The organism is Spirosoma fluminis (genome assembly GCF_054778895.1).
Genome location: NZ_BAAGZD010000003.1, coordinates 692,057 through 807,399, shown reverse-complemented (window position 1 = coordinate 807,399; position 115,343 = coordinate 692,057). Strand labels below are relative to the sequence as shown.

The following is a 115,343-nucleotide window of genomic DNA, read 5'->3' as shown; positions in this document are numbered from 1 at the left end:
AGGTCATTCGTTATTGTTTTTATATCAGTCAGTGGTTTCCACTACAATGGCTATTTATGGCAAATGATCATTGATGACAAGGCTAGAACGGATAGCCGACGCCGATATTAAAGACCAGGTTTTGTTTACGCCAGTCTCGGTTGCTGAAATTAATTTGATTAATGACCCACTCGCTGCCTTCCGTTTTATAAGGTTTGCGAAGTGGCGTTGCTAAGTCCAGGCGTATGAGGAAATACGATAAATCAATCCGGATACCGACACCCGTGCCGATTGCGATTTGTTTGTAGAAATCAGGCGTAAACCGGGCCGCGCCAGCATCTGCCGAGAACTGAGCCGCGTCGTAGTACGTCCATACGTTGCCCGCATCCACAAAAAAGGCTCCCTCGAGGTACTTGTTGAACTTCAGCCGTAGTTCGGTGTTCGCTTCAAGCCGGATGTCGCCCCCGCCTTCCTGGAACGGAGCAATGTTACGCAGCGTATCCCGCGTGAAAAGCCCGGGGCCGATCGCGCGGGGCCGGAAGGCACGGATGCTATTACTACCTCCAACAAAATACTGTTTGGTAAATGGTATCTGGAAATCTTTGGAATTACCGTAAGGGAGACCTATCCCGCCAAACAGGCGGTTGGCCCAGGTTAAATTTGGGGTTAAACGACGGTACAAACGGCCATCTACATCAAAACGGAGGTACTGCGCATAAGGCACACCAAATATGCCATTTCGTCCATAGGCTGGAACCTCTTTCTTGAAAAAAAGGCTTGCTACATTGCCAGCGGCTTCGGCGTTGAACGCTAAGCGATAGTTAGTAGGCAAATTTGCCCGGGGGGGCGAGTTATAGACGAAGGTGTATAACGTGCTAAGGATTAATTGGTCTGATGCTAAAATGCTCTGGTATTGCTGTTTGATTACGGGTGGTACGTCCGGGTCTATCAGAATATCTCGAAAACGATCACCAACACGCTCAAGAGGTACGTATACATAGTTTGCGTTGAAGGGCTGGAACGTATGCTCGATCTGCTGATTCTGCCGCCAGGAATAGCCAAACGTAGTATAAAACGAGTTGATGCGGTACAGACCTCCCCGTATGATTGTCTGGTAGCCTGCTGTCAGGTTGGTTTTCGGTAAAGCCTGGCGCCGGTCATATTTAAAACTAACCGGACTCACCAGCCGGGGAAAACTTAAGGTTGCATCCAATCCAAATCGGTAGTTGGTGGCCCGCTCTTCACGCCCTCCGCCAACCTGAAATTCAATACCGGCGTTGGCGTTCAGTGTGAGTAGCTCAGCGCGCCGTAAAGCATTTCGGTTGCGCCAGCTAAGAATGACCTGCGTACCGCTAAAGTTGTTGGACCGGGAGGTACCATCAAGCTCTAGGCGCATTGATTTTTCCGGATAGGGCGTCAGGTAATAGTGAACGTCCAGAACCGCCGAATCGCCTTCTACGTCGGGGTCAAACCGGTTGCGGACAAATTTGAAAGCCCCTACGTTGGTCAGGCGCGACAGCGTCAGATCCTGCTGACGGCTGCTGTACCGGGAACCGGGTCGTATTGTGACTACGTCCCGAAACAGTTTGGGGTCGAATTGCCGGGTCGAATCCACAATTCGGAACTGTTCGGTGGATTCATACGCCCGACGGCGGTTGGTATCGGCCTGCGCCGTCGACAAATTATAGTTCGGGTAAATAAATACGTTCCGGATGGAATACGGCACCCCGGCCGCATTCGGCATTTCGGGTTTAATGGCAAAATAGAGCCTCGTGCGATGCGCGGCCGAATCATTATCGGCTAACGCAATCAGATAATCGGGAATGAAGTAATAGAATCCCCGCTGTTTTATGAATTGGCCAATTCGTTCGCGCTCCAGCTTGATGTTATCAAGGCTATACGGTTGATCTTTTTTGATTACGGTTCGCCGGGCCGATGCCGAGAGCACTTTCAGGAGCGCACTAAGCTCAGGTATGGTGTCTTTCTGAAAAGCGACCGAGTCGATGTAAAAGCGTGGCCTCAGGTCTACTTCATACACGCCCCGCGCTTTGTAGCCTTCTTCTTTTATCGATCCGGTCACCTGCGAACCGAAGTATCCCTGGTTTTGTAAAGTAGCTTCCCAGATCGGTATGTTAGACGAAATGGCTTTGGCACTCGCCAGCACGGGCTCCTGACCAAATTTCCGCCGGAACCACGCCCGGAAGCCTTTCGGCTTTTTGGGTTCTCCGAACAGATAATAAAGGCCTACTTTTATGGGATAGCCGAATAGCTGCGAATTGGGTTTGGGCCGGGCTAGTTCCAGCAGTTGCGTCTGTACCGCTGACTGGTCACTTGAGGAAATCGTTGAATCGGCCTGAACAATAACATCGGTACCCATGTAGAGCCGTTCATTGGCGGGCAGGTGCTTGGCAATATTACAGGCGTTTAACGACAGTAACGCACCGAAGCAAAGCCAGCGGAAGCTAGATTTTACCAATCGACTGACCGGGTACAGCGCAATAACTTTATATAGTTGAACAAGCATACAATTAATTAGATGTGGGACCGGGCGATCTACGGAATATGTCGGCCAGGGTATCGTAGTCGACGGTGATCACGAACCCAATACCCGTTTCAATGATATAACCGTCCAGAATAGCCTGGTAGTCGTTACGTCGGTACGCCCGCAATACGTATCGGCCATCCCGGGTGATGTTGTAATTGGCGGATAAATTATCGAACACCTGGTTGTTCGCCGTAGCGGCCCCGGCTGCATTTTCCAGCACAAAGTTTTTGCCGACCGAAACCGTAACCCGCCCCGCCAGGAAGCTGCGCGACAGCCCAACGTTCAGGTCGGTTCTGGCCCCGTTGGTAACCCCGCCCGTGTTGGCGCTTCCCGCCTGAGAAAGCAGGTTGAAATCAACGTCGAAGCCTTTCAGCACGCCCGAAGCGAGTCGCCCCAACTGATCGGAAATCAACTTGCTGACGCTATTCCGGGCAATGTTCTCCGCCTGTGTGTTCAAGCCTCCACTGTTGTTATTTCCCGAGAAGAAATCAGAGGTATTTTCGGGCAGGAATCGGTTCAGAATCAACAGGGCGAATACCTGTTTATTGATCTGTGATTCGTCCTGCCGCAGATTTTTTAGTTTATTCTCGATGGTCGTGGCAAAAGCATTTGAGGAGCTGATACCGCTTTCTTCGGACTCTGGAAGCCGGATATCAAACCCTAATTTTGGCGCGGCTAAGTTGTTGCTGATGGATAAGGCGACCTCAAACGGTAATTTACGTTGTGCCTGTGCCGCGTCGATCGTGGTCGACTCGCTGCCAATCAGGTCGGCCGGAGGAACCGATACTTTATAAACGGCCGTAATGTCGATGTTTGCTTTAAGCGGGTCACCCGTGAACTGGATATAGCCACCTTTTTGTATCTCAAACTGACGTTTTAAAACCTGATAGGTCAGCGAATATTCCCCTTCCGTTACGTCGTAGCGGCCCAGAATGTTTACCTGTCCGGCGGCATTGACTCCTACAGTCAACTGCGCATTCCCACGGGCGCGTAGGTAATCGCCGTTAAGTTCGTCGACCACAATGGTAAGCTCCGACTGCTCATCGGCTTCAAGATCAAGCGAGATTGTGGAGTTGGTAAGTTGCTCGAAGGCCAGCCGCGGGGCCAGACTGTCGCGTTTCGGGCGGTATAAATATTTCGCCAGCGCCAGCGAGTCACCGTGCTTAACGAATCTAACGATCCCATCGCCCGTGTCAGCCGCCAGCGACTCATCAGGCAACACAATGGAGATCTTGCTGTCGTCTTCCAGTTTCACTTTCCCGTTGATCGACGCGTTGGAGCCCGTGCCTTTGATCCGAAGATCGGCACTGACCGCGGCCTGGCCGTAGGCGTAGTCGTTGTCTTTACGGGCCGCGTTCAGCACCTGGAAATTATCGGCCCGGACGCGGAGATTATAGGTTGCATCCGGCAAGTTTTTCAGCACTACTGTACCATCCGTGGTGAGTGTGCGGCCAAGCGTATCGCGAACATTGAAGTCGTTTAACGTAATGGTCTGGCCATTAAAGGCAAGTTTCTCATTGTCGATTCGGTACGTAGCGTTCAGCTGTTTAATATTGAACGCTACAGAGTCGAACGCGACGCTGCCATCAAGTTGAGGGTTGTCGAGCGCCCCGGCTACGCTGAATTCACCCGTAAGTTTGCCTTTGGCCTGTCGCAATTCACCAAAACTAAAAGCCTCAATAGTTCGGGCGTCTAAGCGTTTAAGGTTGATCGCCAGGTCGAGGGCCTGTTTAACGTTCTCGGGGTTGTAATAACCCGTAACGGTTGCGTCGTTATACGCCCCAGCCAGGGCGGTGTTAACTTCAATACGACCGTCGGAGTTGTTCCGGAACCGGGCCGTAAGGTTACCAATGGGTTTTTGCATGACCTGCAGGCTGTCGACGTAAATGGAACCAGTAAAGGCCAGTTGACTGTCTTCGGTGATGTAGTCGCGCACAATGACGGTTCCGTTGAGCTCACCACTGGCCAAGGTCGTGTCCTGGTTAGCGAGCCGGGCCAGGTTCGCCAGTTCAATCGCGCGCGTTGTCACCCGAATGGGCGCATTGCCATACGGTTCCGTACTGCTCACTTCCAGCGTCTGGTCGCCCTGCTCAATACGAATGTTACTCACCAGAACGCCGTCTTTGCCGTATTGCGCAAATCCGCTCGTGTCGGTATCCCAGCGCTGGTAATTGGTCAGTAAGCCGTTTCGGGCAAACTTGAATCGGTAGTTATCCTGGTCGACGATAAGCGTACCGGCAAGCCCGTGAAGGTCCCGGTCGATGGAGTCTTTATTAATAAGGGAAAACCGGAACTGGTTGTTGGCGGCTGTGCCGGTCAGGTCGGTCTGTCGGATGGTAATACCATCGTACAGGACGCCGTCGATACGTCCGTTCACAAGCAGTTCGTTGCCGATGCCGCGCAGGGTCATGCGGATTCCTTGTATAGTCGTCGTATCGTAAACGATAACCCCAGTACGTAACGTAGCCGAAAGGGTTGTGTCGCGAGTCGGTCCGGTGTTCCGGCTGTCCAGATAAGCGTTCAGCCGGACGGTATCCAGACGGGTCAGCTCGGGGACAAAGGCTTGGAACAGCGGGTTCTGATACGCCTTCATGCTGATGGAGAAGGCATACGGGGGCGGAATCTTTTTATACGTTAAAGCGGGTAAGGCGATGTACTTGCTGATTTCTCCGGCCAGAATGTCGTACAACTGCGTGTATTCAAACTGGCCGTCCAGATTAACCCGGGCACCGGGCAACTGGGCAACCACGGTTTTGCTGGCTCCGTTGGCGCCAAGTCGGGCGTAGAGGGAATCAACCGGGTAGCTTTTGCCCTGCAACGTAACGACTGCATCACCCGCGGAGATGATACCGACCGGTTTAGTCGGGTCTGTAGAGGTCATGTTGAGCACGATACGTCCTTTGAGCGACAGCGGGTCGTTATACAGCTTCAGGGGTTGTAAGTTCAGTTCGTTAATGACAGTTTCGCCTTCCACGCTTGGAAACTCACCTTTCAACCCCGCTCGTATGTCCAGCGCCAGATTCGCGTTCGGATCGCGTAAGGCTCCCTTCAGGTTTAAATTGCCATTTGAAAGTGTGCCCTCGGCATCGAGATTTTGGTACCGATAGCCACTCAGTTCGGCCGACTGTACAGCCAGATCGAAGCGGGTGGTTAACGTATTGACGTCAATCCCACGACCGTTTACCGTTGCTCTACCCGTAATCTTACCAACCGTACCGGTTTGTTTGAGCCATTTACCCGCGTCAAAATTGTTCAGGTTTAGCGTACCCTGATAGGTTTGATTTTTCCCACTCACGAACCCGGCCAGGCGACCGTCGAACCCGGCCGTACCCCAGTCGGTATTGAGGTTGGCATCGAGCGTTAGGTTATCCAGAGCACCCCGTAGCTGGCCCGAGAGCCGGAGCGAAGGAGGTAAGGCAATCGACGATGGAATAGAGCCTTTGGGCGCTAACTGGTTGATATCGGCCAGCCGGGTGGTGGCTTCCTGGATGTCGATATTCACACCCAGCCGGTTGGGATCGGTAACGTTGGTCAGTCGGCCCTTTGCCCGAATGCGCGTTCCCGACAGCATGTCTAACTCCAGCCGGGGCAGGTTCAACGCAGCCAACGTACCGGTTGCCTGCGCGTTAGCCCGGAAAACGACACCTCTGTTACCGGCAAACGGTGGGGTGTCGGTCAGGAACGGCGCTAATTGCAATACGTCTTCGGCCGATAAATGGCTCTGGCGCAGATTCACCTGAACACTTACCCGATTTGCAAAGCGCGGATTGCTTAACTGGCCCAGTGAATCGTAACGTAACACAAGCTGGTCGCGAATCAGCGAGGTCGGGGTCTGAATGTACAGCCGTTTCAGACTGGTTGTTTTGTCGGTGTACACTAAATCACCGTTCAGACTTTGCAGCACGAACCCACTGGTGGCCCGGAATCGACCGTTGCGTAGCTGACCACTAATCTGCTGCCCACGTTTGCCCAAGTCGGCATAGCTTAGGAATCGGCCGTTAATGCCTAAATTCTGCAAATCCAGATGACTGTAGTCAAGACCTTTCTTTTGCCGGGGCGCTGTCTCGTCGTCGAAGCGGATGCGGTTGTTGGCGAACCGAACGTTGGTGAGTTTAGCCTGCCAGCCCGGTGCGCTGGCATCGGATGTAGACGAAGTAGCTGTAGATTGACCCGTCGCTTTTTTGGCTGGCTTAGTCAGAATGGCCGCAATGTCGGCATTGGCCAGATTCAGGGAGCGTAAGCCGATCTTAGCCCCGTCGAGGTAAAAATAATCGGACTCCATTGTCAGCTTCCCGATGGAGCCCTGCGTCTTGAAGTCGGCCGTCTCGACCTGTACGTTCCATTTGGCCCGATTAACTTGCCACTTACCTAACCCAATATCGAGCGAGTCGCCGGGCTTGCCGGGTGGACTAGGTGGTGTGGGTAAGCCTTCGTACAGCCGCGTGTTTACGTTCAGGCCATCAATACTCACATCCGACAAATGATAAATGGATTTATAAACGTCGGTCTGATCAAAGTTGGTCCGCAGGCTATCGACATAGGCATTTACGTCGGCTCCCACTACGTCATCGCGGTACTTGATGCGAACATCTTTCAGCGTAATGCCCGTCAGGTTAATGGCCATGGGCGTGGATACTGTATCGGCTGGTTCAGGAGCCGTACCGGTATCGAACGCATTCAGAATATACTGAAAATTAAAGGCGGTGTCGGGAAGCGTGCGGCTCACGTTCACCCGAACCCGCTCTAATTCGATCTGATTGATGGCGACTTTATTATTGAGCAGCCCCCACATATCCAGGTCAACGCGCATCCGGCCCCCCTCAAGCAGCGTATCGCCTTTGGGGGTTTTAAAGAAAACATCATCCAGCTCAATCCAGTCGGGAATCGAATACCGGATGCGGCCAATTCGAAACGGCGACTGAAGTTTCTGGGCCAGATAGCTATTCACCTGCTTCGTCACAAACTGCTGTCCCCAGGGCGTCGTGACAACAAGTACCACGAACCCCACCAGCAGAAGCACGAGGGCAAGCAAACCAAGTAAAACACGAACAATAGACTTCGACACAGTAGTTGAATGGGTTTGCCAGCCTGACCGGGGCTGGTTTGCTGTTGCTGGTCAGCAGCGATACCTCTCTCCATAACGAGTACCGGGGGAAATATGTTACTAGCGGGCGCTAAAGCTCTTTACTGCACTGACCGTAACCGATCCGTTCCGGAAGGCTGTCGGTATACTCATATGGACATATTGTGCTGCCAGAAGCCGGTCGCCTTCGTAAAAACGCTTGCCATCTGTTTCCTGCATTAACAAAGCTGCGACTAATCCGTCGAAATCAATTAGGTACCGGAGCCACTCAATCTGCCACTACGTACCTCTTGACTAGCAAAACACCAACTGGAATGACGTTTACCAGACCGTATCGACCCGCTGTTTCGGCAACCTGTGCCATTGGCTCATATCTATTGACCGAACGCTCAAAGCATTCGCGAACGAAGCCGTTTTCTCCGTTCATTTAGCTCATTACTTTTTAAAACGTAAAAAGCTAAATATGAACGATTTAGGATTTATGCTGAATTGTTTCTCTTTGTCTTAGTCATATAAGTTGTTATGCGTACTACACTCTATACGTTCATTAGCATTATTCTGTTGCTTACCGCCTGTTCCAAATGGAACGTAACGGAGAAAGAGATTAAGCCGGGCGATTCTAACCCGGTCGATCCCAAGCCCGTTACCAGCGTTGGCGCAGTCACCTTGCTTAACCTGAAGCCAACGGCGCTGGGGCATCTGACCGCTACCATCAGTTTTAAAGTGGAAACGCCACCGGCTGTCAGCGAATACGGGGTTATCCTAACGCCCGATCCAGGCCAGATCGGCGCCATTCAGGCCGGAACGGCCGCTCCCCTCCGGCGGGCTGTAACGGCTGCGCTAACGGGCGATGGTACGGTTAATTTTGAAGCAAAAGACCTCATCGAAAACTCGCCCTACTACGCCGTTGCCTACGCAAAAGACGCAGCGGGGAAAACCGCGTTCAGTAAGGATTTTGTCAGCTTCCGCACAAAATTTGGACCGAAAAACAACAACTGGCGGCAGCTCGCCAACCTGCCAACTCAGCGAGCCTACGCCTTTAATCCCTTATTCACCATCAACGGTAAGGTGTACGTCGGCGGGGCGGCCCAACCCGCCAGCGCTGAAGGGTACTATTACTTTAAGCAGTTGTATGAATATGATCCGGAAACCAACCTCTGGGCGCAGAAGAAAGATTTTCCCGGTACGGGACGCTCGGAGCCAACCGTTGCGGTGCTGAACGGCAAAGCGTATATCATGTTCGGTGCGGCCGTTGGGCGGGGCAGCTATACGGCGGATGCCTGGGAATACGATCCGGCGAATGACGCCTGGCGGCAACTGGCCAACCCACCGGTAACCCGCGCGGGAGGGCAGGGTGAATACAACAAACAGGCCGGTGCTTTGTCGTTCGTGTACGACAACCGGGTGTTTACGATGTTTGGCCGCGGAACGTATAATAACGACGTTAACCAGACCAACATCTACAACGCGGTCTACGCGCTCAACCCGGCCAGCAATACCTGGGATGTTTCCTTTCCGCTCAACGACAAAGGTTACGACAACAGCGTTATTTACGGAGCTGCGCGATCGGGCCCTTTTTCGGTTCAGTACGACAAATGGGTGTACTTCGGGGGTGGCTTAGCCGCCAAATATTACAATGCCGTGGGGTCGAACTTGCCCTATAGCCGCTATTTCAACAGCCGTCAGATCTGGGGATACAACGTAGAGACGCGCGAACTGAAACAGATTGCATTACTGCCCGCCAGTTTCGGCGATTGCTCCGGCGATAACGACACCGGTGGCCGCATGCAGGGCTTCGCGTTTGTGGTCGGCTCCAAAGCGTATATCACCGATTGCAGCAGTCAGGTATGGGTCATGGACCTCGCCAGTGGCAACTTCACCCCGCAACTTTCATCAGCGCTGCGTCACCCATCACCGACAACCGGCATTGGGATCGGCGTTGGCAGCAAAGCTTTCTTCGGACTCCGAAACGCCGACTGGTGGGAGTTCACCCCAAACTGATTTTTTCAACGCTTACCCTTACGTAGTCATGTCTCTCAAACGCTGTCTCTTAGCCTTATTATTTCTTGCGGGTTCACTGCTTAGCCAGTTGAGCTGGGCACAAACGTCGGCCAGCAATGTCCGGCTGCGTACCGACCCAACGGTTCGGAAAGTGATTATTGAATACGAGCTGCCTCAGGTACTGCCCGACGACTCACTCTATATCGAACTCGAAACCGCATCGGGACGTATCATCCGGCCCGTGAGCGTAAACGGCGACGTGGGTGCGGGCATCAAAGCCGGTAAGAATAAACTGGTCGCCTGGGACGTAGTACGCGATAACGTCCGCTTGAATGAAGACGTAAAAGTGCTGCTGCGGGTAGCCCGGATGGTGTCGGTCGCCGATCCTGCCAAGGCCGCCAAAAAGCCACTGACGGAGCCCGTTACCCGGCCCGTGGCTGATCGGGTAGCTGAACCTGGTACCGTTGTTCGTCAAAAATCGATAGTGCCCATCATTGGCTGGGTAGCAACCGGTGGACTGGCTGGCTATGCGACGGTAATCGCATTAGGGCTAAACAAAGACGCTGACGAGTACAACAGCAAACCGTTCGCCGATAATGCCGCCGATAAGGCGCGCTTCGACGAGCTGAAAGCTAAGATCGATAAGAACAAGACTACGTTCACCATTGTCGCCGGAGCGGCCGCCGTGGTTGCCATTGCCAACGTCGTGTACATGGTCGTTGGCAAGCCAAAGCCAGCCCGAACCTCGCTGTTGATTCAGTCGGGTAGTCAGGTTACCAGCATCGGTCTCAGCCATAAATTTTAACAGCATCAGTTCCCGTTTTACTTATGAAAACGCTACTACTTTTCACCGGTTTTTGTCTGCTAACGGGCGTAGCACTGGCGCAACCGAAACCGATCGCCACGTTTCAGAGCCCATCCACGCGCCTGAACACTATGCCCTTGTTTACGACGCCTACGTCAGCAGGCTCCCCCGTCGCGTCGCGAATCGACTGGACGAGTAACCTGGGTGCCGACCAGACCGTATCGGCGGCTACGTTTATGGCGAAAGCCTGCGTTACGTCGGCCAAGCCCGTAGCTCGCTATACCTTATTTCTGAACGATAAACTCCAACCCAGCGCCCGCGACCTGAAGGTCGAGCGCGATACCGATTGTCAGCAGCCGTTCAGCCAGTCGGTTCAACTGACCGAAGGCGAGAATAAAATTAAACTGGTTGCGTATCTGACGGGTGGGGGCGAGCTGACATCTTCGCTGGAAGTTACCTACCGGAAGCCCGCCGTGGCCGAGACCGAAAAACGGCTTGCGCTCATCATTGGAAACTCCTCCTATCCCGCCACTAGCCGGTTGACCAACCCCGTCAACGACGCCCAGGATATGGCAGCCACCCTGCGTGAACTCGGTTTTGAGGTAATGCTCTATACGGACCTCGACAAAAAGAAACTGCGTAAGGCCGTTGATGACTTTGGCTATAAACTGAAAGATTATCAGGTTGGGCTCTTCTTTTACGCCGGACATGGGGTGGCGGTGGGCGATCATAACTACCTCGTTCCGATTGATGCGAAGCCCGAAACGGCCGGCGACATTGAATTTGACTGTGAACCCGCCGACCGGGTACTGGCCAAGATGGACGACGCCCGCACGCGTACCAATATTATTGTGCTGGATGCCTGCCGCAACAATCCGTTCGAACGCAGCCTGGTGCGGGGTGGAAACGACGGGGGACTAACCAGTATGAACGCGCCCAATGGCTCTTACATTGCCTACGCGACCTCGCCCAGCAAAACCGCAGCCGACGGAAATGGACGTAATGGCCTGTACACATCCGCCTTGCTGAAGCATTTGAAAGTTCCCAACATTCCCATTGAGGACGTATTCAAACGGGTAGGCCGGGAAGTAACGGAGCAAACCGGTGGTCGTCAGCGCCCCTGGGTTTCCTCGTCGCTGACGAATGACTTTTACTTCCGGAAAAAGTAAACAGGTCGTACGATCAATACGTGTCTTAACCCTACTCGACTTGAGATGAAAGCTATTGTATGTATTCTGCTGCTGCTAAGTAGCGTACTGACCGGGTGTTCGAAATGGAATGTCGAACCTAAAGGCGTTAATACCCCTGGTCCCGACGTGTTTTCGTCGGGGCAGATTACCATCGCCGAAAATGGATTCTGGGATTTTGATGCGGGAAAGACCATCGCGTCGGCGGGGGATGTGAAGTGGAACGTAACGGAATCCAACAACCTGCTGTTTATCCCCAGCTCGGGCACCAAATACGCTTTAACCACTGTGCTCGATCCATCCGCCATTTCGTTTCAGGAGCTAACCGTACTCACCTATTCAACCCGGCAATTCGAGATTGGATTGCCAGCGCGCAACCCGAACGCCAATGGCAGCATTGCCTACGTAACGAATGAAGGTCGAAACGGCGTTTTTCACGTCGACAGCTACAGCTTCACCGGCCGTTCGATCACGCTGACCTGGATTACCTACAGCAAATAAAGCGCACAAGCGCTCAGGTTGATATATGTAAATTAATTCATTGTTATTCAAAGGTTTGGTCCGTTTGCTCAGCGAATTTGCCATTCGCTCAAAGAGACTTTGCCTACGGTGAATAAACTGCTACGTTCGATTTCCGATCGGTGCGAATAAACCCCTTCACACCATGATAACCCTTACTTATACCGAAGAACTCCGCCGGGCGGTCAGCATTGCTCAGGCTATTGCCCGCGAGCATCAGCACCTGACGTTCTCCCCCGGTCATCTGCTCACGGGACTGTTACACAACGACGTAGGACTAGCCTCGCAGTTAGCCGTCTGGGACATTGACGTGCCTTACCTACGCGACTGGGCGGACATCCGGGTGGAAACGTACCCAAAATCGGCCCGACCCGTAGAGGAGCCGACTGGCGATAAACAGGTACGGGCATTAATGGAGGTGTCGGACGTAGTACGCATGAAGCTGGGGGAGAATGAATTAACGCCGATTGCGGTGTTGACTGCGATGTGCAAACCCGATGTCGCCTTCACGCGGGATCAGCTTAAATCGTTTCCACTGACCGAGAATCAACTCCTGGAGAAAGCCCTGCTCGATGTTGGCTTCCAGCAGGCCATCAGCGGTCAAACGGGAGGTAGCAGCGCCAATACCGGGCAACCGGCCGCCGGAACAAATGGGGCAGCAGCGCCCGCTGGCAAAACGCTCTTTAAATTCTGCACGGACCGAACGGCGTCGGCTCGGGATGGAAAGCTTGATCCAATCGTTGGACGGGACCGGGAAACGCGGCAGATGATCGAAATTCTGGGCCGTCGCCTGAAACCCAATGTCATCATTACTGGCGAGCCGGGAGTCGGAAAAACCGCTTTGGTAGAAGGGCTGGCCCAGCAGATTGTTGCCGGAAACGTACCACCTCATCTGAAAAACGCGCAGTTGTTTCAGCTCGATATGGGATCGCTGATTGCCGGCGCATCGTATAAAGGTGAAATTGAAGACCGGCTGAAAGGGATTCTGGCCGATCTGAAACAGTTTGACAAAGCGTTACTCTTTATCGACGAGATTCACGTCCTGATGGATCCGAACGGGGGTGCAGTCGGAACGGTGAACCTGCTCAAGCCCGAACTGGCCCGTGGTGAACTGACCCTCATTGGGGCCACAACCAACGACGAATACCGCAAATACCTCGAAAAAGACGAAGCCTTTGCCCGACGTTTCGAGGTACTCGCCGTCGAAGAACCCGATGAGCTAACGGCCACCCGAATGGTGGAGACGATTCTACCCCTGTTCGAAAAACACCACCAGATCGGCGTAGCGGATACAACGGTTTCCGAAACCGTTCGGCTGGCAAAACGCTATCTGAAAGACCGTCGGCTGCCCGATGCCGCTATTGATCTGATCGATCGCACGATGGCAGCCATGAAAATGGCTGCCGAAACCACCAAGCCCGAAATAGATCGACTACGTACCGAACTCTCGGCTGTACGCGAAAAAAATCAGGGTGCTGATCCACTAACCTATATGGGTAATGTTCGCTGGTTTGAACGGCAGCTCAAAAACAGACTGAGCCCCGTACTACTGGGCCAGCTGGAGGAGGATCTCCAGACGGATTCATTCGAGTTGCCCGATGCCCTTGCCGATCATCTGGCTGTTGTGCTCAACAAACTGCAGGCGCTGGGCGAACAGGTTCGCGATAAGGTTGAGCCCGCCGAAGTGGCCGCTGTCGTGGCGAACCGTACGGGGATTCCGCTTGGAAAGATACAATCAAAGGAACGGGATAAACTGCTGGCGCTGGATGAGCACCTCAAGCAGCGCGTGGTGGGGCAGGACCATGCCGTGAAGATTATTGCGGATGCCATTCTGGAGAATCGTTCGGGACTGAGCCGTCCGGGGCAGCCCATTGGCTCGTTCTTTTTTTCGGGTCCTACGGGTACCGGCAAAACCGAGCTGGCCAAAGCGATGGCCGACTTTCTGTTCAATGACGAACGGGCGCTCATCCGCTTCGATATGTCGGAGTTTAAGGAAGAACATTCCGCTGCCCTGCTCTACGGTGCCCCTCCGGGTTACGTCGGTTATGAAGAAGGCGGGCTGCTGGTGACCAAAATCCGGCAGCAGCCCTTTGCTGTCGTGCTGTTCGATGAAATTGAAAAAGCGCACCCGTCGGTGTTCGATATTTTCCTGCAAATTCTGGATGAAGGGCACCTGCACGACCGGCTGGGCCGCGAAGGCGATTTCTCGAACGCCATTATCCTGTTTACGTCAAATATTGGCAGTGACTACGTAGTGGAGAAAGCGGCTAAAGGTGAAATAGCTGCCTCGAACGAGCTGCTGGAAATCATGGGTCGTTTCTTCCGACCCGAGTTTCTGGGGCGGCTCACCGAAATCGTTCCGTTCCAGCCGATTTCGGAAGAAGCGATCGTGAGCATCTTCGATATTCAACTCAAGTCGTTGCTGAAGGCGCTCGATAAGCAGGGCATTACGGTTGACATCGACGCAGCCGCCCGGCGGCAACTGGCTCTGGAGGGCTACACGCCCAAGTATGGAGCGCGGCCGTTACGGGGGGTTATCCGCAACCGCCTGCGCCGACCGCTGTCGCGCATGATTGTCGCGGGTGAACTGGGCAAAGGAAGCCACCTGGCCGTTAGGACGGGCGAATCCGGGGAACTGACGTTCAATCCTGTCTGACACGGTTCCCGCCTAGGTCCGTACCAGACGTAACGCCTGAACGGAGATTAAAATATCGAAGAGCTGGTCAATAGTGTTTCCATAGTGCCGTAAAAGCCGACTAATCAGTCAACTAACCAAACGCTTTACAACAATGGGATGGCTTACACGAACAACGGATTGGCAGGTATGCTGCGTAGGGCAGGCTGCCGCGGGCGCAGGGGTCGCTAGCGGCTCGTTCTTATTCATCTTTTATAGTCGCAGCGCTGGGGTGAGTGGCATTTACGGCTTCGGGGGCCTTGGCATCGGTCTTGGCGGTAATGCCTCGGGTGTTGTGAATCCGGCTAACCTCGGTGCCGTATCGTCGCCCTGGACCCAGCTCTACCGGACAACGCCTTACATCTGTGGCCTGCGGGAGTTCAACTCGTATGATCTCAACGGAGCTGCTGGACGGATTACGTATACAGGGGCTGGTGCCTTTGGCGTGACTTACGGTGGCATGTATATCAGTGCCTCGCCCTGGGGAATTACCACGAATGCGTATTTCTATTCGCAGCCGATTTACGGGGCGGGATTTGGCGCGCCGGGCGTAGGGGCTGGTAGTTTATCAGGGAACTGGAGCTTCGTGGCCGAAACGCGCATTCATCCGTGACCGGACAAACATTCTTTCAAAATGTAACGACCGTTTGTTTCCCTGCGAAGGGAAGATTTCGACAAAGTAATTAACCAAGCAATACATTCTAAACAGGTAAACTCTATGATGGACTACGGTATTGGTGGCCAGGAGAAAAAAGGCAACGACGCCAACGAAGCAATCTCCGACATTCAGAAGAACCGCACCATGCTGGTGCAGAAACTGACGGCCGACGCGCCGTTTAAGCCAAAAGTAGAAGAGAAGCTGGAAACGGTTGACGCTGTCTTCGCCCGCTTCAAACCCCAGGTAGACATTGAGTTTGAAGACGCTGACGGAGCGGGTGTCGATGAAAGCTTACGGTTCAATAACCTGGGCGATTTCGGCAAGAAAGGCATCACTGCACAAAGCCCGTTTCTGCAGGGGCTGAACGCCCAGCAGGACGACTACCAGAAGTTCATCAAGCAGTTAAAATCGAATAAGGTATTGCAGAAAATTCTGGCCGACCCCGCTGCGAAAGAAACGTATCTGACGGCACTGCGGGCCATGATTCAGGAACTCGAAGACGCTAACGCTTAACCCCACTCGCTACGTACCATGGAATCACCAGATCAATTAGAAAACGGTAAGGCCGTTAAGGAACGCGTTAAAGTGGCGAATCCCGCCCAGACTCTGGCCGATAGTAGTCAGCAGCTCGCGCGATTCGGGGGATTTGAGTTTGTGGAAACGACCGTTGAGGGAGCGCAGAACATGAACCCCGGCAAAAAAGCCCGGAAAAACATCTTCCTGACCGAAAAAGGAAGCGAGAAAGACCGGAAAGCGCTGGCTAAACGGCTCAAAACCTGGACCGAACTGCTGGATGGGCATCAGAACGTAGCCGACATGATCGGTGAGTCCGAGCAGAAAGCCGAAGTAGCCGCCGAAACGTTACGTCGGAATCTGAAAAAAGCCATTGATGAGACCAAAGACCTCGAAACGGCCTACCGGTCCGTAGCCTTGTTTTATAAAAATGCGGATACCGAAAAGGTGAAAAACCTGTCCATCGTTAACGCCGACGCCGAACAGATTCAGGATCTGGACAATACGTTGTTCTTCGATGAGATCGCGAACGAGCTGCGCCAGAATTACGACAAGCTCGACCTGCGGAACAATTACTCGATGCTGGTCATGCCGGGTTATCTGGGGACCAAGAAAGTAGTGGACAAGTGGGCCCGGCTGGCGCATGAGAATAAGGTGATGATGATTACCGATTACCGGCACCTCGATTCGCCCGACGATGTAATGGAACTCTTCGCCGATGAGGATATGACGAGCGCCGATGCGTACAAAGCAAACGTAATGATGACCTGTAACTACCTGGTCGGCCGCGAAGCTTACGAGGACTTAGGCGAAGAAGAACCGCTCTACGTACCGCCCTCCAGCGCACTGGCTGGCAAGATTTACAAAACCCAGTTGCAGCAACCGGTAGCGGGCAGCAAAAACGGCACCCTCAATGAGGTGGATGGCGTCCGCTTCGAACTCAAGAAGAGTGAGATCGCTAACCTCGAAAAGATGGGGCTGGTGCCGATGGTGAACGAGTACAACAAAGTGATGGCCTACTCGGCCAAAACACTTTTCAACGGCGATAACCAGGGTTTACAGACGTATTCGGTCGTGCGGGTATTCGATTGGATCATGAAAGTCCTGATCGATTTCCTGAACCGGCGGGCGTTTGAAAACTGGACCTACGACAACGAGAAAGACCTGCGGGCGCAGATTGTAAAGTTTCTGAACGGCATTACGGGGGCCGACAAGATCATTGAGGATTTCAAGATTCTCAGGTTCGAGCGCGACAAAGAGGTGAAAGATCGTATTCACCTGGACATTCATATCAAGCCGTATTTCCCCGCTAAGAACTTCCTGGTTCGGCTGGATGGTACCAAAGGCGATGACGCCAACGACTGGAAGGGTGGCGTCGAGCAGCAGTAAACCAATCCGTAATCGACTGCTAACGCACCTCTTTAATACGCTTACTTAATACATAAACTAAAACCAATAACCAATTACAACCATGGCTTTCAAAGCGACTATTGACCTCGACGGCACCGAGTACCGTTTGTTACACTGCAGTTTTTCACTAGGTCAGAACACGGATTACACCACCGGCAAACCCACCTCCGACGTAATGGGCGGCCAGGTAAACGCCGAATTCGAGTCGACCAAAGACACGAACGCCTTTAAACTGATGATTAATCCGAACGCTAAGTTCAGCGGCACCATCAAGTTCTTTAAGCAGGACGAAGATTCGCCCATGAAAGAGCTTAAGTTTGAAGATGCCTTCCTGACGGGTTATTCGGAGAGCATGGATGCACGTAACAATACGCCTATGTCGACCAGTGTGGTGATCTCCGCCCGTAAGCTGTCGATTGACGGAGCCTCGCACGAAAACAAGTGGGCAGCCTACTAAGCCACAGGCCATTGAAGCGCATTCAATGGCCTGTTATTCATCATTACCTGCTGGAAAGAACCGGAGGTACGTGCCTACTGGTAAATTCTATCAACACCCTTATCCCATAAAACCATGCGTACTTCCGTTCGAACTGTGCTGTTTATGTCTGCCGTCTGCGCGCTGGGACTCAATAGCTGTAAAAAAGATGACGACCCCGCAAAAGGCTTTTCCGAAAAGGTCCGGGCGATTATTTCGCAGGACGAAATCGACGGCCTGCGGGCCCGGGGGATGATTGTAAACGAAGGCACGCAGCCCCCGAATATCGAAGGCATCTTTGTTTCGTCGCCCCATGAGCTGGTTAGCCCCTACGGCCCCGACGACGATTCGCAGATTGGGGAATCGTTTAATGACCTGATCATCCGCTTCTCCAATCAGAACAGCAGCGATCAGAGCGCTAAGGTCGATACCAAAAATGGCAGTACGGTTGGAGCGGGAGTAGGTGGGTTTCTGGCTGGCAACGGGAATAAGTTTACCTTCTTCGCCGAGATTAACTCGCAGTCGGGAAACACAACCTCGAAACAAGTCCGGCTTTTCTCCGGTGAGATTACCGACACGGGCATCAAAGATTTTTACACAACCCTGTTGATGAAAAGCAAAACCGATCCCGATGATGAACTCATTCCGGTGGGCAGCTCCCGCATCATAAAAGATGGTGACGGCATGGCCAGCCGACGGAGTACATTCCGGATCGGGGCCGACAAGGTTCGTCCGACCAAAGAAGAATCCGCCAACTAATCTTCAGCCGACATTCCTGCAATTGGCTTTAACGCTTTCATTATGAATCAGCTCTCGGACGTTCGCATCGAAATTGGCGGTCAACAGCTTTCCCTGTTCTCCCGGTTGAAAATCAATCAGTGGATCGACCGCCACCATACATTCGAACTGACAGTGCCGGCTGAGCAGGTCGAAGGGCAGGACGGCATGAAGATCAATAAGTCGAAAGAGTTTATTGGGAAAGAGATTCTGATTTCGATTAAGTACCGGCCCGATACGGGTAAGTCGTTTACATTCAAAGGATTCATTACGCAGCTATATCTATCCAAACAGGCAGCGCGGGGCAGTTCGGTCGTTATTCGGGGGTACAGCGCTTCGGTATTGCTGGAGCAGGGCTCCCGCTACGGTGCGTTTTACAAGAAGAAACACGGGGCCATCGTCAGGAAGGTGCTGGAAGAATACGACCAGAGCCTGCTCCGGCCCGACGTAAGTCCACGTAACGAGAAAGAAGAAGAATACATCGTTAAGTTCGATGAGAGCAGCTATAATTTTCTGCACCGCTTTGCCGCGGCTACGGGCAACTGGTTCTTTTTCGACGGGGCCAAAGTGGTGTTCGGCGATGTGCCCGGCGAAGCTCCTATTGAACTCCGCTATGGGGATGACATCAGCGCGTTCGACATGAAAATGGACCTGCCGGGGGGCGAGTTCTTTATGGACGACTGGAACTCCCGGAAGAGCGAGCAGGAGCGCAGCCACTCCGCCGACGTACGGGTATCGGGCCTGGGCGAGTATGGGCAGTTTCTGATCGATACGGCCGAGCGGCTCTATCCGGAACGCTTGTTTACGTATCCGCCCGTGCCGGTGTATTCGGACTCGGACGTTAGAAAGCAGGTCGAGTACGAAAAGAAAGCGTCGGTGGCGAATGCGGTAATTTTTACCGGTTCGTGCAACGTAATTGGCTTAAAGGTCGGCGCGGTCATCGACATTAAGGAACGGAGCAGCCTGCCGGGGCAACGTACCGAAAGCTTCGGCCAATACCGCATCATCAGCATCAGCCACGAAGCCGATCTGGGCGGGGGGTACTCCAATAAGTTTGAGGCCATTCCGGCGGGCGTTGAATTCCGGGCCAATCCCAGCTTTACGAAACCGCGGGCTACCCCGCAGATAGCCCGGGTAAGCCATGTCGATGATCCGGAACACATGGGCCGGGTTCGGTTACAGTTCTTCTGGCAATCGGCGCAGGACGATTCGGAAAGCTCTGCCTGGGCACCGGTCCTGAGCGCCTATATGGCCGGTGAAGACAAAAGTCACTATTTCGTGCCTGAGGTGAATACGCTGGTTATGATCATGTTTGAGAATGACGATCCAGCGCGTCCGGTCGTGGCTGGGGTTACATACCATAGTCAGATGAAACAAAACGCGTGGTATACCGACCAGAACTACAGGAAAGCCATTGTTACGAGGGGGGGCAATCACATCGTCATGAACGACGAGCCGGGCAAAGAAGCCATCTCCATTTATAACAAGGACAAAAAGAACATGATTGTGCTCACGCTCGACGGTACGCACATCAGTATCAAGAGCCAGGGCTCGATTAGTCTGAGTGCGGGCAGCATCAGTATGGATGCCGACACCATCAGCATGAAGGCCCGGAAAGAATGGAAAGTCGACGCTAAGAAAGGCGAGATCAAGACCGAAATGGACATGAGTGTCGACGCTACGACGGACCTGAAACTGGCCGGAAAAGCAAGCGTAAAAGCGACCTCCGACGCCAATATCGATCTGAACGGCACCATCATTAAAGTAGACGCCAAGGGGCAGGCAACCGTAAAAGGAATGCAGCTTAGCCTGGAAGGCAGTGTACTGGCTGCACTTAAAGCGGCCATTGTTCAAATAAATTAACGGATTCGAACCCAATGGGACTACCCGCTGCCCGCATCAACGACCCGCACGTTTGCCCGATGTCCGACGGCCCCAAGCCCCATGTGGGCGGGACGGTTCTGCCGCCGGGCGTACCAACCGTGCTGATTGGAAGTATGCCTGCTGCTACGTTAGCGACCCCGTGCCTGTGCGCGTCGCCCGCGCCGAATCTGATTGCTAAAGGCTCGGCCGGTGTGTTTATCGGCAAAAAGCCAGCGGCTCGTCAGCTTGATACAACCGCCCACGGTGGAACGATCATAATGGGGCTGCCAACCGTGCTCATAGGCGACTCGTCGATGGGGCCAACCCGAGCCGTTACGTTGCTGCCGAACGGAAACATAATGTTTGGGCCAGCTATCGAGATTACGCCTGATCCGAACAATCCGGATTTCCAGATGCAGGCCTTGCAGGGGCTGATCCGGTTAAATACAACGCCAACTATGCAGCGGGCTTTTTCGGCTGTTGAGGCAAGTGGTAACAAGGTGGTGCTCCAGAACTACAATGACCCAAACGATCCAAATAATGCGACAACGGAGTATGACAGTCCTACACCTGGTTCGTCAACCATCGCCTGGAGTCCAGCCATGCACGGAGTTCCCTCGTCACCGGGGCATCCAGCGCCTGCTGCTTTTCAACCCGGTTCAGACATTGTTCTAGGACACGAATTTATCCACGCTACGCACAATGCCACTGGTGCAGTACCCAATGAAACTCCGGATTCAGATGGCTCTGCTGTTTCTGAAGAAAGAAATACAACTGGATTACCGGCTCAGACGTACAATGAACCTGGTAATCCACGAAATGGCGAAGCATTACCCGATACGACGGGGCAGCCTTACACTGAAAATAAACTGAGAAAAGATTATGCTAACAATGGATGGCCTTCGCCGGCTACCGGGCAACCGCCTGTACAACGGCCTTCCTACAGCACATCCGGTAAGCCTTTTTGACAAAAATGCGTATGGATTGGTTGGCAATGAATAGTCTGGTGCTGATCGTTATAAACTGGTATGTATATCAACCTATAGAAATAATGTGGACTGAAAAGAGGGTGAGTACAACCATTCGAGTTACCGTTGATGGGCAGCGAATGATACTCGATTTGTCAGTCGACAATCTACAGGCGGCTGATATTTACGTAACGGATGTTGGCTTCCGGTATGTCAATAATAACCCCGAAATAGACCGGGACTATTTGCCACTGTTACTCAACGCCAACAATGAAATTGAGGCAAATCTGTTTATTAAACCACTTGATCCAAAAAAGCGATGGGCATTTCCTCCTTCGTTTTATACGCACATCATCAAAGGGCGTTCCCGCTATCAGCGCCAATGGACTTTGCCTTATCCCGTCCGGATTCGCAGACAAAATAATCATGGAATGGGGAATGTCGTTTCGGTTAGTAAAGACCTGGTTAGTACTGTCGGCATAATTATTCCACCCGCTGGTTACCCAGTTGATGCGGTTGACATCAACGGAGAGGAGTTGTACCAGTTTAAATACAATGCATTGCCTTATCAGGTCAAGCAGACTGCTATTGCCAGAGACAAAGGGTTGCAGCTACAGGTTGTTGATTAATAGTCATCGATGTCCCATAAGTGATGTGCTCCTGAAACAATAGAATTGCTTAGCCAAAACAAAGTATGGCTTATACCATGAAGCTTGGTTTTGCGGACCTGCCCACCATCTACAACATTACCAATGCGGTAGGTAGAGGGCAGGTCAGTTGGCGTGATGATGTGATGCTTGTAAACCCACAAAGTTTTAAACGTAGAGGACTATGCCTTCTTACTCGCTTCAAACTCCGGTTTCAGCCCTGATGCGCCGACAGCCCATACCAAAGGTGCTGACGCTTGACGCGATTCGTCAGCACATCAATCTGCTGCTGACGACCAAGCTGAGAGAGTGTCGCTATGACCCTGAAATGGGCTGCATGGTATGGGACCAGGACTTTGCGAACATCACCAATCCAACGCTGTGGAAAAGTGAAGCTGAAACCGCGTTTGTGCGGCTGATCAGTCAGTACGAAAAGCGGATTCGCTATACGCGCGTTTCGCTCGAAGTCGACGAACCCGTGGAGCAGGACCGCGACGGCCAGGTGCTACGTCTGCGGAAACGACTGACGATTCGGGTCAGTGGAACGCTGATTGAAACCGGTGAGACCATGCCGGACATGGAATTTGTGATCTACTTCAGCCCCGTATCCAGTGATTAGTTAACCGCGTAAAATACGGCTGAAACCTGTTTTAAAGACCTAAACCCTTTCCGACACCAATGCCAGGACTAGCGCAAAGTATTCTCAATTTCGCTCGGGGCCGCCGGGGCAACCAGGTTGGCAATGGCGAGTGCTGGACGTTCGCAGAAACTGCGTTACGAAACGCGGGAGCCCAGACGTCCAGAAACATTATGGGCGACGATAACGTCGTTGACGATGCCGACTACGTATGGGGAGATGAGGTGCAGGCTACCGACGTACGTCCGGGCGATATTATTCAGTTTCGGAATTACCGCTACGACCTGAGCAGCGATACGAGTTCATCCTGGCAGGAACGGCCTCACCATACCGCCATTGTCGAATCGGTTGGCACGGGGGGCGTTGTTACGGTGCTGGAGTCGAACGTAAACGGCAGCCGACGCGTGCAACGGAATCAGTTGTATTTGCGGGATGGCAACGTCGGTGGCCAGACGGTGACCGTAACCGGACGGTTCTGGGTGTATAGACCCCGATCCCGTAGTTAACGTAACGCACCCTAACAAACCGCTTACACCCACCACGCTACTGCGTACCTGAATTAACCCTGAACTGAACGTCATGCTTGATACCCGCGATCAGATTAAGAACCGGATGCTCCGCGAGGCCGCCCGCCAGTGGGGCTATACAGACGCGCAGATGGAAACTACGGCCTTCGATCCCCTCGTCGATTTGCTGATGGGCGCATTGGCCACCGAGTCGGAGCGGGTGTATCAGGCCGTTCATGAATCCCGCAGCCGCATTCTGGAACGACTGGTTCAGCTTTTGCTGCCGGAAGTTGTTACAGGTCCCCGGCCCGCTCATGCCGTTATGACCGCAGCCTCGCTCGAACCTGTGGGCGAGGTTCGTCGCGATGACGTAATGACGGCCCGGCATCCACAAACAGGCGAAGAAATCGGGCTATCGGCCGCGGGCCGTTTTCCCTTGGTGAACGGGCGGGTTGCCTGTCTGGCGGCCGGTTCGCAGCTGTGGCGCATCGACGAGTTTCAGAACCGATTGCCCATTGGTCAGGCTCCACCGCACCGGCGGCTTCCGGATTATCTACTTTGGATTGGCCTTGAGGTGCTGAGCCCGTTACCGGAGTCGGCCAGCCTGCGGTTTTATTTCGACTGGAAGAACATTCTCAATCCGCAGCAATACGCGCAGGCACTCGCGCAAAGCCGCTGGTTTCTGGGCGATACGTCGATTCCGGTCATAAATGGATACGGTTCCCTGCCCGACGATGCGCCTACCGAACCAATCCGAACCGCCGAAGCGCACGCCCAGCGGTATTACCGTCCGCAGTTCATTACGTTAGGGGGGCAGTCATTGCGTGGATATACCCCTGGCACCCCGGCACCGGCCTCCTTGATTGAGGCTTTCGAGCCCATTCTGCCCAGTTTACCCCCGGTTGTTTGGTTACGCGTCGAGTTGTCGCCTTTGTTTACAGCAGACGTACTCAGCCGGACGGATTGTGTGCTGAACGCTTTCCCGGTTTTGAATCGTCAACTGACTCGCTCTACGTTCCGGTTAACGGATTTTTTCAATGTCTTTCCGCTCAACATTGACCGGCCCCTGCTCGAAATTGCCGACATCACCGACAGCGACGGAAATACGTATACTCCCTTTACCGAAGCGGGTGCCAGTTCGCGCGAGGCTGTTGCCGCCGACCGTCGGACGTATGCACTCCGGCAGCAGGGGGTAGGCCGGTTTGATGCTCGTGATGCCTATGCGCTGGTCAGTCAGGTGCTCGATCAACTGCGCGACGAAAGTGCCGCTTTTGTAGCGATGGGCTACGACTCAATGCGGAGCCATATCGAAGATATTTACAAGAATCTGCAACGTATCCGGCAGGGGATGCCTACTGCCCCCAATGGTGACCGGATTACACCGGACCCCACTCCGTTTCTGATCGTCAACAATGCTCCGGCCAACGGGGTGTTGTTCGTCAACTACTGGGCTACGTCGGCCGAAAAAGCGAATCGATTGCCGGGCGGTACGCGCATTGATACCATGGCGATTCAGTTTCGGCGGGAGGGAATGATGTTGCTGAGCCCTCTGCTGGGCGGAACGCCCCGGCTTGAGCCAGCGGCTAGTTTACCCGTATTTCGGCAGGCCTTGCTGACGCGTGGCCGGGCGTTAACGGCCGAAGACATCCGGGCTATCTGTCTGGGTACTGCTCCGGAGGCTGTAGAGGGGGTAACGGTCCAGAAAGGCTTCGCGGTCAATGCTGATCCGCGCCAGGGCCTGACGCGTACGCTGGATGTTCGACTCACGTTCAAATCCGGTGCCCGTTTACTGCCCGAAGATCAGGCGCAGGTTTGCCGCGAAATTACGGTGTTATTAGAAGAACAGTGGTCGGGCGTGCTGCCGATCCGTGTCATGCCGATTGAATTATGAAACGACCGCTGCACTACGATATTCGGGCCGAAGTCTGGGCCGCCCGACAAAAAAAACGAGGCCTTGATCTGATCGTGCGTCCACAGGGGACGTTCAGCCGCCCCTACAAGTTCGACATTCTGAATGTTACCGCCCTTGACGCGGACCCCGAAACGGGCGTTACGCATGGGCCGTTAGTTGCTTATGTAGACATTAGCCGGGAAGGGGTATACGATATGCTTCCCGAAGCGCTGTCGCACCCGCCACGAGCAGTAAAAGATGGCGAAGGAAGCCAGGCACTGGTTAACGAGTCCCGTCGGTTACGCCAGGAGGAGCGTGACAACCGAACGTTCTGGTTGCCGTTCGAGCAGGAGACGTATCGGCAACGGATTCAGATCGAAGAGCAGGAAAACCAAACATTGACCCAAACAACCGGCCCCGTCTGGGCGGAGCTCTACGCGTATCTGCTGGGTGAGGCCGGGGAGGGGCTTACGGATTCACAGCGGGCGTGCTTACTGTCGGTCTGGACCAATGCCCATCAGACGGTGGGCAACTGGGAACGGACGGCGTATTATTTCAGCCGCTTCCTGGACGTACCGGTACGTATCAAACATGGTCTGCCGGCACCGATCGAAGGACGTAGAGATTCCGCTACCGACTGGCAACCGGCCCGACTGGGCGAAAGTCGGCTGGGGTTAGACTACGTACTGCCCCAAACAACAACGATAACCGACGACGGAGGCTTGATTCGCCTGGCGTTTGGGCCGCTGACGGCCGAACAACTGCGGGAGTTTCTGCCGGGGGGAGCTGCCTTGCGGCATGTCAGTATGTTAGCCGGGTACCTGTTACCCGCCGATGCCGACTGGCAAATAGAGGTTTTGCCCGACGAGATGAACGGTGGATTTGTGTTGTCGGACCTGGGTTCATCCGGGCGGCTGGGGCTCACGACCACGTTAAACTAACCGCTTGCTCATAACCCGTTAGCGTCTAAAGAATTTATGACGACTATAGTGTAACCAATTGGCGAATGACACTCTAGACTACTCTATGAAAACCGATGTTATTCTAACCGTTTCGCTTTACGTTATCATGGCTGTCTTCTGCCTGGTTGGCCTAATCGTGCGGCACTCAGCGAAAGACGTATTGACCAAGAAGATGCTTATGTATGGCGTCGGCGCTATAGCGCTGGCGGCTGGGTTAGGGGCCGCTTTTGCCAAAGCGGAGTTGCTGGTAACGGTATTTTACTGGATCGAGGGCCTGGCGCTGGTACTGGGCATTTTGCACGTGATGGCGTCGCGCCGGATGTTTTTATACGCAGCAGAAGGTGGTTTCTGGTCAGAATTATTGCTGACCGTAGCCATGCTTATGCTGCTCGCCGGAGCGTTCACGGGCCTGTTCCAGACGATGCAGCGGTCCGACCGGTTCTTACCCGCGCTAGCTTCGGGACTAATCCCGTTTGTGCTGCCCTTATTGTTTTTGTATGCCTATGGAGCCTGGTTATCGATTCCGCCGAAAATATACCGCAAATGGTTTTATCCCGTCGACCGGGCGGTGCCACTGATTGAATTAAACGATACGGTGCGGTTGAATTTTCGGGTCGCCAAAGAGCCGGATGCTACCGACCTGGCCACGTATACGGTAAAAGCGCCCATCGACCGGACCCTGCACGATCTGTTTCATTACATGATCTATTCGCATAACGCTGAAGAAAATCCAGAGCAGCCAATCCTGTACCATGAACACAACCACGAAGGCAGCCTGTTGGGGTGGATATTTTACAAGCAATCTATGGGTGGTTTGTCGAAGCAATTCCTGGACCCTTCCTTAACACTCATGCGCAATGGCATCAAAGCGAACGATACCATTATTGCCCGAAGCTTTGTGAGCAGTGACTGAAACGTAAATGAAGTGATCGTAAGAAAACTGATGTTATATGCATATAATCAGTTGCTTATCTTGATGTAGATCTTTCGTTGACAACTTTACCCACTCCCTTTAAACAACCGGACCCCATGTTACCTGAGTTCACGTACTGGCCAATAAACTGGGCCGATGGTATGAAAATTACCCGGTCTCATCTGCTGGGCAACGATAATGCCTTTCGCGACGCTGTGCGCGATACCAGCGGGATGTTGCTTACCCCTTTAACGTATGGTTTACTGCCGCCCGCGCCGGGTAAAGACAGCCCACTGGCGTTGACCTGCGACGGTCATGAACTGATTCTGACGGCCTGCCGGGCTGTTACGCCCGGTGGTGCCCGAATCGAAATCGATGCGTCGCAGCCCCCCTTACGGCTGGCCTTAAGTGCCGCTCGTGACGAGTGGATGAGATTGAGCCAGTCGACCGGCTATGCCGTTATTGACATAAACCCGTTTGAACCCCAGCCCTGGGGGCAGCCCGATCCCGACGAGGTGCCGCTGCGTTACCCGTTCACGACCCCCGGCTACCGCTTAGGGGCCGTACCGCAGTCGGCGCTGGCGAGTCCATTGTCGGCCGCGTTTCACTTGCCCGTTGGGCGGCTGACGCTCGCCAATGGGGTTTTCAACTTGTCGGCCGATTATTTGCCGCCCTGCCGGATGGTTGGGGTTTTTCCGGCCATGCAGCAGCATTACCTGACCATTGGCAGTAAGATGGGCGAAATTGCCGGTTATGCCACGGCCATTATTGTTCGGGTGCGGACCAATGCCCGTTCGGGACAGCCCAATCTCCTGGCAACGACAATCGGGTATCTTGCCGATGCCACCGTACGTACCATTGCCGATAATCTGGACGCATTTCAACTGCGGGGCACGTATGAGTCGCCGGTTTTTATTGCTGAATTCGGGATGCGGTTCGCCCGAGCGATAACCCTGATGATCCGCAGTACGCCCGACCGGGAGAAAGAAGCCATGTTCAACTACTTCAAAAACTGGTGTGGCGTTAGTCCCGTGCAGTTTGAGTCAGCCATGCAGGAGGTGCTCGATGCCGAGTATACCCACGCCGACTGCCAGCCTACACTTGCGGCCATTACGCGCATGTGCGACGTAGTGATTGCGCTCTACAGCAAGCTGAGCCAGCTGAATTACGTCGAGAAAGACAAAGACGAGTTTTTCGTGGACCGGCAGGATGCACCCGCGGCCAAGAACGGGACCAAAAGCAGTTTCTGGGGGCGGTAAGCGCCGGTTACGTACACGAATTAATCAGCAGAAAACGCTATGAATGAATCGTTAATCAAATTCCTGCTTGTTACGTTGCTGCTTGGCGGAGGAATCGGCGCCCTGATGTACGCGCTTGGCGAACGGGGCGAATCAGCAAAAACGGGCACTTCAGTCGAACAGGAAGAGCAATTTTTGAATGATGTTCGCCAGGCTGATAGCCTGCACATAAAACTGAAGAAAACCGATCCTGCTGAACAGGCCAGTGAGTTCTCGGCGCTACGTTTCAAGCAGGAGGAAGCCATCGCCCGGATGGAGTCGGGCTACAAAGCTGATACGGTATTTCGATCACTTTCGCAGGTGACCGGTCGGAACTATAACAAAATGCTGGGAACGGTGGCCCTGCAAGCCAGCGACCGGCAAACCAAAGCCGACACGAAGCTCCAGCTCACCGATCAGATCGCCAATTTGAAAGTTGATGTCCAAAGTCTGGAGACCCAACTGATGCTTAAACAGTCGAGCCTGGAAAGCATGCGGGCGCTAAAAGCGGCCCAACCGTAACGATGATTTTTCGACTCTATGAAACCACTTAACCAAGTTGAACGAACGCAGCGATGGGGCCAGTTTCTGGGCTTCTACGTTACGTTGTTGCTGGTAGTAGCCCTTTGCTGGTGGCTATCCCTGGCGCTGATTCCCCAACTTACCAATGTACAGCAAAGCCAGACCGTGCAGGAACTTGTGGCGTATCGGAAGCAGCTGGCCGGTACCGACAAAATGCTGGTGAACCTGGAACAGGGGGCACCCTTAACCGACAACTGGCTGCGAAATTTCTATGCCAACACCAGCGCGCTGGACCAGCAGTTTCCGAAGCCGTTGTTTATGGCTACGACCAATAGCTATCGGCAACTGGCGGCTGAATACGAAAATGCACGCAAAGAAGGCGACGAAGGGCTGCAGCTCCTGAACTCGCAGAAAATTCAGCTGGAATCCAAGAAAGCGGCCTTATTAGCCGCGCTGGCATCGGCAGGTGCCGAGTTGAAGAATATTGCCGCAGCGCCTAAACCCGACGGAGGGGGCGGGGCAAAGCCTAAGCCGCCTACGCCACCCGCCGAAGCCGGGCCCGTAATTAATGCGGGGATGTACGGCCCCTTTAAGCCCTTGCTCATAAAAGGAAGTGGCGAGTTCGGCAAGAACAGCCCCGAGATTAACATATCGGCGCAGTTCATGATCGTCCGCGACCATCAGGTTGTGCTGGGCGTGTACTTTGAAACGGAAGATCCCGGTGGTACGCTGGCGAAAGTAACGGATCGTAAAGAAGTATACACCGCCCCGCCGGGCTACCGGATTGTTGGGCTGTCGGTACCCGAACGAACCCCCTGGCGTCATACGTACGTCGATAAAAATCTGGACGTAGATAAGATACCGGTAGCACCGGGGCTGATGACGTTTCTGGTGCAGGGAAATACGCCGGGGCTCGATATTGGCGCATCGGGTGGCAGCGCCCTGACTATTCAGTTACTGAAGTCGGTTAAGGTGGAGTTAGAGAAGGAGTGATCTGGCCGGGCGGGGTTGGCGTAGCGGCCAGCAAATGACTTGCTCAAGGCCGGTCAGGCGAAATTTTTGGCAAATGCTACCATTCCGTAGCTGTTACGCGACTAACGAGTATTGATCATTTCAACGTATTATGCCCATGAAACCAAAGGAATCTTTCCGTCATATACGCCTAATTGTTCTGCTGCTGATAAGCTTCGTCAGCCTCTCGGGTCAAGGGCAGAACAAACCCGCTTCGGTACGTAAATACGCCGGTGGTTTAAAATTCAGTCGTACCCGCTCGCTGACGGTCATGAATAAAGCGCCCCTGGCCAATCAAAGCTTTATCAACCTGCCCACGCAGGTATCGTATGAGCAATATTGCCCCAGCGTTGGCGATCAGGGCCGTCAGGAAACATCGGTTGCGTTTGCTACTGCCTACTACCTGCGAACCATTATGGAGAGTAAGGACAGGAACCTGGTTCAGAAGCCAAAGATTGACGAATCGCGCTTTTCGCCCACCTTTGTTTATGACAAGATTCGGGACCCCAAAGATATTAACTGTCAGGGGGGCGGTACCATTGAAGAAGCTCTGGATGTGCTGAAGAAAGACGGTGTGCCGCGCTTGAAAAATCTAGGATACCCCCTTTGTAACCAGGCTATTCCGGCCGTGGCCGTAAAGGAAGCGTCGCAGTTTCGCATTGGCGATTACCAGCAGTTATTCACTCCCGAAACGGCTCCCGATCAGAAAGTGCAGGCGGTTAAGAAAGCCCTTGCTGAAGGGAATCCCGTGGTCGTGGGCATTGGTGCCCCGCTGTCGTTCGAAGAGGCCAGGGCCGTTTGGGAACCCGCTCCTAACGAGAAGGCTGATGATATTTTGTATAACCAGGCGCTTTGCGTAGTGGGCTATAACGATAAACAGTACGGTGGCGCGTTTCGGATTGTGAACAGTTGGAATACCGGCTGGGGTGAGAAAGGGTTCTGCTGGATTCCGTATGCCTATTTTGGGCAGTTCTGCATCAACGGGTTTCAGGTGTATGGAGCCGAAGTTGAATCGGGCAACCGGCCCGGAGTGGTCGTTGTGAATGGGCCCAGCGGTGGCGGTAAACCTGCTGCCGAAGAACGTCGGCGGGGATCGGCTGAACTTAAACTCAACAATGGTGCCCCTATGGAAGTAACCCGGGAAGTAACCCGCGACCTGAAAGTAGTATCAGATGAGGCAGCGCCCAGCGACATCCGGCCGTATCGAACAACGCAGCCGTATGATTCAGGTACGCGGTTCAAATTTTATTTAAGCAACTCAGAAAACGCTTACGTCTACGCTCTGACTACCAACAAGCAGGGTGACTTTGATAAGTTGTTTCCATTTGACGAACTGACCAGCCCCTTGCTTGGTCCGAACACGACAATCGCTTATCCGAGTGAGAACAGCTCGGTTGTGATGGAAAAGCATAAGGGCAAAGATTACCTGCTGATCTTATTTGCCAAGCGACCTCTTAATCTGGATGGTCTGGTTAAAAGCCTCGACCGCAAAAAAGGGTCAATTGATAAACGCATCAGCGAAGTTCTGGGCGATCAGCTCATCAAGCAGGACCAGATTCGCTACCGCGATGATCAGATTGCCTTCGACGTAAAGCCGGGTGCTGCGGGTAACGTAGTGCCCCTGCTCGTTGAATTTAATTACAAATAGGGTGTAGGCATTAGGAGTAAGTCTAATATCACTAATCTTATTCCTGGACCCGAATTCCTTACCTAACCCTCTATTTTCCGTTCAGGCCATGGGCTAACCTTTCGTCCGCCAGGACGTTCTTTCTTGAACTAGATGTTGCAGACCCGACCGGGAGCCGGTAGTTTTGTGCAACTTTTGTCCAAATCATGAGCGACCTGTTTACTGCTGAATCCATTATCAGTTTACTGACCCTAACGTTTTTAGAGATCGTCTTAGGGATTGATAATATCATATTTATATCCATTGCCGCCAACAAGCTGGCCCGGCAGGATCAGGCGAAGGCCCGAAATATTGGACTGGTCCTGGCCATGGCGTTTCGGTTGATCCTGTTGTTGGGTATTTCCTTTGTTATTTCCCTTAGCAAGCCGTTTACGCACCTGGATGCGGGCTGGTTTAGGGCGGCCTTCACGGGGCAGAGCCTGATTTTGTTCGCTGGTGGCCTGTTCCTGCTCTACAAAGCCACGTCCGAAATTCACCATAAGCTCGAAGGGGGCGGAGAAGAGCACGAGGAGGGAAGTACAAAAGGTAAAACAACCATCACGAGTGTTGTCACCCAGATCGCCATTACCAATATTGTCTTTTCGATCGACTCGATCCTGACGGCCATTGGCTTAACGCAGAATGTCGCTATCATGATGATCGCCGTTGTGCTGTCTATCCTGATCATGATGTTCTTCGCCGGGCCGGTAGGCCGGTTTGTTAATGAACACCCCACGATTCAGATGCTGGGCCTGGCTTTCCTGATCATGATTGGCTTTATGCTGGTCGCGGAAGGGGCGCACTTATCGGAAGTGGTTATCTTCGATCAGGAAGTGGGTTCCGTACCAAAAGGGTATCTTTATTTTGCCATTGCCTTTTCGCTGCTGGTTGAGTTTCTTAATATTCGGTTGCGTAAAAAACAGCCGCCGATTCAACTACGGGGCTACGAAGGTCAACCTGACCGCGACGGCATGCTGTAAGGGGCGGTGGGCTAATCAGCTGGCCGGTTGGCCGCACTGACCCTATCGCCACTATAGCCCACGACCTGATTAACAACCCACCACTACATTGTCACTCACCGACCAATTAAACGATATTATCAGCAGCCTGGGCGGCTTCGGTCCTGAAGCCTGGCTGGCCGTGGCTTTTTGCGGACTGCTGGTGGCCGAACTGCTGCTACTTCAAACCAATTGGGCGCCGGCACGCCGGGTTTTGGCGATTTTAAGCGGGGTATCGGTTGTCGTGGCGGGTGTCTGGGCTGTTTTATTGCCAACGCGCGGTTTTTTGTTCCTGCACCTTCTGTTTGTTGATAATCAGGCTGTTTATTTTCAGGTCCTCATCGCGTTGGCCGCCTTACTGGTGTTGTTGTACGAGTTTTTGGCGGCTTCAACCCACAGAACACCAACGCTTCCCCTTGAATGGTATGCTCTGCTGATTGCGATGACATTAGGACTATTCCTGATGACAGTATCGGTCAATCTGCTTAGCATCTACCTAAGTATTGAACTAGTTTCGATCTGCTCGTACCTGCTGACGGCTTTGGCCACGAATCGGAAAGCTTCGGAGGGCGGGATTAAATACCTTCTGTTCGGTGCCGTTAGCTCGGCCGTTATGCTGTATGGTATGTCCTTACTTTACGGCATAACCGGTACACTCGACATAACCGCTACCGTATTCGGCGCTGAACTTGCCCGACAGGACGAGGCTGTGGCGGCCGTAGCGCTGTTGCTAACGCTGGCTGGCTTGTTATTCAAGTTGGCGGCCGTGCCTTTTCACATCTGGACTCCCGACGCGTACGAAGCTGCGCCAGTGCCCGTAGCGGCTTTCTTTTCGGTAGCGCCCAAGGCGGCTGCCGTTCTTGTGCTGATGCGCCTTGTTACCGCCCTGCCCGTGGAGTCGTTGGGTGAGGCAGGAGCCACGGCTATGGCATTACAAACGCCGTTGGCAGTGCTGGCGCTGGCGGGTATTTTGATTGGTAACTTATCGGCGTTACGTCAGACGGATGCTAAACGACTGCTAGCGTACTCGACCATTGCGCAGGCGGGTTTTCTGCTGGTTGGCGTGGTCGCGCTAAGTCAGGCCGGGTTCGAAGCCGTTTTATTCTATGCCGGCACGTATCTGTTTATGTCACTGGCCGCTTTTTTTCTGGTCGATCTGTTAGCCAAAGCCAGTGGTCACGAGGGCGATCTGACTATGAGCCACTTGGCGGGTATGGGGGCGAAACAGCCCTTGTTAGCCATTGCCCTGACCGTTGTCATGCTGGCCTTAACTGGCCTACCACCAACGGTCGGCTTTACGGCGAAGCTATTATCATTTTCGGCTCTGTACGAGAGCTACCAGCGTACGGGCAATGCCTGGTTGCTCGCCTTGTTTGTCATCGGCTTACTGAACGCCCTGATCTCACTGGTGTACTACCTGAAAATACCGTTCCTGCTGTTCTTCCGTCCGGTTTCAGGCGAAGAACGTACCACGGGCACTTACGTACCGCGTTCCGCTACGTGGTTAGCCGTTGCGCTGGTTGTGCCCCTCCTGGTTTTGTTCATCAAACCCGAATGGCTGGTAGGGATCATCACCGGCTGGTAGCCGCAGTCCGCTCCGTCGAACCAGGCACCTGCCTTCGGAAATAGCTTCCTGTTTTCGTTTCTTTGCACGAAATATCAACGAGTGAACAAGCGAAAGAGTGATGCCTACTATGGCCTTGCTGCGCTTCGGCGAGTCAACTTCACTTTTCGCTTTTCGCTCATTACCATATATGAGCCCGGTCCTTGACATTACCCTCGACGAGTTGTTTGAGCAATTCGATAAGTTGCGTGTTCTGATTATTGGCGACGTAATGCTCGATTCCTACGTATGGGGGCGGGTGGAACGCATTTCTCCGGAGGCTCCGGTTCCGGTGGTGACCGTCGACCGGCGTGAACTGCGGCTGGGGGGCGCTGGCAACGTACTGCTCAATGTACAGGCATTAGGGGCCGAAGCCATCATTTGTTCGGTGATCGGCACCGACAGCGCGGGTGACCAACTAGAGCAGCAACTTTGCGATCGTGGCCTGAACTGCGACGGGCTGATCCGCAGCGCTACGCGAATTACGACCATTAAAGAGCGAATTATTGCCAGTTCCCAACAGGTAGTACGCGTCGATACGGAAACCGACCGGTTCATTACCGATAACGAACGCACGCAGCTCATTACGAAAGCCAAAGAGCTTATACCGACCTGCCATGTCGTAATCTTCGAAGATTACGATAAAGGCGTCTTGAGCAAGGAAGCGATCACCGAAATAACGGATTTCGCCAATGAACAAGGAGTGCCGACGGTAGTGGACCCGAAGAAACGTAATTTTCTCTGCTACCAGAATACAACCTTGTTTAAGCCAAATCTGAAAGAGCTGCGTGAGGGCCTGAAGCTTGATTTTGACGTTGATGACGCCGATGAATTTCAGGCCGCCGTCGATCAGTTGATCCAGACGTTAAATCTGAAAGGAGCGTTGATTACCCTGTCAGAGCGGGGGGTGTTTATTGATCTCAACGGGGAAAAACAGCGGCTTCCAGCCCATTATCGCAAGATTGCGGACGTATCGGGCGCGGGCGACACGGTTATCAGCATTGCCGCCTGCTGCGTTGCTCTAAAACAATCGCCCGGTATTATCGCTGGTTTATCGAACCTGGGCGGGGGCCTGGTCTGCGAATCAGTGGGCGTTATTCCGATTGATAAAATACAGCTAAAAGAAGAAGCGAAAGAGAAGCTATAAATTAATATGGTTTTGGTAAACGGATGGCGCAGACTCCTGCCCCATCCGTTTTATATAATCAGGTTAGAGGAAGTTGTTGTGAAGCCGATTGTCTGGCAGTCATACTTTAACCTATTAGCCATTTCTCCACCGAACAGACTAGGCGGTGCCTGACTCCCTCAGAACGACTCAGCCAGTATTAACCACGGCTGACATACCTAATCAAGCGGCTCATTCCCAAATAATTGTTGCTGGGTTATCTCTAATCCAACTTTACAGCAAGTAGAAAGCACGTTGGTACGTTGCGCGAAAGGAATGGCAATTCCAGCGCTATCCTTTTGCAACGTAACGACCACCGTTCTGCTCATCATGAAGCAACACTATGCAACGTAATTCAGTAGCTATCAGTCTCATTAGCCTACTTCTGCTATCGGGGGCGGGGTATGGACAGGGAAAAAAGAATTTTGTCAATTATCTCGGCATTAAGGGGCCGATTACCGTTCAGAAAACAGCCTATCAACTGGCCTGGTCAGCGCACCCGGATGCGTCGCTCTACAAACAGGAATACCTGGCCGCTGGCGATGGATTTCCGACCTATAAGTCGATGGTAACCGTCGATTTTGTGGTGACTGAAGCAACGGTCGATCAGGTGGTAAGCGCCAAGATTCGTGAATTGGAAAACTTAAAACGAACGTACCCAATTGTTCAAGCGGAGGTATTCAACAATGCCGCTACCGGCGAAAAGATGATTGATTGCCTGATTGGAAACACTGGCTCAAATCAGCAGACTAACTTAATTGAGCGGGATGTCTATCGCTATAAACTGGTCGAAGCGAAGTCAGGCCAGCGTGGAATTCTGCTGCTGGCGGTTAGCATCCGCAAATACGGAAACGATGTTACTCCGTTTTTAACCCGACTAAAATCAGATAAACCTATTCTGGTCAACGAAGTGGCTAAGCTCTCAATACCTGAAATCAGCGTAGTGAAGTGAGTTACGCATGAATAGCTGACTGGAGGATCTTAGACAACGACACAATGATATCGATAGCACAGCGAGCTGAGCAAGAGTTCTACGATGAATTGGATGACATCCTGAAAAAGCAGTCAGCGGAGTGGCAGGCTATAGACGCCGATCAAAAAGTACTGCTTGTATCTCCTTCTGACTTTGCCTATTACGTGAAGATAAGGCAGCAAGCTATTGACCAATCGGGAAGTGATCCGCTAGAAAAGGATGCCGACGGTTTACCGATTGTGTTTTACCGCGACATTCGCCTGAAACCCACTGATGGGTGAATAAGGGGTTAAGGATAATAACGTGCATTCAGGTTTTGACTTGAAAGAAAGGCTAGCTCACTAAAGGGAGCAATTGTTAAAAGAAGTTAACCCATCCGAACCGATCTAGCCGCAAACGTATCTTTACAGCGAAAGATAAACATTCGTTGTTATGAAAAAGTGTGTGCTGATTTTAGCGTTTTTTTTACCGCTATCAGGTTGGGCTTAATCATCTTTCGATGATAAACAACAAGATCTGTTAGGCCAGGGACGGCTTAACATTGGAGTGGGCGTAAGTGGAGGTTACGGCGGGTTCGTGGGTAACTCCGGACACGTAGTACCCCGGCTGCAATATTTCCTTACAGATGGCTGGTCGGTGTCTCTGGAAGGTCGGTACGATATAAACAGCGGCTCTCAAACCAAATTTATGGGCGGTGGTTTGTCCACTAGGTACTACGTCCTCAGAACCCGTCGGTTTGCTGTATTCGGCCAGCTTGGCGCCACGTACGGGCAAAGTCGGTACTATGCCGATGCCAACGGTCCCAATAAATACGGCAGTGGGACTCCTCAATATACCGGCACGTTTCAGACAAATGCCGGGTTGGGCGTACACTATCGGCTGGGTAATCGGTGGTCACTGGAGGCCGGTTCGGAGCGCGTCCTAACGAATAGTACGCAATCAACCATCGATGCCAGCCCCTGGCGAGCGAACATCGGCCTTAATTTCCGAATCAGATAGACGCTTATAAAAAGGAATTGGCGTCAGCCACTTTAACCTAAAACAGCGTCGGGCCTTATGCGAAATTATATAATTTCGCATAAGGCCCGACGAAGAAAAGCTGCGTTACAGAAGGTTGGTGTTCCCCTGGCTAAGGCCTAACTCTTTCACCGCATCAATAAAACAGCGGGCCTTATCGGGGTCCGTATCCGGATAAATGCCGTGACCCAGGTTGGCGATGTAGTGTTGATGGCCGAACGCATCCAGCATTTGTTTTACCTCCGACCGGATCTGCGCAAAGTCCGCGTAGAGAACACAAGGGTCCAGGTTACCCTGCAACACCTTATTCGGAATCAGATCCCGCGATTCGGCCGGGTCCATGTTCCAGTCCAGCCCAACAACTGAGCAGCTCAGCTCACCAATTTCCTGCCGGGCAAAGAAGGCTCCTTTTGCAAAAACCGTTACCGGAACCGGTGCGTGGTTAACAATGCCGTCGTGGACTTCGCTGCCGAGTGCGTCGCAGATCTGCTTGATGTATGGCAGCGAAAACGTTCGATACTGTTCAGGTGATAATATACCCGCCCACGAATCGAAGAGTTGAACCAGATCGGCTCCGGCACGTACTTGTGCTTTCAGGTACGCAATCGTGCTGTCGGTAATTTGCCGCAGCAGCGTATGCGCAAAGTGTGGGTCGGTGTATAGCAGTTTTTTAGCAACCGAAAACGTCTTCGAGCCTTTGCCCTCGGTCATATAACAAAAGATGGTGAACGGAGCACCGGCGAACCCGATCAGGGGCACACGGCCATTCAGTTCTTTTTTGGTGAGCTTGATCGCATCCAGGACGTACCCCAGGTCGGTTTCGGGATCAGCCACGCGCAGGCTGGTGAGGTCGGCCGAGGACCGAACCGTTTTGGGAAATACAGGTCCCCGGCTTTCAATCATCTCGTAAGGCAGGCCCATCGCTTCCGGCACCACCAGAATGTCGGAGAAAATAATGGCGGCATCGACATCAAAGGCATCGACCGGCTGAATGGTCACTTCGGCGGCTAGCTCAGGTGTCTTCGCCAACGTAATGAAACTACCAGCCCGCTCGCGTACGGCCCGGTATTGCGCCAGCACGCGTCCGGCCTGGCGCATCATCCAAACCGGCACACGTTCGGTCAGTTCGCCCCGTGCGGTGCGGAGCAGCAAGTCATTTTGTAAAGTCATAGTGCAAAAGTACGTCCGAAGCGGGATTTATTGGCTAAACCGGATTTGGCAGAAGCACTTGGGTAAGCGGATAGATACGTCGTTTGTTCTATTATTTTCTAATTTTGAAATAATTAGAAAATTCAATGCCTTCTCTCTTTATCGACGCCGAACGCCTGCGGGATCTAAACAGTGGTCTGGGGCAGGTGTGTCTGCATCTCGGCTACGAACTTGTCAGCCAGTGCCCGCCAGACTGGAACCTAACATTTCTGGTGCCCAAAGGACAGGTCGGCATCTTCGGTGAGTCGGTTACGTATCGCGAAGCATCCTGGCAACAGAAATTCTGGATTCCAGGTCAATTCGACGTCTGGCATTGCCTGCACCAGGATTCTTCGTATCTGCCGCGGAGTTCGGCGAAGCTGGTTATGACGATTCATGACCTGAACTTCTTGGCGCGTACCGATTACTCAGCCGCAAAAAAGAGCCGCAAACTGGCGAGTCTCCAAAGCCGAACGGCACGGGCATCCGCCCTGGTGGCTATTTCGGACTATACTGCTTCGGAGGTTAGAAATCATCTTCGCCTTCGGCCGGGCCAGTCGTTGCAGGTTATCTCGAACGGAGTAGCCATTGATACGAAACGGGTATTAGACTCCAATAAACCACCTGCTTTTCTAGGTAGTAATGACAAGCCTTATTTCCTGTTTCTGGGTGTTATCCATCCGAAGAAGAACGTTCATACGCTGATCCCGCTGCTCGAAGCGTTTCCTGATTACCAACTTGTGCTGGCCGGACCCGATAGCCATCCCTACGCGCAGCACATTCGTGAGCAAGCTCAAAAATTAGGTAGTGCAGATCGGCTGATCATGCCCGGTGCGGTAGACGAACAGACGAAAAGCTGGCTTTACGCCCATTGTGAGGCCTTCTTGTTCCCATCGTTGTCTGAGGGGTTTGGCTTGCCTGTAGCAGAAGCGATGAGCTTTGGCAAACCAGTTTTTATCTCTGACCTAACCAGTTTGCCCGAGGTGGGCGGTAAAGAAGCGTATTACTTCGAGAGCTTTGAGCCCGAGAGCATGGCGCAAACCGTACACGACGGCCTGAATGATTTCGGACAAAACTCATTACGTGAGCAGCGATTGCGAAAGCGAGCCGCCGGCTTCAGCTGGCCAAACGTAGCGAGCGAATACTGGAAACTGTATCAAAAGTTGACGGCACCTGGTCTGCTTTAAAGAATTAGTGAGTTTGTTATCAAACTAGCCTGAACAGCGGCTTACGTTTTGTCTACAACTCACATTTGGTTAATTCACAATTGTATAGGTCTTTTCCAGCCTGATCAGGCTAAGCGACATGAGTATGGAGACCGTGCACAAAAATGCAGCTACATAAGGCGATGTCTTTAAGAAATTGGGCGTATTGATCTAGTCTCTTAAATCCCATTTCAAGGCGGTATCTTTGCAGGACAAATGAAAACATACCTTCGCTTACTCTCTTATGCCAAGCCACTGGGCCGTTTCCTGACGCCGTTTGTCCTGACGTCGTTACTGGCTAGTTTGTTTGGCGTGCTAAATTTCACGCTGCTAATTCCGCTACTTAGTATCCTGTTCGATAAAGTGGACCCCGAACAGATGCGGGCGTTTCTGAGTCAGCCTGCTCCTTCGTTCACGACTTCGCCAACGCAGGCGTTCAGATACTATTTCGCGCAGGTCTTTCAGGAATATGGGAAGGTGGGTGCACTTCAATTCGTTTGTGTCGTCATTGTCATCTCCGTCTTATTCAATAATTTATTCAAATACCTGTCGATCCGGCAGTTGGAGTCCTTCAAAGCCCGGATGGTCGCCCGGTTGCGCGAAGCCGTGTTTAGTCGTACACTGAATCTGCACCTGGGCTTTTTCTCGAACGAACGTAAAGGGAATCTAATGTCGCGCATCACAACAGATGTGCAGGAAGTAGAGAACTCAATTGCGAATACGCTTTCGGCAGCGTCGAAAGAAGTCTTTTTGTTAATCGGGTATATTATTGCCTTGCTGAGCATTTCCGTTCAATTGACGCTGTTCGCCATTATTGTTATTCCGATATCAGGCGGATTCATTGCTACACTGGTCCGGCGCATGAAACGTGATGCACAGGAAGGTCAGCAGCGGCTTAGCAGCCTGGTAAGTTTGTTAGACGAAACATTTGGCGGTATGCGGGTCATTAAGGGCTTCGTCGCCGAAGGGTTTATTCTGGATAAGTTCCAGACCGAAAACGAGGGCTATCGGCAGGCAGTACGTTCGCTGGCTAACCGTCGCGAACTAGCCTCACCATTCTCGGAGGTTATGGGCGTAGCGGTGGTAGCGGGTATTTTGCTCTACGGTGGTTCGCTGGTTTTAAGTGGGCAGTCGGATTTGTCGGCGGCTGAATTTATCTCGTACATCGCCATTTTTTCGCAGGTAACCCGCCCCGCCAAGGATATATCCAATGCTTTTAGCGGATCGCAGCGCGGGCTGGCTTCCGGCGAGCGGGTGCTCGAATTGATGGATACGCAGCCTGCCATTGGCGACAAACCCCAGGCCGTGCCCTTAACGAAATTCCGCGACCGTATCTCGGTGCAGCATGTTTCGTTTGCCTACAACACCGACGTACCGGTGTTACGTAGCATCAACTTTGAGTTGCTGAAAGGCAAAACCATCGCCCTGGTGGGGTCGTCGGGTGGCGGAAAATCGACGATTGCGGACCTAATCCCCCGTTTTTATGATCCGACAGCGGGTCAGATTTTAATCGATGGGGTCGACCTGCGCGACTGCACAGTGGCTTCGTTACGTAGCCTCATGGGCATTGTTACTCAGGAAAGCATTTTGTTTAATGACACGATCTTTAACAACATTGCGTTTGGCAGTGCCGCCACAGAAGCTCAGGTAATGGAAGCGGCCCGAATCGCGAATGCGCACGAATTTATCATGGCCCAGTCGGCGGGTTATCAGACCGTTATTGGCGACCGGGGCGGCAAGTTGTCGGGTGGGCAGCGGCAGCGGATTAGTATTGCCCGCGCTATACTGAAAAATCCGCCGATCCTGATCCTGGACGAAGCGACGTCGGCGCTGGATACAGAGTCTGAAAAACTGGTGCAGGAAGCCCTGACCCGCCTGATGGCCAACCGAACAACCCTGGTAATTGCGCATAGGCTTAGCACCATTCAGCATGCCGACGAAATTCTGGTGGTCAATCAGGGACGTATCGTTGAGCGCGGTCGGCACGATGAACTGCTGTCACTGGACGAAGGGTTCTATCGGAAATTAAGTACCATGCAGAATGTGTAGAACCGGAAAGGGGAAGACCCTGAATGAGGTTTAAAAGTGGTTCTGGAGCCTTATACGGCCTATTATTCAGCCTTTTGTTTACCGTAAAACCAGACGGTAAAAGTTCTATTTTTTTAATCTATTGATTAAATGGTCTTTGCATGGGCCATTCCCTAACTATGTCTTTAATCGGGTAGTTTTTTCCTACACAAGCTAAAACGTTTTTGAGAACAAATAGTACTTACTCTGCTAACCGAATGATCGGCGCAATACTCAACCAAACGTTTTTAATATTATGCAAAAACTACCTCAAGGCCAAGCTCCGACAAAGCAGTCTCTGTCGGTGTTACCTATTTCTCCGGTGTTTGCGGGACGTCGGATGTTCATGCGTTATGTGGGCGTGGCCACGACAACAGGGTTAATTATGAGTGCCTGTACCGATAAGATGCCTGAGCCACTGGCAGGACCTGGGGGCGGCTCGTCGGCGGGTGCGCGTGAAGGAGATATTATCGATTTAGGTGCAGGCGACATCGGCGTACTGAACTACGCGTATGCGCTGGAGCAGGCTGAACTTCGTTTCCTGGAATTGGTAACCGACCGGTTCTACGATGGGGCTACCGAAAAAGAAAAGCAGGTATTTATTGACCTGCGCAATCAGGAAATTACACACCGCGAATTCTTTAAAACGGTGCTGGGCAGTTACGCTATTCCTACGCTGACGCTCGATTACAGCAGTGTTAATTTCAATAGCCGCGACAGCGTTCTGATGACGGCTAAAAACTTTGCTGATCTGGCTACGGCCGCCTATAACGGAGCAGGCCAGCTGTTAACAAACGCAACGAATTTAGGTATTTCGGGAATTATCGTATCCGTTGAAGCTCGTCACGCTGCTGTTATTCGGGAGCTGATTAGTCCGGGCAGTGCAGATTTTGCGGGTGATGATGTGATTGATCCAAACACCGGTTTAGAACGGGCGCTTCTACCCAATCAGGTATTGCCACAAGCAAAAAAATTCATTAAAGAAGACCTCCGGATTAATAACCTACCAACCGTTTAAACGATCTCAACGCGATGAACTTACAGAATATAATTTCCGAATTAGAAAAAGTAGATGGCGAGGTATATGACCGCCTGAAGCACGTATCGCGCCGTCACATGTTCAATATGATTGGCCGGAAGGCCGCTGCGGTGGCTGCGCCTACCGTATTGGCATCGGCGCTGAACAAAGCCTATGGGCAGGCACTTGATCCTGTTGTTGTCGATGTACTCAATTTCGCGTTAACGCTGGAGTATCTGGAAGCTGAGTTTTACAATGTGGGTATGGATACCCCGAATTTGCTAACCGGTACAGCCCGCGTTGTGTACGGCCAAATCCAAAAGCACGAAAATGCGCACGTTAAGTTGCTTAAGTCAGTGCTCGGTGGTCAGGCAGTGCAGAAACCAATGTTTGACTTCACGGCAAAAGGCATGTTCCCGCTGCCATTCAGTAACTATCAGGTTTTCTTAACGCTGTCGCAGGCCTTTGAAGATACAGGCGTACGGGCTTATAAAGGTCAGGCACCTAAACTTATCAACAATGATCCGATCCTGACTGCGGCTTTACAGATTCACTCGGTGGAAGCACGCCATGCCGCTCGTGTACGTGAACTGCGTGGTCAAAAAGGCTGGATTACCGGCAACATGAGCCCTGGTGTTCCATCAGCCGTGTACGCCGGTGATGAAGCGGTACGGCACCTTGAAGTTTCGGCCCTGATCCCTGGTGTGCCTTACGAAAACGCGACCGAAGCCTGGGATGAGCCGCTCTCGAAAGAAGACGTCCTGAAAATCGTTGCTCCGTTCCTGATGTAATTCAGCCCTCAGGCACATAAAAAAGGGTCAATACGTTGTTTACGTATTGACCCTTTTTTATGTGCAGCGCATTATTGTTTCGCTTTTATGCTGTCCATTTCCTGCTTGGCTTTAGCAACCATTTCCTGCGCGTAGTTGCGTAGGCTGGTGTTTTTACCGTACTGTAGATACGTATTGGCCAGGTCGATGGCATCCTGACGCTGGTCGATCAGCAGGGCCGTGAAGTTTTTATCAATGTCGGCAGTCAGTTTATCGCTGGTACCCGTTTGCTGAAGCTTCAGGTTCATCGCTTCAATATTGCGGCTTTGCTGCTGCGCAAACGCCTGGTTCGGCCGCGATGGCTTCACCTGCTTCAGGGTTTCTTCAAGCATTCCCTGGTTTTTCTGAGCATCCGCCAGCAGGGTTTGAGCCATTTGTTTCAGGGAAGTATCTTTGCCGCTTTGAATCTCCTGTTTGAAAAGGTCCTGCACCCCCTGATTGTGGATTTTTGCCTGGAACGCATAATCAAAGTCGGGATCGCCCGTCGCCTGTAGCTTCTTCAGCTTCGTAACCATCTGCTGCATGGGCTGTAACAGGGCAGTTTTAGCCGGATCGCTGGGCGTACTGGCTGCTGTTCCTGCGCCCGAAGTCGCCTGCGCGCAGGCGGCTAATGACCCGCCTGATACCAGGGCGGCTATTAACCAGATCGATAAGTTTGACTGAATACGGTTCATCGTGTGTATTGATTATTGTCTGTAATAAGACGACTATGGTAAGGAATTTATTTCAAAGACAAGAAAAGTAGAAAATGGTTTAATCCCATTCTGATGATTCTGTTGTCTTTGTGCATCCAGGATCGAATACGAACGTGTTTTCGTAAATCTGTTACGTTGTGGTCAACAAACAGCGATGGCAAATAAAGCAAAGCAGCCCAATATACCAAAAGGCCGCTGTGGTGCTCACAGCGGCCTTTTGGTATAACGATATGTATCAATCACTAAAACCGAATGATCTCGGCCCCGATGGCATTCAGCCGGCTGTCGATATTCTGGTAACCCCGATCAATCTGCTCAATATTGTCGATAATACTTGTGCCGGTTGCCGACATAGCCGCGATAAGCAGCGCTACGCCCGCCCGAATGTCGGGCGAAGACATCCGGATTCCTTTCAGCGGCATCTGCCGGTTTAAGCCCACCACGGTAGCCCGGTGCGGGTCGCAGAGAATAATCTGCGCGCCCATGTCGATGAGTTTATCCACAAAAAACAGTCGACTTTCAAACATTTTCTGATGAATCAGCAAGGTTCCCTGCGCCTGCACAGCCGTAACGAGGACGATGCTCATCAGGTCAGGCGTAAAGCCGGGCCAGGGTGAATCCGAAACGGTCATCATACCGCCATCCAGAAACGAGTCGATCTGGTAACGCTCCTGCGCTGGAATAAAAATATCGTCTCCGCGAAACTCCATCTGGATGCCCAGGCGCTTAAACTGATCGGGAATAATACCCAACTGCGGAATCTGACAGTTTTTGATTGTAATCTCCGACTGGGTCATGGCGGCCATACCAATGAATGAACCGATTTCAATCATATCGGGCAGCATGGTATGCTCGGTGCCGTGTAGTTCCGTCACGCCTTCAATGGTCAGCAAGTTTGAGCCAACACCGGATATTTTAGCACCCATGGCGTTGAGCATTTTGCTGAGCTGTTGCAGATAAGGCTCGCAGGCAGCGTTATAAATGGTGGTTGTGCCTTCGGCCATAACTGCGGCCATCAGGACGTTGGCCGTGCCCGTTACTGAGGCTTCGTCGAGCAGCATATACGTACCCCGCAGGTTACGGGCGTCGACCTGATAGTAGCCTCCGTCGTTGGCGTCGTAGTTGAACTGAGCCCCCAGTTTTTCGAAGCCTAGAAAGTGCGTATCCAGCCGTCGGCGACCAATTTTGTCGCCACCGGGCCGTGGAATCCGGCCTTTCTTAAACCGGGCGAGCATCGGGCCGAGCAGCATAACGGAACCCCGCAAAGCTGCGGCTTTCCGCTTATACGTATCGGTTTCAATGTAATCCAGATTGACATCGCTGGCCTCAAACCGATACGCACTTTCGCCAATTTTCGTTACCCACACGCCAAGATCGCCCAGGAGATCAATCAATTGATTGACGTCGCGGATACTGGGAATGTTATAAATGGTAACGGGTTCTTTGGTCAGCAAAACGGCGCAGAGGATTTGCAGAGCCTCATTTTTTGCGCCTTGTGGAATCAGTTCGCCTTTGAGCTTACGCCCACCTGTTATTTTGAAAGATGCCATTTCCGGTGTTAATGAAATAATACAGACTAGTAAATGAACAATGGTTAATGAATAAGGCTGAGAGAAAGCTGCACAGCCCGTATTCATCAACCATTATACACGACCAAAATGCTACCGCCGTCTTCGGTCGTTGTTGCGGTTATTGTTGCCGTTCCGCTGACCGGGGTTGGGGTTATTGTTGTTCCGGTTGCCGAAGTTCCGGTTAGGGCCTGAACCGCCATCACGGTCGTTGCGATTGCGGTTGTTGGGGTTGTTACGTTGCCCCTGGCTGGCGTTGTTGCGGTTGCTGAAATTACGATTTGCCCCGCCTGACCCCTCATTTCGGTCACGGTAGTTTGCTCCACCGATTCGCTGGGGCTGGGTCTGGTCGCCGGTACGTTCGCGCGGGGTCGCTTCTACCAAGCCCTGTTCGCGAATAAGTTGGATGTCGTCGGCGAGCTGGCCGTTTGAGATTTCCAGCAAGCTTTGGAAGATCGTATCGTCTTCAACGGACTCTTTGTTCCAGGCCTGATAGAACGTACGCATGAGCCGGGTCAGGTACGACACAAACGCCCGCCGTTCGTCGGGGTCTTCCATGGCAACGGCTTTGGCTACCAGTAGGTCGACGTTACGTCCGAAATGTTTGAATTTCAGGTGATGGGTGTTGTAGGGAACCCGCTGAGGCTGTTTGCCCAGAGCCTCTTCCGATGGGGGAGGGTAAGGACTGTCAACATCCAGCGTAAACCCCGACATGATGTATAGATCGTCCCACAACTTATTGTAGTAGTCCTGACCATCTTTCATGTTCGGATGAATCTGCCGCATCAATTCAACCAGGATATGAGCGTAACGGGTACGCTTTTCCCGGTCCTCGATGTTGACCATGTTGTCAACTAATTTCTGGATGCTACTGCCGTATTCTTTCAAGGGCATTACTGGTCAGTGATAAAGAAACAAAAGTACGAAGGAATGGGCGAAGGGCAAAGCAGAGGATGAATCGGCCAGCACTTGCAGCCCTGCTGCGAAATATGTCTTTGGCCTGCTTTTCTGCAATTGCGGCTGAAGGTGCTCTTAACGTGAGTAAAGATGGTCAGTTTTTGGTGATTCCAGGCAACGGCCAGTCGGCAGATACCGGGCTGGGACAGATTCTGTTAATTTTGTCTATGCTTTCTGCCCTTCGCGCTATATACCGGACGTACCGGCCTGAATTTACCGATACCCTTCGTTTAAGTATCCCAATTATTATCGCTCAGTTGGGCGTGGTACTAATGGGGGTGACTGATAACCTGTTTGTTGGGCAATTGTTGGGCGCTGTGCCGCTGGGCGCTGCTGGGTTAGCGACTTCGATCTCGTTTCTGATGTCGAGCATTGGCGTTGGTGGGCTGGCGGTTGGGGCTGCCTTAATTTCGAAAGCCGATAGCCAGCACGATGTCGCTGGCGTAAACCGATTGTTCCGGGCTGGGTTACGGGTGGCATTGCTGCTAAGTGTTGTGCTGGGCGGGCTGTCGGTGCTGTTGGCGTTTAACTTCGGTTTGTTAGGCCAAACCGCCGACGTATCGAGACTGGCTCAGCCGTTCATACTGATTCTAAGCGCGTCGCTGATTCCGTTGTTGGTATTCGTTGCTGCCCGGCAGCTTTGCGATGGATTGCGGTATCCACGCGTGGCGATGGCCATAACACTTTCGGCTTTGGCCGTTAATGCGTTGTTTAATTATCTCTTGATCACAGGTGTCGGGCCTTTTCCGGAGATGGGCGTGATGGGATCGGCAACCGCTACGTTACTGTCGCGCTTGTTCATGGCGGGAGCCATGCTGCTTTATATATACCGGGCTTCTCGGTTTAAGCCCTATCTAACGGTGGTGTTAAATCAACTGCCCTGCGCAGACGATATATGGACGATTCTTCGGCTGGGTATACCAGGGGGATTGACTTTTTTCTTTGAGATCGCTACGTTCTCATTAGCTGTAGTCATCGTTGGCCAATTGGGTGAAGACCGGCTGGCCGCTCATCAGATCGCTATAAATATGGCTTCAGTTACGTATATGATGGCAACAGGAATTTCGTCGGCCGCGGCCATTCGGGTTGGGGCTGCGCTGGGACGAAGGCAGCGGGACGAGATAAGGCGGGCGGGAATGGCAGCGTTTATCTTGTCAGTCAGCTTCATGAGCCTGACTGCGATCTTGTTCCTGACAGCGAACGACTGGCTCGTTACGTTGTATATTCGGGACAATCCAGATGTGATGCACATTGCCGCTTCGCTGGTTGTTATGGCGGGCTTCTTTCAACTTTCCGATGGCGTCCAGGTTGTCGCTTTGGGCGGATTGCGCGGTCTGGCCGACGTGAATGTTCCAACCCTGATTACATTATTCTCTTATTGGGTGGTTGCTTTGCCGCTGAGTTACGCCTTAGCCTTCTGGTTCGGCATGGATGCCATCGGCGTCTGGGTCGGCTTGCTGGCTGGTTTGTCCATTGCCGCAGTGCTGCTGACGTGGCGGTTCTTCCGCCGGGTGCGACGAATTGACCTAAACCAGCTTCCGGCGGTAAACGGCGCTACGTCCTTATTGCACTAAGCTGTTATTGCATACTGGTTAGTAATTCGTCGCGGGTTGGCCGACTCGTCGCCAGGTCGTATGCGATACCGGCGCGGTCAAGGAAATCCATAAAATCCGGATAATTTTCTTTTTCAATCGTGAATACGTACCAGTTTTCGTAAGGTTCGTTGAACAGTTCAACTTCCGTTAACAAAGCCCGTTTTTGCAGCGACTGATATTGGCTAGTGTCAAGCGTGTGCTGCTTGATGAGGAAATACCACATAAACTGATTGCTAAAATGAGCCGTGTGTCCGAGCGGCTCTTTCCATAACTTCTTTATAAACACACACCCCGCACAACAGTTTGCTGCGCGGGGTGTGTTGAGACGCTATTACGTCAGCTTATTTATTAACTGCCAGAATATAGTCGGCGAGAACCAGACCTGCTTCGTTCAGATACAGGTCTTTCTTCTTTTTAGGCGCGTTCGGAGACGGAGTTCCGGTTTCATCAATCGGAGCTGTTATCTGCGATACTTTGCTCGAAGCGGCCCGTTTCCGTTCGGCTTCTTCGCGCTCTTTCCGGCGCTTCGATTCCTGCAAAGAAACGACTTTGTTTTCTTTCGCTTTCTTGAAGTCGGCCAAATCCTGAGCTAACTGTTTCAGTTCCGGATCGGATTTAAGACGTTGATCAAACCGATCGCGCAGGCGACTCAGCAGCTTGTCGTCAATACCGCGCGACTGTTCGTAACGCGTCGAATTAATCTGATCCCAGGGTAGCGCGCTTGGCTGGGAGCTTTCGCCGTATTCTTCTGCCGAGAAAGCTTCTGGCAACTGAATGTCGGGCGTTACGCCTTTGTGTTGTGTGCTGCTGCCGTTGATGCGATAGAACTTCTGAATCGTCATTTTCACCTGACCAACCTTCTCGGGCTCTTTAGGTAACCACTGGTTTAGGTCGATCAGCGTTTGTACAGTGCCCTTACCAAAGGTTTGACCCCCTACGATGATGCCCCGCTTGTAGTCCTGAATAGCGGCTGCAAAAATTTCAGAAGCTGACGCACTGAACCGGTTTACCAGCACCGCCATTGGGCCGTCGTACGTAACCGAAGGATCAGGATCGGTATAGACTTCCGTTTCTCCGGTCGATTCACGTACCTGAACTACGGGTCCTTTCGGAATGAACAGGCCCGTCAGATTGATCGCTTCGGTTAGTGAGCCACCGCCGTTGTCGCGCAGGTCGATCACAATACCCGCTACTTTTTCCATTTTGAGCGAGTCAATAAGCCGCTTCACATCAGTAGTGGTGCTGCTGAATCCCTGTTCCCGCTTACGGGCACCTTCAAAATCGCGATAGAACATGGGGATGTTAATCACGCCAATCTTGAACGCTTTGCCGTTATCCGTAACCTCAATGATTTCTTTCTTGGCCGTTTGCTCTTCGAGTTTGATCTTTTCCCGAACCAGACGAATCTCTTTCGGTGGCGCACCGGCGATGGCATCGGGAGATACGACTTGCAGTCGCACTACCGTTCCTTTAGGACCTTTGATGAGTTTGACAACCTCATCAACCTGCCAGTTCATAGTATTTACTATGTGACCATTATCGCCCTGAGCTACGCCTGCAATCTTATCGTTTATTTTCAGCTGATTACTTTTGAAGGCCGGGCCGCCCGGCAGAACGCTGGTAATTTTGATATAGTCACCATCTTCCTGCAACATAGCCCCAATGCCTTCCAGCGATTGGCTCATCTCCTGGTTGAACCGATCGGCGCTGGTTGGAGACAGGTAATTGGTGTGCGGATCCAGGGCTTCAGCAAACGAGTTCATGTACATCTGGAAAACGTCAGCACTCTTAACCCGCCGAATTGCTTTATCGAGGTTATTATAGCGCTGGGTCATGGTGGCCACAACGGCGCTGTCTTTCCGGTTGCCCAGCTTGAGTTCCAGCGCCTGATTTTTCAAAATCTTTTGCCACAGCTCGTTCTGCTCCTCTACCGTTTTCGGCCATGGCGCTTTTTCCCGATCCGTGTTAAAGGTCTCATCGGCTGTAAACGTAAACGGCTTTTTGAGCTGTTCTTTTACAAACTGGCTGCGTTGTTCATACCGCTTGCGATACACATTAAAGAGCGCATAAGCCGCCGTAAGGTCACCATTGATCAGGGCGTCGTCAATCTGATAGCGATACTTTTCAAATGCCGCTACGTCAGACGCCAGCAGATAGGTTTTATTGCCATCTACTTCTTTCAGGTAATTATCCCAAACCACCGACGAGAGCGAGTCATCGAGCCGGACCTTGCGATAATGATACGTCGTCAGGAGTTTCGCCACCAACGACTCTACCTTTTCCTGCGATACTGATGGTTTCAGTTCATCGGCAAGCGATGAGCCTGGTTCATCGCGCAGGAACGTACTGCCCGGAGTATGCGCTCCCGAGGGTGAATCTGGCTGAAAGCTTAGCATCAGCACAGGCAAAAGGGACACCAGATACTTTTTCATTCGATCCAGATTAATGGCGAACGAATGAACGAGCAAAAGAGCGACGGCTATCTGGTTACCAAATTCGCTCTCTCGGTCGTTCGTTCTTTCACGCTTCGGTTATTGTTTAACAATATCAAGCAACTCTACGTCAAACACCAGGGTTGAGCCGGGTTTGATATCAGCACCAGCGCCCCGGTCGCCATAGGCCAGGTCAGCGGGTATATATAATTTCCACTTTGAGCCGACGGGCATTAACTGCAATGCCTCCGTCCAGCCTTTAATCACTTCATTGACGCCAAACTCCGCAGGCTGGCCGCGCTCAACGGAACTGTCGAACACTTTGCCGTCCAGCAACTTGCCCGTGTAATGTACCTTAACTCGATCGGTAGCGGTTGGTTTAGCGCCCGTTCCTTCTTTTTCAACCGAATACTGCAAGCCGCTGGCGGTGGTTGTTATACCGGTCTTGGTTTTGTTCTCGGCCAGGAAAGCATCGCCCACTTTTTTGTTCGCAACTGACACTTTCAGATTCTCGGCATTGCGGGCAGCATACTGCTTTTGCCCGTATGCGTTCAGGACCTGGCCAGCCTGTTCCTGAGAGAGTTGTGATTTCTGACCTTTCAGGGCGTCTTCCAGGCCACGTAACACCAATCCGTTGTTGAGGTCGGTCATACCCTGCTGTTTCAGACTCTGGGCCATGTAAAGACCAATGCTGTAGCTAATAGAGTCTTGCGAAGAGGTCAGCGTTGCACCGCTGGCGGGTTTTGCTGCGGCTGGCTTGCCTGCGGCAGGTTTTGAAACAGCTGGTTTTTTAACTTGAGCGGTGGCTGTATTAGCGATAAAAGCGGCTGATACCATACCGGCCAGCATCCATGGGTTGAACTTCATGCGAACGAAACAGGTGATAAACTGAATAGGTAATTTACTAGTAAAACGTAAATGAATGACAGAAAAGTTTGGTAAATATTGTTTTAACTAAAATTTCATTGGCTGCCGGGCAAGTACCAGAAATCCCAAATGTATGCCTTTTCGGACCTCTTCTGCCGGCCGGATTTATCCGCCGAGCTCACTTTTATACGAACGGTTTTTTGCGGGCTGTCAACGGTTCGGCCGGCTGGCGATCAATTATTGGAAAAGTCTAAGATTCAGCATCTGAAAGTGAGCGAAAGCAAGTTTTTATCAAATTTTAATTGTACCTTTGCGGCCTAAAATCAATCGTTCATTATCATCATATACATATGGAATCCGTAAGACCCGACGAGATATCAGCCATCCTGCGCCAGCAATTGGCCGGAACCCAAACCGAGGCTGAACTCGAAGAAGTCGGTACGGTGCTGCAAATCGGTGACGGCGTAGCGCGTATCTACGGCCTCTCGAAAGTGCAGGCCGGCGAATTGCTGTCGTTCGACAATGGGCTTCAGGCCATGGCTCTGAACCTCGAAGAAGATAACGTTGGGGCTGTATTGCTCGGCGATTATTCGGACGTCAAAGAAGGAGACACGGTGAAGCGTACCGATCAGATTGCCTACGTAAACGTTGGCGACGGTATTCTTGGCCGCGTTGTAAACACCCTTGGCCTGCCCATCGACGGCATGGGACCCATCCAGGGCGAGTTATTCCAGATGCCGCTGGAACGTAAAGCCCCTGGTGTTATTTTCCGCCAGCCGGTAAACGAGCCGCTGCAAACAGGTATCAAAGCTATCGACGCGATGATTCCGATCGGTCGTGGCCAGCGGGAGTTGATCATTGGTGATCGTCAGACGGGTAAAACCGCCGTTGCCATTGACACCATCATCAACCAGAAGGAGTTTTACGAAAAAGGCGAACCCGTTTTCTGTATCTACGTAGCGTGCGGCCAGAAAGCATCTACCGTGAAGCAGGTAGAAGCTACCTTACGGAAGGCTGGTGCGATGGACTATACGGTTATCGTGTCGGCAAACGCATCTGACCCGTCGCCGATGCAGTTCTTTGCGCCGTTTACGGGTGCTGCTATCGGTGAGTACTTCCGGGATACCGGCCGGCCGGCACTGGTCGTTTATGACGATCTGTCGAAACAGGCTGTAGCGTACCGCGAAGTGTCGCTGCTGTTACGTCGCCCACCCGGACGCGAAGCGTACCCAGGTGACGTATTCTATCTGCACAGCCGTTTGCTGGAGCGGGCCGCCAAGATCAACTCGAACGACGAGATCGCCAAGAACATGAACGACCTGCCCCCATCGCTGCAAGGCAAGGTAAAGGGTGGTGGTTCGCTGACGGCGCTGCCGATCATTGAAACCCAGGCTGGTGACGTATCGGCGTATATTCCAACGAACGTAATTTCGATTACGGACGGTCAGATCTTCCTGGAGTCGAACCTGTTTAACTCAGGGATTCGTCCGGCCATTAACGTAGGTATTTCGGTATCACGCGTGGGTGGTAACGCACAGATCAAGTCGATGAAGAAAGTAGCTGGTACGCTGAAGCTCGATCAGGCTCAGTTCCGCGAGCTGGAAGCCTTCGCTAAATTTGGTTCGGATCTTGATGCCTCGACGAAGCTGACGATCGAACGCGGACGCCGGAATCAGGAGATGCTGAAGCAGCCCCAATATTCGCCGGTGCCGGTAGAGCAGCAAGTCGCCATCATCTATGCATCGACTAACGGTCTGCTGGATAAGGTGCCTGTCAATAAAGTGAAGGCTTTCGAAAGCGAGTTCGCCATGATCCTGAGCGCGCAGCACCCGAACGTCCTGAACGATCTGCGGGCGGGCAAGCTGAGCGACGAATCTACGGCAACCCTCAAGAAAGTAGCGGCTGACTTATCGGCAAATTATTAATCTTAAGTAGTTAGGAGCGAGAAGCAAGGAGCGAAAATCCATCCGGTTGACATGCTGTCGCACTCTGTTTTGCGGAGTATTTTCACCGCACGGGCGGCCCCGTCCCATCTCCTAACAACTAACTCCTTATAGGAATGGCATCTTTAAAAGAAGTACGCGCTCGTATTGCATCGATAAACTCGACCCAGCAGATTACCAAAGCCATGAAAATGGTGGCGGCTGCTAAGCTGCGTCGGGCACAGGACAGCATCACGCAGTTGCGGCCCTATGCGCAGAAGCTTAGTCAGATGCTGGGTACGGTATCGGCCGGTGCTGAAACAGCCTCTGAAAGTCCGTACAAGCAGGCAAGGCCTATCGGCCGAGTGCTGATCATTGTGATCACCTCCGACCGCGGTTTGTGCGGAGCCTTCAATACCAACGCCGTAAAGGGCGCCCTGGCCCTTATGGAGGGAAAGTACGCAGCACAGGCTCGTTCGGGCAACGTTGAAATTATGGCCATCGGCAAAAAAGGAGCGGAAGCGTTTCAACGCCGTGGTTTTAAAGTAAACACAACGCATGTCGACGCGTTTGGCTCGTTGAGTTTTGCTACCGTGCGAGCTGCCGCTGAAGAAGCAATGGACGGTTTCGCAGCTGGTCGTTACGATGCCGTTGAGGTTGTTTACAATGAATTCCGGAACGCGGCTGTGCAGATTGTACGTACCGAGCAGATGCTACCGATCGTTGCTGCTGAAGCGCCGGCGGGTGCCGTTGCCTCCGCCATCAATTATACCTTCGAGCCGTCGGAAGAAGAAATTATCACCGAACTTATTCCGAAGACGCTGAAAATTCAGCTCTATAAGGCCGTTCTGGATTCCAATGCCTCGGAGCACGGTGCTCGTATGACGGCGATGGATAAAGCGACCGAAAATGCGGGTGAGCTATTGAAGGAATTACGTCTGGTATACAACCGGACACGTCAGGCTGCTATCACCACCGAAATTCTCGAGATTGTCGGTGGGGCTGAAGCTTTGGCAAGTGCCTAGCTTTCTTTTTGATTCGAGTAGTTCAAAAACCACCACTGGGTTAAGTGGTGGTTTTTATTATTAGGCCTGTTTACGAATCCGTCAACATTTGCCGCTAAGTTGGCTTGATAAGTGAGGGTAGTCCATTAACTACCCTCACTTATCAAGCCATTTGCTAGCTGCTTGACCGCATATTCGTTTACGGGTTACTCTCTTGGGTCGTCTTTTTTTAGTACATTTGATAGATATTCATTGCTAATTTATGAGCGACTCACTTGTCGGCATTCTTCGCCAGAAGAAGAAACAAATCCTGACCTTATGGATGAAGAACCAGTTAGCCGATAGTGGGCTACGGGATGATCTGATGAGTAATGATGACTTGCGAACGCAGTCGGAAGAATTATTAGATACGCTCCTGGAAGTGCTAACCGATGAGAGTTTAGCCACGGTTGACCCTCAGACGTCTGGCCCGCTCTTCGATCTGCTGTCCGGCATTTCACTTTCTCGCGCCCGTCAGGGATTTACACCCCGCGAAACCGGAACTTATATCTTCAGTTTAAAAGATGCGTTGCTGGAAGTGGTGCAGCAGGAACGTAAAGATCCTCAGCAACTGCTGACCTATATTATTCAAATCAGCAAATTTGTCGACAACCTGGGCATTTTTACGTTTGAGACGTTCATTCAGGGACGAGAGGAAGTAATCACGCGGCAGACTGACGAGATGACTGAAATCTCTACGCCCGTCGTGCAGGTGTGGGATGGTATTCTGACGATGCCGCTCATTGGTACGCTAGACAGTTCCCGGGCGCTGGTCGTCATGGAAAATCTGCTTCAGGAAATCGTACGAAGCGGTAGCGGCATTGCCATACTGGACATTTCCGGCGTACCAACGGTCGACTCGATGGTAGCGCAGCACCTAATTAAAACCGTTAATGCAACCCGCCTGATGGGGGCTGAATGCATTATCTGCGGCATTCGCCCTGAAATTGCCCAAACCATTGTACACCTGGGTATCGACCTGTCGCACGTAGTTACGAAGGCAACACTGGCCAGTGCGCTTAAACATGCGTTTAAAATCATGCAGCTAGAGGTTCGGAAAGTTTCTTCCAGCTCCTTTCCTTCCTAAAGTTCGCCCGCATGAACCGTATTCCCATATTACGTATCGGCCAGTATTTGCTGGTCACCATACAAGTTGACCTGTATGATCGACTGGCCCTTGATCTGGAAGCTGACTTAATCAGTCAGATTGCTAAAAATGGAGCGCAGGGTGTGTTGATCGATATATCGGCCGTTACTATCGTCGATTCATTCATGGGGCGTATCCTGAGCAACATTGCCAGCATGGCCCGTGTCTTGGATGCCGAAACCGTTGTAGTTGGTATGCAGCCAGCGGTAGCCATTACGTTAGTTGAATTAGGGCTGGCTCTCACAGGCATACATACAGCCCTCAACATAGAGAAAGGCATGGAATTACTTCGCCTAAAGACAGACCTGATCAGCGGGTCTAGCGACAATGCTCAATACGACGCCGATTGAGGTGTTAACAGCCAATACGTTCAGTGTTCGACAGGAGTCCGACGTAATTCCGTTCATCAGCCACATTCGGGATCAGGCTGGTCGATTGGGTATGAACAGTGTAAACCAGACTAAGCTGACCACGGCCGCCAGCGAACTGGCCAGAAATATGATTAACTACGCCAGTGGCGGAGACGCACGGCTGGAACAGGTGCGGCAGGCCGACAAAGATGGCTTCAGAATCATATTTATGGACAAAGGCCCCGGCATTGCTGACATAGAAAAGGCCATGGAAACGGGCTATTCTACGGGAGCAGGGATGGGACTAGGTTTGCCAGGCGCGAAACGGCTGGTCAATGAGTTTACGTTAGCCAGCGAGGTGGGTAAAGGAACAACGGTGACCATACTAAAATGGACCAATGGATAACACGCCCCACCGTACATATCCGGTTACTGATCGAAGTTATCTGAGTCTAATTAAGCGTGAGGTGCGTGCCTTAGCGAATCAACTTCAGTTTTCGGCTAAAAAGATCAGCGAGGTTGATATTATTATAGCCGAACTGACCTCCAATTTAGTTAAGTATGCTAAGGAAGGTGAATTGCTGGTACGGCCTCTGCACAACGGCACAAATATAGGTATCGAGTTAATCAGTCTGGATAAAGGCCCAGGCATGGTTGACCCCAGCCGGATGATGCTCGACGGCGTCTCGACGGGAGGATCGCTGGGGCACGGATTGGGGGCTATCAAACGGCTGGCCGATCTGTTTCAACTGTATTCATTACCCGATCGGGGTACCATCGGTTTGGTGCACGTATATCAGGAGCCCGTAAAACTATCGGATAAAGTACTCTTGGCCGATGTTCAGTGCGTGATTGTGCCTAAAGCCGGCGAAACGGCCTGCGGAGATGGTGCCTATGCCCGAGTAACGACTGCGGGACTAGCGGTTTTTCTGGGTGATGGATTGGGCCACGGTGATTTGGCAGAACGAGCCATTCAGTTAGCGCTTCGAACACTTGGTCAACAACGTAACCTTAGCCCGGCCGCGTGGTTAACAGCTATCCATCGGGCTGCAATAGGAACGCGCGGGCTGGTTGGTACGGGCGCGATTTTTGAGCTTAACAGCCGAAAATGGAAAATTTGCGGAGTCGGAAACATTAAAACGCAGCTGGCGGGGGTTAATCAGCTTAAAAACTATATACCTCAAAACGGGATTCTGGGTTATAATTTGCCAAGAACCCTGCTGGAACATGAATTACCCTACGAACCTGGTCATTGTCTGGTTATGGCCTCGGATGGTATACAGACTCGCTGGAATCCGGCGCGGTATCCAAACATTAGCCGGTATAAACCTATTGTATTAGCGGCTGCTATTTATAAAGAATTTGCTCGTCGAACTGACGACATGTCGGTAGTGGTTGCCCGCATTTATTAAGTATATGCATGAATTAACAAGGCTTAACTTGGACAACGAAATGGACCTAATTCTGGTCCATAAGCGGAGCATGAAGCTAGCCGAATTAGGTGGATTCTCACTGGCTGCGCAAACGACCTACGCTACGGCCGTTTCAGAAGTGGCCCGGCTGGCGCTGGCTGGGGGAGGGCACAGCTCGTTGAAGTTAGGCATGCATGCAGACGATGAGAAAGGGTGGCGAATTGCCGTTCGATTGCAGGATCGGCGACGGTACCAGTCGGAAGCCGCGGAGGAAGCGCTGAACAATGCCCGTCGGCTGGTCGACGAATTAATTGTAGACGTAACGGACCAGGGCACGGATATTCAGCTCATGTGTAACGTTTCGGATTTACAGTCGGTAAGTGTGGCGCGTCTGGAAGGATGGAAGCGGTTGTTTGCTCACGAGCCACCCGCGTCGCCCTATGATGATATTAAGCGAAAGAACAGTCAGTTGCAGGAGCTGGCCGACCGCCTTCAGATAAGTGAGCATCAGTACCGGCAAATGACCAATTCGCTGCCGCTGTTAATTTTCTCGCTAACGTCGGACAACAGGCTGGTATACGCCAATCAGGGCTTTATCAATTTCCTGGACGATACGTTGCCCGAGTTAAACCAGAAAGGGTGGTTGACCATCTTTCACGAGGACGATCATGTTTCTGTTCGTACGGCCTGGGCTGATTCGGTAGCGAGCAGTACGCCGTTTCAGGGTGAATGGCGGCTCAGGCACCGGCAAACGGATGAGTACGTCTGGCACATGGTTTCGGCTTCTCCTTTGCGCGATGCGAATCAGCGAATCATCCACTGGAACGGCTTTATGGCCGACATTCACGCGCAGCGGGTTGTGGAACAAACGTTACGTGACAACGAAGAGTTACGCCAGAGCCGAAGCCAGCTTCGAACCAGCCAGCAACAACTGGAAGGCAACATTAATGAACTGAACCGAAGTAACACTGAATTAGCGCAGTTCGCTTACGTAGCCAGCCATGATTTACAGGAGCCGCTGCGTAAAATACAAGCGTTCAGCACCATGCTGACGGAGCAGTATGCGCCCGCCCTCGATCCTACCGCACAGGACATAATCCGGCGAATGCAGGGGGCCACGGGCCGGATGCAGGAGTTGATTCGGGGATTGCTCGCCTACTCCCGATTGAATACCGAAAAACCTTCGTTCCGGTCCGTATCCCTGAACCAGTTGATCAACGAGGTGATAGGCGATCTGGAAACGGCTATTGAGGACCGTGCCGCCGTTATTGACGTGGAGGCCTTACCTACGATTCGGGGCAATGGACTGCAGCTTCGGCAGTTGTTTCAGAACCTGCTCAGCAATGCCCTGAAGTTTACCTCACCCGATCAGATACCTTCTGTGCGCATCAGTGCCCAACTGCTTAGCGACCCTGAAATACAGACTCTGTACCCGAATGCCTCGGGTGACTACGTTGCGGTAAGCATCCAGGACAATGGAATTGGTTTCGAGGAAAAACACACGAACCGAATTTTCAATCTTTTCCAGCGATTGCACGGCCGTAATGAATACACGGGTACGGGTATAGGCCTGGCGGTTTGCAAAAAAGTAGTGGACAACCATAGCGGCTACTTAAGCGCCCACAGCCAGCCCAATGCAGGTTCTACATTCGTGGTTTATTTGCCCGTACAATGAACCTGATGAACCCGGCATCAGTTTGGCCAACCCTGAGGCTTGTTCGGTGTTCGGTTGTCGCTCTCTACACACACGGCCGTTGGTGGCCGACCCACTGAGTTTCGGGGCAGGTAATATGGAATTAGGCCGGGCGGCTCAGGCGTAGGGTCGCGATTGGCGTTCAGGGCTCTGAACAAACCGGGCGCATTGCCGGTGTTCTCCCGGCGGTCAAGCAGGTAGCGCTCTGCCGATACGGCCGATGCCGCAAAATAACCCACTACAGCTTCTCCGGAATTAGAACCGTTATGAACATTACCAGTAGGGGCGGTGGGGGGCGTAGCCGTCAGTCCACCCGCGTTTTGCGTCTGGTCCTGAACTCGTTTGAAATAGCCGTACGCTTCCGCCGTTAGCGCACTCTGCCGGATTTCGACCAGGCAGGGCTGGTACTGATAATAAGGAATTTGGGCGACCAGCTTTCCCGTTACAGTTCTGCCATTCGTGTACGTATCGGCAAAAATGATAAGGTTATAATTAGAGAGCTTCTCCCAGCATTCGGTTCGGCATTCATAATCAATGTATGGCGGCTCGTAGTTTGGATCGGGATAATAGCAGTCTTCCAGTAAGCGGTTTGTATACTGCTTAGTAACCGGGTCAATTGCATAGACCAGGTAGGAGCCCCGGCAAGACCGGCACCACAACTGCTTTTCCCACAATATCCAATCCCACCGGTAGTAATTAGCCTGGTCGGTTGGATCCTGCCAATCAATGTAAATGTCGTTGGCCGCCCTATACATGGAACTGTTCAACAGACCTTGACTGAGACTGGTGGGATTAAACCGTTCATACAGCCGACTAATAGGCGGGGCTGCGGGCATTCGCTCCGTGTCTGACTCGTAGTGAGTACCATCCCTGAGCGTAAATTGCAACTGGTACCGGTGGCCAATTTGACCGACAAAGGAAGCTGGAGCCTGATAACGGCCTGAATCCGTTTCGGAAAAGCGCACACGCTGAACAGAGTCGACTAGTACGTCAACGGTAGCTCCGGTTAGCGGGCGCGTACCGAAGCGGCCCGTGAACGGGTCTGCTTTTGAGCGGTTTAGCCGTACCAACTGGGGTTCATTAAGGTTGGTGATGCTGGATTCAACGACCACTACGTTAACCGTTCCCTCTGTAACCAAATCTTCCGGATATACGCAACTGCTTATCGACAAGGTAATAATGTACCAGACAAAAAAGCGCAAATCCGTTAGACGTATCATTGGAGCGGACAAACTATACGGATAAAATCAGATACATCGACTATTCTACCGGTTAGCCGCTGACTATCCGCAGATTAGTAAGCAAATTCCGTTTCCGTCTTTATATACTGAATGTGTTTTATGCTGGTTATATAGTATACAAGTAAACACAGGGATACTAACCTTAATTCTGTCTATTGCGCTCATAAACAGCATTTTAACCCTCTGAATGCAATGATGTATATCCTGAAAAACAGGAACCAAGCGCCCCCATTTTTAGTTATTAATGTATCATATACGAATGGCTGTTTCTTCAGCGTTTAGTAGTAGGTTTGATACCATTTAATGATCCAAAACAAATGAAGATTAAAGGCATAATTAGCAGCTTGTTCATCGTCGGTACGCTGGCGTCCTGCGCCCCGGCCATTACGGTCAAGTACGATTACGATTCGAAAGTAAATGTGCGGCAATTCACTACGTATCGGATCGAAGCTGACCGGCAACGTAACGCTGACCCAATTGTGGGCAGCAACCTGAACCAGCGTCGTATTGCCGATGCGCTGGATCAATCGCTGAAGGCTCGTGGCTATAAGCCCGTAACGCAGGGCGAAGCTGATCTGATTGTTCGCTTCTTTACCGACTCGCGCGATCGTCAGCAAATCCAGTCCAACAATATGTACTCGCCTTACTCGTGGTGGTACGGCGGCATGGGTAATAACGTGTATTCACGGCAGTACGAAGAGAACCGGGTAGTGGTTAACGTATCGGATGCCCGTACGAACGACATCATCTGGCAGGGTTGGGCTACGGGTCAGATGAACAACCGGAATAAGGAGCGCGACCGTGATCAGACGTTCCGCGAAACGGTGGTTAGCATCATGAAAAACTTCCCCGAAAGCGCCGGCCAGGACTACGGTGCAGCCCGGTAATTAAGCGTAACGTTCCGCTTTCAAAACCTACTGCTCCAACGAGTGGTAGGTTTTTTTATAGCCATAGCTTTTTGTTTATTTGTGGCTTTCTGTCCTACTATGTCTATTGGAAGTCGAGGAGCCATTTATTCCCTGCTGACTGTAGTGGTTGTGCTCCTGCTGGGCATTACAGCCTTGCTGTGGGTCGCCTACAACCGACACCAACGGCTCGAAGACGCTACCATTGACCTGCAACGTAATCTAAGTCAGCAGGAAAGCCAGATCAAGGACCTGCAGGAACGGCTCGAAGACTGCGATACCCTGGAAGCCGCTGCTCCCCTCGATACGTCGTGGAATACCGGCCGTCCAACGGATACAACACGGGTTGTCAGTCAGGTTGTGCTGCCCCGCCACTGACTACAAATTCCGGAATCGTTATTTAAGATACTTCTCGATTGTCTGGCGGATAAGCTGGCGGCTGCTGGCTGAATTGTAGGAGGCTTTTCGGGCTGATGCGGCCAGTTCGTCCAGTTCCCGGCCCAGCACATTGCCTTTCACCTGCCCCCGCAGGGCAACACGCTCACGGTTGGTTAACAGATCATCCCAAACTGCCCGTACGTCAGCCCAGTAGGCGCGGTTCTCGGCCCACCAAGTTTTTGCGGCCTCACAGTTGCGCTCGTCTGTGCGCCGGTACGTGTTCAATCCTTTTTCGGATACCAGCAACTGATCGCCCGCTTCAGTGCGGATAATCTTGTCGTTGTTCTGCTCATGTACGTAGCCATCCGGTCGGATTTCGTGATGGTTCGTTCGGCGCATTACGTTGTAATCGCTACGTTTGGTGTATTCACGCCGGGGCAGGGGCGCGTCGGCGGTGCTTTCCCAATAATGCCGACCATCGGCATGAATCCAGGTCGCTGATCCATCATAACGTGGGCTATCGTCCACTTCAAACACCTTCTGTGTCCATTGCCCCTTCGCTTGCGCAGGCGTAAGCGTTACGCGCTTCCAGGACGCGTTCTGCTCAAACTTCAGCAGGCGGGTATGCTCGTATCGCCAGTCTTCGCGCCAGTGCTTGACAATGATCGTGTCGCCCACAATCAAAAGATGCTGGATCACAAGTTTCCCGGGCCGTTCCTCGTCCACAAATACCCATTCCAGACCTTTGGCAGAATACCTGTCTTTATAAGTGTAGCTCGTTTCGGGCGCAAACGTCTCGGCGTACAGAAAAACGACTTCGTGACAGCCGCACTGACTCCTGATCGCTTTGACATCGTCGGTTTTCGGAGTCGTCTGGGCGAAACTTCTAACGCCGAGTAACAGAGCTGCAGTAAGTAGAATAAATGAATGCATGATCGACAGGCCAGTACATAGGCAAGATACGCTAAAGATCGATTTATTTAGAATGCGTATAAATAAACCGACTAATAATTTGGAATGGCTTTATATAAATTTTACGTTTGTAAATCAGCTAAATCATTAAATCAACACGAACCATAGCAAACAAAAAACGGCACTCAGATTGAAGTGCCGTTTTTTTGTATAATAAGGTTGGTACTTACTCAAATGGGTTGCCATCGAACGTAACGCTGGCCAATTTTTTATCCAGATAATACACCTGATCGGCCGGAATCTGATCGATCAGCTCGAGGCACCGACGGGCGATGTACTCTTCCTCAACCTGTTCTTTCACAAACCACTTCATCAATTCTTCGGTGGCGTAGTCATTCTCCCGGCGGCAAACGCTGATAACCCGGTTAATGGAGTCGGTAACGGCCACTTCCTGATCCAGGACCGTTTCGAATACAGACCGTAACGAGTCGAACTCCTGACCAACGGCCGGAACTTCAGGCGAATAAGCCGTACCGCCCTGATCGCAGAGGTAATGGAAAATGCGCATGCCGTGGTTGCGCTCCTCTTCCGACTGTTTATAGAAAAAGCCCGCACAATGATCAAATCCATTCCGATCGCACCAGCCTGCCATTGCTAAATATTTCGATGACGAAACCATCTCAATCTGAATCTGCTGATTCAGAACCATTTCAACGGGTTCTTTTATCGACGTACGAAGTCTTACTAAATCTTTCATAATAGATACTGCGTTCGGTGCAACATGTTGATACCAAAGTAACAACAAAAAACCGGCTCATGTTATATGGCCGGTTGAATCACCACTAAATTTAGAAACAGAATAATTTAACTAAGCCAGGGTAGAGCAGCCGCTCTCGCGAAGGATACTATTCAGTTCCAGCATCAGATTGGCCCCATTCAGCAACTCCCGCAGGTGAATAATTTCGCAAAGCGTTAAAACGTAGCAGCGTTCGGAGCGGGGAGGAGTCAGGATTTCAACGTCGTGGGCGTTATCGGTGCTCAGCGCCATCTGACGCACATCGACTGTTTGTACCATCCGCCGAAAATGAGAAAAGTCACGGGCTGACATGGGCGTGTGCGTATCCCAAAACTCGATGATCAGCCGGTTCGTCGTATCGCATTGATAAACTACTCCTTTGTCCGTTCTAAATACTTCCTGATACGAAACTGGTCTGTTAGTCATTACGCTCGTTATTGCAGTACCACAAAGATAACAGCCAGTGGTTAATTTAGATGTAGTCTAAACAAGTTTAATTGACGAATTATTGAGCGGATGCCCTGGCCAACCAGCCCGTTTTCTGATCAGCGCTGCGGACGAGCTGAAACCGGTCCGAAACGGCCAGAACATCAACGACCGTACCACTGGCCAGGGTGTCGATTGTAGCCGCCAGGGGATCGGCCGCGTCTAATAAATCGCCGGGAGCCGAAAGCGTCAGCCGTTGCAACGGGCGTTTAACGGATTCGGTAGTCGTACTCGCTACGTAACCCGTCAGGCCGTCGGGGAGCGCAACCCGCAGCCAGGTTTCGGTACCACCCAGCACCGTCAGTGCCGCCGACTTCGGTAACTGTCGTAAAACCGGCGCATCGCTGCCCGGTGCCAGTCGCACGGCCGAACGAGCCGCTGCGATACGTAGCGAATCACCCAGTCGGGATTCGGACAGCAGCTTTTGTCGGGCCGGGCCACGGCCAAGTCGAATAAAGGGTAGGGGATCTACCGCCCCTTCTGAATAACCATAAATGCCAAAGTGCAGGTGCGGACCCGTAGTGCGTGCGTTGCCCGTATTCCCCACAAAGCCTACTGTATCACCAACCGATACGCGCTGGCCATTGCTGACATTCCAGCGGTCGAGGTGAGCGTAATAAAGCCGAATATTCCGGTCGTTGTCGGACACAAATACCACGTTACCACCCAAACTGTTTGTGCCGACACCGGAGACAATGCCGTCGATCGACGCCAGGGCGGGCGTTCCTTTTGAAGCGAAGATATCGACGCCCTCATGCCGACGACGGCCAGCGTCGCGTGAGGCACCAAAAAAACTGCTGATCTGCCGACTGTCTTTTCCTTTTACCGGGAAGCTAAGAGCGGGCTCACGCGTAATCGAAATCGTATACCGGCCGCTACGTAACAGTTCGGGCTGGATACGGATCAGGTACGTCTGAGTTCGGCGGGGCTCCCAGGCCAGTACGTTGGTGTCGGCCTTTGACGAGGCCATCAAATCGGCGTTTCGGCGGTCGCTCAGAGCAAATACGTCAATAAACACCTGCACATTTTTCTGCCCCTGGGTCTCGACTTTCACCAGGAACTTATCGCCCCGCTGTGCGTCGAGCCGGTAGCCAGCCGAGAATGCCTTCGTAGCGGCAAAGTACCCGCTCTCCCGGTAGGGAACGGTTATCTTGAGTGAGTCACGTAGCGCCCGGTCGCTGGCCGACAGCCAGTCAGTACCTAAGGCGGTCCGATCGAGGTTAGCGGCTTTGAGCGATTGGCCGTATTGTTCGTGGGGCGATGATGACCGGAACAACGTAGTGGCAGGGCCCACACCTGTACAGCCAGCCATGTAGCCAGCCAACAGTCCTATCGAGAAGAAACGGAATAAATGATTATATACCATAGTACTACTATATTAATAAACGATCTCAACTAGCTGGCAGTTCGAACTGCCCATTAAAAAGAAACCTTCTGTGAGCCGTTAACTCACCAGTAAACGTTTTCTGTTTTGTGATTTATTATCCATTTCGTTTTTAGTTCTAACAAACGCTGACCACCACGGTTGAGCTGGAGAGTTACTACATGATTTATTCGTATGGTTCCTGAATGGCTGCAAGCCGGATTATGGGGGTTACTATCTGGCGGGGCGCTGCTCATCGGCGCTGCCACAGGCTACTTTGTAAACGTTCCGCAGCGGTTAATTGCCAGCGTTATGGCCTTCGGCAGTGGCGTATTGTTTTCGGCTTTAGCATTTGATCTGATGGACGAAGCCTACCGCACTGGCGGCTTCGATGCTACCGCCGTCGGTTTTATCGGCGGAGCGGCCGTGTATACCGCTGCCAACTATTACTTGTCGAAGCAAGGTGCCAAACACCGCAAGCGATCCGGTAATCAGCAGGCATCCGAGCAGGAGCAGCAGGGGAGTGGGTTAGCCATTGCCGTTGGTGCCTTGCTGGACGGGATTCCTGAGTCGATCGTGATTGGGCTGAGTTTGTTGGGCGGTAAAGGAGTGAGCGTTGTTGCGGTCGTGGCTGTTTTCCTGTCGAATATACCGGAAGGACTTTCCAGTGCGGCCGGGATGAAAAAAGCGGGTCGGTCGATGGCCTACGTAATGGGGATCTGGGCCACTATTGCGCTGGTTTCGGGCGCAGCCGCCCTGCTGGGATACACCCTCTTTCAGCACTATTCGAACGAGGTTACTGCCGCTACAACCGCCGTAGCGGCCGGGGCAATTTTAGCCATGCTCGTCGATACGATGATACCCGAAGCGTTCGAGGAAACGCACGAATTTGCCGGGCTGATTACGGTAGTCGGTTTTCTGCTCGCGTTCGTTCTGTCGAAGATGGGCGGGTAGTTTTCCACTGCCTCAGGCCCGTGAACATTGCTCTGAATCAGGCGTTATAGAGGATGTTAACTTACTCAACGACTATGGAAAGCAGAGCGAAACTGGCGGGCCACGCAGCCCACCCTATTATGATCGTATTTCCGCTGGGGTTACTTTCTACGGCGGTTATCTTCGATATTGTTTACCTGGTTAGCGACAACTCTACGTTTGCGCTGGTATCATACTGGATGCTGGTGGCGGGCCTGATCGGTGGATTGGCTGCGGCCGTACCGGGCTGGATCGACTGGTTTGCAATTCCGGCAGGAACGCGGGCTAAACGGGTTGGGTTAGTGCATGGTTTAGGGAATGTAATCGTCTTGATTTTATTCGCGGTTAGCTGGCTGTTCCGGCGCGACGAACCGGGCTATCTACCAACGAGTATTGCCATGACCCTGTCGTTTGTTGCGTTTCTGATTGCCGGCGTTACGGGATGGCTTGGCAGCGAACTGGTAGAGCGGCTGAGCGTAGGTGTATACAATGGGGCGCATTTGAATTCGCCCAATACGTTGTCCAAACGACCAGCTACGGATATTGATGGCGAGGGTGGTCGTATCGTCGACACCCGGGGCCGGGAACGGTTCGCCTAGCAAGGCTCTAACCTAAACAGATAAGGCGGCTTATAACTAAGCCGCCTTATCTGTTTGTAAATAACGATTCCTGCTATTCAGTGGCTGATTTACTCCGACTTGTCAGGAAGTATACCGGAATGCCCAGACCCGCAATCAACAAACCCATACCCGTGTTAAACGTTTTTGTGTACAGCAGAATGCCGCAAATGGTTAAACCTGCGAGGATATACAGAATCGGCACCACCGGATAACCGAAGGCCCGATACGGCCGCTCGGCATCGGGCTCTTTTCGGCGAAGCAGAAACAGGCCGCCAATTGTAACGATATAAAAGCATAGCGATGTGAAGGTGCAGTAGTCGAGCAGGTCGCCGTAGGTGCCCGATAAACACAGCAGCGATGCCCAGATGCATTGCAACCACAAGGCCCGACCGGGTACGGCATTTCGGTTCAGGTGAGAAGCTTGCTTAAGAAAAAGCCCGTCTTTAGCCATCGCGTAATACAGGCGCGCACCAGCCAGAATCAGGCCGTTGTTACAGCCAAAGGTCGAAACCATGATCAGCACGGCCATAAACGCCACAGCGATGTCGCCGAAGATCGTTGAAACGGCGGCTGTCGCTACCCGATCGGCTTCGGCAAACTGAATGCCTCGTCCCACAATATCGGTGGCCGTTGGCAAGCCCTTCAGCGGTAAGAGCGAGAGATACGATACGTTCGCCAGAAAGTAGATGGTTGTGACGATCAGCGTGCCGAAAAACAAAGCCAGGGGAATATTTCGACGCGGATTTTTGATCTCGCCCGCAATGAACGTTACGTTGTTCCAGGCATCGGCCGAGAAGAGTGAGCCAACCATGGACGTACCAAAGGCCAGCAAAAGGGCAATACCCGCGAGGGGGATAATCTCGCCCGTAGCGCTGGTGGTACTGGCATCCCAGGCATTCGCGAAGTTGGTCGATAACTGGCCGCTTTTAAGTCCTAACGTAATGCCAACGACGATGAGGCCGAGCAGGGCAATCAGCTTCGCCGAGGTAAAAACGTTCTGAATGAGTTTGCCACTTTGAACGCCCCGACTGTTCAGCCAGGTCAGCAGCACCAGGCTTGCAATGGCGAACAACGAACCTGCCGAAATCTTCACCGGACCGAGCGCCATCAACACATTGTCAGGGCCTAAAGCAGGAATAAATACGGCCGTGTATTTCGTAAAGGCCACGGCTACAGCAGCAATGGTGCCGGTTTGAATAACGGTAAAAACCGTCCAACCGTACACAAAACCGGTAAGGTGACCATAGGCCCGCTGGATGTAAATGTATTGTCCACCCGCCTTAGGCATCATACCAGCCAGCTCGCCGTAGCTCAGGGCTGCCGCTACGGTTAATACCCCCGTTAAGACCCAAAGCATGAGCAGCCAGCCCGATGAACCTAGATTACGGGCCATGTCGGCCGTAACAATAAAAACGCCCGAGCCAATCATCGATCCCGACACAATCAGGGTGGAATCGAGTAAGCTCAGCGATCGTTTGAAGTCCGTTTTTTCTTCGGTTAGGAGTTGTTCGGCCATAAATATTAAAATATGGAGTACAATAAGCGTCAGAATAGCTGAAAAACCAACTAATCATTGGCTGTTTTTCCTATTTACAGCTGCTGGCGTAACATATTGGCTATATAGGCTTATCGGATCTCAATCTCATCGACAGCTAATTGGGACGGTTTGCCCGGGTTGCGCAGCCCCGCCGGAACCCGCCCGACATTGTGCGCCAGGATTCGGACGTACCGGGCGGTCGTAGGTGTAAAGTCAAATGGTAGACGGGCAATACCTCGTTTGCCTCCTTCAGCTGCATTGGTTTTCACGCTGGCTACGGGTCGGAAGGTTTGTCCGTCGTCGGATACGGCGATGTCAACCCGGTCGGGCAGGCACAGATTCCGGGCGGTGTATTTTACGAATCCGACGCGAACACTTTCGACCGATTGCGATTGCCCTAAATCAACAACGGCGTTGAAGTCGTTGGCGAACGACACCACCTTGGTTAGCTCATACCCGCCCATGCCGCCGGTAGTGCCATCAGTAAGGCTAAAATTTCGGTCAGGTCGGCCGGTGGTTGCGGCACTCAGCAGCTTGTAGGTCTTGCCCGTAGCTTTGGAGACAAGGTATTCTTTCTGGATTTTAGCGACCTGACTAAGTGGCGTACCATTCGAAAAGGTCGCCATCCGGACCGTGGCCGACTGGTCGAGCCGCAAAGGGGCTGTATAGCGGGGCGATTCGCCCGAAGGAACGCTCCCATCGACCGTATAGCGAATCTCCGGAATCAGCGGATTAGCCGTAAGCGTTACGTCCACCTTACCCTCCGGAAGCGGCTTTGCGGAAGGCGTTACGTCGTAAAATGTCCGGGCATAGTTGACCTTTAAATTAACCAGCCGTTCGACGTGGGTTAGTAGCCGACGCGTAAAATCGTCGTAGTTTTTCAGATTCAGCGAAGTCCAGACGACCTCGGCCAGCGCAGCCGCCCGTGGCCAGACCATGTACTCGACCTGGTCGGGCGTTTCAATGTACTCTGTCCAGAGATTGCCCTGAGCGCCCAAAATGTGTTTAGCTTCAGCGGCTGATAGATTAGCCGGTGTTGGATTGTAGGAATAGACCAGCGAGAGGGGTAACGACCCGCCGAAGGCCATAGGCTCCTGCGCCGGATCGCCTTGGTAGTGGTCGAAGTAGCAATATTGCCCCGGTGTCATGATCACATCGTGGCGCTGGCGGGCAGCCTCAATGCCGCCTTTCGTGCCGCGCCAGCTCATAACGGTGGCGTTGGGCGAGAGGCCACCTTCCAGAATTTCGTCCCAGCCAATGATCCGGCGGCCTTTAGACGTAACGAATTTATCGATGCGCGTAATGAAATAGCTTTGCAGCCCATGTTCATTTTTTAGTTTCTCGCGCTTAATGAGCTGCTGACAGAACGCACTTGTCCGCCAGGTTTCTTTGGGGCATTCGTCGCCCCCAATATGAATGTACTTGCCGGGAAACAACGCCATTACTTCGGTCAAAACGTCTTGCAGAAAGGTGAACGTTTTCTCGTACGGGCAGAAAACGTCGGGGAAGACGCCCCATTTTGTCGCCACCTGATACGGCCCACCCGAACAGCCCAGTTCCGGATAAGCGGCCAACGCGGCCAGCGCGTGACCGGGCAGCTCAATTTCGGGTACCACGGTAATGTATTTGGCGGCTGCGTACCGTACGACCTCGCGAATCTCGTCCTGGGTATAGAAACCGCCATAAGGCTTTCCGTCAAAAACCTGCGGGTCGTACTCGTCATAGTGGCCAACGATGGTTTCGCGCCGTTGAGCACCAACCTGCGTAAGCTTTGGGTACTTTTTGATCTCAATCCGCCAGCCCTGATCGTCGGTCAGGTGCCAATGAAACGTATTGAACTTATGGAGCGCCATCAGGTCAATGTATTTCTTGATGAACGCAACCGGAAAAAAGTGTCTTGCTACGTCCAGGTGCAGACCACGGTAAACGTAGCGAGGCCGGTCCTGAATGCGGCAGGCGGGTATTGTGAAGGGTTGGAGTGAAGAATTTACTGCCTGAGAAGCTGTAGTTGAGGTTATTGGCATCTGGTTTCCAACGGCAGGCTCTTTGCGTAAAGCAGCCGGAGGCAGGAGTTGATACAGCGTCTGGACTGCATAGAAGAAGCCTTGCGGTTTGTTCGCGTCAACTGTAATGAGCTGATTGGTCGCATCAATCCGATACCCTTCGTCGCCCAGTGTTGTATCCAGAGAGGTAATAAACTGAATTGAGTTGCCGGGTAAGGTCTGTTTGGTAATGTTCTGAACCGTAATGCCAAGTCCACTAACCCGGTTAAGCTGGCTGGCCAACGTATCGGCAATCGCTTTTAGCTCAGGCAGCGCTTCGGGAATCCGAATGGTAGTCGTGCGGCTCAGCACAAACTCTCCGGTGCGTGGCTCCAGTTGAGCGGGCCGGGGAATGATCGCGTACCGAACTGATGTCTGCCCGGCCGTACGTTGCCCACTAGCGGACTGGCTATAGCTGAAACACGATGTAAGAACGAAACCAAGGAATAACGTAATGAAACGAGTATGCATATTGTGTTGAAGCAAATTGGCCAGCGTCCGGCAAAAAGTCTGGTCTGGTTTAGTCGTTAAACAGACGAAAAATTAATGGCGTACTGGAAACACTCAACCCGGCGGAGCGACTTTTGTTAAACCACCCCTTCCTATACTATTTTTGCCGAAACAGTGTCCTGAGCCAGGTATCTGTTCAGCTCTTGCTGTTACGTTGGGGGTCGCGAAACCCATGCCTTATCCATGTTACTAAAAAAGATCGCCCTATTTATTCTGCTGTTGCTCAATAGCGGATGGTCAACCTTTGCCCAGGCGCCCGTAAGTCCGGCCGAAACGCATCATTATGCGATCGAGGTCGCGGGCATTCGGGTCGGAACCATGACGGCGATGCGCCAACCCCAGGGAGACAACCGCACAACCTATACGCTCATCAGCGACGTAAAGGTGCATCTGCTGGTGTATACCGTAACGATTTACTACAAAGTGATCAACCAGTTTGTAGGTCAGAAACTGATGCTATCGACCGTTGAAGCGCACACGAATCGGGGCGATTATGCATCGCGAACCGAGTGGAAAATCGACCACTACGACATCGTTGCCAACCAGTATAAGTATAAACACCAGGCGATTGAACGAAATAATATTGATTTTCCAACTTCATCTTTGTACTTTTACGAGCCTACCGGCCAAAATAAGATATACGCCGAGTATTTTGGTGATTATTTTACCTTCAGCCGAACCTCAGCGGGAATGTATCGCGCCCTGCTCGACGACCGGGAAGATGAGTACATCTATCAGAATGGAAGGCTGGTTAAGGTCATTAAACATAATGCGATAAAAAATTTCGTTTTGCGGCTGCTGGATTAGTGCAGCGGGACAGATAGGGGAGAGGAAGCCGCCAGTATTGAGTCGTTCAAGTGAGCGGCTAGTAGCGTACTTACCGTAACCTTTTATCGTCCATGACGAAACGCCTACTACTGTTTGTAGCCGGAATCGGCTGCTCTTTCCCGAAATTTTCCGCCGTTGCCCAGTCAGCCACCAACTTCATCGCGCTGCATTCGGAGACCTCCACCACAGACTTCAGTTCAGGTTCAGCAAAGCCGGTAGCCGTGCGCGCCGACAATGTCATTGATTTCTGCGGAGAAAACATCCCGACCAATCATCCGGATATTGTTGAACGCTGGACACGGACGCTGAATCGTCAGGCGGCTCTGGCAGGCAGTTTAACCCTGCTCAAGCGCCGGGCATCGGTAGTGTTTCCGTTCATCGAACCTATTCTGAAGCAATATAACATTCCGTCGGATTTCAAATTTCTGCCACTCCTGGAAAGCGCCGTCACCAACCGGGCGGTGTCCCGCAAAGGGGCCGCTGGGTTCTGGCAACTGATGCCGCAAACTGCGCAGTCACTCGGGTTGAACGTGTCACACCGGCGCGACGAGCGGTTCAATCTCAAAAAAGCTACACACGCGGCCTGCCGCTACCTGAGTGAATTGTATGACCAGCTGGGCTCGTGGATGCTGGTGGCCACGGCCTATAACGCCGGTCCGAATTATATTCAGCAATTAACCCGGCAGTACCCCAATCGGCATCCGATGGCGTTACCGTATCGGGCCTCGGAAACAAAAGCGTATCTGTTCCAGGCTGTGGCTGTGAAAGAGTTACTAACCCGCCCACATGTGTACCGGGACCGGCTGAGCAGTCGCCACCTGGCCGCGCTCAGCGAAAATCCGGGTTCCATGGATGCCCCCGAACGGGCGTCTATTCTGGCCTCATTCGACATGGACGAAACGGCGATGGCAGCGGGACTTAGTTCGGAAGAAAACGCTTTACCTGCCTTTGTGGCTGACTCTACCACCAACGTAGTGCTGCTGACGGATGAGGACGTAATGGCCGAATCTGAACCTGTGTCGGTTGCGACAGATTCGGTTGAAGCGAAGCCGGAGCCGAAAGCGATTGCCACTGTGCCCCCACCAGCAACGCGTCTGATCACCCGTAGTTTAAGCGAAGGGCCAATTAAGGAAGGCCAGTTGTGCGTATTCCAAGTTGTGCAGCCCGTAACTCTCAATGAGCGGACCTTTGCCGTCGGCGATGTGATTCACGCCCATATTGAGATTATTGATGCTACGTCCGGGCGGGTTTTTCTGCGTACCGACCAGCTAACGGCTGCGCAGACGCAGGAGACAACGGCGCTCAAACTGGTGGCTACCGAACAGCCTCGTCAGCCTGGCGTTACGTTACCGACTCGACTTGAAAACTGGCGGCTGGAGTGGGAGCAGTTGTAAATTTCGCTCTCGTATTTTTTAAACCAGCACCGTACTGGCCAGCACCTTGGGCCCTTGCCGATTGATCTCGGAAACGTACGTTTCACTGGTAATACCCACTGACAAAAACGCCTGCTGCATGGCCTGACCAATACGTTCGGCCGTTTGCGCACTGCGGCTCAGAGCAAACATAGACGGGCCTGAACCTGACAGGCTACATCCCAGCGCGCCATTGTCCAGCGCGGCCTGCTTCACCTCATGAAATTCCGGAATCAGGATGGCCCGTACTGGCTCGATGATCACATCCACCAGCGAGCGGCTGATCAAGTCGTAATCAGGCGTCATTAAACCAGCGATTAAACCGGCTACGTTGCCCATCTGCGTAATCGTGTTCTTCAACGAAACTTCATTCTTGAGAATAAACCGGGCGTCTTTCGTATTGACCTCAATGTCGGGGTGGACAAGGGTGCAGAACAAAGACGCTGGCGTTTCAATGCGGATTACGTCGAGCGGATGATAGCTCCTGATCACCACAAACCCGCCCAGCAACGAAGGCGCTACGTTGTCAGCGTGGGCCGAGCCGCAGGCTAGTCGCTCACCTTCCATCGCAAAGGGCAACAGTTTAACCGTCGGCAGTGGCCGACCCAGCAGCTCATTGATCGCGTAGACCCCGGCTACGGCGCTGGCAGCGCTGGACCCTAAGCCGCTGCCCAAGGGCATCTGCTTGTGCAGTACGAGGTCAACACCTACGTCCGTGCGGCCAATGTGCTCTAGATATGTCTGGATGGCAATGCCCGCCGTGTTTCGTTCGGTTTCGCGGGGCAATCGACCCTCATCGCCAATGATGTCAGTAATGGTGACGCCGGGTTCTTCGCGGGTAGTCAGCGTAACCTGATCGCCGGGACTGTCTACGGCAAAACCGAAAATATCAAATCCGCAGGCAACATTGGCAACGGTGGCGGGGGCAAAAACTTGAATAGAATTCACGATGGAGGAAAGCAGTGCAATACAAAGACAAGTTTAGCGCTTTGGGCCGGGAATCGCAACTTTAGACCGGAGTGGCGCCCGTATTGGCTATCGATAGTAGCCCGCGTCACACGACAAGTTAACTACCTCCTCCTGGTAAATGAGTTACTGGTTTGGTGTCTCTCCGGCTTCTGGGTCTACCGCTTTGTCTGGGATTACCGGACTAATAATTGCTCGCTCCTCGGCCGTCAGTCCATACCGATCCAATACCAGTTCGCCAAGCTGGGCTTCCAGCGCCGAGGTATCGGCTTTGAGATCAGCACGTTTCGCCAATAGGATTTTATCGACTAATGCAATCAATGGTGCCTGAGCCTCGAGCGTAGCATCGGGAATGGGGATCGACCGAATGTCGTTCAGTGTCAGTTGCGACTGTGACTGCTTGCCGGTACTTAATAGCCCGGCGGTTTTCAGGTACGTAGCCAGCGACGAGTTTATTATGGCCAGCACGTATTTAGTCGAAAAAGCGGGGTCCGTAATAATAATTGCGTATACATCGACTTTCGTGGCGAATCTGCCTTCTGCCCAACTGGCTATTAGGCGACTCGGTTGCCCTAACTTTTGCTTAACCAGAATGCGTTCGCTGCTCATGAGTGCGTACGACGCAGATGGACGTTCTCCAAAGTGGACAAATGAATCCGGCAGGGGAGACGCGTATCGGGTTAACGTACCGGAGAAAAATGGTACGTATGTCTCGTCGATCTGGTGGTCAGAAACGTCTTTCCTATTGACGGTTATGCCGCGGGCTGCCGTTGAGATGTTGCCGATCGTTTTGGGACAGCCCGCTAGCCGCTGTTTTATGGCGATGATCTGACGATCAAAAATCAACTCCAGACCCGGTGAAGTTGTCCAGGCCGAAGATGGTATCGACGTGAACGGTAAATCCGATGCAAGCTGTCCGGCAATTGTGCCGTCGGGAGCAAACGTAAATACCGCCGACGTAAAGGCTTCCTGATGGCCCTTTCGCATCAGATAGATACCGAGCCCCGGAGCCGCATCCTCAACAGCAGAGCGGGGAAGCACGATGCCAGCTTCCAGGGTTGCGTTTTCCAGCAAGAGCTTTCGGACCGGATATTGATCGCTGTCAGTCTGCCAGGAGGTCGGCAAAATATAGGCTAACCTACCCTGCGGCTTTACGAGTTGCAAACCGCGTTCCAGGAACAGCGAGTACAAGTCAGCCGTAGCATTATACGTATTGTTAAGGTATTTTTTTGCTGTACTACCAATCGGCCTTCCACAAGGCGGATGGCTTACTACCAGGTCGAAACCGACGTAGTTCCCCGCTTCATCCAGCACCTCCGGAAAGGCATACCGCCACTCGAATGCCTGGTTAAACACGCGTTGTTTGTGAGCAAAAGCTTGCTTTTTCTGCTCCAGCTGTTCTGTAAGCGTTTGAAATTGTGCACTGTGATTAACAAAATTGAAGGGTAGAGCCGACTGCGCCAATTTCGTTTCGAGCCGACGAATGTCCGCGTAGTCTTTCTGCTCAGTTAAGGCCATCTGGCTGAGCAACTCCTGAAAGTGGTGGATTCCAGTGCGAAGACGCTCTTTCTCGGCTTTGTCAGTTGTGTGTTTATACGCCCGAACATCGGCGCTGTATTGCTGAAACGCAGCCCGGTATTTGTCGCGCAGACCCGGATTGCGCAGGGTGTCCATCTGAAAACTTAGGTCGAAACGATTCACCAGCGTGTTACCCGTCTTAATCGTCATATCAAGATCAGGCAACGTCACCAGCGTCAAAGTTCCCCGTTCTCCGACGTAATAATACGCGCTCTTGAGCAGCTCGATCGAAAGCCGCAGCCGACAAAGGTTTACAGCGGTTGGGCTACTATCGACGCCGAACAGGCAGTTTTCAAGAATTGCCTGCTTCTCATGAAATATTGTTTCCTGAACGCGCTGGGTTTCGCTTGTAGCAGCCCACCTCTGACCGTCGGATTGTTGAAAGCTACTCACCCGCATGGTGCCGTTCGGGTTACGGATGTCCGGGGCAACGTATTGAAAAATTTCCCCATCTTCATTCGTGATAATCAGCTCATCTTCAACCACCCAAACCTGATGATGTAGACGCCTGCCCTCGCGGTCGACCAGAATTCCTAATTCAGCTTTCAACGCGATGAGTTCATTCAGTGCGGCCACCAGGAAGTGTCCGCTGCCGACGGCCGGGTCCACGATACGTAACGAATTGACAACGGTGGTTGCTTCCTGAACGGAAACCTCGTCCAGGCGCTCATTGAGGGCAGTAATGTCGGCGCAGGTCCAGCCAAACCGTTCGTTGAAGTGCGTTACAACGGCCTTGCGAATGCTATCGCCCACCAGGTACGTAGCAATAAAGCCGGGCGTAAAAAACGAGCCGGCGCGGTAACCGTTGAGCTTTTCAAAGATGAGTCCGAGCGCGACTGCGCTGATCGGCGCTTTGTTATCGGGCTGCACCTCGGCGGGTCCGTCGGTCGAAAAATCGTAGGCATCCAGAAACGCCAGCAAATATTGAAGCGTTGGCAGGCGAGCCGTCTGGAAGTTGACAGGCCAATCGTTCAGCGCGGTTTGCCTGAATACGGGTAGCTCAGGCCCATCTTCAAGGGCATTGATGGATAAGGTTTTCTGTTCGAGCGCAGTCCGTTCAAACAGCGAACTGTTCAGATAGGGTACCGGACCATAACGATTCGTTACCGAAGCCGACCGCTGGTGTTCGGGTACGGGTAGTACGTCAAAAAACAGCTCATTCAACCCGTCGAAGCTCGGAATGGAGCGCACCGTCAGAAACTCAACTGATCGGTCGTGCTGATGAAAACGCCGTAACTGACCTTCGAGCCACTTAAGAAACAGCAGCCGGCTGATCCAGGTGATGCACAGCTCCAGCCCGACGTTGACGAGCTGATTGTTTTCGTCGGTACCGTATTGGTTCCGGTTGTCGAGGCCAGTCAATACGTTTTTTGTTCGCAATCGATTGATGGTATTTTCCAGCAGCGACCCGGTGAGCCGTTCGCCTTCGGGAAGCCGCTGAATCCGTTTCAGACCACCTTCGAACGTTTCGTGTACTCCTACGATGTAGAGTAGTTCATCGTAAAAACGCCGGTTGAGCGTGTTGGCGTCATTGGCAAACGGAAGCTTTAAAAGATGTTCAGGCGAAAACAGCTTAAACACCGGAATTAAGGCCTGATTACCTTTCTCGGCGGGCCAGTCGAGTGCTTCGGCGATTTCGCGCAGGTTCAGGCACGTAACGGGGACTTCCTCGTCCAGTTCGCGCAGAATCCGGGCCGTTTCGCTGTAGAAAAATAGGTCGTCTTTTTTCTGCTGCTGTTTGATCTGGTACAGCTTCCAGAGCTTTGGGTTACCATAGAAGAAGCGTCGGAAATCGCTTTCGTCGAAGACAAACCAGTTGTATACGTCGGTGATGATCAGGTGGCGGAGGCCGCCGTCTGGTCCGCGTTCCTGCTCGTCAAAATAATACAGAATCAGTTCGTGCAGCGCCCTGACGTTGTTTTTAAGCGTTGTCATCATCTCGCCCGCAAACACTTTCTTGGTTTTAATGATGACTCCTGGGCTGGCCATAGCCGGAAAATCTATACCGGGCTGATCCTGGTTATTTTGACTATGGTGAATGAACAGGTCGGTTCGGTCACGGGCGCTGATCCCGAACGTATTGCCGGAGAAGGCTTCGCTGAAAAAACCGGCTACAATCGTTTTCTGGTAGTCTTCCGATTCAGCTTCGTCCAGTCGTGAAAACAATCGAGCCAGTGCCCGCCGGAACGTATCCATGCGGTCGGGCGAAATGGACTGTTTAGCGTATGCCTTGTGTAACGACTGAGTCGGTTTACGGAGCGAAAGCCTCATGGCGCAAATTTACGGGTAAACAGAGAGGTTGCCCAGAGAACCCCGGTAAAGGTTTGGTTCTCCGCACAACCTCCTTGCTTGCTCCGTTAAAACGGATTACTCGCCGAACAACTGATTCCAGATGCCTTTGGCTCTTTCTTTTGCAGCTTCAATCTGAAGTGCGGCTTCGGCTTTCAGTTCATCGAGTTTCACCTGAGCGGCTTCGAGTTGTACGGCCGCTTCGGCTTTCATATCGTCAAATTTATCTTCGGCAACGTCCGACAATTCATCGGCTTTGGCGGAGGCTGCCGCAAAGGTCGTTTCGGCCTGGGCCTGTAAGTTCGTCAAGGTTTCGGCGGTGGCCGTTTTGGCGGCTTCGAAGTGCTGCGTTGCCTGCGCTTTCAACCCTTCGATGTCGATGTCTTTACCCAGTTCCTGCGCTTTGGCAACCAACTGATCCTTCAATTCATCGAGGTGAGCAGCCGCCGAGTTAAGGTGCTGACCGGCTTCGGTCTTGAACGATTCGAGTTTTTCGGCAACCGTTGCTTTCGCGGCCTGCACCTGTTCGGTATTTTTCGATTTCTCGCTGTTTTCCATTGAATATGTAATTGAATAGTGGTTTGGGTAAAGATAGGAAAAAGAGGATGAAGGGGAGTAAGGGGATGAAGGGGATTAGTAAAAACGATGTTCACAACCTTTTCTGTTATTTATTTCCTCTCTTCCCCTTTCTCCCCCTCGTCCCCTTTCTCCCCATTTACCCCAACCGGCGAACAATGAGCCCATTGACCAGCTCGAAAAGCCCGGCCGGTTTAAGGGTTCGCCAGTTGGCAATGTCGAGTGTGCCGCCGAAGTTGATGTAATAATCGAGGTGGTATTTCTTCCACTCGCGCTCGATAAATTCGGGTGAGTGAATGGCCGCAATCCAGCCGTCTTCGACATCCTCAAACCACTCCTCATAATAGGCATCGTCGGAGCCGTGGAAGTTCAGAATGTTCTCGCTGATGAGAATAAAATACTTGATGCCTTCATTAACTAAAGGGTCAATAACCTGCCGTTTGAGATACATGATGTCGTTGTGCAACGTATCGTTCCACTCGCCTAAGAGTTCGATCACAACGAACTGCCGGTCGTAATTGGCGAACAGAATCTTGCAATAAAGCGTCTCCGAGCCTATTTCATCCCAGAGCGGATGAATGTAATAGCCATATATGTTATTTTCATACTGTTGCAGATTGTACTCGCGCTCGTGAAACGGCGACCGTTCGTCTTCCGACGCTACGTAGTATTTCTCCCAGCCGTAGAACGGTTCAATGTCTTGCATGGTTGAGTCAGTTGGCCCGGTGGTTTTGGTAAGCCAGCCTCACGAATAACGTCTTTTTCCAAACGTTTGTTGAGTAAGATTATCGGTAAGTTTACGGTATGAAACCGACCAGCAAAACCATTCTTATCACCGGCGTATCGACCGGTATTGGGTACGGAGCCGCCCGACAATTCTGCCAACGGAACTACACCGTTTTCGGTAGTGTGCGCAACCCGGCCGATGCCAAACGAGTACAGACCGAATTAGGGAATCGGTTTGTTCCGCTCGTGTTTGACGTAACGGATGCCGACGCGGTGAAGCTGGCGGCTGATACGTTGACTGATCGCCTGGCGGGTAGTGGTTTAGGCGGATTAATCAACAACGCAGGTATTGCCATTGGTGGGCCGTTGCAGCATCAGCCCATCGATGTGATTCGGCAGCATTTTGAAATAAATGTGCTGGGACTGATCCAGGTGACGCAGGCCTTTCTGCCGCTGCTGGGCGCTCGCGACAACCATCCTGTTCAGCCGGGACGTATTCAGAATATCAGTTCGGTCAATGGCCAGATCGCTATTCCGTTCATGGGTGCTTACGTTGGCTCCAAACACGCCGTTGAAGGCATGTCGCACAGTCTGCGCCGGGAGCTGGCCCTGTACGGCATCAAAGTCGTGATTGTGGGGCCGGGAGCTGTTCAGACGCCTATCTGGGGCAAGGGAACTGACATCAGCCCCTATGAACACACGGTATATTATCCAGCCATGCAGTGGTTCCTGAAACAGGTTGGGGCGGCTGAGCGCCGTGGTTTTTCAAGTGATTATCTGGGTGAGCGAATCGTTCAGATTCACGAAACGCCGAATCCTGGCACCCGGTACGCACTGGTACCGAACCGCCTAACAAGTTGGGCGCTGCCCCGCCTGCTGCCCGACAAACTCTTCGACTGGGTAGTTGGTCGGGTCAGTGGGCTCAAGGCGAAGGAGTAAACTTTTATTTCCAGGACAGTTCAATAGGATCACCTACTGAAAGCTTACCCCATTCCGGGTTAGCGGAGCGGAGCTGTACCGTATCGGTTTCGAGAACCCACTGCTGTTGCGCTTCGTCAAACCAAACCTGTCGAATACGTTCGTTCAGCTGAGGTAGTGCGGATCGGTTTACGTTGGCTTCGTCGGACTGGATATGGCCCTGTTTTAGCCGAATGACGCGATCTGCGAGGGCCTGCACATCGGCGTTGTCGTGCGTAACCAGTACGGTTGTCGTTCCCCACCTGCGGTGCAGATCGAGCAGGAGATGACGTAGTGTCTGGACTGCATCGGTGTCTAATCCGGCAAATGGCTCGTCGAGCAACAGTAACTTCGGCTGTCGAACCAGCGCGCGGGCCAGGGCAACCCGCTGCTGCTGTCCACCCGATAAAACCGTTGGCTTTTGCGTAACGAATGGACCAAGCCCGGTCGCGTCGATGAGTTGGTCGGCCAGTGCCTGCTGGCCGCGGGGGGTTACGAACAGGATGTTCTCGCGAACCGTCAGGTTGGGAAACAGAGCGGCATCCTGAAAAATGTACCCTACCGAGCGCTGTTGTGGCCGTAAGTTGATACCCCGACTGGTGTCTAACCAGGCAATATTATTCACGGCGATTCGGCCCTGCTGGGGCGTTTCCAACCCGGCTAGTAAACGTAATAACGTTGTTTTTCCCGAACCAGACGGCCCAACCAGGGCGGTCAGGCTTCCCGTTGCCAGTTCCAGCCTGATGTGCAGTTCACCGGCCCCTTCGGCAAACAGGCGGGCAAGAGTAAGGTCAGCCTCGATCATACCGTAACGCGCTTGTTGATGCTGTAAACGAGTACCAGAATGACGAACGACAACCCAAGCAATAAGGCCGCGTAGGCATGAGCCGTGTCGAAATGCAGCAGCTCAACTTCGTCGTAAATGGCAATCGACGCTACCCGCGTTTGCCCCGGCAGGTTGCCGCCAATCATCAGGACGAGGCCGAACTCACCAATCGTGTGCGCAAACGACAAGACAATGCCGGTCAATAAAGCCGGTTTGCAGTTAGGCAGCAACACGCGCCATAACGTTCGAACAGGAGATTGGCCCAGCGTATAAGCTGCTTCCCGCCAGGATGCGGGCAAGTTTTCAAGCCCCGCCTGAATGGGATGAACCATAAACGGAAGGCTATACAGCAACGACGCAACGACCAGCCCCTCGAACGAAAAGACCAGTTGCAGATCAAACGTTTGCAATAGCCAAGTTCCCAGATTACTGGTTGGGCTGAAGGCCAACAGCAGGTAAAAACCAACTACCGACGGCGGCAGGACCAGCGGCAGACTAACAAGCGCTTCGATTATTGGCTTGAGTCGAAATTGGCTGATCGCCAGCCAACCGGCCAGCGGTATGCCAATGATCAGGAGCAGGAACGTAGTGATGCCGGCCAGTCGTAAGGTGAGCCAGATGGGTTCCCAGTCGATCGGCATAAGGAAAACGGTTGAATCAGGAGTTGGGAGAATTGTACCCATACTGTTGCAAAATACGTCGGGCGGCTGGACTGCGCAAAAACTGAACAAACTGCTCAGCGGCTTTGGGCTGAGTGGTTCGCTTCAACACAACCACGCCCTGTGCAATCGGTGAATAACCCCTTGGGGGTAAGTCAATCCAGTGGCCACGCTGTTTCAGGCTGGGGTCGAGTACGATAGACTTCGCCGTGATGCCTACTTCAGCGGCCCCCGACAGGACGTAGCGGTTGACCTGCGAGATGCTTTCGCCGAAAACAAGACGTGGTTGCACGAGGTCATACAGCTTCCGGTATTTTAGCAGCGAAACGGCTGCTTCGCCATATGGAGCGGTGGCTGGATTGGCAATGGCAATGTGCCGAACGGATGGGTCCTGTAACACCTTTAAATCCGCCGAAAGTGGCAGCTTGCCCAGCGTCCATAAAACCAGCGATCCATACGCATAAACAACGGGAGCGACTGTAGTCAACTTTTGTTTGTATAGGGCATTGGGGTAGTCCATATCGGCAGACAAAAACACGTCGTAGGGAGCACCCTGCTGAATTTGAGTGGTGAGTTTACCGGACGAGCTAACGATGGATTCAATCTTGAGGCCGGTCTGTTTCGTAAAGGCCTGGCTCAGCGATTCCATCACAAACTGAGCATTAGCGGCCACGGCTACCCGAAGCGACTGCGCCCCCAAACCGGTTGATGTAAATAAGAGCAAAAGAAGCGTTCTGAACATAAATCAGGGATGAACAGCCATTGTTTGGATGGTCCTGGCGCACGTACGTAGTGGAGACTTATTTAGCGAGTTTTACCTCGATTGCTTTGACCTGCCGGACCCAGCGGGCGAGCTTTTTTTCGTCGGGAACGATAATTCGGAATGGTCCGGTACCTGCCGGAAGGTCTGTGCCATCGACACGATCGGCCAACAGAATCGTACGAAGAGCAAACGCCGGATCGAGTTCTGGCAAAGCAAAAATAGCCTCGTAGCCATCAGCCGCTGTGACAAGAACATATTTGGCCAGATTAGCGCCCCGTAGCTCATTGCCTACACTAGCCCCCGCCTGCTTCAGCAGATCGACGAGCGGTACGCCAGCGAATCGGTGTTCGTTGCCATCGTGATCTTTACCGGTTACTTCTGTGTGAGGCATCGCTTTTATATCAGCGGCCTGTAACGTCAGCGGCTTGGTCACTTCGCCGGAAATAGTTAAGGTCTGCGCCTGGCTATTGTTTCCCAATGCAAGCAGGGTAAGCAGGAATAAATGTAGAAGTAGGTTCAGCGGGTTCATCACGAATGGGCTGGCTTTTCAGAAATCGGGTCGTTATGTTCATTCAAAGATAACGACCCTTCCCGAATAATAACGCACGTAAGCCTGTTACGTATCAAACGGGGAAATTTGCTTGATGAATAAGCCGGAGCATCGGTAGCCGTTATCCGTTAACTTCGGGCCGAGTCGCGGTTGACGATATCTTATTACGCAGTCTCTAGTAAGCCGATGATGAAAATAAGGTCAGATCTTTCAACTTTGAGCCGATTTTATTACGTTGACAGCTATGCTTAAACCCGCCTTTCAAACAGACGATGCGCTTATCGCTGACATTGCGGCTGCTCAAAGCCAACCTGATCTTCTGCACATCTGGTGGTTAGGTCAGAGTGGTTTTTTACTACAATACGAAGGCCGCCAGTTACTTTTTGACCCCTATTTGTCGGACTCGCTCAGTCAGAAATACGCGAATACCGATAAACCGCATGTCCGTATCTCAAAACGGGTAGTTGACCCTGCCCGGCTGAGTAAGATCGACGTAGTGACGTCCAGCCACAACCATACCGACCACCTGGATGCCGATACGTTAAAACCCTTGTTGACGAGTGATTCCGGCATTCAGTTTGTCATCCCCGAAGCGAATCGGGCGTTCATTGCCGAGCGACTGGGCGATGCACTGGCTAACCGGGTGCCCATAGGTCTGACCGCCGGAGCAACGGCGGTTGTGGCTGGCTGGCGGTTTCATGGCGTACCGGCTGCTCATAACGAACTGGAGGTGGACGAGCGCGGGCAGAATAAGTTCATGGGCTTTGTGGTTGAGATTGGCCCGTACAAAGTTTATCACTCCGGCGACACGCTCTGGTACGAGGGTATGGTTGAGGTATTACGTCCGTTTGGAGTAGACGTAGCGTTTCTGCCCATTAACGGAAACAAGCCCGAACGGCGCGTAGCCGGTAACCTGAATCCCGACGAGGCTGCCCGCCTTGGTCGTGACATTGGGGCCAAACTCGTTGTTCCGCATCATTATGATTTATTCGGGTTCAACACAGCTGACCCGGCTGAATTTGCGCAGGCCTGTGATTTGTATGGCACTCCCTACCGCGTTATGCGACTAGGGGAGCACATACGTATTTGGCGGTAGAACCAACTGGTTTGCCGCTTTGCCAATAGAACAAACGAACTATGAAAAACGCCCTATTTCTTTGTCTGCTGGCCATTCCGCCGTTATTAGGTCAGACACCGACGCCAAAATTCAGCATCCAGGTTGTCGACAATCAGATTGACATCGGCTATGGGCTGGCAATCGGCGACGTTGATGGCGACCGGAGGCCCGATATCCTGATGGCTGATCAGAAAGAGTTTGTCTGGTATCGGAATCCAGGGGATAAAACGTCACCCTGGAAACGGTTCGTAATGGCCGCTAATCTCACTCCCCAGGATAACGTCTGCATTGCGGCTCGCGATCTGGACGGCGACGGTCGGGTAGAGGTAGCCGTTGGCGCTGGCTGGAATCCCGCCGAAACCAATGACTCGACCAAGTCAGGAGCCGTGTTTTACCTGATTCGACCGCAGGACCCGACGCAGCGCTGGGAGCCGGTTCGGTTGCCGCACGAAGTAACCACCCACCGGATGCGCTGGGCTAAGGTGGATAAGAATAGTTATCAGTTGATTGTTGTGCCGCTGCACGGGTTGGGTAATAAGAATGGTGAAGGACGTGGTGTGCGCGTGTGGGGATATGAGTGGCCGAAGAACCCGCGGGAGACCTGGAAACGTCATCTGGTCGACTCAACGATGCATCTGACGCACAACTTTGAAATATGGGAAGACGGCCCAGCTACGAACGTAATACTGGCCGGTAAAGAAGGGGGCAAGATCGTGGAGTGGCGCAAAAAGCGGTGGCGCTACGTTGATCGGGAATCGGCCAGCAACGCTTTGCCGCTACTTAATAAAGGTGTCGACGGAATCGGGGAAATCCGGCGGTTAGACAACGGTACGGCCATTGCGACGATTCAGCCCATGCACGGTAACCTGATTCAGGTAGAAAGTGGCGGCTACTCAGCCCGTAAATCGAAAGCAGACGAAAAGCAGATCAGTATTCTGACTGACGTACTCAGCCAGGGGCATGCGCTGGTGTGCGGTGATTTTCTGGGGACGGGCCGCGATCAGATTATAGCGGGCTGGCGTAACCCGAATGCCGAGCAGAAGGTGGGCGTACGGCTGTTTATTCCGCAGGAGCAAAGCAACATTCAGGGCTATCCGCTGGATGATAGCGTTCGGATGGCTTGTGAAGACATCCAGGCCGCTGACCTCGACGGCGATGGCGACCTGGACTTGATTGCCTCCGGCCGGGCCACCTTGAACGTACTGATTTACTGGAATCAACTAAAATAAGGTAAGGTATACAGGTGTAGGGCTGTCGAACTGATCTGACATTAATCAAAGATCACTGGACAACCCTACACCTGTATACCTCCTGTTATGCATTGCCAAGTTGACCCGCCAGCGAACGTAACGACGAAGCCAGCCCCTCGAGCCGGTATGGGATATCTCCTTCCGAACCCATGAGCGTGCTGAACTCCGTGGTTTGCGTTGCTAACGTTTCAAGCAAACCACTCAGCTCTTTGGCATTGATCTGGTCGCTTTTCAACTGTGTCTTCACCCGTTCGAGCGAATCAATAATCTCCGTTGTATTGTCGCTCCGGCGAAGCTGCTCAAGCCATTGATCAATGATGCCCGTGCCGGTCTGCGGGGTTTCGGTACTGATGTCGCCTTCCAGAACACTCATCGTAGAGTCGAGCAGGTCGGTTGATTTTGCGTGGTCGAGCATGTCAGAATTGGCTGCTAAAGTTTCGTAACGCGTTGGCTAACTGCTCAAGCTGATGGGCCGTGTTGACATCAACTACAGGCTCGTGAGAAATGGCGAGTGTGTGGCTGGCCATGTTGATCAGGAGTTGTCGGATTACGTCGGTATCGATATTACCAGAGGCCAGATGATCGCGTAACTGACCCACTTCCGATAAAATTCGTTCGGCTCCTACATCACCCCGAAGTGCGTTTAACCAGCCTTCGAGCAGTAGGAGTCCCCGCTCTGGCGATAAGGTTGTTGTGCTGCCGTCCCCAAATGCGCCTAACGTATCGGTCAGCATCCGGTGTTCGAGTGTTGTTCCTTCCATAGTGGTAGTGAATTAAAACCGCTCTCCTTACCAACGGCTACGGCTCGTAACGTCGGTAAGGAGAGCGGTTGGTTATAACGTACTCGCGAAATTTCGGAGAATCTTGGACAGGCTTTCGAGGCCGCCCGTCCAGGTGCCTTCGGCGTTTGGCCCTTCAGCCGCCTGCTGGGCCTGATCGGCCAGGGTTATCATTACCTGGCGAATGTGCTGGCTATTGGGTTGAGACGCCTGGAGTTCCGTTCGAAGTTTGTTAAGATTGGCTTCGAGCTGGCCCAGATTTGAATCACCCTGTAACGCCTGTAGCCAACCGTCGATCAGCATAACACCCTGTGCAGGCGAAATTACTGTCTGGTTGCTGTCGCGGAACAAGACGAGCGTGTCTTCAAGCATCCGCTCTTCTAAAATAGTTGATCCCATTACTTTGGTGGTTTACGTCCGAAGGCAGTGTGTCTTGCAAATTTGGTTATAAGCGGCTGCCAAACGTGCGTAGGGCCGTCGCTAACTGCTCAAGTTTGCCAACGGTTTGCTCCTGTACATTTGAGCCCTGGGCGATCTGCGTTACGTTGTCGGCCAGACTTGCCAGCAGATTCTTGATCCGGTCGGGATCAGGATTGGCAAACTGGAGTTGCCCACGCAGCTCTTTGAGTTGACTTTCTATAGCGGCTGTGCGCTGGGTGCCCTGAACAACTTCCAGCCAGCCATTGATAAGCTGAACTCCATCGGTCGGCGTAACGGTGCTGGTATCCCCCTGACCAATGGACGAGAACATTTGCTCGAATAAGCGTTGATCTAATGCGTGTGAAGGCATAATCTAAAAAAATATAAGAATTAAAGGGTACACAGTCGTCGAGTTGGGAGTGGTCAGTCAGACTTCTTCGCTTTACAACGCTATGACTATGTGATTTCAACACTCGGATTAAACGGCTGTTGAAAACTGACCGGCGAAATTGCGGAGCGCTGTCGATAAGGAAGTCAGCCGCGAAGGCACGTCTCCTTCACCTTTGCCAGCCAGTCGTTCGGTCTGATCAGCCAACCGGATCAACAACTGCTGGAGCCGTTGCGCATCCGGAGCGCCACCTTCCAGCTCGCTGCGTAGCTGAGTCAGGGGTTCCATAACTTCGCTGGCAATGTGGTTGTTCTTTATCGAGGAGAACCAGTCCGTGATAAGCGACATGCCTTCTTGCGGAGAGGCCGCCTGTCCCTGGTCAAAAGCCCGGATGGTATCGTCAATTAATGTCGTAGCAGACGATCCGGATGTCTGCGAATGTTGGTTAGCCATAAAAATACGTTGAGTCTGAACTGAATTTTGTTAACGAATAAACCCGTGGAGCAGGGGTTTGTTTAATTGGCAAAGAGTGAATGAGATAAAGAGCGAAAGAGTGATTAAACCATGATGTAAGAGCACTCTTTCGCTCTTTATCTCATTCACTCTTTAATATTGCGACCGGCCGCCGGAGGTTCCGGTGTCGGTATCGCTCGAACCGCTGCTGGTTGAGCCGCCCAATACGCCTGACCGCTGGGTACCTGAGTTGTCGCTGTAATCGTCGCCGTTGGAACCGGTACCGTAGCCTGAGCCATAGGAACCGCCATCCTGTGGTCGATCCCTGTCGTCTGAAGACTCACTCGTATCCTGCTCAGAATCTGACGAGTCTTCGGAGGGGGAACTCATACCACCTTCGCTGCCCGTCTGGTCGTCCATGCCATTGCTGTCGACGGTGCCGCCGTTGCGGGTTGAATAGTCAATATCACCTGCGTCGTTGCCCGAACTACCAGCTCCGCTGTTGGTCGACTCGCCACCAACCGTGCTTGTCATCGGGGCCTGACCGCCCGTGTTAGCTCGGCCCGACGAACCGCCCATCTGTTCGCTGAAACCCTGTAAGGCCTCAGTTAGCGGGCTTAGCTTCGTTTTAACGTCTGTATCCGCCGAATTAGCCAGTTGACGTACTTGGTCCGTCAAGTCCTCAAGGATATTTTGGATCTGATCACCGTCGGGATTACCGCTCTGCAACTCAGCTTTGAGGTCGCTTAGGCCATTCGTTATCGGGTTATTGTCCTGTTCATTGTTACGTAATGTGCTGATCCAGCTGTCGATGAGCGAAATGCCGTCCATGGGCGATATGCTCGTTACGTCGCCATTGAACGCATTAACGGTCGTGTCGACCAGATTTGCTGCCTGTTGATTCAGTGCCATAGTGAACGATTCGTTTTTTGAAGTATGAGTTGAGAGTTGAAACGCTTACTGCGCGCTGGCCACCTGCCGGTGTAAGTTTTCCAGCATGGCAACCAATTGAGACAGCTCCTGCTGCTCCGCGCTGGCTTCGGCTGTAGCCGCCACCTTTTGTGTTTGATCAATGAGATCCTGCAACAACGACGCAATGCGGGAAGCATCGGGCCGGTTGTAGCGCTGTAACGTATCGAGTTCGGCCCGCAGACTCGCCAGGGTATCGGCAATGTCATCCGTCATGTCGTCGCCTGCATCTTCCAGCCGGTTCAGCCATTGGTCAATCAACGAAGGTCCGTCCGTAGCGGTTGTTTCGTTAATGGCTCCGTCGAACGTAGTTACTGTCTGCTCAATTAATGAGGTTTGGTTTGGATCTTGTGAAATCATGATTTTACGAGAATTAACGCTGAATATTGATCAAGAACTTCGTTTAGCTCTTAGTGGAATTCTATTGGAGTCGGTTGCTCTTCGCCTGCATTAAATAACCGCTGACGAGTTAGAAAATGATTGGGGCAAGTTCCGTAAACCGGCCCCAATCTTAACCCCGGCTGTCCGATAATGTTTGTAGGTATATAATGATTTTAGTGAACTATTGCCTGAAATTGATACCCACAAATGAACGGCAACAATTACTTCGTCATACCCTGGGCAAAGTCTTTCAGGGCCGTCGACAGGTTCTGCAATTGCACCTTATAGTCGCCTTCGGCGGCATTGTTGGCAAGGTCGACGGTTGAGCCTGACAGGTCGCGCATGACGCGTTCAACCTCCCGCATGTCGTTCCTGTTCAGAGCGTCGCGCAACTTTTCGAGTGGCTCAGCCACCCATTGCGTGCTGACATTGGTGCGGACAATTGCAATCCAGTCTTCGATCAAGTTAACGCCATGATCGTGCGAAGTCGATGGTGCGCCACCGCCCAGCGTAGCCAGGGTATCGTCAAGCATCGTTGTGATTTTCTGATCGTGATGTGCCATGGTTCTGACTTGTTAATAAAGTTGAGCTGGTGCCTTACACGCGGGTTAGATCCTGGGCAAATGACCGCAGCGAGTCGGCGAGTTGTTTTAATGAACTGGCGTACGTGCTGTCGGCGCTGCGTGACAGATGTTCGGTTTGTTGAGCGACCTGGTTCAGCAAATTCCGGACGTTGTCTGCGTTAGGTTCCAGGTTGTGCAGCTCGTCGTAAAGCGCCTGTAAACTTTGGGCGGCTGTCCCGGCACCTTCCGTATGCTTCAATACCGAAATCCAGTCTTTGATCAAATCAGCGCCCGTCGCCGGTTGCAGGTCACGTTGTTGTAAAGTTTGCAGCGTACCTTCCAGCATCGTGGATGGATGAGCATGTGCCATAACGTTGAATCAGTTAGTTTTGACGAAAAGAACTCTACGTACTGGCTATTGTTCGCGTAAGAAGAGTGATTTAATATAAAATCTATTGACTGACTAGGTTACATGGATGCAACCCGCTTACTACCCGATGTTCACTACCAGTTTGCTCGTAGCGGGGGCGCAGGTGGGCAGAATGTGAATAAAGTGGCTACAAAAGCTGAACTGCGCTTTAATGTTCGGCAGTCAGCTTTGCTGACGGACGAGGAGCGTGCCCTGCTGGAAGACAAGCTAGCAGCCAAGCTCACCACCGACGGGGAGCTTGTGTTGACTCACCAGACTGAGCGAACCCAGCTTGCCAACAAAGAGAAGGTCACGAAGAAGTTCTGTCGGCTCGTCGAAAAAGCATTTGAAAAGCCGAAGCCTCGTAAAGCCACCAAACCTTCAAAAGCCGCCGTTGCCGAACGTATCGCCGAAAAGAAGCGGAAAGGTGAGGTAAAGGAAAACCGCCGAAAGATCGACTATTGATACATAAAGGAGAAAATAAAGTAAAAACGTATGCCTGCGCGATTTCCGATAGTAGTCATCAGCGATGATCCCGACCTGACCCCGACTTTGCAGGAAGCCGCAAAACAAGGTTTTCCGGAGGCTGAATTTACCCAGGCGCTTAAGGTCGAGGAAATCAACCGGGACATACATGACCTGCAAACGTTTAGCCTGATTCTGCTTGATAGTGATGTCCGGAACAGTAAATCTGAATTGGAGTTTTTGTCCTTTTTGCGCCTACAGGGGGAGTTGTACCGCCTACCAGTCCTGGTTGTAACGGTAGGGCAGCTTCCCTGCGATCTGGTGGCGGCTTATTCGGCGGAGGCAACCTCATTTACTGCCCGGCCGTTTAGCGTTGAGGATTGGCAGACGTATCTAAGTGCCACACGGCAGAACTATTGGGCGGGAGACCAATAGCTTGCAGTTTTACTAAGATGGTACGCTGTAGTCGGGCTGGATGATACGCTGTAGTCGTGAGGGTATACTAATATTAACAAAGAAGCCCGGTTCTTCCTGAATAGGAAGAGCCGGGCTTCTGATTTTCAAGCTATTTCTACAACTCCCGGATCTGCATGTTCCGGTACCAGACGCGCTCTTTGGGGCTGTGGTTTTGCAGGGCAATCTTGCCTTTTGCGTGCGGAGCCGCATAGGGCCAGCTCGCGAATTTACTTTTGGCAACTAACGCCTTCCAGTCGTCGGAGCCGTATTCGTACTCGACTAATTTCCTGCCGTTGAGATAATGCTCAACGTGGTTGTTGTTGACCACAATCCGGCCTTTGTTCCACTCACCGACCGGTTTTGCTACGTTCATGTCAGATGGCGGAATCATATCGTAGTTGGCTCCGGTTAACTGACTGTCCTTTAATTTATAAGGTTTTCCGTCACCGTCAACGTAGCCTTTGTCGTCGATAACCTGATACTCAGGTCCCGACATATACGTTGACTTAATGTCTGGGTTATCAATCACTTTGTACACAACGCCACTGTTACTGCCCTTCGGAATTTTAAACTCGAACTCCAGCTCGAAGTTCTCGTATTCTTTATCCGTAACCAGATCTCCACCCGTACCGTCAGGGGTCATGGCACCATCTTCAACGTACCAGCCGACGACGCCAGATTTGTGGTAGCTATGCCAGCCTTTAATGGTCTTACCGTCGAACAGCGACGTCCACTTTGATTTCTTGGGTGGGGTGGCCAGCACCAGGGTGCTTAGCAGCAGACAGGGGAGCAGGAGTTTTTTCATGGGATTGATTTTTTGGCTAAAGTAGCAAACATAAGGCGGTGTCGGGCCGCGCTTTGGTTAACTGATTACAGCTACAAAGCGCGGCCCGACACCGCCTTACTCATTATACTCCGCTTAGCTGGCCATGTCGCGTGCCGCTTGCGGATCGTTGTATTTCCGGTCAAGACCCTCTGTCGACTTCTGGTCGGAGCGGTCGGTATCCGAGATCATATCCTGCGCAGCAATGCTGCTTTCGTCCATTAATTCGCGGGGCAGCGACTGGGCTTCACGACCTTCTTCGGGGCGCTCTCCTTTTTGGTAGGAGTCCGTATCCTTTGCGTTTGGGTCGTACGGACGGGCAGCATTACCCGTGTCTGGATCGACTTCCATGCCTTCCTCTGGTCCTGCCGACATCCCCTCGTACTGATTCCCCGGCACAGCCTCACCCGGCTCAACATTGTCGTACGACATAAGACCGGGAGCGCCCGATGTATACGTAACGTAGTTGGTACTACGTCCGCCTGACCAGCTCACCGAACTCCCATTGATCTCATGCGACCGATCAGGTTGATCGGGCTCCTGAATTTCGGGTTCTTTAGGTTGAGGAGTGCCCGGAAGATCAGGAATCTCTGGCCCTGGTATGGGGTTGTAGGGCGGTGTTTCGGGAATGCCTGGCACAGGCTGTAACGGATCGGGTGTACCCGGCGTTGGCGGAATCATGTCGTGAACCGGCAGAGTTGAATGAAGCATATAGCTGCCATTTGACACTTGCCACATCCCGAAGTGACTGGTTGGCGTAGCGTTGTTATCCTGCTGCGTCGTGTTTGTGGTTGGCGTATCTTCCGACGGTAGACCTGTATTTACATCCGAACCCGCATCGGGATTACCCGTAATATCACCCACTGCTATCGGGTCGTCTGGCATTACGTTCGGGTCAAACATGGTACCCGCCCGTAGGGCTGCGTCCGAATTTTCGTATTTCTTTTTGTCGTCACCCTGTAGCGCCCGCTCTTCATCGCTGCCCAGCCGGATGCGGGGCATATCTTCAGAAACGTCGCTGTCTGTATTACCGGTTGACACCAGTTTGCCATCCACCAGCTTCACCATGTTGGTTTCGGCCTGATCGGCACTGAACATGGTTTCCGCGTGTTCGCTGGAAACGGTGTCGGCCTGTCTGGCGCCATCGGAAAGGTTTGCGTTATTTTCCATAATCGTTGTGAATGTTTTTAGTCTATGGAAAACTACCGGGGGCGCAAAAGGTTTACCCGTCTCAAGTCGTACCGATATATTCTCAGTACGGCTTGAGGGCGTCAAACAAAATCTCGGCGGGGTGCTGTGCTTTCCGTCCCGTGCCGTCTTTTATCTGGTGTCGGCAGGAGGTTCCGGCTGCGGATATAATGACATCCTCCGTGGTCTGGCGTACGGCAGGAAAGAGTACTAACTCCCCAATCTGCATCGACAAATCATAATGTTCCACTTCGTAACCAAACGAGCCAGCCATGCCGCAGCAACCCGACGGAATGAGTTGTGCCGAATAGTGTTCAGGTAACGATAAGACGTTCTTCACCGGAACCATCGACGACAGGGTTTTCTGATGGCAATGGCCGTGTATTTTCACTTGGCGGGTTTCTGTGGTGAATACGTCACGATTGATACGTCCGGCTTCGGCTTCCTGGGCGAGCCATTCTTCGAAAAGGAACGTATGTTGGGCGATACGTTGGGCATCGGCTTTCAACTCCGCTGGCACTAAATCCGGGTACTCGTCGCGGAAGGTCAGGATAGCCGAAGGTTCAAGACCGATCAACGGCGTTACGTCGGTGACGAGGTCTTTTAATAATGTTACGTTGCGAATGGCGATTTTCTGCGCATCGTCGACCAGGCCCTTCGAGAGGTACGTACGCCCACTTTCGAGGTGATTGGGAATACTGACCTTGTAACCCAAACGCTCTACTAATTGAATGGCTTTCTGCCCAACTTCTACATCATTGTAGTTGGTGAACTCGTCGCAGAAAAACAGAAGCGAGGAGCGAGGAGTGGGAAGGGTGGAGGACTGACGCTCAGTGTTCGCTCCCTGCTTCTTACTCCTTTGGGAAAACCAGTTTCTTAATGTCGTACCAGCCAGTTCGGGCATAGTCCGCTCGGGATGGAAACCGACCGTGCGGTTGGCTAACCGACGTAAAGCAGGGGTGTCGTAAATGGCGTTATAGGCCCAGGGAGCCAGACTCGCCAGCGACATCAGGCGGGTGAAATTGCCCACCAGCCTGGCCCGCATCGGAACGCCTTTCTCCCGGTACTGCTGCTGGGTGAACTCCGCTTTCATACGCGTCATGTCCACGCTCGATGGGCATTCGGCTTTGCAGGCTTTGCAGGAAAGGCACAGATCCAGTACGTTTTTAACCGCTTCGTAGTCGTGGTCAGATGGAGACGTACCGTTGAGGCTGCCCTGATTGGTATAAAAATGCCGGAGCATGTTCGCCCGGGCGCGGGTAGTATCCCGCTCACGCCGGGTAGCCATATAGCTGGGACACATGGTTCCACCCGAAATGTGGGTTTTGCGGCAGTCACCCGATCCCGAACATTTCTCGGCTAACTCTAACAGGCCACCGTCTTTCGAGAAGTCGAATACGGTTTTGGGTTGTGGTATAACTACGTCGGCCTCCGAACGCAGGAACTCGTTCATAGCCGGGGTGTTCACCACTTTGCCGGGGTTAAACGTGTTTTGCGGGTCCCAAAGCGCCTTTACGTCTTTGCAGAGCTGGTAATTTTCGGGGCCGAGCATGAACGCAATGCACTCACCGCGTAGCCGACCATCGCCGTGCTCTCCGGATAATGAACCCCCGTATTTTTTAACCAGTGCCGCCGTATCCATCAGCAAAGCCCGAAACTTGGCCCGACCGTCCGATGATTTCAGGTTAATAAGCGGCAGTGCGTGAATTTCTCCGGCTCCGGCATGGGCGGAATATTCCAGCTTTAAGCCGTGCTTCTCCCAGGCCATACGATCAAGCTCGTCGATATAGTCGGGCAAGTCGTGAACGTCCACGGCCGTATCTTCCACCACATTAGCCGGTTTATCGTCACCGGGAATATTATACATAATGCTTAGCCCAGCCTTACGTAGCGCCCACGGCTTTTTCGTGTCTTCGTCGTACAAGGTCGGATAGGCGTAACCCAACTCGTTCGCTTGTAATTCGGTCACAAAATTGGCGGCTTTTTGGGCGACGCCCTCCTCTGTATCGTCGAAGAACTCAACCATCAGAATCGCCTTCGGGTCGCCTTCGACAAACGTCCGATTTTTCATCTGCTCGATGTTGGTTTTCGTCAGTTGCAGAATGTAGTCATCAACCAACTCAGACGCGGAACAACTATGCGCCAGGGCCACCAGATTCGCTTCGAGCGATTGCCGGATGGTCATAAAGTGAGCGCACACCAGCGCCGTTTCCTTCGGCGGTAAGGGCAGCAAGTTTAACTTCGCTTCGGTGATGAAGCAGAGTGTCCCTTCTGAACCGGCAATCAGACGGGCGAAGTTGAAACTTTCTTTACCCCCCCTAGCCCCCCCTACGAGGGGGGGAGTTTTTTCGTGAGGATCTCCTGTGCGGGAGGGTTCACCTTCAAAGTTCCCCCCCCCGTAGGAGGGGCTAGGGGGGGTATGGGTAGTAAAAAAATCTATTAACGCATCGAGCGCATACCCCGTGTTACGTCGGCTGACGGTTGGCTTGGGGTAACCCTCGCGAATATTCTGCTGAATTATTGGCTTGGTCAGCCAGTCGCGGAACTGAACGTAGAGCCGCTGCTCCAGTGGACTGACGACGTTTTCGCCCCGGCACTTGGCATCGAACTGTTCCTGGTCGAGTGACCTGAAGGTCACTTCGGCACCGTCGCTCAGTACAGCTTTTACTTCAAGCAGATGGTCGCGGGTGGTGCCCCAGATAATGGAATGTAGACCGCACGAATTGTTTCCGATCATGCCGCCGATCATAGCCCGGCTGGCCGTTGAGGTTTCGGGGCCGAACAGCAAACCTTGAGGTTTCAGGTAGGCATTCAGGTCGTCGCGAATAACGCCCGGCTGAACGCGTACCCAACGTTGGTCGGCGTTGATTTCAAGGATTTGTCCGAAGTATTTCGAGATGTCGACGACGATACCGCTGCCGACAACCTGCCCGGCCAGTGAGGTGCCCGCGGCCCGTGGGATCAGCCCTAACTCATGCTGTTGCGCAAAACGCAGAAGCCGCTTGATGTCGGCGACGGACTTTGGTAAAGCCACTGCCACCGGCATTTCCTGATACACCGACGCATCCGTTGCATACAGCATCCGCTGGGCGGTGTGCTCAGGCGATCCATCGAAATACAGGTCTCCTTCGAACGAAGGAAGTAAGCTGGCGAAAGGGGCTTTTTGCGGTAAACGGAACATAACACGAGGGCATCAAACGTCTTGTAAAGATACGAAACCTGGGTCGGTTTGTGGAAACCTCGTGGCAATCGCTTCAATCAGCAAAACGGATAGCCATGAAAACATACCGCCGACGTCGGCCCATACCTCGTGTAGACATGACGCCCTTTGTGTCTGTTGCTTTACTGCTGATTACATTCTTTGTAGGGTTGAAAATGCTGCAAAGACCTAATGCGTTAGTTATTAAAGATATAGGTAGGCCGGGTAAACATGACATTAATCAATACCCAAAGCATGTATGCATGATCTACCTTCAGGATGAGGACCAAATCAAATTCTTACAGTATCACCATGGAAGTGAGCTAGCGGAGATTGTGGCAACTAGCTACGGTACGTCTGGACTTCGTCGGCTGCTACACGAAACGCTCAAACAGGCTGGCTCTGAAGAAGAATTAGCCATTGTCATAAAGCCAACCGATAAGGCCAATCTTCGTAACATTGTTAATGTGCTCAACGAGTTGAAAATTGCCGGTAACCTCCCGTATTTATTCAATCATCCACTGTTATCTAATGAGAAGCGTATGTTAGCAGACTATGATCGGTTCAGGCAAACCAATAGCAAGATACCAATGTATGTCTCAGCCCAGCCGTCGAAACAGGATGCCATACTGAAAAATCGATAATTAGAACGCATAAACGAAGAGGCCCGCCAAGCAGTTGGGCGGACCTCTTTATGTATGCGTTAGCGCGAACTCCTCGTTATCGATTCAGGTAAACCGTGCCGCTGCTGGCCGAGATATTAACTGCAACACCTCCGCCGTTGACTTTGCCGCGAACCCGGTCGCGTTCGTGCGAGCCGCTGAAGTTCGAGAGTGTACCCACTTCAACGCGGTTGCCGCTCAGATTCAGGTCTGCCCCTTTGTCGAGAGGCATATTGGCATGAATGCTGCCCGCGCTGGTATTCAGTCGTACGTAATCACCCAGTTTTTTAATGGATATGTCAATGCTGCCCGCGCTGGTGCTGGCGTCGATGCTACCCGATACGTTGGCTAAACGTACCGATCCGCCCGACGTACCGGTTTTCAGTGAACCGTCGATGTCGCTGCCGCGCACGCTGCCACCGCTGGTTTGAGCGTCGACATCACCTTTCAGATCATTTAACTCGATGCTGCCGCCGGATGTATGCAGACGCATTTTGCCCGACGACTCTTTCGCGTGAATCGACCCGCCCGAGGTTTGCAAATCCATATCCTGGCGGCAACGGTCGAGATGAATCGATCCTCCCGAAGTCTGGCCGTTGATGTCGCCTTCCACTTCGCTTAGGTGCAGGCTACCACCGCTGGTACGAAACCGCTGTTTCCCATTCAGACTCGCCAGCCGGATGCTGCCCCCTGAGGTGCGCAGATCGGTGGCTACGTTACGGGGCGTATAGAATTTGAAGCCGATACTCAGTGATCGTTTCCAGCGGTCCGTCGCACGGTCGTTGTCATTGCCCCGGCGCTTGGCGGTGGCTACAATCGTGCTGCCTTCCTGGGTAATGTTAATATCGTAATCTTTAAGCCGTTCTTCGATTTCGTCTTTGCTCAGGTTGTTACGTCCGTTCCAGTTGTTTGGCCGGACATACATTTCAACTCGTGCTTCCCGGCCAGCGCTGCCTTCCACGCTCAGGCTTCCGCCCGAGGTTTCGGCCCGAACGGCGCTGATATTGCCCGAGAATGTCTTGGTCTGATAAGGCGTATCGTTGTCATCGACGATTGTCGACACGGTAGCGGTGAACGAGGTTAAGGCGAGCGTCCCCGCGCTCAGAAGGGTCAGAAGGAACTGTTGGCGTTTCATAGTTTTGCTTATTTGGTCTAAAGATGCAGTTCGTGTCTGGAAGGTTGCATAGGCTGTCAGGTTAGCGCTTACGTTCTGTTGGATTCAGTGACAAGTGGCGTGCCGTTTTATCGGTATCTTTGATTATCAGGCTATTGATTCATGCGCTTCATGATGAAACTATCCGGCTCCGAACAACTCGTGTTCAGAACCGGACAGAAGACAGCTTTCGTAAGGCTTACCCCTACGTACCACCAACGGATTAGCTATTTCATCTTCTTTTTCTTCGCCTGAACCGCCGTATCCTTACCCCTTAATTCGGCTAAAGCGGCTTCAAGTACTGTATCCCGACCAGCCTGGAAGTCCGCAACCGTTGGTTTTATTAATAAGTCGGGCTGAATGCCTATCCCGATCCAATCGGTGCCATCGGGATAGGCATCGCGTTTGGTGCACACGCGGGCCATGATACCACCCGGTAGCGAAAATACCAGGGGTTGACCAGTGCTGCCGCCGGTAGGTTCGCCAATGATCTTGCCACGATTCATGGCGTCGAAGGCAACGCAGAAGTCTTCGGCTGCCGAAAATGTTTGTCCACTGGTTAACACGACCACCGGTTTGGTGTAAAGCTTTTTGCCGTTCGCTGGCCACCGGCCCGACCCCGCCGATTCATAAACTATGGTTTCACCCCGCGCCCGACGTAACGGACTGTATTTGCGGGATGAATAGCTCCCCGTTGGAAATGATTTATCAGTGAGGTAACCCAGGATGTCCCAGCCATTGTTACTGTCGCCCCCGCCGTTCTGACGAACATCGAGAATAAGGGCACTGGTGGTGGCAATTGAATCGAAAGCCGCGGCAAACCGTTTGGGAGCTTTATCGCTGTCAAACTCAAACAACTGAATGTAGGCAATATTGCCGGGTAAGATAGTCAGCGTATACGATGGCAGGGGCGTTAAGGCCGAATAACCGCTTCGGGGTAGAACGCGCTCGGTTACTTTTCCGCTGGCATCGGTAAGCGTTAGCCGAACCGGCCGATCTTTCGGCCCCCGGAGCAGGCCATAGATATACGTTTGCACGTCAACGTTCTGCGGGGTGGAACCGCTCTTGTAAGGCCGAACGTACTGATTGGCGTAGTCGATGACAGGCGTACCATCAATCTTCATAATTTCCAGACCCGGCACAATTCCCGAACGTAACAGACTATCGTGCCGAACCTGCCGAACAAACACGCGACCGTCAATTAGCTGGGCTACCAGCGGGGGACGGAACGCCGTGGAGTCGGCAAGCGGCCCGCTTTTGGTCCAGACATCCGTATGACCATCGTGCAATTGGGCATAAAACTGCTGGAGCAACTGAAGGTAAGCGACGGTGCTCGTGGCAGCCTGCACTTTAGGAAGAAAAGCCAGATACACACTATCCCAGTCGACATCCGGAATTTTATCGAAATGGGCAAAATTGTATTTCGCTTCTGACCACAGTTTTGATAAGCCCGCTGCTTTTTCGGCCTGACTTAAATCGGGCTTATACGGAGTAGCCAGCGCTTTTGAATTGAAAACCAGGCTGGCTGCGTTTAGCTGCTTCAGGATCGGCTTGATGAGCGCATGCTGACGGAGAGAAGCAAAAACGGCTTCGTTCTCAACGTAACGGGCATACGTACTGGCAAAGTCACTTTTCAACGGCTCCTGTAATGATTGAGCCGCCTGATCTAACGCATTCAACTGGCATTGGACCGCCGACAAATCAAACAGAATATCATACTTGCGGAAGAACAGCGAACGGTCGTTTTTAGCCAGTTCCTGCACATCGGGTTTGGCGTAATACGTTAAGGCGTTATTGAGAATCTGTTCGGCCTTGCGCAAACTATCCGTTGGCGGATTAGTACCCGTACCGATGACCGCGTCGGCTCGTTTTCGTTCACCTTGTAAATATTCATACGCCTGACTGGCGGTCAACGGTGTCTGGGCTTTACCCGCGAAAGAAAAGAAACAGGACAGCGCAAAAGCCGCCCAGAAAAAGAATGTAGACATACGAAGTTTAAGCGTTCAGGCAAGTTGTAAGAGGAAGTAAGTTAGCTAGTTCACCGAAATTTCAACCCGTCTGTTTTTTGCGCGGTCGCCTTCAGTTGCATTGCTGGTCAATGGGCGCGATCCGCCGTACCCTCTGGCTTCCAGCCGACCCTCGGGAACGCCATGCCGGGTCAGGTAACTGACTACCACCTTTGCCCGATTTTCCGACAAAGCCTGATTCAGCCGTGCGTCGCCCACGTTGTCGGTATGGCCCGCAATCAGGATACGCTGGCTGGGTTGAGCCAGTAACGCTTTAACCAGTTTGTCTAACTCGGCGTACGATTCGGGCAGGAGCGTATAGGCGCTCTGCTCGAAGAAAACGTTACGTAGCACGACCGTTTCACCAGCCGCGAGGTTGACAAACGATTCGGGCAGCCTGGGCGCGGGGGTGGCCACCGCAAATTGTGCCGCTGGTGTTACGTCGGTAACAATACGTCTGGTGTTAACCGGCTGAGCGTCTACACCAGGCCGGGATTTATTAGCCAGACGCATGGCTGGTTTATCAACCCGTTTGGTCGCGATCGCCGTTGCTTTGGCCGGACGAGCGTTACGAGGAGAGAGGTAATGCGCCGGAATCATTTCCGGAAAACGAGAAGCACTATACCGTTCTGGTATGGGCGTTTTCCAGAATAAGTAGATGATGCTGCCTTTCCAGTCGTTGTAGTATTCAACTTTCAGGTCATAATACTGCTTGGCTTTCAGCACTATTTCGCCGACAAACTGGCTGTCGTCCTGCTTACGCCATTCGTCAATGACTTTTTTGCCGTTGACCCAGACCCGTACGCCATCATCGACGGTGGCGCTGAACTGGTATTTGCCCGATACCGGTGCATAGAGCGTACCGGTCCAGCGTACCGAAAAATATTCACGTTGCACACCCGGTGCGGGCAGTTGCCAGTTCCAGTCGAACGCAACCTGCGGGTCGATTCGGGTAAAGGCTTTCCGGTTGAAGTTAGGTCCGTTAAAATATTCTCCTTTCAGGCCAGTAGCGACTGGTTGCTGAGCCAGGGCCAGACTTGCCAGGAGCGACAGGCCAATGATCCACGGTATCCGTAATCGGTTCATGCAACAGGCTGATTTTGTTGATAAAAGGTACGAATTGTACAGAGTAATTCAGGCCCGCTCAATAGGTTGTATGCAACGGCTGATTTTTGTCATTCTAATCTTAGGAAGAACCTTATGCAATCGGCATCAATTGCAATATGATAAGGTTATTCCAGCGGTCTGAACAACAAAAACTAGACTCTGTTTCTCAATTCTGAACAGGAGTAGGATTAACGTGAATTATATATAGAAGGCTGACGCGTAGCTCTTTATTTGTCAGTTAACTCATTAGTGAACGACCCTATAACCGTACCTATAATCAGTCACAAACATGGTCTTTATGGGCTCTTGATATGTATGGTTGTTAATTTTGCCATGTCAACTCAGGAAGTATGACCAAATTTGCGCTGTCACTACTTGAAGCCCTAACCCTATACGCATGGGAGAATTACATCCGGCTACCCTCAGCACAAAGCCTCACTTTGCCATTCTGGATGGCTTGCGCGGAGTAGCGGCATTAGCCATCGTCATCTTTCATTTCATGGAATGGGTGTATCCCGATGCCAGCCAGAATTTCATCGCCCACGGGTTTTTAGCCGTTGATTTTTTCTTTTGCTTATCGGGCTTTGTCATCGGTTATGCCTATGACGACCGAATCCGCCGGTTGGGGCTGGCCGCGTTTTTTAAACTCCGTTTGATCCGATTACACCCATTGGTCATTTTAGGATCGGTAATCGGCCTGCTGGCGTACCTCTTCGACCCTTTTGCCGCAGAGCCCAGTTTAGCTGAGCGGGCAAACCTGTGGCTGACCTTTCTCTGTTCCCTATCTCTTATTCCGCTGCCCGTCATGAAAGAACGGGCGTTTAACCTGTTCGGGTTCAATGCGCCCGCTTGGTCGCTATTCTGGGAATACGTAGCCAATATCCTCTATGCCCTTGTCCTGTACCGCATCAGTCGTCGGTATCTGTCTCTGTTACTTGTACTGGCCGCAGTTGTCCTCTGTCTGGTTAGCTACCGGGCGGGCAATCTGCTGGGCGGATGGTCAGGGGCTACGTTCTGGGATGGCGGTGCCCGGATCGCGTACTCGTTTCTGGTCGGGCTCCTTATCTACCGGGCTGGCTGGATTCTTAAGAATAGCCTTGGCTTCCCGGGTATGGCGGTACTGCTCGGGCTCGCTTTTCTGATGCCCTTTAGTCAATGGAACTGGTTGACCGAGCTGCTCATTGTGCTGCTGTATTTTCCGGTCCTGATTGCGGCTGGAGCAGGAGCTACTCTATCGCCCGGATTTAGCAGGCTGTGTGTGTTCCTGGGCAAACTGTCCTATCCGCTTTATATGACCCACTACGGGGTTATGTGGATCTTCGGAGGATATCTGGCCAGTCATAAACCGGATGCCCTGTCGCTGTTGCTGATTGTGGTTGGCGGAACGATTGTTCTTAGTACATTCGCCTATCTGGTGCTGCTCGTATACGACGAGCCCGTTCGAGGTTATCTAACCGGTCGTCGGTAGCTAAGAATTGCAGACGTAGTACTGTGAGTGGCCTGCCTGGCTTAATTAATCGGCAGGATAACCGATATCGTTGTGCCTTTGCCAACTTCCGACTGAGCCTTAATAATCCCGTTGTGGTTCTGGATAATTTTGCGGCATAAAGCCAGGCCCATGCCGGCACCTTCCTTGTTGTTGGGCAAGCGCGAGAAAATGGTAAAAATCTTTTCGAGCTGAGCCTGCTCAATTCCTATTCCGTTATCTACAATCCGAATCTCGACAAAGCCGGATTCTTGCTCTACCAATCCGTAATCCGTTCCCTGAACAGGGGTTAACTCGTTGCATGAAATGTCGATAACGAGCGCCGTTTCTTTTTTTGAGAATTTAACAGCATTGGAAATCAGTTGGTAAAATACCTGCTCCAATTGCGGGGGTACAGCCCGTATCGAAGGAAGATTGGCAATATGAACCGTTGCCTGTTTGCTGTCGAGCAGGGGACTTAGCTGATCGCGTACGTTCGCGGCAAGCGTATTCAAATCAACAGTCTCGAAGGCAGCCTCTTCGTCAGATAAGGTAGAAAAGACCGACAGGTCTTTGATCATCATGGAAAATAGCTGAGCACTGCTGTTTACCTTTTTTGCCAGGTCCTTTACTTTATTCACATCGTTTTGCTCGGTAGCGTCGAGGAGCATACCGCTAAAAAGTCTGATTTTTCGAAGAGGTTCCTGGAGGCTGTGGTTAGACAGGTGTCGATACTGGCGGTTTTCGTTGATGGTGTCGGTCAGTTGCCGGTTCAGGATTTGTAAAGCGGTCTGACTGCGCTCGATCAGTTCTATATTTTGTAAATGAAAGCCAATCAGCTCGGCGAATACGCTGAACATATCAATCACCTTCGGATTGTTGAGGTTGGCCGGTTTGGGGTCAATAGCGCAGAGAGTCCCGAAAAACTCGCCATTTTTTAGGATGATGGGAAACGATATATAGCTTTGAAACCCGTACTGCAAGGGCGTGCGGTGATTGCAAAATTGCTCGCTGGCGGCTACGTGATCGATAATAACGGGTTCATGACTGTCGCGAATTTCATTACAGATCGTCGTTTCTATCTTTAGCTCATCGCCGGGGGTTAGCCCAAACTGAATATCGTCGCGCACACTACACGCAATCCATCGCTCTTCGGTTACGCGCGCAACAGCCGCAAACCCCATCCCCGTCGTCTGGCATATTACGTCAAGAATACCGGGAACAACCGAGAGCTGCTTTACCCTATCAATATCTTTAGACAAGTCAGCGTCTATATAAATCATCCTGTTTACAAGTGTGATCTATCAAAGATACTGATTTTAGAAAACCATGATACGTTCGGAACAGCGTACGTTCGAAACAAGGTAAACGGTACGTCTATACGCTCTTGATTTCGTCTGGTGCCGTATGACCGGATCTTTTACCGCACTGTTCAATACGCTTCGCTTTACGTAATGGGATCATACCGTAAATCAGCTACGTACACAGAAAAATTTATTTGATGACAACCGTATTGGGTTCGCCTTGCCGGACTGAGAACGCGGACTGAATCTGAAGGGCACCGTTCTGGTGATAAACGAGCCGGTAGTTCCCCGGCTGTAGCTTAAGGGCATACGGGAAAAAGCGGTTGTCGGCACCAATCCGGGTGTCTTTTTCAAGCGAATAATCTTTTGAATCGCTGGTAATGATCAGCCTGATTTTGCCCGTGCATGACTCGCAGCGGAACGTAACGACTTCCTGATCGGCAAACGGTACGTCGCCATCGGGTGGAACAGGCGGCTGAGGAGGACGTACCGTCGCACCACCCGTTGGCATGGGCGCGTTCTGTATGGTGAGTGGTGGTCGTGGGGCAGGCGGCTGGCCAATGCCGAGTGAGTCCAGAATCCGATTCTTTAAGGCCGTCTGTTCCGAACGGCTCAGGCCAGTGGTGTTGAACGTCCGATTGTAATGAATGGTCTGACTGTTCCGTACACCGTCTACCTGAATCGACAGCGTTTTTCCGTCTTCGTTGATGGACGTAGTGAGTGATGAGGCAGACGGATGTTGGGCTGTGGCTACCAGGCTTAGGCCTAACAGAGCCAGTGTCAGAACTGAATGCATAGAAGTTGTCGGTCGAGATACTGAACTAAGTTGCTCAACTGACGTGCCACCAACAAAAAAGCCGTTTCTATGATAGAAACGGCTTTTTGGCTATACATCTCTGTCCGAAACTGGACAGGCTTCGTCCGATTGTGTACCCGATGTTGCGGACTCAACCCGTCCGGAATCTGACCAGCGGCTTCGTCAATCCGGTATTACGGTTTCACTATTTTATAGATCACCTGCTGCTGATCCGTGTACGCCTGTAGGGTATAAAGTCCCGACGGATGGGTACTCAGATTCCAGTCAATACGCTGCTGATCGATGGCTTGCTGCTGGTAGATAGCGTGCCCACGTGTATCCATAAGCTGCACGTGTACGGCTTTTCCGGCGGCTCCGCTGATCGTCGCTTTTAACTGACCATCAACCAAAGGATTGCCCAAAATGGTTAAGGTTAAACCCGGCTCCGCTGTCGCCTTCTCAACGGCCAGCTCACGGGCCCGGCAACTCGCATCCACTGTCAACCGGAACGGCCCGTAGACGGTAACAGTACCCGACTGATCGGTCGTCTTCAGATAGAAGTTACCCTGAGTATTGCTCTGGGCGTTGATCAGAGTCAGACTCGACGTAGCCGTTCCCCGGAAGAGCTGGGGTGTCTCCATAAGCTTAGGACTGGTCAGGCTGTTCTTGTACCATTCATACTTAAGTGGTTTCCCCACAACCACCACATTGATCGTCGCCGACGCACTGCGGCAGACTGTTGGACTGTTACCGCCGGTAACAGTGGTCGAGGCCGTGGCCGTACAGCCATTGGCGTCCTGGGCCGTCACCGAATAAATCCCCGCGGTCGTGACCGTTGCCGTCGCGCCACTGACTCCGCCCTGCTGATCGGCTCCCGTACTGAAGGTATACGAACTGCCCCCGCTGGCAGTGAGCGTAACGCTAGCGTTGGTAAATGATAGCGGCCCCGTGTTGCTCAGGCTGACCGTTGGTGTCAGCGTACTGCTAGCGACCGTTGAGGTTGCCGCAGCAAGGCATCCGTTTGCGTTGCTGATCGTTGCGGTATACGTTCCCGCTGTACTGACAACAAACTGGCCGGTTTCGTTTGTCTGGCTGGTTTGGCCGTTACTCAACGTATAGGCGGTGCCACCCGTTGCGCTGGCGGTCAACGTAACGCTCGTTGCCGTGCAGGTTAACGTACCGCTGGTCAGGCTGGCGTTGGTTGGTAGTGCGTTCAGCGCTACGTTACCGCTGGTGGCGGTTGCGCTGGTGCTGGCTGAAGTTACCACCGTAACGGTATACGAACCGGTTACCGTAGGCACAAGGCTGGTCTGCGCAGGGCTTGCCGAAACACCCGACGCGCTGGTGCTGTTCGTCCCGTTGCTGATCGTATAACTATACGTATCGCCGGTAGAAAGACCGCTAACCGATACCGAGAAATTGACCGGACTGCCTGCGCATACCGCCGAGGTGCTGGCTACCAGCGTCGTGGTGAGCGGAGCGGGAATCTTACTCAGATCAAAGCGGGCAAACACCGGGCGGTGATCGGAGGTCGTGTTCGTGAAATTGCCGCTGATGGCCGAAAACGAGGTTTGAATCCCCACCGAACCCGGAACGTAGGCGTCAAACAACTCATTCGAGATAATGATTTGATCCAGAAAACTCGATCCGGCATTTCCGAAGAACGTATTGCAGCTCTGCTCATCTTCCAGCGGAAGGGTCAAGCCTGCAAAATTCGTTTTATCATCCACAAACGGTTTGTACGTCGAATTCTGGCCCGTGGCGATGGAGCCCGTCAGGTTGTCGTTGAAATCGCCGGCAATGATGATGTTGGCTTTCGTAAACTGCCCACCCAGAAGGCCCGGCTGCGTTGAACTGTTGGTCAGTAAGTTATACAGATCCAGAATGTCCTGCTTACGGCGGTTATAGTCGGCGGTAGCGGAGCCCGACTTCGCGTGAATCCCGATGATATTCAGTCGGCGGGTGACGCCGTTGATGGTCGCATCGGCCACAAACAGGTACGGTAACCGACCCGACGACCAGTTATTTGGCGCGGAAGCTGCCGGAGTTGTGGTCGGGAACCCGTAGTAGTCAGACAGCAGCGCCGAGGCCGATACAGATGTAACGGTGCTGGTTTTATAAGCAACGCATACTTTCTGGGCCAGGCTCGTCGGTCCGAATACGAAGCCCTGATTGTCGGGCGTCTGCATGCAATCGTCCTGGAAATAATACGAGAAGCGATCCGAACAGCTCAAGGCATAGCCAGCGGGCAGGTTGTTGCGCAGCAGATTCTCATCACTCACTTCTTCCAGAACAAACACGTCCGCGTTGATGGCACTCAGAACCTTGTTCACATTCTGTGCCTGCAACGTTTCGTTGGTTGGTCCCTGATTCTGATAAGACAGTGTTCTATTGGCACAGACAATCGTACCGGCGGGCGCTCCAAAAAACTCGGTATTGAACGTAGCGAAATCAAACGTTTGATCCTGGGTCAGGTTTCCCGAAACCGGCGAACTGCCGCAGTATTGATCGGTAGGGGCCGCCGGGGGCGTCGCTCCCTGCACGTCCGACAACTGGCGGGGCAGCAACTGAATATTGTCGGTACCGGTGGTTGGAGCGTTGGCCAGGAAGCGGTCAGCAATACCCGTTATGCTGAACGGAGCCGTCGGTTGTCCGGCACCTACCAGTCCTGAATTGGCGCTGATCCGCAACGTAGCGGTAGCGGAGTTGACGCTGGTGCTTACCGTTACGTTACCACTGCTGAACGTAGTACTGGCCGGCGATACGCTGGCCCCGGTAATGCTCACTAACTGACCCTGATAATTACCAATCTGATCGAGCGTAATGGGCGTGGGCATCGGAGCCGGGTTGCCGGTGGATACCAGCGTGAACGCCTGAACGCCGTTTACTTCAATGCCGCCCTGATACAACTCGATCCGTCCCTGCAATTTCACTACGTCGCCGATCTGGGTCTGCGCTGTGTAGTCGGTGCCGGAGCCGCTATAGACCAGAACCCCGCCCGTATTGTCCTGAACGTACAGTTGTTTGGTGCCTAATTGTCCTGATGCGGTTACCGTTCCCTGGATGGTAACCGTCTGGTTGACCAGCGTCCGGGCCGTTCCAATTGGCGTAATACCGCCCACGGGTGGGGCCGTAACGGTGCCGCTCACAGGAACAACGGCCGTAGCGCCCCCGCCCTCAAAGGTGATCGTGCCGCTGTAGGGGCCATTTGCTGCGGTTAGTCCAGCTTCCAACTGCACCGTAAATGTGCTGGCCGAGAGGGCCGAGCCGGAGAACGTTGCCGTTGTAGGTGATATAATGAAGGCCGTTGACGACGAACTAGCCGTGATGGTGCCCGTTGCTGCGTTCAGGGACGAACCCGTCACCGAAATCGTGGTCGATGCCGGACCGCTTCCTTCTACGTAAGCCAGTCCGTTGATGCCCGTGCGCGATGATGGAGTGACTACGAGGGACGGACTAGCCGGGCCACCGCACAGATTAACGGGCGAAGCCGAATTTCGCGGGTTAGGCGTCCCGGTTGTAAAATCGGCATTGTTATTATTGGTGTCGGTACAACCATTGAGATTACGAATAGCCGCTGTGGCGTTCGACAGCGTAGGAACTGTCCCTGAGCCTTCAAAGAAGTTGGCGCTGCCATAGCCGACCAGATCAACGATCTTACCTAAATTGGCCTGGTCACAGAGAGTTGCGGTAGCGCCACATCCCAAACCAGTAGCATTGTTTACCAAAGCTACTTTTCCAGCGGACGCGCTTAGGTTGAGATTGGGTGTGGTCAGGTCTGGCTGAATAGGTAAAACCGATCCCACGGTTCCCGCTGATCCAAGTTGCACAAGATAATAGTGACCGGGCTCAATGGTACCGGTCAGACTAACAATAGCTGATGAGTTTGCCCCAATATTGCCTGTACTGCTGCCATACTGCAATGACCAGCCCGCAATGCTGACAGCCGTTCCGCCCTGGTTGAATAGTTCAACGTAGTCATTCGTGTACGTTGGCGTCCCAGTAGTTGCGCCACCACCGCCATACACCTGGCTGATCACTACCTTGCCGGGTGCCTGCGCCCAGGCGTCGGCACAATTCATAGCGCTGAATATTACCCCTACAAACAGGAACAGCCATATCAGTGGCTGTGTTCGTAAATTTTGTTTCATAAAGTTTGATGAATGATTTATTAACATACAAAAATACTAGAGCCTAGTGGTTTTATATGTTAATAAATCATGATATTTATTCATTTAAATAATAACATATTACGTAGCTGGAGGTACAAAGATTGGTTTAACGAAAAACCCGTTCAGCGAGCAGTTGGCAGGTGTTTTCTGCCGAATGCTCGCTGAACGGGTAACCAAGCGTCTGGGAAACGATACGTATCGGGTAGATCGTTGGGATTCAACAGCGGAGGGCTGCTACGGATCTAACCCGGATTACGGGAAGTTACTTAGAAAGGGAAAGTCAAACGGTATGGCTAAACATGATGTGGATAGCGCTTGGATACAGCAAAGGTCCCTTGTTATTGCGGACAACGCTATACCGCTTTCGGGGTATTTTTTGAACTGAGTAAATCTGTTTTTTTTGTTGCAATTCGTTTTGGCCACCCATCTGCAATGAGTTTGGTAAAGCATTCAATTCTGGTCGGGTTTCTGTTTTTCCAGCTCCAGGAAGCCCCGGCGCAGTCGTTGCCGGTATTTTCTTCGGATCGGCGGACGGACAAAGCTTATATGGACAGTCTGTCCCAACTGGCCAAACAGCGCTATCAAACGCTGACCGCCCGACCCCGGACCGCCCGAACCGATACCCTGCGTTTTAAGACGTTACATTATCTAGGAGACTTGTACCGACGATGGCCGGGCCGACGGGATAGCTCGCTGCATTTCGGGAATGAACTCAGCCGTCAGGCCCGCCTGAGTGGCAATCGTTTCTACGAGGTGATCGGTAAACTACTCACGGAAGAATACTACCGCGGTATTGACTACAACACGCCCCAGGCCCTGAAAATCAACGTTGAGCTTCTGGCCAGGCTGCCCGAAACAAATCAGTATAATAATCTCCGGTATCATATTTACCGGAACCTGGGCGATTTATACGGAGCTTCGGAAGAGTATGCCACGGCACTTCGTTATCTGACCTCTGCACAAAGCTTGCTGAACCATGTACCGGCCGCGAATCTGCCTCTGAACCTTAGCCTGCGAATCGATGTGGAACAGCGGATCGGGGCCATCTACAACCAGCAAAACCTGTTCACGGAAAGTGAAAAGCATTATAAAGCTGCCGAAGCCTTACTGTCGCAAAGCCGCTCGCAGACTGAACATGGCTACGTTTATGACGATTTAGCCGAATTGTACCTCAAAAACGAGCGGTATGAGCAGGCGCTTTACTATGCTAAGAAAGCCGAACAAATCTGGGAGAAGATACGTCCACAGGGCGAATCGAACAGTTGGGGTACGCTAGCGGGTGTATATACCGGCCTGGGGCAGGACGAACTGGCCTTTCAGTACGCCCATAAAGTGCTACAGATACGTAAGCCCAGCCGATTTGTTCGCGAGCAGGCCTATATGGCGCTCTATACCTTGTACGAGCGCCGTCAGGACTGGAAAAACATGGCGCTGTATTATAAAAAATACATTGCCATGCGCGATTCGATAGCCACCGGACAGCGCAGCCTTGAATTGATTTCGATTCAGAAGCAAACCGAGTTCGATCGCCTGTTTCTGCATAGTCAGCAGGCGCAGCAGCTACAGGCGCAGCGATTGCTGACTATGCAGAAACAGGCGGAAGTAGACCGGCTACGGGCCAGCGCCCGAACCGAGGCTCTGGCCCGCCAGGCCCGCCTGAGTGAACAGCAGCGCCTGCTGGATAATGAACGGGCGCAGACAACGCTGAATCGCCAGCAAACCACTCAACGTTTGCAGCAGCAGAGCTTTGAACGGCAGGCGCTGGAAGATAAAAACCGGGCTCAGCAAAACTGGATTATGTTTATCAGTAGTTTGTCGGTACTAGTGCTGGGGGTGCTGACCTTGCTGCTGTACCTGGTACAACTGCGAAAACGAAAAGCCGAAGCTGACCTGCGCCTGGCTGAAGAGCGTAAGTCGACCGACGTGCGTATTATTCAGAATCAGGAAGAAGAGCGCCAGCGGATAGCCGCCGATTTGCACGATGACCTCGGCGGAACGCTGGCTACGCTCAGCCGCCGACTTAACGATATTCGCCAGCACATCCACGAGCCCGAAACGATTCAGGCGTTCAACGCCATTCAGCCACTCATCAAAAAGAGCAGCGATGATCTCCGGCGTATTGCCCACAATTTAATGCCGCCCGAGTTCGGCCGAATCGGCCTGCGGAATGCGCTGGAACAGCTCGTTCACAGCCAGCCGTCGCAACCGACGTATTTTACCTTTATTACGTCGGGCCAGGAGTGCAAACTGCCTCTGGAGGTGGAACTGAACGCCTACCGCATAGTGTCGGAGGCCATTCAGAATATTGGAAAACATGCCCAGGCCAGACGGGCGGCCGTGCAACTGATTTACTACGACGACTACGTAACGATAACCGTTGAGGATGACGGATTAGGGAGCCGGGCCGCGCCATCAACCTATGAACAGATGGGAATCGGGTTGAAAAATAGTAATTTGCGCGCCGAATACATTGGAGCGAATTTGTGGCGGGATGTAAATGAAGCAGGCACATTAATCGTTCTGGATATTCCATATTCAGCGCCGATATATGCAGCCCGAAGTGCTCACTCGCATTCTCCTGATTGATGATCACCGCCTTTTCAACGATGGGCTTAAAAGCCTGCTGAACGAACAACCCGATCTGACCGTCTGTGGCCAGGTGTTTCAGGCGAGCGACGCCTTGCCGGTTATTCAACGTACCGATCCGCATCTGATTCTGCTGGATATCAATTTGCAGGGTATTAACGGTATCGATCTGGGTAAAACCATCGTTGCCCATTACCCGGCTGTTCGGGTGGTGATGCTAACCATGTATAATCAGGCGAAACTGCTTGATGAAGTACAGCGGGCTGGTATGCACGGGTATCTCCTTAAAGAGGTCAGCACGGCTGATCTGCTGCGCGGAATCCGGGCGGTGCTGGCTGGCGGCTACTACTTCGATCCTGTTGTGGCGAATCCGGCTCAGGCCGTCGACGACCCCTTTGGCGATGTGTTTGCCCGACGCCTGAATCTGACCTTTCGCGAAGTAGAAGTGATTCGCCTGATTCGTGAAGGGCTAACCAACGAGCAGACCGCCGAGCGTATGCACGTGAGCGTTGAGACGGTGAAAACGCACCGAAAAAACATTCACTTCAAGCTGGGTATCAACAAGGTGACTGATCTGGTACGTTTCGCCATTGAGCATGGGTTGTAACGTTCATCGCTGCACCAGAAACCGGCGAGTCGTATAAAAAGCAAAACCCTCTCGTCGAAACGAGGAGAGGGTTGCCTACTTTCCCTACATGAGAAAAGATAATGAACTATGAATTGTGGAAGAAGGCTTATTGATTCGCCGTGGTGATACCAAAGCTGCGCTCAGTTTCTTTAATAATAGCCTGCTTTTCGCGTTCGGTTTTACCCACTACGTTCGCCGTCCGTTCGATGACCAGTTCTTCGCCGTCTTTCTTAAAGATGTACTGCATCCAGAGCCGACCGTTGGCTTTGTCTTCACGAAACAACACCGAAGCCGGGGACACATCGCTGAGGGATAAGGTTGGGTCGGTACTTGCCTGAAGCGCCTGATCGGCAGCCTGTGCGTCACTGTTAATCACAACGGCAGCTGTCGCGTCGTCGCACGAGGTTTTCTTTAGCTTTGGTTCGCGTTTCCGAACGGCCACCCGTTGGTAAGACCCCGAAAAAGCCTGATCCAGTGAATCGAGAATGCTGCTTTCCAGCGCTTTTACGGCACTGGCGTCCAGATCTGTTACATCGAACGACCGGTTGTAATGCAGTGAGTTGCCTGATTGCTCCATGTCAACCCGAATACGAAGCTGCCGACCGTCGGTCGTAACGATTTTGCTAGACGACCGTTGGGCTACTGCGCTGAATCCAACCGCAAGTAGTACCAGAGTAAATAGCATTTTCATAGATTAGAAAAGAGTTGCGTGCGGTTCGATTAGACAGGTAGTGTTTCTACACAAAGCGAGTATCGTGCCAAGATAAGAGACTGCTGATTTCCAATGGTATATCTCATGAATAATACGTAATATGTCCGATAGCGGACAAAAATCGTACGACAGCGGACACGTAATTTTACTTATACTATTCGGTTTGTAGACTTTTGAAAATAGCTGCCTGATTTCTAGAACTTCATTTTGATAGATTGAAACGGCTTCTTGATATAATCGATTGATAGTCAGTAAAGGATTAGGCTTACTTTTGCGAGTACTTCAACTACTTCTCCTGAACTTCATTAGAAGAGGACTTACGGGTTAAGAACATCTCCCTTTTTTTAAATACCTGTTGGTGCTCATTCACACAACAAGCCCGGCGTTACCAGCTCCGGGCTTGTTGTGTATTTGTCAATATAAAAGCTTTAAGGCTTGATTACCCTGACGCTCTGATGCTGTGCTGGTAACCCCTTGCCCGCTTCGCTAACCACCTGTAGGATGTACAATCCACTGGCTTGCGCCTGCATATCCCAGTCGATGAGCTGTTGCGTGTCTGCCTGCTTCCAGTGCTGCTGATGAATGGGCTTACCGCTCAGATCGACCAGTTCAACTGACAAGGCGTGTCCCTGAGCACCGCCCACTATCGCCCTGAGTCGATCCTGTTGGATTGGGTTAGGCGCCAGCTCTACCCGCAGGGGCACTTCCAGCCCAGCTATTTCCCGAGCCCGGCAACTGGCATCAACCGTCAAGCGATAGGGGCCGTAGAGGGTGATGGTGCCTGAGCGATCAGTCACTTTGAGATAAAAATCACCCTGGGTGTTGGTCTGGGCGTTGATGATGGTCAGACTTGACGTAGCGGTACCTCTGAAGAGCTGGGGCGTCTCCATGATCTTGGGCGTGGTGAGGCTGTTTTTGTACCACTCGTACTTTACCGGATCACCCTCCACTGCTACGTTGATCACCGCCGTTCCTCCTCGACAGATCGTCGGGTTGTTGCCGCCCCTCACGGTGGTGGAAGCCGTTGCTGAGCAGCCTTCAGTGGTTGTAATCGTTACTGAGTAAATGCCAGTTGTCGTTACTCTGGCCGTGTTGGGTTGGCTCAGTTGGGTTGCTCCCTGGCTGAAGCTATAGCTGTAACCTTGCCCGGCTGTGGCCGTAAGCGTCACACCGGTGTTGGTAAAGGAGAGGGGACCGGAGTTGGTCAGGCCCGGTGTGGGTAGAATGTTCACCGTTACGCTGGCCGAACCGCTCATGGCTTGCTGGCAGGTCGTGCTGGCATTGGTGGCCTGCACGGTGTAGACACCGGCTGCGGTCTGGCTGCCGAAGCTGAGCGCACTACCGGTGCCTGCGACGGGACTGCCCACGGCATTGTCATCACGTCGAAGTTGATAGCTCACGTCGGTTTGCGAACCCGACAGGCCCACCACCACCCCACTACCCCCTGCGCAATAGCTGCCTCCCCCAGTAACATTGTATTGGGTTGGTAATGCATTAGCGGTGACGCTTACGCTGGCGGTGGCCAGGCAGCCCAGCCGGTCGGTTACATTGACGCTGAAGTTAGGTGTCCCCGCGTTGGTGAGCGTGGCCGTAACCGGATTACCACTGGTACTGCTCAGCGTGGCTCCCCCAGGAGCAACCCAGATATAGCTGTAGGGGGCATTGGGTGAGCCGCTTGGGGTGGCTTGCAGACTCGTACTGCTGCCTACGCAAACCGCCGAGGGCGTAGCCTGCGCCGTCACGGACAGGGTGTAGGGTGTTCCCCTAAATTCAGCCGCCCCCATGTCAATGGTACGGACCTTACGGGCGTTGCCCAGCACGTCGGTTGTGGTCGCGTTGTCCGCATCGCTGCCCGCATCGATAGCGGGAGCGCAGGCCTTGAGGGCCGGGCCGGTGCTACTCTCAAAGGGATCAAACGTGGCGATGATGTTACCGCCCTGGTCGTGGTAATTAAAAGGGACGGGTGGCGTCAACGTGTAACTAAAATAATTATTAAACCCAGCCGCAGCATTCTGTCCGCCATTGTCCCATAAGACGCAATTGGTCAGGTTAATCCTGCCATCATTAAAGCTGTACACGGCCCCCCCCGCTACGCCCGACGTGTTCGCCCTGATGGTTGTATTGATGCACGTGGCTACCGACCCGTTGCCGGTTAACAAGGCGCCCCCGTAGTTACCTCTGTTACGCGTAAAGAAGCTGTTGACAATCGTCGCATTACTACTACTAGTGATGTGTAGTCCGCCCCCGAACCCGCCAAAGGCAGTGGCCGCGTTCTGATCAAAGACACAACTCACTAGCTGAATTAGGGTTGATGCACTTATATAGAGGCCACCGCCGAGAAAGGACGTCTGGTTGGCCGTAAACTGGCAGTTGCGCAACTGGTAGTTAGAACAACTCAGTAACACCCCCCCTCCTCCAGAGCCATTGCCTTGGGGCGCGCTATTGTTCGTGATCTGACAGTTATCCCAGCTCCCGCTAGTCGCTGACTGCATATAGATGCCACCGCCAAGATCAATACAGGTGTTGCCCGTGACCAGGCAATTGGCCAGGGACACGTTACCACTGATAAACATACCACCGCCCCGTTTGTCTGTACCAGTACTGCCGTTGGCATTGCCTGCCGTCACACAGAGGCCATCGAGTAGCGCTACTTCACCAGCATTAAGGGAGCCTAAGACGACATGGTAGGCGTTGTCGGCCTGCTCGCCGGGAGTGCCCAGGTCGCCCGATAGCGTGGTAGACGAAGGGCTGGCCGTACGGGCACCA

General features: G+C 52.5%; 99 protein-coding genes (1 of these 99 cut by a window edge). 55 read left to right on the top strand and 44 right to left on the bottom strand.

What is annotated here, in order from left to right; translation table 11 throughout:
- Positions 1–82: 82 nt before the first annotated feature.
- Both tamL and ACYVBJ_RS05260 read right to left on the bottom strand, forming a co-directional pair.
- Complete coding sequence (gene tamL / locus ACYVBJ_RS05265; protein WP_460981241.1) at positions 83–2,503, bottom strand: translocation and assembly module lipoprotein TamL; 2,421 nt, start codon at positions 2,501–2,503, stop codon at positions 83–85.
- A gap of 4 nt (positions 2,504–2,507) precedes the next feature.
- The gene (locus ACYVBJ_RS05260; protein WP_460981240.1) at positions 2,508–7,589 is read right to left on the bottom strand and encodes a translocation/assembly module TamB domain-containing protein; all 5,082 of its coding nucleotides are present in this window, start codon (positions 7,587–7,589) and stop codon (positions 2,508–2,510) included.
- Positions 7,590–8,129: 540 nt separating this feature from the next.
- On the opposite strand from ACYVBJ_RS05260, the gene ACYVBJ_RS05255 reads away from it, so the two are divergent.
- The 28 genes from ACYVBJ_RS05255 (at position 8,130) to ACYVBJ_RS05120 (ending at position 37,227) form a co-directional block, all read left to right on the top strand.
- The gene (locus tag ACYVBJ_RS05255) at positions 8,130–9,608 is read left to right on the top strand and encodes a Kelch repeat-containing protein (protein WP_460981239.1); all 1,479 of its coding nucleotides are present in this window, start codon (positions 8,130–8,132) and stop codon (positions 9,606–9,608) included.
- A 28-nt stretch (positions 9,609–9,636) separates the two neighbouring features.
- The gene (locus ACYVBJ_RS05250) at positions 9,637–10,413 is read left to right on the top strand and encodes a hypothetical protein (protein WP_460981238.1); all 777 of its coding nucleotides are present in this window, start codon (positions 9,637–9,639) and stop codon (positions 10,411–10,413) included.
- Positions 10,414–10,436: 23 nt separating this feature from the next.
- Positions 10,437–11,582 carry a caspase family protein gene (locus ACYVBJ_RS05245; protein ID WP_460981237.1) on the top strand — a complete coding sequence of 382 codons (1,146 nt, stop codon included), beginning with the start codon at positions 10,437–10,439 and terminating at the stop codon, positions 11,580–11,582.
- A 45-nt stretch (positions 11,583–11,627) separates the two neighbouring features.
- Entirely contained in the window at positions 11,628–12,101 is a 474-nt protein-coding gene (locus tag ACYVBJ_RS05240; RefSeq protein WP_460981236.1) for a hypothetical protein, read from the top strand.
- A 163-nt stretch (positions 12,102–12,264) separates the two neighbouring features.
- Complete coding sequence (locus ACYVBJ_RS05235) at positions 12,265–14,775, top strand: ATP-dependent Clp protease ATP-binding subunit (protein ID WP_460981235.1); 2,511 nt, start codon at positions 12,265–12,267, stop codon at positions 14,773–14,775.
- 133 nt (positions 14,776–14,908) lie between these two features.
- Entirely contained in the window at positions 14,909–15,406 is a 498-nt protein-coding gene (locus tag ACYVBJ_RS05230; protein ID WP_460981234.1) for a hypothetical protein, read from the top strand.
- Positions 15,407–15,511: 105 nt separating this feature from the next.
- The gene (locus ACYVBJ_RS05225; RefSeq protein WP_460981233.1) at positions 15,512–15,964 is read left to right on the top strand and encodes a hypothetical protein; all 453 of its coding nucleotides are present in this window, start codon (positions 15,512–15,514) and stop codon (positions 15,962–15,964) included.
- Positions 15,965–15,982: 18 nt separating this feature from the next.
- Entirely contained in the window at positions 15,983–17,353 is a 1,371-nt protein-coding gene (locus ACYVBJ_RS05220; protein ID WP_460981232.1) for a type VI secretion system contractile sheath protein TssC, read from the top strand.
- Positions 17,354–17,435: 82 nt separating this feature from the next.
- Entirely contained in the window at positions 17,436–17,831 is a 396-nt protein-coding gene (tssD, locus tag ACYVBJ_RS05215) for a type VI secretion system tube protein TssD (protein WP_460981231.1), read from the top strand.
- Between the two features lie 114 nt (positions 17,832–17,945).
- A complete protein-coding gene (locus tag ACYVBJ_RS05210) occupies positions 17,946–18,608 on the top strand; it encodes a hypothetical protein (protein WP_460981230.1) in 663 nt (220 codons plus the stop codon).
- Positions 18,609–18,650: 42 nt separating this feature from the next.
- Positions 18,651–20,489, top strand: a complete 1,839-nt coding sequence (locus ACYVBJ_RS05205; protein ID WP_460981229.1) for a type VI secretion system Vgr family protein — start codon at positions 18,651–18,653, stop codon at positions 20,487–20,489.
- 14 nt (positions 20,490–20,503) lie between these two features.
- Positions 20,504–21,457 (top strand): PAAR domain-containing protein, encoded by a 954-nt coding sequence (locus ACYVBJ_RS05200; protein ID WP_460981228.1) that lies wholly within the window; start codon positions 20,504–20,506, stop codon positions 21,455–21,457.
- An 83-nt stretch (positions 21,458–21,540) separates the two neighbouring features.
- A complete protein-coding gene (locus ACYVBJ_RS05195) occupies positions 21,541–22,086 on the top strand; it encodes a hypothetical protein (RefSeq protein WP_460981227.1) in 546 nt (181 codons plus the stop codon).
- Between the two features lie 202 nt (positions 22,087–22,288).
- Positions 22,289–22,723, top strand: a complete 435-nt coding sequence (locus tag ACYVBJ_RS05190) for a GPW/gp25 family protein (protein ID WP_460981226.1) — start codon at positions 22,289–22,291, stop codon at positions 22,721–22,723.
- 59 nt (positions 22,724–22,782) lie between these two features.
- On the top strand, positions 22,783–23,247 hold the full coding sequence (locus tag ACYVBJ_RS05185) for a CHAP domain-containing protein (RefSeq protein ID WP_460981225.1): 465 nt from the start codon (positions 22,783–22,785) through the stop codon (positions 23,245–23,247).
- Positions 23,248–23,320: 73 nt separating this feature from the next.
- Positions 23,321–25,138, top strand: coding sequence for a hypothetical protein (locus ACYVBJ_RS05180; RefSeq protein ID WP_460981224.1), 1,818 nt, complete (start codon positions 23,321–23,323; stop codon positions 25,136–25,138).
- Positions 25,135–26,079 carry a type VI secretion system baseplate subunit TssG gene (locus ACYVBJ_RS05175; protein WP_460981223.1) on the top strand — a complete coding sequence of 315 codons (945 nt, stop codon included), beginning with the start codon at positions 25,135–25,137 and terminating at the stop codon, positions 26,077–26,079. Before ACYVBJ_RS05180 ends, ACYVBJ_RS05175 begins: the two co-directional genes overlap by 4 nt.
- 85 nt (positions 26,080–26,164) lie before the next feature.
- Positions 26,165–27,013 (top strand): TssN family type VI secretion system protein, encoded by an 849-nt coding sequence (locus ACYVBJ_RS05170; protein WP_460981222.1) that lies wholly within the window; start codon positions 26,165–26,167, stop codon positions 27,011–27,013.
- Positions 27,014–27,129: 116 nt separating this feature from the next.
- Entirely contained in the window at positions 27,130–28,272 is a 1,143-nt protein-coding gene (locus ACYVBJ_RS05165; RefSeq protein WP_460981221.1) for a hypothetical protein, read from the top strand.
- 39 nt (positions 28,273–28,311) lie between these two features.
- Positions 28,312–28,812, top strand: a complete 501-nt coding sequence (locus tag ACYVBJ_RS05160) for a hypothetical protein (RefSeq protein ID WP_460981220.1) — start codon at positions 28,312–28,314, stop codon at positions 28,810–28,812.
- 18 nt (positions 28,813–28,830) lie between these two features.
- Positions 28,831–29,805 (top strand): hypothetical protein, encoded by a 975-nt coding sequence (locus ACYVBJ_RS05155; RefSeq protein WP_460981219.1) that lies wholly within the window; start codon positions 28,831–28,833, stop codon positions 29,803–29,805.
- 136 nt (positions 29,806–29,941) lie between these two features.
- Positions 29,942–31,471, top strand: a complete 1,530-nt coding sequence (locus ACYVBJ_RS05150; RefSeq protein ID WP_460981218.1) for a C1 family peptidase — start codon at positions 29,942–29,944, stop codon at positions 31,469–31,471.
- A gap of 185 nt (positions 31,472–31,656) precedes the next feature.
- Positions 31,657–32,469 carry a TerC family protein gene (locus tag ACYVBJ_RS05145; RefSeq protein ID WP_460981217.1) on the top strand — a complete coding sequence of 271 codons (813 nt, stop codon included), beginning with the start codon at positions 31,657–31,659 and terminating at the stop codon, positions 32,467–32,469.
- An 88-nt stretch (positions 32,470–32,557) separates the two neighbouring features.
- A complete protein-coding gene (locus ACYVBJ_RS05140) occupies positions 32,558–34,072 on the top strand; it encodes an NADH-quinone oxidoreductase subunit N (protein ID WP_460981216.1) in 1,515 nt (504 codons plus the stop codon).
- 169 nt (positions 34,073–34,241) lie between these two features.
- Complete coding sequence (locus ACYVBJ_RS05135) at positions 34,242–35,237, top strand: bifunctional heptose 7-phosphate kinase/heptose 1-phosphate adenyltransferase (RefSeq protein WP_460981215.1); 996 nt, start codon at positions 34,242–34,244, stop codon at positions 35,235–35,237.
- Positions 35,238–35,598: 361 nt separating this feature from the next.
- Entirely contained in the window at positions 35,599–36,207 is a 609-nt protein-coding gene (locus tag ACYVBJ_RS05130; protein WP_460981214.1) for a hypothetical protein, read from the top strand.
- A gap of 44 nt (positions 36,208–36,251) precedes the next feature.
- The gene (locus ACYVBJ_RS05125) at positions 36,252–36,509 is read left to right on the top strand and encodes a hypothetical protein (protein ID WP_460981213.1); all 258 of its coding nucleotides are present in this window, start codon (positions 36,252–36,254) and stop codon (positions 36,507–36,509) included.
- A gap of 235 nt (positions 36,510–36,744) precedes the next feature.
- The gene (locus tag ACYVBJ_RS05120) at positions 36,745–37,227 is read left to right on the top strand and encodes an outer membrane beta-barrel protein (protein WP_460981270.1); all 483 of its coding nucleotides are present in this window, start codon (positions 36,745–36,747) and stop codon (positions 37,225–37,227) included.
- 105 nt (positions 37,228–37,332) lie between these two features.
- Here ACYVBJ_RS05120 and hemE read toward each other — a convergent pair whose 3' ends face one another.
- Complete coding sequence (hemE, locus tag ACYVBJ_RS05115; protein WP_460981212.1) at positions 37,333–38,415, bottom strand: uroporphyrinogen decarboxylase; 1,083 nt, start codon at positions 38,413–38,415, stop codon at positions 37,333–37,335.
- 125 nt (positions 38,416–38,540) lie between these two features.
- On the opposite strand from hemE, the gene ACYVBJ_RS05110 reads away from it, so the two are divergent.
- The 4 genes from ACYVBJ_RS05110 (at position 38,541) to ACYVBJ_RS05095 (ending at position 43,514) form a co-directional block, all read left to right on the top strand.
- Entirely contained in the window at positions 38,541–39,620 is a 1,080-nt protein-coding gene (locus ACYVBJ_RS05110; protein WP_460981211.1) for a glycosyltransferase family 4 protein, read from the top strand.
- 234 nt (positions 39,621–39,854) lie between these two features.
- Entirely contained in the window at positions 39,855–41,687 is a 1,833-nt protein-coding gene (locus ACYVBJ_RS05105; protein ID WP_460981210.1) for an ABC transporter ATP-binding protein, read from the top strand.
- A 274-nt stretch (positions 41,688–41,961) separates the two neighbouring features.
- On the top strand, positions 41,962–42,723 hold the full coding sequence (locus tag ACYVBJ_RS05100) for a ferritin-like domain-containing protein (RefSeq protein WP_460981209.1): 762 nt from the start codon (positions 41,962–41,964) through the stop codon (positions 42,721–42,723).
- A gap of 14 nt (positions 42,724–42,737) precedes the next feature.
- Entirely contained in the window at positions 42,738–43,514 is a 777-nt protein-coding gene (locus tag ACYVBJ_RS05095; RefSeq protein WP_460981208.1) for a ferritin-like domain-containing protein, read from the top strand.
- 71 nt (positions 43,515–43,585) lie between these two features.
- Here ACYVBJ_RS05095 and ACYVBJ_RS05090 read toward each other — a convergent pair whose 3' ends face one another.
- The 3 genes from ACYVBJ_RS05090 to ACYVBJ_RS05080 form a co-directional block, all read right to left on the bottom strand.
- Positions 43,586–44,227, bottom strand: a complete 642-nt coding sequence (locus tag ACYVBJ_RS05090; protein ID WP_460981207.1) for a DUF305 domain-containing protein — start codon at positions 44,225–44,227, stop codon at positions 43,586–43,588.
- 263 nt (positions 44,228–44,490) lie between these two features.
- Positions 44,491–45,798: a UDP-N-acetylglucosamine 1-carboxyvinyltransferase gene (gene murA / locus ACYVBJ_RS05085; RefSeq protein WP_460981206.1), complete on the bottom strand. Its 1,308-nt coding sequence runs from the start codon at positions 45,796–45,798 to the stop codon at positions 44,491–44,493.
- Between the two features lie 111 nt (positions 45,799–45,909).
- Positions 45,910–46,704, bottom strand: coding sequence for a DUF4290 domain-containing protein (locus ACYVBJ_RS05080; RefSeq protein ID WP_460981269.1), 795 nt, complete (start codon positions 46,702–46,704; stop codon positions 45,910–45,912).
- A 236-nt stretch (positions 46,705–46,940) separates the two neighbouring features.
- On the opposite strand from ACYVBJ_RS05080, the gene ACYVBJ_RS05075 reads away from it, so the two are divergent.
- Entirely contained in the window at positions 46,941–48,347 is a 1,407-nt protein-coding gene (locus tag ACYVBJ_RS05075) for an MATE family efflux transporter (RefSeq protein ID WP_460981205.1), read from the top strand.
- A 4-nt stretch (positions 48,348–48,351) separates the two neighbouring features.
- Here the strand turns inward: ACYVBJ_RS05075 and ACYVBJ_RS05070 are convergent, their stop codons facing one another.
- From ACYVBJ_RS05070 to ACYVBJ_RS05060, 3 genes are all read right to left on the bottom strand, one after another.
- On the bottom strand, positions 48,352–48,591 hold the full coding sequence (locus ACYVBJ_RS05070; protein ID WP_460981204.1) for a hypothetical protein: 240 nt from the start codon (positions 48,589–48,591) through the stop codon (positions 48,352–48,354).
- A gap of 118 nt (positions 48,592–48,709) precedes the next feature.
- Positions 48,710–50,800: a carboxy terminal-processing peptidase gene (locus ACYVBJ_RS05065; RefSeq protein WP_460981203.1), complete on the bottom strand. Its 2,091-nt coding sequence runs from the start codon at positions 50,798–50,800 to the stop codon at positions 48,710–48,712.
- Positions 50,801–50,899: 99 nt separating this feature from the next.
- On the bottom strand, positions 50,900–51,667 hold the full coding sequence (locus tag ACYVBJ_RS05060; RefSeq protein WP_460981202.1) for an FKBP-type peptidyl-prolyl cis-trans isomerase: 768 nt from the start codon (positions 51,665–51,667) through the stop codon (positions 50,900–50,902).
- A 350-nt stretch (positions 51,668–52,017) separates the two neighbouring features.
- Here ACYVBJ_RS05060 and atpA point away from each other — a divergent pair, with 350 nt between their 5' ends.
- The 7 genes from atpA to ACYVBJ_RS05025 all read left to right on the top strand — a co-directional run bounded on the left by atpA (position 52,018) and on the right by ACYVBJ_RS05025 (position 59,216).
- Positions 52,018–53,592 carry a F0F1 ATP synthase subunit alpha gene (atpA, locus tag ACYVBJ_RS05055; protein WP_460981201.1) on the top strand — a complete coding sequence of 525 codons (1,575 nt, stop codon included), beginning with the start codon at positions 52,018–52,020 and terminating at the stop codon, positions 53,590–53,592.
- 134 nt (positions 53,593–53,726) lie between these two features.
- Positions 53,727–54,614, top strand: coding sequence for an ATP synthase F1 subunit gamma (atpG, locus tag ACYVBJ_RS05050; RefSeq protein WP_460981200.1), 888 nt, complete (start codon positions 53,727–53,729; stop codon positions 54,612–54,614).
- 241 nt (positions 54,615–54,855) lie between these two features.
- Complete coding sequence (locus tag ACYVBJ_RS05045) at positions 54,856–55,719, top strand: STAS domain-containing protein (RefSeq protein WP_460981199.1); 864 nt, start codon at positions 54,856–54,858, stop codon at positions 55,717–55,719.
- A gap of 11 nt (positions 55,720–55,730) precedes the next feature.
- Positions 55,731–56,129, top strand: a complete 399-nt coding sequence (locus ACYVBJ_RS05040; protein ID WP_460981198.1) for an STAS domain-containing protein — start codon at positions 55,731–55,733, stop codon at positions 56,127–56,129.
- Complete coding sequence (locus ACYVBJ_RS05035) at positions 56,107–56,535, top strand: anti-sigma regulatory factor (protein WP_460981197.1); 429 nt, start codon at positions 56,107–56,109, stop codon at positions 56,533–56,535. Before ACYVBJ_RS05040 ends, ACYVBJ_RS05035 begins: the two co-directional genes overlap by 23 nt.
- On the top strand, positions 56,528–57,541 hold the full coding sequence (locus ACYVBJ_RS05030; RefSeq protein WP_460981196.1) for an ATP-binding protein: 1,014 nt from the start codon (positions 56,528–56,530) through the stop codon (positions 57,539–57,541). Before ACYVBJ_RS05035 ends, ACYVBJ_RS05030 begins: the two co-directional genes overlap by 8 nt.
- 40 nt (positions 57,542–57,581) lie before the next feature.
- Positions 57,582–59,216, top strand: a complete 1,635-nt coding sequence (locus ACYVBJ_RS05025) for a sensor histidine kinase (protein ID WP_460981195.1) — start codon at positions 57,582–57,584, stop codon at positions 59,214–59,216.
- A 17-nt stretch (positions 59,217–59,233) separates the two neighbouring features.
- On the opposite strand, the gene ACYVBJ_RS05020 is transcribed toward ACYVBJ_RS05025, so the two are convergent.
- Positions 59,234–60,454: a DUF4249 domain-containing protein gene (locus ACYVBJ_RS05020; RefSeq protein WP_460981194.1), complete on the bottom strand. Its 1,221-nt coding sequence runs from the start codon at positions 60,452–60,454 to the stop codon at positions 59,234–59,236.
- A gap of 338 nt (positions 60,455–60,792) precedes the next feature.
- Between ACYVBJ_RS05020 and ACYVBJ_RS05015 the strand changes: the two genes are divergently transcribed.
- Positions 60,793–61,362, top strand: a complete 570-nt coding sequence (locus ACYVBJ_RS05015) for a DUF4136 domain-containing protein (protein WP_460981193.1) — start codon at positions 60,793–60,795, stop codon at positions 61,360–61,362.
- Positions 61,363–61,461: 99 nt separating this feature from the next.
- Positions 61,462–61,758 (top strand): hypothetical protein, encoded by a 297-nt coding sequence (locus ACYVBJ_RS05010; protein WP_460981192.1) that lies wholly within the window; start codon positions 61,462–61,464, stop codon positions 61,756–61,758.
- 18 nt (positions 61,759–61,776) lie between these two features.
- Here ACYVBJ_RS05010 and ACYVBJ_RS05005 read toward each other — a convergent pair whose 3' ends face one another.
- The 4 genes from ACYVBJ_RS05005 to ACYVBJ_RS04990 all read right to left on the bottom strand — a co-directional run bounded on the left by ACYVBJ_RS05005 (position 61,777) and on the right by ACYVBJ_RS04990 (position 65,318).
- The gene (locus ACYVBJ_RS05005; RefSeq protein ID WP_460981191.1) at positions 61,777–62,691 is read right to left on the bottom strand and encodes a DUF6607 family protein; all 915 of its coding nucleotides are present in this window, start codon (positions 62,689–62,691) and stop codon (positions 61,777–61,779) included.
- Positions 62,692–62,896: 205 nt separating this feature from the next.
- Complete coding sequence (locus ACYVBJ_RS05000) at positions 62,897–63,427, bottom strand: ferritin (protein ID WP_460981190.1); 531 nt, start codon at positions 63,425–63,427, stop codon at positions 62,897–62,899.
- Between the two features lie 111 nt (positions 63,428–63,538).
- Entirely contained in the window at positions 63,539–63,892 is a 354-nt protein-coding gene (locus ACYVBJ_RS04995; protein WP_460981189.1) for a hypothetical protein, read from the bottom strand.
- A gap of 79 nt (positions 63,893–63,971) precedes the next feature.
- Complete coding sequence (locus ACYVBJ_RS04990) at positions 63,972–65,318, bottom strand: peptidoglycan DD-metalloendopeptidase family protein (protein WP_460981188.1); 1,347 nt, start codon at positions 65,316–65,318, stop codon at positions 63,972–63,974.
- Positions 65,319–65,510: 192 nt separating this feature from the next.
- On the opposite strand from ACYVBJ_RS04990, the gene ACYVBJ_RS04985 reads away from it, so the two are divergent.
- The gene (locus tag ACYVBJ_RS04985) at positions 65,511–66,269 is read left to right on the top strand and encodes a ZIP family metal transporter (protein WP_460981187.1); all 759 of its coding nucleotides are present in this window, start codon (positions 65,511–65,513) and stop codon (positions 66,267–66,269) included.
- Positions 66,270–66,343: 74 nt separating this feature from the next.
- Entirely contained in the window at positions 66,344–66,886 is a 543-nt protein-coding gene (locus ACYVBJ_RS04980; protein WP_460981186.1) for a DUF2231 domain-containing protein, read from the top strand.
- Positions 66,887–66,959: 73 nt separating this feature from the next.
- Here the strand turns inward: ACYVBJ_RS04980 and ACYVBJ_RS04975 are convergent, their stop codons facing one another.
- Complete coding sequence (locus tag ACYVBJ_RS04975) at positions 66,960–68,423, bottom strand: APC family permease (RefSeq protein WP_460981185.1); 1,464 nt, start codon at positions 68,421–68,423, stop codon at positions 66,960–66,962.
- A 110-nt stretch (positions 68,424–68,533) separates the two neighbouring features.
- Positions 68,534–70,957 carry a glycoside hydrolase family 20 protein gene (locus tag ACYVBJ_RS04970; protein WP_460981184.1) on the bottom strand — a complete coding sequence of 808 codons (2,424 nt, stop codon included), beginning with the start codon at positions 70,955–70,957 and terminating at the stop codon, positions 68,534–68,536.
- Between the two features lie 222 nt (positions 70,958–71,179).
- On the opposite strand from ACYVBJ_RS04970, the gene ACYVBJ_RS04965 reads away from it, so the two are divergent.
- Positions 71,180–71,803 (top strand): DUF6134 family protein, encoded by a 624-nt coding sequence (locus ACYVBJ_RS04965; protein ID WP_460981183.1) that lies wholly within the window; start codon positions 71,180–71,182, stop codon positions 71,801–71,803.
- A gap of 92 nt (positions 71,804–71,895) precedes the next feature.
- The gene (locus ACYVBJ_RS04960) at positions 71,896–73,218 is read left to right on the top strand and encodes a lytic transglycosylase domain-containing protein (RefSeq protein ID WP_460981182.1); all 1,323 of its coding nucleotides are present in this window, start codon (positions 71,896–71,898) and stop codon (positions 73,216–73,218) included.
- Between the two features lie 18 nt (positions 73,219–73,236).
- On the opposite strand, the gene ACYVBJ_RS04955 is transcribed toward ACYVBJ_RS04960, so the two are convergent.
- The 4 genes from ACYVBJ_RS04955 to ACYVBJ_RS04940 all read right to left on the bottom strand — a co-directional run bounded on the left by ACYVBJ_RS04955 (position 73,237) and on the right by ACYVBJ_RS04940 (position 79,351).
- The gene (locus ACYVBJ_RS04955; protein WP_460981181.1) at positions 73,237–74,184 is read right to left on the bottom strand and encodes a homoserine kinase; all 948 of its coding nucleotides are present in this window, start codon (positions 74,182–74,184) and stop codon (positions 73,237–73,239) included.
- 144 nt (positions 74,185–74,328) lie between these two features.
- A complete protein-coding gene (locus tag ACYVBJ_RS04950; RefSeq protein ID WP_460981180.1) occupies positions 74,329–78,051 on the bottom strand; it encodes a type IIG restriction enzyme/methyltransferase in 3,723 nt (1,240 codons plus the stop codon).
- 96 nt (positions 78,052–78,147) lie between these two features.
- Complete coding sequence (locus ACYVBJ_RS04945) at positions 78,148–78,627, bottom strand: hypothetical protein (RefSeq protein WP_460981179.1); 480 nt, start codon at positions 78,625–78,627, stop codon at positions 78,148–78,150.
- A 157-nt stretch (positions 78,628–78,784) separates the two neighbouring features.
- Positions 78,785–79,351 (bottom strand): hypothetical protein, encoded by a 567-nt coding sequence (locus tag ACYVBJ_RS04940; protein ID WP_460981178.1) that lies wholly within the window; start codon positions 79,349–79,351, stop codon positions 78,785–78,787.
- A 98-nt stretch (positions 79,352–79,449) separates the two neighbouring features.
- Between ACYVBJ_RS04940 and ACYVBJ_RS04935 the strand changes: the two genes are divergently transcribed.
- On the top strand, positions 79,450–80,310 hold the full coding sequence (locus tag ACYVBJ_RS04935) for an SDR family NAD(P)-dependent oxidoreductase (RefSeq protein WP_460981177.1): 861 nt from the start codon (positions 79,450–79,452) through the stop codon (positions 80,308–80,310).
- Positions 80,311–80,314: 4 nt separating this feature from the next.
- Here the strand turns inward: ACYVBJ_RS04935 and ACYVBJ_RS04930 are convergent, their stop codons facing one another.
- From ACYVBJ_RS04930 to ACYVBJ_RS04915, 4 genes are read right to left on the bottom strand one after another with little or no spacing between them, the layout of a single operon-like run.
- The gene (locus ACYVBJ_RS04930; RefSeq protein WP_460981176.1) at positions 80,315–81,133 is read right to left on the bottom strand and encodes an ATP-binding cassette domain-containing protein; all 819 of its coding nucleotides are present in this window, start codon (positions 81,131–81,133) and stop codon (positions 80,315–80,317) included.
- Positions 81,130–81,795, bottom strand: coding sequence for a molybdate ABC transporter permease subunit (gene modB / locus ACYVBJ_RS04925; protein WP_460981268.1), 666 nt, complete (start codon positions 81,793–81,795; stop codon positions 81,130–81,132). Before modB ends, ACYVBJ_RS04930 begins: the two co-directional genes overlap by 4 nt.
- 16 nt (positions 81,796–81,811) lie before the next feature.
- The gene (modA, locus tag ACYVBJ_RS04920) at positions 81,812–82,555 is read right to left on the bottom strand and encodes a molybdate ABC transporter substrate-binding protein (protein ID WP_460981175.1); all 744 of its coding nucleotides are present in this window, start codon (positions 82,553–82,555) and stop codon (positions 81,812–81,814) included.
- 58 nt (positions 82,556–82,613) lie between these two features.
- Positions 82,614–83,105, bottom strand: a complete 492-nt coding sequence (locus ACYVBJ_RS04915) for a molybdopterin-dependent oxidoreductase (protein ID WP_460981174.1) — start codon at positions 83,103–83,105, stop codon at positions 82,614–82,616.
- A gap of 265 nt (positions 83,106–83,370) precedes the next feature.
- Here ACYVBJ_RS04915 and ACYVBJ_RS04910 point away from each other — a divergent pair, with 265 nt between their 5' ends.
- Both ACYVBJ_RS04910 and ACYVBJ_RS04905 read left to right on the top strand, forming a co-directional pair.
- The gene (locus tag ACYVBJ_RS04910) at positions 83,371–84,222 is read left to right on the top strand and encodes an MBL fold metallo-hydrolase (RefSeq protein WP_460981173.1); all 852 of its coding nucleotides are present in this window, start codon (positions 83,371–83,373) and stop codon (positions 84,220–84,222) included.
- Positions 84,223–84,263: 41 nt separating this feature from the next.
- A complete protein-coding gene (locus tag ACYVBJ_RS04905) occupies positions 84,264–85,472 on the top strand; it encodes a VCBS repeat-containing protein (RefSeq protein ID WP_460981172.1) in 1,209 nt (402 codons plus the stop codon).
- Positions 85,473–85,557: 85 nt separating this feature from the next.
- Here ACYVBJ_RS04905 and ACYVBJ_RS04900 read toward each other — a convergent pair whose 3' ends face one another.
- From ACYVBJ_RS04900 to ACYVBJ_RS04860, 9 genes are all read right to left on the bottom strand, one after another.
- Positions 85,558–85,908 carry a hypothetical protein gene (locus tag ACYVBJ_RS04900; protein WP_460981171.1) on the bottom strand — a complete coding sequence of 117 codons (351 nt, stop codon included), beginning with the start codon at positions 85,906–85,908 and terminating at the stop codon, positions 85,558–85,560.
- Between the two features lies 1 nt (position 85,909).
- Positions 85,910–86,254, bottom strand: coding sequence for a hypothetical protein (locus ACYVBJ_RS04895; RefSeq protein ID WP_460981170.1), 345 nt, complete (start codon positions 86,252–86,254; stop codon positions 85,910–85,912).
- Between the two features lie 72 nt (positions 86,255–86,326).
- A complete protein-coding gene (locus ACYVBJ_RS04890; protein WP_460981169.1) occupies positions 86,327–86,671 on the bottom strand; it encodes a hypothetical protein in 345 nt (114 codons plus the stop codon).
- Between the two features lie 46 nt (positions 86,672–86,717).
- Positions 86,718–87,062, bottom strand: a complete 345-nt coding sequence (locus ACYVBJ_RS04885) for a hypothetical protein (RefSeq protein WP_460981168.1) — start codon at positions 87,060–87,062, stop codon at positions 86,718–86,720.
- Between the two features lie 108 nt (positions 87,063–87,170).
- Positions 87,171–87,533 (bottom strand): hypothetical protein, encoded by a 363-nt coding sequence (locus tag ACYVBJ_RS04880; RefSeq protein ID WP_460979106.1) that lies wholly within the window; start codon positions 87,531–87,533, stop codon positions 87,171–87,173.
- 153 nt (positions 87,534–87,686) lie between these two features.
- Positions 87,687–88,445, bottom strand: a complete 759-nt coding sequence (locus ACYVBJ_RS04875; RefSeq protein WP_460981167.1) for a hypothetical protein — start codon at positions 88,443–88,445, stop codon at positions 87,687–87,689.
- Positions 88,446–88,490: 45 nt separating this feature from the next.
- Positions 88,491–88,862: a hypothetical protein gene (locus ACYVBJ_RS04870; RefSeq protein ID WP_460981166.1), complete on the bottom strand. Its 372-nt coding sequence runs from the start codon at positions 88,860–88,862 to the stop codon at positions 88,491–88,493.
- 242 nt (positions 88,863–89,104) lie between these two features.
- Positions 89,105–89,446, bottom strand: a complete 342-nt coding sequence (locus ACYVBJ_RS04865; protein WP_460981165.1) for a hypothetical protein — start codon at positions 89,444–89,446, stop codon at positions 89,105–89,107.
- A gap of 34 nt (positions 89,447–89,480) precedes the next feature.
- Complete coding sequence (locus ACYVBJ_RS04860) at positions 89,481–89,816, bottom strand: hypothetical protein (RefSeq protein ID WP_460981164.1); 336 nt, start codon at positions 89,814–89,816, stop codon at positions 89,481–89,483.
- A 102-nt stretch (positions 89,817–89,918) separates the two neighbouring features.
- Here ACYVBJ_RS04860 and arfB point away from each other — a divergent pair, with 102 nt between their 5' ends.
- Together arfB and ACYVBJ_RS04850 are read left to right on the top strand one after the other, a co-directional pair.
- A complete protein-coding gene (arfB, locus tag ACYVBJ_RS04855; RefSeq protein ID WP_460981163.1) occupies positions 89,919–90,320 on the top strand; it encodes an alternative ribosome rescue aminoacyl-tRNA hydrolase ArfB in 402 nt (133 codons plus the stop codon).
- Positions 90,321–90,350: 30 nt separating this feature from the next.
- Positions 90,351–90,755: a response regulator gene (locus ACYVBJ_RS04850; RefSeq protein WP_460981162.1), complete on the top strand. Its 405-nt coding sequence runs from the start codon at positions 90,351–90,353 to the stop codon at positions 90,753–90,755.
- Positions 90,756–90,891: 136 nt separating this feature from the next.
- Here ACYVBJ_RS04850 and ACYVBJ_RS04845 read toward each other — a convergent pair whose 3' ends face one another.
- The 3 genes from ACYVBJ_RS04845 to ACYVBJ_RS04835 form a co-directional block, all read right to left on the bottom strand.
- Positions 90,892–91,581 (bottom strand): 3-keto-disaccharide hydrolase, encoded by a 690-nt coding sequence (locus ACYVBJ_RS04845; protein ID WP_460981161.1) that lies wholly within the window; start codon positions 91,579–91,581, stop codon positions 90,892–90,894.
- A gap of 114 nt (positions 91,582–91,695) precedes the next feature.
- Entirely contained in the window at positions 91,696–92,769 is a 1,074-nt protein-coding gene (locus ACYVBJ_RS04840) for a hypothetical protein (RefSeq protein ID WP_460981160.1), read from the bottom strand.
- 82 nt (positions 92,770–92,851) lie between these two features.
- The gene (locus ACYVBJ_RS04835; RefSeq protein WP_460981159.1) at positions 92,852–95,968 is read right to left on the bottom strand and encodes an FAD-binding and (Fe-S)-binding domain-containing protein; all 3,117 of its coding nucleotides are present in this window, start codon (positions 95,966–95,968) and stop codon (positions 92,852–92,854) included.
- A gap of 95 nt (positions 95,969–96,063) precedes the next feature.
- Between ACYVBJ_RS04835 and ACYVBJ_RS04830 the strand changes: the two genes are divergently transcribed.
- Positions 96,064–96,630, top strand: a complete 567-nt coding sequence (locus tag ACYVBJ_RS04830) for a biopolymer transporter ExbD (protein ID WP_460981158.1) — start codon at positions 96,064–96,066, stop codon at positions 96,628–96,630.
- 76 nt (positions 96,631–96,706) lie between these two features.
- Here the strand turns inward: ACYVBJ_RS04830 and ACYVBJ_RS04825 are convergent, their stop codons facing one another.
- The 3 genes from ACYVBJ_RS04825 to ACYVBJ_RS04815 all read right to left on the bottom strand — a co-directional run bounded on the left by ACYVBJ_RS04825 (position 96,707) and on the right by ACYVBJ_RS04815 (position 100,893).
- Positions 96,707–97,783, bottom strand: coding sequence for a DUF4097 family beta strand repeat-containing protein (locus ACYVBJ_RS04825; protein ID WP_460981157.1), 1,077 nt, complete (start codon positions 97,781–97,783; stop codon positions 96,707–96,709).
- Between the two features lie 245 nt (positions 97,784–98,028).
- Complete coding sequence (locus ACYVBJ_RS04820) at positions 98,029–99,789, bottom strand: S41 family peptidase (RefSeq protein ID WP_460981156.1); 1,761 nt, start codon at positions 99,787–99,789, stop codon at positions 98,029–98,031.
- A 45-nt stretch (positions 99,790–99,834) separates the two neighbouring features.
- Positions 99,835–100,893, bottom strand: a complete 1,059-nt coding sequence (locus tag ACYVBJ_RS04815; protein ID WP_460981155.1) for an OmpA family protein — start codon at positions 100,891–100,893, stop codon at positions 99,835–99,837.
- 418 nt (positions 100,894–101,311) lie between these two features.
- Here ACYVBJ_RS04815 and ACYVBJ_RS04810 point away from each other — a divergent pair, with 418 nt between their 5' ends.
- Positions 101,312–102,382, top strand: coding sequence for an acyltransferase family protein (locus tag ACYVBJ_RS04810; RefSeq protein WP_460981154.1), 1,071 nt, complete (start codon positions 101,312–101,314; stop codon positions 102,380–102,382).
- A 41-nt stretch (positions 102,383–102,423) separates the two neighbouring features.
- On the opposite strand, the gene ACYVBJ_RS04805 is transcribed toward ACYVBJ_RS04810, so the two are convergent.
- The 3 genes from ACYVBJ_RS04805 to ACYVBJ_RS04795 form a co-directional block, all read right to left on the bottom strand.
- Positions 102,424–103,662, bottom strand: a complete 1,239-nt coding sequence (locus ACYVBJ_RS04805; protein WP_460981153.1) for a sensor histidine kinase — start codon at positions 103,660–103,662, stop codon at positions 102,424–102,426.
- A gap of 211 nt (positions 103,663–103,873) precedes the next feature.
- Positions 103,874–104,479, bottom strand: coding sequence for a hypothetical protein (locus ACYVBJ_RS04800; RefSeq protein WP_460981152.1), 606 nt, complete (start codon positions 104,477–104,479; stop codon positions 103,874–103,876).
- 194 nt (positions 104,480–104,673) lie between these two features.
- Positions 104,674–108,561, bottom strand: a complete 3,888-nt coding sequence (locus tag ACYVBJ_RS04795; protein WP_460981151.1) for a lamin tail domain-containing protein — start codon at positions 108,559–108,561, stop codon at positions 104,674–104,676.
- 528 nt (positions 108,562–109,089) lie between these two features.
- On the opposite strand from ACYVBJ_RS04795, the gene ACYVBJ_RS04790 reads away from it, so the two are divergent.
- Entirely contained in the window at positions 109,090–111,237 is a 2,148-nt protein-coding gene (locus ACYVBJ_RS04790) for a tetratricopeptide repeat-containing sensor histidine kinase (RefSeq protein ID WP_460981150.1), read from the top strand.
- On the top strand, positions 111,200–111,844 hold the full coding sequence (locus ACYVBJ_RS04785; RefSeq protein ID WP_460981149.1) for a response regulator: 645 nt from the start codon (positions 111,200–111,202) through the stop codon (positions 111,842–111,844). The genes ACYVBJ_RS04790 and ACYVBJ_RS04785 overlap by 38 nt, the downstream gene beginning before the upstream one ends.
- 127 nt (positions 111,845–111,971) lie before the next feature.
- On the opposite strand, the gene ACYVBJ_RS04780 is transcribed toward ACYVBJ_RS04785, so the two are convergent.
- Both ACYVBJ_RS04780 and ACYVBJ_RS04775 read right to left on the bottom strand, forming a co-directional pair.
- Positions 111,972–112,556: a hypothetical protein gene (locus ACYVBJ_RS04780; protein WP_460981148.1), complete on the bottom strand. Its 585-nt coding sequence runs from the start codon at positions 112,554–112,556 to the stop codon at positions 111,972–111,974.
- Positions 112,557–113,005: 449 nt separating this feature from the next.
- Positions 113,006–115,343 carry the 3' portion of a choice-of-anchor Q domain-containing protein gene (locus tag ACYVBJ_RS04775; RefSeq protein WP_460981147.1) on the bottom strand. The gene runs 1,982 nt beyond the window's last position, so the window shows 2,338 of its 4,320 coding nt (coding positions 1,983–4,320); its start codon lies off the right edge, out of view; the stop codon is at positions 113,006–113,008.

Coding starts and splice junctions, on each gene's coding strand:
- tamL (WP_460981241.1), bottom strand. CDS start 2,503: ATGCTTGTTCAACTATATAAAGTTATTGCGCTGTACCCGGTCAGTCGA.
- ACYVBJ_RS05255 (WP_460981239.1), top strand. CDS start 8,130: ATGCGTACTACACTCTATACGTTCATTAGCATTATTCTGTTGCTTACC.
- ACYVBJ_RS05250 (WP_460981238.1), top strand. CDS start 9,637: ATGTCTCTCAAACGCTGTCTCTTAGCCTTATTATTTCTTGCGGGTTCA.
- ACYVBJ_RS05245 (WP_460981237.1), top strand. CDS start 10,437: ATGAAAACGCTACTACTTTTCACCGGTTTTTGTCTGCTAACGGGCGTA.
- ACYVBJ_RS05240 (WP_460981236.1), top strand. CDS start 11,628: ATGAAAGCTATTGTATGTATTCTGCTGCTGCTAAGTAGCGTACTGACC.
- ACYVBJ_RS05235 (WP_460981235.1), top strand. CDS start 12,265: ATGATAACCCTTACTTATACCGAAGAACTCCGCCGGGCGGTCAGCATT.
- ACYVBJ_RS05230 (WP_460981234.1), top strand. CDS start 14,909: ATGGGATGGCTTACACGAACAACGGATTGGCAGGTATGCTGCGTAGGG.
- ACYVBJ_RS05225 (WP_460981233.1), top strand. CDS start 15,512: ATGATGGACTACGGTATTGGTGGCCAGGAGAAAAAAGGCAACGACGCC.
- ACYVBJ_RS05220 (WP_460981232.1), top strand. CDS start 15,983: ATGGAATCACCAGATCAATTAGAAAACGGTAAGGCCGTTAAGGAACGC.
- tssD (WP_460981231.1), top strand. CDS start 17,436: ATGGCTTTCAAAGCGACTATTGACCTCGACGGCACCGAGTACCGTTTG.
- ACYVBJ_RS05210 (WP_460981230.1), top strand. CDS start 17,946: ATGCGTACTTCCGTTCGAACTGTGCTGTTTATGTCTGCCGTCTGCGCG.
- ACYVBJ_RS05205 (WP_460981229.1), top strand. CDS start 18,651: ATGAATCAGCTCTCGGACGTTCGCATCGAAATTGGCGGTCAACAGCTT.
- ACYVBJ_RS05200 (WP_460981228.1), top strand. CDS start 20,504: ATGGGACTACCCGCTGCCCGCATCAACGACCCGCACGTTTGCCCGATG.
- ACYVBJ_RS05195 (WP_460981227.1), top strand. CDS start 21,541: ATGTGGACTGAAAAGAGGGTGAGTACAACCATTCGAGTTACCGTTGAT.
- ACYVBJ_RS05190 (WP_460981226.1), top strand. CDS start 22,289: ATGCCTTCTTACTCGCTTCAAACTCCGGTTTCAGCCCTGATGCGCCGA.
- ACYVBJ_RS05185 (WP_460981225.1), top strand. CDS start 22,783: ATGCCAGGACTAGCGCAAAGTATTCTCAATTTCGCTCGGGGCCGCCGG.
- ACYVBJ_RS05180 (WP_460981224.1), top strand. CDS start 23,321: ATGCTTGATACCCGCGATCAGATTAAGAACCGGATGCTCCGCGAGGCC.
- ACYVBJ_RS05175 (WP_460981223.1), top strand. CDS start 25,135: ATGAAACGACCGCTGCACTACGATATTCGGGCCGAAGTCTGGGCCGCC.
- ACYVBJ_RS05170 (WP_460981222.1), top strand. CDS start 26,165: ATGAAAACCGATGTTATTCTAACCGTTTCGCTTTACGTTATCATGGCT.
- ACYVBJ_RS05165 (WP_460981221.1), top strand. CDS start 27,130: ATGTTACCTGAGTTCACGTACTGGCCAATAAACTGGGCCGATGGTATG.
- ACYVBJ_RS05160 (WP_460981220.1), top strand. CDS start 28,312: ATGAATGAATCGTTAATCAAATTCCTGCTTGTTACGTTGCTGCTTGGC.
- ACYVBJ_RS05155 (WP_460981219.1), top strand. CDS start 28,831: ATGAAACCACTTAACCAAGTTGAACGAACGCAGCGATGGGGCCAGTTT.
- ACYVBJ_RS05150 (WP_460981218.1), top strand. CDS start 29,942: ATGAAACCAAAGGAATCTTTCCGTCATATACGCCTAATTGTTCTGCTG.
- ACYVBJ_RS05145 (WP_460981217.1), top strand. CDS start 31,657: ATGAGCGACCTGTTTACTGCTGAATCCATTATCAGTTTACTGACCCTA.
- ACYVBJ_RS05135 (WP_460981215.1), top strand. CDS start 34,242: ATGAGCCCGGTCCTTGACATTACCCTCGACGAGTTGTTTGAGCAATTC.
- ACYVBJ_RS05130 (WP_460981214.1), top strand. CDS start 35,599: ATGCAACGTAATTCAGTAGCTATCAGTCTCATTAGCCTACTTCTGCTA.
- ACYVBJ_RS05125 (WP_460981213.1), top strand. CDS start 36,252: ATGATATCGATAGCACAGCGAGCTGAGCAAGAGTTCTACGATGAATTG.
- hemE (WP_460981212.1), bottom strand. CDS start 38,415: ATGACTTTACAAAATGACTTGCTGCTCCGCACCGCACGGGGCGAACTG.
- ACYVBJ_RS05110 (WP_460981211.1), top strand. CDS start 38,541: ATGCCTTCTCTCTTTATCGACGCCGAACGCCTGCGGGATCTAAACAGT.
- ACYVBJ_RS05105 (WP_460981210.1), top strand. CDS start 39,855: ATGAAAACATACCTTCGCTTACTCTCTTATGCCAAGCCACTGGGCCGT.
- ACYVBJ_RS05100 (WP_460981209.1), top strand. CDS start 41,962: ATGCAAAAACTACCTCAAGGCCAAGCTCCGACAAAGCAGTCTCTGTCG.
- ACYVBJ_RS05095 (WP_460981208.1), top strand. CDS start 42,738: ATGAACTTACAGAATATAATTTCCGAATTAGAAAAAGTAGATGGCGAG.
- ACYVBJ_RS05090 (WP_460981207.1), bottom strand. CDS start 44,227: ATGAACCGTATTCAGTCAAACTTATCGATCTGGTTAATAGCCGCCCTG.
- murA (WP_460981206.1), bottom strand. CDS start 45,798: ATGGCATCTTTCAAAATAACAGGTGGGCGTAAGCTCAAAGGCGAACTG.
- ACYVBJ_RS05075 (WP_460981205.1), top strand. CDS start 46,941: ATGCTTTCTGCCCTTCGCGCTATATACCGGACGTACCGGCCTGAATTT.
- ACYVBJ_RS05070 (WP_460981204.1), bottom strand. CDS start 48,591: ATGTGGTATTTCCTCATCAAGCAGCACACGCTTGACACTAGCCAATAT.
- ACYVBJ_RS05065 (WP_460981203.1), bottom strand. CDS start 50,800: ATGAAAAAGTATCTGGTGTCCCTTTTGCCTGTGCTGATGCTAAGCTTT.
- ACYVBJ_RS05060 (WP_460981202.1), bottom strand. CDS start 51,667: ATGAAGTTCAACCCATGGATGCTGGCCGGTATGGTATCAGCCGCTTTT.
- atpA (WP_460981201.1), top strand. CDS start 52,018: ATGGAATCCGTAAGACCCGACGAGATATCAGCCATCCTGCGCCAGCAA.
- atpG (WP_460981200.1), top strand. CDS start 53,727: ATGGCATCTTTAAAAGAAGTACGCGCTCGTATTGCATCGATAAACTCG.
- ACYVBJ_RS05045 (WP_460981199.1), top strand. CDS start 54,856: ATGAGCGACTCACTTGTCGGCATTCTTCGCCAGAAGAAGAAACAAATC.
- ACYVBJ_RS05040 (WP_460981198.1), top strand. CDS start 55,731: ATGAACCGTATTCCCATATTACGTATCGGCCAGTATTTGCTGGTCACC.
- ACYVBJ_RS05035 (WP_460981197.1), top strand. CDS start 56,107: ATGCTCAATACGACGCCGATTGAGGTGTTAACAGCCAATACGTTCAGT.
- ACYVBJ_RS05030 (WP_460981196.1), top strand. CDS start 56,528: ATGGATAACACGCCCCACCGTACATATCCGGTTACTGATCGAAGTTAT.
- ACYVBJ_RS05025 (WP_460981195.1), top strand. CDS start 57,582: ATGGACCTAATTCTGGTCCATAAGCGGAGCATGAAGCTAGCCGAATTA.
- ACYVBJ_RS05020 (WP_460981194.1), bottom strand. CDS start 60,454: ATGATACGTCTAACGGATTTGCGCTTTTTTGTCTGGTACATTATTACC.
- ACYVBJ_RS05015 (WP_460981193.1), top strand. CDS start 60,793: ATGAAGATTAAAGGCATAATTAGCAGCTTGTTCATCGTCGGTACGCTG.
- ACYVBJ_RS05010 (WP_460981192.1), top strand. CDS start 61,462: ATGTCTATTGGAAGTCGAGGAGCCATTTATTCCCTGCTGACTGTAGTG.
- ACYVBJ_RS05005 (WP_460981191.1), bottom strand. CDS start 62,691: ATGCATTCATTTATTCTACTTACTGCAGCTCTGTTACTCGGCGTTAGA.
- ACYVBJ_RS05000 (WP_460981190.1), bottom strand. CDS start 63,427: ATGAAAGATTTAGTAAGACTTCGTACGTCGATAAAAGAACCCGTTGAA.
- ACYVBJ_RS04995 (WP_460981189.1), bottom strand. CDS start 63,892: ATGACTAACAGACCAGTTTCGTATCAGGAAGTATTTAGAACGGACAAA.
- ACYVBJ_RS04990 (WP_460981188.1), bottom strand. CDS start 65,318: ATGGTATATAATCATTTATTCCGTTTCTTCTCGATAGGACTGTTGGCT.
- ACYVBJ_RS04985 (WP_460981187.1), top strand. CDS start 65,511: ATGGTTCCTGAATGGCTGCAAGCCGGATTATGGGGGTTACTATCTGGC.
- ACYVBJ_RS04980 (WP_460981186.1), top strand. CDS start 66,344: ATGGAAAGCAGAGCGAAACTGGCGGGCCACGCAGCCCACCCTATTATG.
- ACYVBJ_RS04975 (WP_460981185.1), bottom strand. CDS start 68,423: ATGGCCGAACAACTCCTAACCGAAGAAAAAACGGACTTCAAACGATCG.
- ACYVBJ_RS04970 (WP_460981184.1), bottom strand. CDS start 70,957: ATGCATACTCGTTTCATTACGTTATTCCTTGGTTTCGTTCTTACATCG.
- ACYVBJ_RS04965 (WP_460981183.1), top strand. CDS start 71,180: ATGTTACTAAAAAAGATCGCCCTATTTATTCTGCTGTTGCTCAATAGC.
- ACYVBJ_RS04960 (WP_460981182.1), top strand. CDS start 71,896: ATGACGAAACGCCTACTACTGTTTGTAGCCGGAATCGGCTGCTCTTTC.
- ACYVBJ_RS04950 (WP_460981180.1), bottom strand. CDS start 78,051: ATGAGGCTTTCGCTCCGTAAACCGACTCAGTCGTTACACAAGGCATAC.
- ACYVBJ_RS04945 (WP_460981179.1), bottom strand. CDS start 78,627: ATGGAAAACAGCGAGAAATCGAAAAATACCGAACAGGTGCAGGCCGCG.
- ACYVBJ_RS04940 (WP_460981178.1), bottom strand. CDS start 79,351: ATGCAAGACATTGAACCGTTCTACGGCTGGGAGAAATACTACGTAGCG.
- ACYVBJ_RS04935 (WP_460981177.1), top strand. CDS start 79,450: ATGAAACCGACCAGCAAAACCATTCTTATCACCGGCGTATCGACCGGT.
- ACYVBJ_RS04930 (WP_460981176.1), bottom strand. CDS start 81,133: ATGATCGAGGCTGACCTTACTCTTGCCCGCCTGTTTGCCGAAGGGGCC.
- modB (WP_460981268.1), bottom strand. CDS start 81,795: ATGCCGATCGACTGGGAACCCATCTGGCTCACCTTACGACTGGCCGGC.
- modA (WP_460981175.1), bottom strand. CDS start 82,555: ATGTTCAGAACGCTTCTTTTGCTCTTATTTACATCAACCGGTTTGGGG.
- ACYVBJ_RS04915 (WP_460981174.1), bottom strand. CDS start 83,105: ATGAACCCGCTGAACCTACTTCTACATTTATTCCTGCTTACCCTGCTT.
- ACYVBJ_RS04910 (WP_460981173.1), top strand. CDS start 83,371: ATGCTTAAACCCGCCTTTCAAACAGACGATGCGCTTATCGCTGACATT.
- ACYVBJ_RS04905 (WP_460981172.1), top strand. CDS start 84,264: ATGAAAAACGCCCTATTTCTTTGTCTGCTGGCCATTCCGCCGTTATTA.
- ACYVBJ_RS04900 (WP_460981171.1), bottom strand. CDS start 85,908: ATGCTCGACCACGCAAAATCAACCGACCTGCTCGACTCTACGATGAGT.
- ACYVBJ_RS04895 (WP_460981170.1), bottom strand. CDS start 86,254: ATGGAAGGAACAACACTCGAACACCGGATGCTGACCGATACGTTAGGC.
- ACYVBJ_RS04890 (WP_460981169.1), bottom strand. CDS start 86,671: ATGGGATCAACTATTTTAGAAGAGCGGATGCTTGAAGACACGCTCGTC.
- ACYVBJ_RS04885 (WP_460981168.1), bottom strand. CDS start 87,062: ATGCCTTCACACGCATTAGATCAACGCTTATTCGAGCAAATGTTCTCG.
- ACYVBJ_RS04880 (WP_460979106.1), bottom strand. CDS start 87,533: ATGGCTAACCAACATTCGCAGACATCCGGATCGTCTGCTACGACATTA.
- ACYVBJ_RS04875 (WP_460981167.1), bottom strand. CDS start 88,445: ATGGCACTGAATCAACAGGCAGCAAATCTGGTCGACACGACCGTTAAT.
- ACYVBJ_RS04870 (WP_460981166.1), bottom strand. CDS start 88,862: ATGATTTCACAAGATCCAAACCAAACCTCATTAATTGAGCAGACAGTA.
- ACYVBJ_RS04865 (WP_460981165.1), bottom strand. CDS start 89,446: ATGGCACATCACGATCAGAAAATCACAACGATGCTTGACGATACCCTG.
- ACYVBJ_RS04860 (WP_460981164.1), bottom strand. CDS start 89,816: ATGGCACATGCTCATCCATCCACGATGCTGGAAGGTACGCTGCAAACT.
- arfB (WP_460981163.1), top strand. CDS start 89,919: ATGGATGCAACCCGCTTACTACCCGATGTTCACTACCAGTTTGCTCGT.
- ACYVBJ_RS04850 (WP_460981162.1), top strand. CDS start 90,351: ATGCCTGCGCGATTTCCGATAGTAGTCATCAGCGATGATCCCGACCTG.
- ACYVBJ_RS04845 (WP_460981161.1), bottom strand. CDS start 91,581: ATGAAAAAACTCCTGCTCCCCTGTCTGCTGCTAAGCACCCTGGTGCTG.
- ACYVBJ_RS04840 (WP_460981160.1), bottom strand. CDS start 92,769: ATGGAAAATAACGCAAACCTTTCCGATGGCGCCAGACAGGCCGACACC.
- ACYVBJ_RS04835 (WP_460981159.1), bottom strand. CDS start 95,968: ATGTTCCGTTTACCGCAAAAAGCCCCTTTCGCCAGCTTACTTCCTTCG.
- ACYVBJ_RS04830 (WP_460981158.1), top strand. CDS start 96,064: ATGAAAACATACCGCCGACGTCGGCCCATACCTCGTGTAGACATGACG.
- ACYVBJ_RS04825 (WP_460981157.1), bottom strand. CDS start 97,783: ATGAAACGCCAACAGTTCCTTCTGACCCTTCTGAGCGCGGGGACGCTC.
- ACYVBJ_RS04820 (WP_460981156.1), bottom strand. CDS start 99,789: ATGTCTACATTCTTTTTCTGGGCGGCTTTTGCGCTGTCCTGTTTCTTT.
- ACYVBJ_RS04815 (WP_460981155.1), bottom strand. CDS start 100,893: ATGAACCGATTACGGATACCGTGGATCATTGGCCTGTCGCTCCTGGCA.
- ACYVBJ_RS04810 (WP_460981154.1), top strand. CDS start 101,312: ATGGGAGAATTACATCCGGCTACCCTCAGCACAAAGCCTCACTTTGCC.
- ACYVBJ_RS04805 (WP_460981153.1), bottom strand. CDS start 103,662: ATGATTTATATAGACGCTGACTTGTCTAAAGATATTGATAGGGTAAAG.
- ACYVBJ_RS04800 (WP_460981152.1), bottom strand. CDS start 104,479: ATGCATTCAGTTCTGACACTGGCTCTGTTAGGCCTAAGCCTGGTAGCC.
- ACYVBJ_RS04795 (WP_460981151.1), bottom strand. CDS start 108,561: ATGAATTGTGCCGACGCCTGGGCGCAGGCACCCGGCAAGGTAGTGATC.
- ACYVBJ_RS04785 (WP_460981149.1), top strand. CDS start 111,200: ATGCAGCCCGAAGTGCTCACTCGCATTCTCCTGATTGATGATCACCGC.
- ACYVBJ_RS04780 (WP_460981148.1), bottom strand. CDS start 112,556: ATGAAAATGCTATTTACTCTGGTACTACTTGCGGTTGGATTCAGCGCA.